This window comes from Streptomyces sp. LaPpAH-108 (genome assembly GCF_000373625.1).
GTDB lineage: Bacteria > Actinomycetota > Actinomycetes > Streptomycetales > Streptomycetaceae > Streptomyces.
Window position 1 is genome coordinate 740,989 of record NZ_KB891988.1, and the last position, 113,002, is coordinate 853,990.

General features: G+C 72.6%; 111 protein-coding genes, 1 pseudogene and 1 riboswitch (2 of these 113 running past the window's edge). Of the genes and pseudogenes, 73 read left to right on the forward strand and 39 right to left on the reverse strand.

All coding sequences use genetic code 11. The features are described 5' to 3' along the window. A protein-coding gene (locus tag B079_RS0109490) for an AMP-dependent synthetase/ligase (RefSeq protein ID WP_026248516.1) crosses the window boundary here: on the reverse strand, nt 1-636 show its start. 1,161 nt of this gene lie to the left of the window's left edge; only the first 636 of its 1,797 coding nucleotides appear in the window; it begins with the start codon at nt 634-636; its stop codon lies beyond the left edge, outside the window. Nucleotides 637-932: 296 nt separating this feature from the next. On the opposite strand from B079_RS0109490, the gene B079_RS0109495 reads away from it, so the two are divergent. From B079_RS0109495 to B079_RS0109520, 6 genes are all read left to right on the forward strand, one after another. Continuing rightward, nucleotides 933-1,742, forward strand: a complete 810-nt coding sequence (locus B079_RS0109495) for a metallophosphoesterase family protein (RefSeq protein WP_078495889.1) — start codon at nt 933-935, stop codon at nt 1,740-1,742. A gap of 145 nt (nt 1,743-1,887) precedes the next feature. Continuing rightward, nucleotides 1,888-2,325 (forward strand): SRPBCC family protein, encoded by a 438-nt coding sequence (locus B079_RS0109500; protein ID WP_018545556.1) that lies wholly within the window; start codon nt 1,888-1,890, stop codon nt 2,323-2,325. A gap of 860 nt (nt 2,326-3,185) precedes the next feature. After that, nucleotides 3,186-4,358 (forward strand): ArsA family ATPase, encoded by a 1,173-nt coding sequence (locus B079_RS0109505; RefSeq protein WP_018545557.1) that lies wholly within the window; start codon nt 3,186-3,188, stop codon nt 4,356-4,358. A gap of 82 nt (nt 4,359-4,440) precedes the next feature. After that, a complete protein-coding gene (locus B079_RS0109510) occupies nt 4,441-4,947 on the forward strand; it encodes a DUF5304 domain-containing protein (protein WP_018545558.1) in 507 nt (168 codons plus the stop codon). 78 nt (nt 4,948-5,025) lie between these two features. Continuing rightward, complete coding sequence (locus B079_RS0109515) at nt 5,026-5,979, forward strand: ROK family glucokinase (RefSeq protein WP_018545559.1); 954 nt, start codon at nt 5,026-5,028, stop codon at nt 5,977-5,979. A 132-nt stretch (nt 5,980-6,111) separates the two neighbouring features. Next, nucleotides 6,112-6,861, forward strand: a complete 750-nt coding sequence (locus tag B079_RS0109520; RefSeq protein ID WP_018545560.1) for an endonuclease/exonuclease/phosphatase family protein — start codon at nt 6,112-6,114, stop codon at nt 6,859-6,861. 15 nt (nt 6,862-6,876) lie between these two features. On the opposite strand, the gene B079_RS0109525 is transcribed toward B079_RS0109520, so the two are convergent. Together B079_RS0109525 and B079_RS0109530 are read right to left on the reverse strand one after the other, a co-directional pair. Next, on the reverse strand, nt 6,877-7,512 hold the full coding sequence (locus B079_RS0109525) for a hypothetical protein (RefSeq protein WP_018545561.1): 636 nt from the start codon (nt 7,510-7,512) through the stop codon (nt 6,877-6,879). After that, the gene (locus B079_RS0109530) at nt 7,505-8,284 is read right to left on the reverse strand and encodes an alpha/beta hydrolase (RefSeq protein ID WP_018545562.1); all 780 of its coding nucleotides are present in this window, start codon (nt 8,282-8,284) and stop codon (nt 7,505-7,507) included. The genes B079_RS0109525 and B079_RS0109530 overlap by 8 nt, the downstream gene beginning before the upstream one ends. Nucleotides 8,285-8,477: 193 nt before the next feature. On the opposite strand from B079_RS0109530, the gene B079_RS0109535 reads away from it, so the two are divergent. The 4 genes from B079_RS0109535 (at nt 8,478) to B079_RS0109550 (ending at nt 12,319) form a co-directional block, all read left to right on the forward strand. After that, the gene (locus B079_RS0109535) at nt 8,478-9,230 is read left to right on the forward strand and encodes a 1-acyl-sn-glycerol-3-phosphate acyltransferase (RefSeq protein ID WP_018545563.1); all 753 of its coding nucleotides are present in this window, start codon (nt 8,478-8,480) and stop codon (nt 9,228-9,230) included. 56 nt (nt 9,231-9,286) lie between these two features. Then, on the forward strand, nt 9,287-10,510 hold the full coding sequence (gene macS / locus B079_RS0109540; protein WP_026248517.1) for a MacS family sensor histidine kinase: 1,224 nt from the start codon (nt 9,287-9,289) through the stop codon (nt 10,508-10,510). Further along, the gene (locus B079_RS0109545; protein WP_018545565.1) at nt 10,507-11,181 is read left to right on the forward strand and encodes a response regulator; all 675 of its coding nucleotides are present in this window, start codon (nt 10,507-10,509) and stop codon (nt 11,179-11,181) included. Before macS ends, B079_RS0109545 begins: the two co-directional genes overlap by 4 nt. Before the next feature lie 109 nt (nt 11,182-11,290). Next, complete coding sequence (locus tag B079_RS0109550; protein WP_018545566.1) at nt 11,291-12,319, forward strand: 6-phosphofructokinase; 1,029 nt, start codon at nt 11,291-11,293, stop codon at nt 12,317-12,319. A 14-nt stretch (nt 12,320-12,333) separates the two neighbouring features. Here the strand turns inward: B079_RS0109550 and B079_RS0109555 are convergent, their stop codons facing one another. Both B079_RS0109555 and B079_RS36525 read right to left on the reverse strand, forming a co-directional pair. Further along, nucleotides 12,334-14,208, reverse strand: a complete 1,875-nt coding sequence (locus B079_RS0109555) for a phenazine-specific anthranilate synthase component I (protein WP_018545567.1) — start codon at nt 14,206-14,208, stop codon at nt 12,334-12,336. Between the two features lie 118 nt (nt 14,209-14,326). Continuing rightward, nucleotides 14,327-14,383, reverse strand: coding sequence for a trp operon leader peptide (locus B079_RS36525; protein ID WP_356098408.1), 57 nt, complete (start codon nt 14,381-14,383; stop codon nt 14,327-14,329). A gap of 105 nt (nt 14,384-14,488) precedes the next feature. Between B079_RS36525 and B079_RS0109560 the strand changes: the two genes are divergently transcribed. Next, entirely contained in the window at nt 14,489-15,844 is a 1,356-nt protein-coding gene (locus B079_RS0109560; RefSeq protein ID WP_018545568.1) for a class II 3-deoxy-7-phosphoheptulonate synthase, read from the forward strand. Nucleotides 15,845-15,996: 152 nt separating this feature from the next. Beyond that, complete coding sequence (locus B079_RS31615) at nt 15,997-16,245, forward strand: (2Fe-2S)-binding protein (protein ID WP_018545569.1); 249 nt, start codon at nt 15,997-15,999, stop codon at nt 16,243-16,245. A gap of 19 nt (nt 16,246-16,264) precedes the next feature. Here the strand turns inward: B079_RS31615 and bfr are convergent, their stop codons facing one another. After that, a complete protein-coding gene (gene bfr, locus B079_RS0109570) occupies nt 16,265-16,783 on the reverse strand; it encodes a bacterioferritin (RefSeq protein WP_018545570.1) in 519 nt (172 codons plus the stop codon). Between the two features lie 153 nt (nt 16,784-16,936). On the opposite strand from bfr, the gene B079_RS0109575 reads away from it, so the two are divergent. Then, nucleotides 16,937-17,569: a sulfite oxidase-like oxidoreductase gene (locus B079_RS0109575; protein WP_018545571.1), complete on the forward strand. Its 633-nt coding sequence runs from the start codon at nt 16,937-16,939 to the stop codon at nt 17,567-17,569. A gap of 27 nt (nt 17,570-17,596) precedes the next feature. Here the strand turns inward: B079_RS0109575 and B079_RS0109580 are convergent, their stop codons facing one another. The 5 genes from B079_RS0109580 to thiO all read right to left on the reverse strand — a co-directional run bounded on the left by B079_RS0109580 (nt 17,597) and on the right by thiO (nt 22,851). Next, nucleotides 17,597-18,499 carry a deoxyribonuclease IV gene (locus B079_RS0109580; RefSeq protein ID WP_018545572.1) on the reverse strand — a complete coding sequence of 301 codons (903 nt, stop codon included), beginning with the start codon at nt 18,497-18,499 and terminating at the stop codon, nt 17,597-17,599. Nucleotides 18,500-18,593: 94 nt separating this feature from the next. Continuing rightward, entirely contained in the window at nt 18,594-20,522 is a 1,929-nt protein-coding gene (pknB, locus tag B079_RS0109585) for a Stk1 family PASTA domain-containing Ser/Thr kinase (RefSeq protein WP_026248519.1), read from the reverse strand. A gap of 85 nt (nt 20,523-20,607) precedes the next feature. Continuing rightward, the gene (locus B079_RS0109590; protein ID WP_018545574.1) at nt 20,608-21,405 is read right to left on the reverse strand and encodes a thiazole synthase; all 798 of its coding nucleotides are present in this window, start codon (nt 21,403-21,405) and stop codon (nt 20,608-20,610) included. Between the two features lie 4 nt (nt 21,406-21,409). Beyond that, the gene (gene thiS, locus B079_RS0109595; protein ID WP_018545575.1) at nt 21,410-21,610 is read right to left on the reverse strand and encodes a sulfur carrier protein ThiS; all 201 of its coding nucleotides are present in this window, start codon (nt 21,608-21,610) and stop codon (nt 21,410-21,412) included. After that, nucleotides 21,607-22,851, reverse strand: a complete 1,245-nt coding sequence (thiO, locus tag B079_RS0109600; protein WP_051095022.1) for a glycine oxidase ThiO — start codon at nt 22,849-22,851, stop codon at nt 21,607-21,609. The genes thiS and thiO overlap by 4 nt, the downstream gene beginning before the upstream one ends. Further along, nucleotides 22,849-22,960: riboswitch (TPP riboswitch) on the reverse strand. (Overlaps the previous gene by 3 nt.) A 103-nt stretch (nt 22,961-23,063) precedes the next feature. On the opposite strand from thiO, the gene B079_RS0109605 reads away from it, so the two are divergent. From B079_RS0109605 to B079_RS0109625, 5 genes are all read left to right on the forward strand, one after another. Beyond that, nucleotides 23,064-24,296, forward strand: coding sequence for an NAD(P)/FAD-dependent oxidoreductase (locus tag B079_RS0109605; RefSeq protein WP_078495890.1), 1,233 nt, complete (start codon nt 23,064-23,066; stop codon nt 24,294-24,296). Between the two features lie 110 nt (nt 24,297-24,406). Then, nucleotides 24,407-24,772 carry an Rv2175c family DNA-binding protein gene (locus tag B079_RS0109610; protein ID WP_018545578.1) on the forward strand — a complete coding sequence of 122 codons (366 nt, stop codon included), beginning with the start codon at nt 24,407-24,409 and terminating at the stop codon, nt 24,770-24,772. 218 nt (nt 24,773-24,990) lie between these two features. Next, a complete protein-coding gene (gene thiE / locus B079_RS0109615) occupies nt 24,991-25,638 on the forward strand; it encodes a thiamine phosphate synthase (RefSeq protein WP_018545579.1) in 648 nt (215 codons plus the stop codon). A gap of 134 nt (nt 25,639-25,772) precedes the next feature. Continuing rightward, nucleotides 25,773-26,696 carry a methylenetetrahydrofolate reductase [NAD(P)H] gene (metF, locus tag B079_RS0109620; RefSeq protein WP_018545580.1) on the forward strand — a complete coding sequence of 308 codons (924 nt, stop codon included), beginning with the start codon at nt 25,773-25,775 and terminating at the stop codon, nt 26,694-26,696. Nucleotides 26,697-26,752: 56 nt separating this feature from the next. Next, complete coding sequence (locus B079_RS0109625) at nt 26,753-27,712, forward strand: hypothetical protein (protein WP_018545581.1); 960 nt, start codon at nt 26,753-26,755, stop codon at nt 27,710-27,712. A gap of 13 nt (nt 27,713-27,725) precedes the next feature. On the opposite strand, the gene B079_RS0109630 is transcribed toward B079_RS0109625, so the two are convergent. From B079_RS0109630 to B079_RS0109650, 5 genes are all read right to left on the reverse strand, one after another. Then, on the reverse strand, nt 27,726-29,213 hold the full coding sequence (locus tag B079_RS0109630; RefSeq protein WP_199779891.1) for a phytoene desaturase family protein: 1,488 nt from the start codon (nt 29,211-29,213) through the stop codon (nt 27,726-27,728). 52 nt (nt 29,214-29,265) lie between these two features. Further along, entirely contained in the window at nt 29,266-29,877 is a 612-nt protein-coding gene (locus B079_RS0109635; RefSeq protein WP_018545583.1) for a DUF4126 domain-containing protein, read from the reverse strand. Between the two features lie 345 nt (nt 29,878-30,222). Then, complete coding sequence (locus tag B079_RS0109640; RefSeq protein WP_018545584.1) at nt 30,223-30,852, reverse strand: TetR/AcrR family transcriptional regulator; 630 nt, start codon at nt 30,850-30,852, stop codon at nt 30,223-30,225. A 56-nt stretch (nt 30,853-30,908) separates the two neighbouring features. Next, nucleotides 30,909-32,993 carry a YhgE/Pip domain-containing protein gene (locus tag B079_RS0109645; protein ID WP_018545585.1) on the reverse strand — a complete coding sequence of 695 codons (2,085 nt, stop codon included), beginning with the start codon at nt 32,991-32,993 and terminating at the stop codon, nt 30,909-30,911. Then, nucleotides 32,965-33,762 carry an ATP-binding cassette domain-containing protein gene (locus tag B079_RS0109650; protein WP_018545586.1) on the reverse strand — a complete coding sequence of 266 codons (798 nt, stop codon included), beginning with the start codon at nt 33,760-33,762 and terminating at the stop codon, nt 32,965-32,967. Before B079_RS0109650 ends, B079_RS0109645 begins: the two co-directional genes overlap by 29 nt. A gap of 138 nt (nt 33,763-33,900) precedes the next feature. Here B079_RS0109650 and B079_RS0109655 point away from each other — a divergent pair, with 138 nt between their 5' ends. The 4 genes from B079_RS0109655 to B079_RS0109670 all read left to right on the forward strand — a co-directional run bounded on the left by B079_RS0109655 (nt 33,901) and on the right by B079_RS0109670 (nt 37,076). Further along, nucleotides 33,901-34,713, forward strand: coding sequence for a class I SAM-dependent methyltransferase (locus tag B079_RS0109655; RefSeq protein ID WP_018545587.1), 813 nt, complete (start codon nt 33,901-33,903; stop codon nt 34,711-34,713). A 219-nt stretch (nt 34,714-34,932) separates the two neighbouring features. Next, a complete protein-coding gene (locus tag B079_RS0109660) occupies nt 34,933-35,460 on the forward strand; it encodes an SAV_6107 family HEPN domain-containing protein (RefSeq protein ID WP_018545588.1) in 528 nt (175 codons plus the stop codon). Nucleotides 35,461-35,643: 183 nt separating this feature from the next. Continuing rightward, nucleotides 35,644-36,411, forward strand: coding sequence for a class I SAM-dependent methyltransferase (locus tag B079_RS0109665; protein WP_018545589.1), 768 nt, complete (start codon nt 35,644-35,646; stop codon nt 36,409-36,411). Between the two features lie 275 nt (nt 36,412-36,686). Then, nucleotides 36,687-37,076 (forward strand): DUF3040 domain-containing protein, encoded by a 390-nt coding sequence (locus B079_RS0109670; RefSeq protein WP_018545590.1) that lies wholly within the window; start codon nt 36,687-36,689, stop codon nt 37,074-37,076. 70 nt (nt 37,077-37,146) lie between these two features. On the opposite strand, the gene B079_RS0109675 is transcribed toward B079_RS0109670, so the two are convergent. From B079_RS0109675 to B079_RS0109690, 4 genes are all read right to left on the reverse strand, one after another. Beyond that, on the reverse strand, nt 37,147-39,525 hold the full coding sequence (locus B079_RS0109675) for a transglutaminase TgpA family protein (RefSeq protein ID WP_018545591.1): 2,379 nt from the start codon (nt 39,523-39,525) through the stop codon (nt 37,147-37,149). Then, nucleotides 39,522-40,874, reverse strand: a complete 1,353-nt coding sequence (locus tag B079_RS0109680; protein ID WP_018545592.1) for a DUF58 domain-containing protein — start codon at nt 40,872-40,874, stop codon at nt 39,522-39,524. Before B079_RS0109680 ends, B079_RS0109675 begins: the two co-directional genes overlap by 4 nt. Beyond that, complete coding sequence (locus B079_RS0109685) at nt 40,874-41,917, reverse strand: AAA family ATPase (protein WP_018545593.1); 1,044 nt, start codon at nt 41,915-41,917, stop codon at nt 40,874-40,876. The genes B079_RS0109680 and B079_RS0109685 overlap by 1 nt, the downstream gene beginning before the upstream one ends. A 298-nt stretch (nt 41,918-42,215) precedes the next feature. After that, on the reverse strand, nt 42,216-42,794 hold the full coding sequence (locus tag B079_RS0109690; RefSeq protein WP_026248521.1) for a beta-class carbonic anhydrase: 579 nt from the start codon (nt 42,792-42,794) through the stop codon (nt 42,216-42,218). A 426-nt stretch (nt 42,795-43,220) separates the two neighbouring features. Here B079_RS0109690 and rsmH point away from each other — a divergent pair, with 426 nt between their 5' ends. From rsmH to B079_RS0109770, 16 genes are all read left to right on the forward strand, one after another. Next, nucleotides 43,221-44,177, forward strand: coding sequence for a 16S rRNA (cytosine(1402)-N(4))-methyltransferase RsmH (rsmH, locus tag B079_RS0109695; RefSeq protein WP_026248522.1), 957 nt, complete (start codon nt 43,221-43,223; stop codon nt 44,175-44,177). A gap of 42 nt (nt 44,178-44,219) precedes the next feature. Then, nucleotides 44,220-44,828, forward strand: coding sequence for a septum formation initiator family protein (locus tag B079_RS31620; RefSeq protein ID WP_018545596.1), 609 nt, complete (start codon nt 44,220-44,222; stop codon nt 44,826-44,828). A 5-nt stretch (nt 44,829-44,833) separates the two neighbouring features. After that, entirely contained in the window at nt 44,834-46,798 is a 1,965-nt protein-coding gene (locus B079_RS0109705) for a peptidoglycan D,D-transpeptidase FtsI family protein (protein WP_018545597.1), read from the forward strand. A 44-nt stretch (nt 46,799-46,842) separates the two neighbouring features. Then, nucleotides 46,843-48,498 (forward strand): UDP-N-acetylmuramoyl-L-alanyl-D-glutamate--2,6-diaminopimelate ligase, encoded by a 1,656-nt coding sequence (locus B079_RS0109710; RefSeq protein WP_199779892.1) that lies wholly within the window; start codon nt 46,843-46,845, stop codon nt 48,496-48,498. A 4-nt stretch (nt 48,499-48,502) separates the two neighbouring features. Beyond that, nucleotides 48,503-49,918, forward strand: a complete 1,416-nt coding sequence (locus B079_RS0109715; RefSeq protein ID WP_018545599.1) for a UDP-N-acetylmuramoyl-tripeptide--D-alanyl-D-alanine ligase — start codon at nt 48,503-48,505, stop codon at nt 49,916-49,918. Next, the gene (gene mraY / locus B079_RS0109720; protein WP_018545600.1) at nt 49,915-50,988 is read left to right on the forward strand and encodes a phospho-N-acetylmuramoyl-pentapeptide-transferase; all 1,074 of its coding nucleotides are present in this window, start codon (nt 49,915-49,917) and stop codon (nt 50,986-50,988) included. Before B079_RS0109715 ends, mraY begins: the two co-directional genes overlap by 4 nt. Beyond that, nucleotides 50,970-52,412 (forward strand): UDP-N-acetylmuramoyl-L-alanine--D-glutamate ligase, encoded by a 1,443-nt coding sequence (murD, locus tag B079_RS0109725; RefSeq protein ID WP_199779893.1) that lies wholly within the window; start codon nt 50,970-50,972, stop codon nt 52,410-52,412. The genes mraY and murD overlap by 19 nt, the downstream gene beginning before the upstream one ends. Nucleotides 52,413-52,480: 68 nt before the next feature. Continuing rightward, nucleotides 52,481-53,842 (forward strand): putative lipid II flippase FtsW, encoded by a 1,362-nt coding sequence (gene ftsW / locus B079_RS0109730; RefSeq protein WP_026248523.1) that lies wholly within the window; start codon nt 52,481-52,483, stop codon nt 53,840-53,842. Nucleotides 53,843-53,848: 6 nt separating this feature from the next. Further along, nucleotides 53,849-54,937 carry an undecaprenyldiphospho-muramoylpentapeptide beta-N-acetylglucosaminyltransferase gene (gene murG, locus B079_RS0109735; RefSeq protein WP_018545603.1) on the forward strand — a complete coding sequence of 363 codons (1,089 nt, stop codon included), beginning with the start codon at nt 53,849-53,851 and terminating at the stop codon, nt 54,935-54,937. Between the two features lie 26 nt (nt 54,938-54,963). Beyond that, a complete protein-coding gene (locus B079_RS0109740; protein WP_026248524.1) occupies nt 54,964-55,758 on the forward strand; it encodes a cell division protein FtsQ/DivIB in 795 nt (264 codons plus the stop codon). 276 nt (nt 55,759-56,034) lie between these two features. After that, entirely contained in the window at nt 56,035-57,243 is a 1,209-nt protein-coding gene (ftsZ, locus tag B079_RS0109745; RefSeq protein WP_018545605.1) for a cell division protein FtsZ, read from the forward strand. Then, the gene (pgeF, locus tag B079_RS0109750; protein ID WP_026248525.1) at nt 57,240-57,968 is read left to right on the forward strand and encodes a peptidoglycan editing factor PgeF; all 729 of its coding nucleotides are present in this window, start codon (nt 57,240-57,242) and stop codon (nt 57,966-57,968) included. The genes ftsZ and pgeF overlap by 4 nt, the downstream gene beginning before the upstream one ends. 6 nt (nt 57,969-57,974) lie before the next feature. After that, nucleotides 57,975-58,694, forward strand: a complete 720-nt coding sequence (locus B079_RS0109755; RefSeq protein ID WP_018545607.1) for a YggS family pyridoxal phosphate-dependent enzyme — start codon at nt 57,975-57,977, stop codon at nt 58,692-58,694. A 127-nt stretch (nt 58,695-58,821) separates the two neighbouring features. Further along, entirely contained in the window at nt 58,822-59,463 is a 642-nt protein-coding gene (locus B079_RS0109760) for a cell division protein SepF (protein ID WP_018545608.1), read from the forward strand. A 49-nt stretch (nt 59,464-59,512) separates the two neighbouring features. Next, nucleotides 59,513-59,803 (forward strand): YggT family protein, encoded by a 291-nt coding sequence (locus tag B079_RS0109765; RefSeq protein ID WP_018545609.1) that lies wholly within the window; start codon nt 59,513-59,515, stop codon nt 59,801-59,803. A 52-nt stretch (nt 59,804-59,855) separates the two neighbouring features. Continuing rightward, nucleotides 59,856-61,127, forward strand: coding sequence for a DivIVA domain-containing protein (locus B079_RS0109770; RefSeq protein ID WP_018545610.1), 1,272 nt, complete (start codon nt 59,856-59,858; stop codon nt 61,125-61,127). 423 nt (nt 61,128-61,550) lie between these two features. Here the strand turns inward: B079_RS0109770 and ileS are convergent, their stop codons facing one another. After that, entirely contained in the window at nt 61,551-64,688 is a 3,138-nt protein-coding gene (gene ileS, locus B079_RS0109775; protein ID WP_018545611.1) for an isoleucine--tRNA ligase, read from the reverse strand. Nucleotides 64,689-65,274: 586 nt separating this feature from the next. Between ileS and B079_RS33210 the strand changes: the two genes are divergently transcribed. From B079_RS33210 to B079_RS0109800, 5 genes are all read left to right on the forward strand, one after another. Further along, entirely contained in the window at nt 65,275-66,594 is a 1,320-nt protein-coding gene (locus B079_RS33210) for a TraR/DksA family transcriptional regulator (RefSeq protein ID WP_018545612.1), read from the forward strand. A 67-nt stretch (nt 66,595-66,661) separates the two neighbouring features. Then, complete coding sequence (gene lspA, locus B079_RS0109785) at nt 66,662-67,273, forward strand: signal peptidase II (RefSeq protein ID WP_018545613.1); 612 nt, start codon at nt 66,662-66,664, stop codon at nt 67,271-67,273. Between the two features lie 79 nt (nt 67,274-67,352). Further along, nucleotides 67,353-68,297, forward strand: coding sequence for an RluA family pseudouridine synthase (locus B079_RS0109790; RefSeq protein WP_026248526.1), 945 nt, complete (start codon nt 67,353-67,355; stop codon nt 68,295-68,297). Further along, nucleotides 68,294-68,761, forward strand: coding sequence for a GNAT family N-acetyltransferase (locus B079_RS0109795; protein ID WP_018545615.1), 468 nt, complete (start codon nt 68,294-68,296; stop codon nt 68,759-68,761). The genes B079_RS0109790 and B079_RS0109795 overlap by 4 nt, the downstream gene beginning before the upstream one ends. 94 nt (nt 68,762-68,855) lie before the next feature. After that, entirely contained in the window at nt 68,856-70,442 is a 1,587-nt protein-coding gene (locus B079_RS0109800) for a Na+/H+ antiporter (protein WP_018545616.1), read from the forward strand. 61 nt (nt 70,443-70,503) lie between these two features. Here the strand turns inward: B079_RS0109800 and B079_RS0109805 are convergent, their stop codons facing one another. Next, nucleotides 70,504-71,610 carry a mechanosensitive ion channel family protein gene (locus B079_RS0109805; RefSeq protein WP_018545617.1) on the reverse strand — a complete coding sequence of 369 codons (1,107 nt, stop codon included), beginning with the start codon at nt 71,608-71,610 and terminating at the stop codon, nt 70,504-70,506. A gap of 112 nt (nt 71,611-71,722) precedes the next feature. Between B079_RS0109805 and B079_RS0109810 the strand changes: the two genes are divergently transcribed. Continuing rightward, entirely contained in the window at nt 71,723-72,292 is a 570-nt protein-coding gene (locus B079_RS0109810; RefSeq protein WP_026248527.1) for a dienelactone hydrolase family protein, read from the forward strand. Between the two features lie 7 nt (nt 72,293-72,299). Here B079_RS0109810 and B079_RS0109815 read toward each other — a convergent pair whose 3' ends face one another. From B079_RS0109815 to B079_RS0109830, 4 genes are all read right to left on the reverse strand, one after another. Beyond that, nucleotides 72,300-73,970 carry an alkaline phosphatase D family protein gene (locus B079_RS0109815; protein ID WP_018545619.1) on the reverse strand — a complete coding sequence of 557 codons (1,671 nt, stop codon included), beginning with the start codon at nt 73,968-73,970 and terminating at the stop codon, nt 72,300-72,302. A gap of 79 nt (nt 73,971-74,049) precedes the next feature. Continuing rightward, entirely contained in the window at nt 74,050-74,874 is an 825-nt protein-coding gene (locus B079_RS0109820) for a thioredoxin domain-containing protein (protein WP_026248528.1), read from the reverse strand. A 97-nt stretch (nt 74,875-74,971) separates the two neighbouring features. Further along, the gene (locus B079_RS0109825; protein WP_026248529.1) at nt 74,972-75,661 is read right to left on the reverse strand and encodes a hypothetical protein; all 690 of its coding nucleotides are present in this window, start codon (nt 75,659-75,661) and stop codon (nt 74,972-74,974) included. A 68-nt stretch (nt 75,662-75,729) separates the two neighbouring features. Beyond that, nucleotides 75,730-77,055 (reverse strand): DUF2252 domain-containing protein, encoded by a 1,326-nt coding sequence (locus tag B079_RS0109830; RefSeq protein WP_018545622.1) that lies wholly within the window; start codon nt 77,053-77,055, stop codon nt 75,730-75,732. A gap of 200 nt (nt 77,056-77,255) precedes the next feature. Here B079_RS0109830 and dnaE point away from each other — a divergent pair, with 200 nt between their 5' ends. Then, entirely contained in the window at nt 77,256-80,795 is a 3,540-nt protein-coding gene (gene dnaE, locus B079_RS0109835) for a DNA polymerase III subunit alpha (RefSeq protein WP_018545623.1), read from the forward strand. Nucleotides 80,796-80,913: 118 nt separating this feature from the next. Here dnaE and B079_RS35485 read toward each other — a convergent pair whose 3' ends face one another. Further along, nucleotides 80,914-81,090 (reverse strand): hypothetical protein, encoded by a 177-nt coding sequence (locus B079_RS35485; RefSeq protein ID WP_018545624.1) that lies wholly within the window; start codon nt 81,088-81,090, stop codon nt 80,914-80,916. 224 nt (nt 81,091-81,314) lie between these two features. Here B079_RS35485 and B079_RS0109845 point away from each other — a divergent pair, with 224 nt between their 5' ends. From B079_RS0109845 to B079_RS0109860, 4 genes are all read left to right on the forward strand, one after another. Beyond that, complete coding sequence (locus B079_RS0109845) at nt 81,315-82,547, forward strand: NYN domain-containing protein (RefSeq protein WP_018545625.1); 1,233 nt, start codon at nt 81,315-81,317, stop codon at nt 82,545-82,547. A gap of 150 nt (nt 82,548-82,697) precedes the next feature. Further along, on the forward strand, nt 82,698-83,663 hold the full coding sequence (locus B079_RS0109850; protein ID WP_018545626.1) for an ATP-binding cassette domain-containing protein: 966 nt from the start codon (nt 82,698-82,700) through the stop codon (nt 83,661-83,663). Between the two features lie 121 nt (nt 83,664-83,784). After that, nucleotides 83,785-84,606 (forward strand): ABC transporter permease, encoded by an 822-nt coding sequence (locus B079_RS0109855; RefSeq protein WP_018545627.1) that lies wholly within the window; start codon nt 83,785-83,787, stop codon nt 84,604-84,606. A gap of 34 nt (nt 84,607-84,640) precedes the next feature. After that, nucleotides 84,641-85,309 (forward strand): hypothetical protein, encoded by a 669-nt coding sequence (locus B079_RS0109860; protein ID WP_026248530.1) that lies wholly within the window; start codon nt 84,641-84,643, stop codon nt 85,307-85,309. A 73-nt stretch (nt 85,310-85,382) separates the two neighbouring features. Here the strand turns inward: B079_RS0109860 and ybaK are convergent, their stop codons facing one another. The 4 genes from ybaK to B079_RS0109880 all read right to left on the reverse strand — a co-directional run bounded on the left by ybaK (nt 85,383) and on the right by B079_RS0109880 (nt 89,484). Then, nucleotides 85,383-85,883 carry a Cys-tRNA(Pro) deacylase gene (ybaK, locus tag B079_RS0109865; protein WP_018545629.1) on the reverse strand — a complete coding sequence of 167 codons (501 nt, stop codon included), beginning with the start codon at nt 85,881-85,883 and terminating at the stop codon, nt 85,383-85,385. A 23-nt stretch (nt 85,884-85,906) separates the two neighbouring features. Further along, nucleotides 85,907-86,644, reverse strand: coding sequence for an LON peptidase substrate-binding domain-containing protein (locus tag B079_RS0109870; RefSeq protein WP_018545630.1), 738 nt, complete (start codon nt 86,642-86,644; stop codon nt 85,907-85,909). 11 nt (nt 86,645-86,655) lie between these two features. Next, nucleotides 86,656-87,708, reverse strand: coding sequence for a hypothetical protein (locus B079_RS0109875; protein ID WP_018545631.1), 1,053 nt, complete (start codon nt 87,706-87,708; stop codon nt 86,656-86,658). A gap of 198 nt (nt 87,709-87,906) precedes the next feature. Beyond that, nucleotides 87,907-89,484, reverse strand: coding sequence for a hypothetical protein (locus B079_RS0109880; RefSeq protein WP_026248531.1), 1,578 nt, complete (start codon nt 89,482-89,484; stop codon nt 87,907-87,909). Between the two features lie 178 nt (nt 89,485-89,662). On the opposite strand from B079_RS0109880, the gene hisD reads away from it, so the two are divergent. The 11 genes from hisD (at nt 89,663) to B079_RS0109935 (ending at nt 97,597) form a co-directional block, all read left to right on the forward strand. Further along, nucleotides 89,663-90,988: a histidinol dehydrogenase gene (hisD, locus tag B079_RS0109885; protein WP_018545633.1), complete on the forward strand. Its 1,326-nt coding sequence runs from the start codon at nt 89,663-89,665 to the stop codon at nt 90,986-90,988. Beyond that, nucleotides 90,985-92,091 (forward strand): histidinol-phosphate transaminase, encoded by a 1,107-nt coding sequence (locus B079_RS0109890; protein WP_018545634.1) that lies wholly within the window; start codon nt 90,985-90,987, stop codon nt 92,089-92,091. The genes hisD and B079_RS0109890 overlap by 4 nt, the downstream gene beginning before the upstream one ends. Then, a complete protein-coding gene (hisB, locus tag B079_RS0109895) occupies nt 92,088-92,681 on the forward strand; it encodes an imidazoleglycerol-phosphate dehydratase HisB (protein WP_026248532.1) in 594 nt (197 codons plus the stop codon). Before B079_RS0109890 ends, hisB begins: the two co-directional genes overlap by 4 nt. A gap of 4 nt (nt 92,682-92,685) precedes the next feature. Next, on the forward strand, nt 92,686-92,850 hold the full coding sequence (locus B079_RS35490; protein WP_018545636.1) for a hypothetical protein: 165 nt from the start codon (nt 92,686-92,688) through the stop codon (nt 92,848-92,850). Next, the gene (gene hisH / locus B079_RS0109905) at nt 92,847-93,488 is read left to right on the forward strand and encodes an imidazole glycerol phosphate synthase subunit HisH (protein WP_026248533.1); all 642 of its coding nucleotides are present in this window, start codon (nt 92,847-92,849) and stop codon (nt 93,486-93,488) included. The genes B079_RS35490 and hisH overlap by 4 nt, the downstream gene beginning before the upstream one ends. A gap of 4 nt (nt 93,489-93,492) precedes the next feature. Further along, on the forward strand, nt 93,493-94,218 hold the full coding sequence (priA, locus tag B079_RS0109910; RefSeq protein WP_018545638.1) for a bifunctional 1-(5-phosphoribosyl)-5-((5-phosphoribosylamino)methylideneamino)imidazole-4-carboxamide isomerase/phosphoribosylanthranilate isomerase PriA: 726 nt from the start codon (nt 93,493-93,495) through the stop codon (nt 94,216-94,218). Beyond that, nucleotides 94,215-94,610 carry a RidA family protein gene (locus B079_RS0109915; RefSeq protein ID WP_026248534.1) on the forward strand — a complete coding sequence of 132 codons (396 nt, stop codon included), beginning with the start codon at nt 94,215-94,217 and terminating at the stop codon, nt 94,608-94,610. Before priA ends, B079_RS0109915 begins: the two co-directional genes overlap by 4 nt. After that, nucleotides 94,607-95,362, forward strand: coding sequence for an imidazole glycerol phosphate synthase subunit HisF (hisF, locus tag B079_RS0109920; protein WP_018545640.1), 756 nt, complete (start codon nt 94,607-94,609; stop codon nt 95,360-95,362). Before B079_RS0109915 ends, hisF begins: the two co-directional genes overlap by 4 nt. Before the next feature lie 99 nt (nt 95,363-95,461). After that, entirely contained in the window at nt 95,462-95,680 is a 219-nt protein-coding gene (locus B079_RS0109925; RefSeq protein ID WP_018545641.1) for a hypothetical protein, read from the forward strand. Beyond that, nucleotides 95,677-96,051, forward strand: coding sequence for a hypothetical protein (locus B079_RS0109930; protein ID WP_018545642.1), 375 nt, complete (start codon nt 95,677-95,679; stop codon nt 96,049-96,051). The genes B079_RS0109925 and B079_RS0109930 overlap by 4 nt, the downstream gene beginning before the upstream one ends. Nucleotides 96,052-96,055: 4 nt before the next feature. Then, nucleotides 96,056-97,597: an MFS transporter gene (locus tag B079_RS0109935; RefSeq protein ID WP_018545643.1), complete on the forward strand. Its 1,542-nt coding sequence runs from the start codon at nt 96,056-96,058 to the stop codon at nt 97,595-97,597. Between the two features lie 9 nt (nt 97,598-97,606). On the opposite strand, the gene B079_RS0109940 is transcribed toward B079_RS0109935, so the two are convergent. After that, nucleotides 97,607-98,005: a VOC family protein gene (locus B079_RS0109940; RefSeq protein WP_018545644.1), complete on the reverse strand. Its 399-nt coding sequence runs from the start codon at nt 98,003-98,005 to the stop codon at nt 97,607-97,609. Between the two features lie 19 nt (nt 98,006-98,024). Then, nucleotides 98,025-98,660, reverse strand: coding sequence for a TIGR03085 family metal-binding protein (locus B079_RS0109945; RefSeq protein WP_018545645.1), 636 nt, complete (start codon nt 98,658-98,660; stop codon nt 98,025-98,027). An 82-nt stretch (nt 98,661-98,742) separates the two neighbouring features. Between B079_RS0109945 and hisI the strand changes: the two genes are divergently transcribed. The 4 genes from hisI to B079_RS0109965 all read left to right on the forward strand — a co-directional run bounded on the left by hisI (nt 98,743) and on the right by B079_RS0109965 (nt 101,713). Beyond that, nucleotides 98,743-99,132 carry a phosphoribosyl-AMP cyclohydrolase gene (hisI, locus tag B079_RS0109950; RefSeq protein WP_026248536.1) on the forward strand — a complete coding sequence of 130 codons (390 nt, stop codon included), beginning with the start codon at nt 98,743-98,745 and terminating at the stop codon, nt 99,130-99,132. A gap of 5 nt (nt 99,133-99,137) precedes the next feature. Further along, the gene (locus B079_RS0109955; protein ID WP_026248537.1) at nt 99,138-100,619 is read left to right on the forward strand and encodes an anthranilate synthase component I; all 1,482 of its coding nucleotides are present in this window, start codon (nt 99,138-99,140) and stop codon (nt 100,617-100,619) included. Nucleotides 100,620-100,669: 50 nt separating this feature from the next. After that, nucleotides 100,670-101,308 (forward strand): TIGR02234 family membrane protein, encoded by a 639-nt coding sequence (locus B079_RS0109960; protein WP_018545648.1) that lies wholly within the window; start codon nt 100,670-100,672, stop codon nt 101,306-101,308. Between the two features lie 147 nt (nt 101,309-101,455). Further along, nucleotides 101,456-101,713: an HGxxPAAW family protein gene (locus B079_RS0109965; RefSeq protein ID WP_018545649.1), complete on the forward strand. Its 258-nt coding sequence runs from the start codon at nt 101,456-101,458 to the stop codon at nt 101,711-101,713. A 116-nt stretch (nt 101,714-101,829) separates the two neighbouring features. On the opposite strand, the pseudogene B079_RS36430 reads toward B079_RS0109965, so the two are convergent. Beyond that, a pseudogene (locus tag B079_RS36430) lies at nt 101,830-102,032 on the reverse strand (hypothetical protein). Nucleotides 102,033-102,099: 67 nt separating this feature from the next. Continuing rightward, nucleotides 102,100-102,303, reverse strand: coding sequence for a hypothetical protein (locus B079_RS0109970; RefSeq protein ID WP_018545651.1), 204 nt, complete (start codon nt 102,301-102,303; stop codon nt 102,100-102,102). Nucleotides 102,304-102,475: 172 nt separating this feature from the next. On the opposite strand from B079_RS0109970, the gene B079_RS0109975 reads away from it, so the two are divergent. The 9 genes from B079_RS0109975 (at nt 102,476) to lgt (ending at nt 109,943) form a co-directional block, all read left to right on the forward strand. Next, nucleotides 102,476-103,144, forward strand: a complete 669-nt coding sequence (locus tag B079_RS0109975; RefSeq protein ID WP_018545652.1) for a DUF6879 family protein — start codon at nt 102,476-102,478, stop codon at nt 103,142-103,144. A 15-nt stretch (nt 103,145-103,159) separates the two neighbouring features. Then, the gene (locus B079_RS0109980; RefSeq protein WP_018545653.1) at nt 103,160-104,011 is read left to right on the forward strand and encodes a helix-turn-helix domain-containing protein; all 852 of its coding nucleotides are present in this window, start codon (nt 103,160-103,162) and stop codon (nt 104,009-104,011) included. 74 nt (nt 104,012-104,085) lie between these two features. After that, a complete protein-coding gene (locus B079_RS0109985; RefSeq protein WP_026248538.1) occupies nt 104,086-104,541 on the forward strand; it encodes a DUF2752 domain-containing protein in 456 nt (151 codons plus the stop codon). 151 nt (nt 104,542-104,692) lie between these two features. Continuing rightward, a complete protein-coding gene (trpC, locus tag B079_RS0109990; protein WP_018545655.1) occupies nt 104,693-105,502 on the forward strand; it encodes an indole-3-glycerol phosphate synthase TrpC in 810 nt (269 codons plus the stop codon). A 20-nt stretch (nt 105,503-105,522) separates the two neighbouring features. Then, the gene (trpM, locus tag B079_RS36530) at nt 105,523-105,723 is read left to right on the forward strand and encodes a tryptophan biosynthesis modulator TrpM (RefSeq protein ID WP_078495891.1); all 201 of its coding nucleotides are present in this window, start codon (nt 105,523-105,525) and stop codon (nt 105,721-105,723) included. Between the two features lie 79 nt (nt 105,724-105,802). Next, the gene (gene trpB, locus B079_RS0109995; protein WP_018545656.1) at nt 105,803-107,089 is read left to right on the forward strand and encodes a tryptophan synthase subunit beta; all 1,287 of its coding nucleotides are present in this window, start codon (nt 105,803-105,805) and stop codon (nt 107,087-107,089) included. After that, nucleotides 107,086-107,904 carry a tryptophan synthase subunit alpha gene (trpA, locus tag B079_RS0110000; protein WP_018545657.1) on the forward strand — a complete coding sequence of 273 codons (819 nt, stop codon included), beginning with the start codon at nt 107,086-107,088 and terminating at the stop codon, nt 107,902-107,904. Before trpB ends, trpA begins: the two co-directional genes overlap by 4 nt. Nucleotides 107,905-108,001: 97 nt before the next feature. Further along, nucleotides 108,002-108,778 (forward strand): DsbA family protein, encoded by a 777-nt coding sequence (locus tag B079_RS0110005; RefSeq protein ID WP_026248539.1) that lies wholly within the window; start codon nt 108,002-108,004, stop codon nt 108,776-108,778. A gap of 85 nt (nt 108,779-108,863) precedes the next feature. Continuing rightward, complete coding sequence (gene lgt, locus B079_RS31630; RefSeq protein ID WP_078495892.1) at nt 108,864-109,943, forward strand: prolipoprotein diacylglyceryl transferase; 1,080 nt, start codon at nt 108,864-108,866, stop codon at nt 109,941-109,943. Between the two features lie 85 nt (nt 109,944-110,028). Here lgt and B079_RS0110015 read toward each other — a convergent pair whose 3' ends face one another. The 4 genes in view from B079_RS0110015 to B079_RS0110030 are tightly spaced (each overlapping or abutting the next) and all read right to left on the reverse strand, a layout consistent with a single transcriptional unit that may run on beyond the window. After that, on the reverse strand, nt 110,029-110,841 hold the full coding sequence (locus B079_RS0110015) for an HpcH/HpaI aldolase/citrate lyase family protein (protein ID WP_018545660.1): 813 nt from the start codon (nt 110,839-110,841) through the stop codon (nt 110,029-110,031). Continuing rightward, a complete protein-coding gene (locus B079_RS0110020) occupies nt 110,838-112,067 on the reverse strand; it encodes a CaiB/BaiF CoA transferase family protein (RefSeq protein WP_018545661.1) in 1,230 nt (409 codons plus the stop codon). The genes B079_RS0110015 and B079_RS0110020 overlap by 4 nt, the downstream gene beginning before the upstream one ends. Then, entirely contained in the window at nt 112,064-112,957 is an 894-nt protein-coding gene (gene rbsK, locus B079_RS0110025; RefSeq protein WP_018545662.1) for a ribokinase, read from the reverse strand. The genes B079_RS0110020 and rbsK overlap by 4 nt, the downstream gene beginning before the upstream one ends. After that, nucleotides 112,954-113,002 carry the 3' portion of an ADP-ribosylglycohydrolase family protein gene (locus tag B079_RS0110030; protein WP_018545663.1) on the reverse strand. Its footprint extends 1,313 nt past the window's final position, so only the last 49 of its 1,362 coding nucleotides appear in the window; its start codon lies off the right edge, out of view; the stop codon is at nt 112,954-112,956. Before B079_RS0110030 ends, rbsK begins: the two co-directional genes overlap by 4 nt.

Consider the following 113,002-nt stretch of genomic DNA (forward strand, 5'->3'; position numbering starts at 1 on the left):
CTCGACGATGTTGCCGCACTCGGCGAAGAAGCTGCGGTGGGTCAGCACACAGCCCTTCGGGCGCCCGGTGGTGCCGCTGGTGTAGACGATGGTGGCCGGGTCGTCGGCCTTGGCCAGCGAGCTGCGCTCCTGCACGGTCTCGTCCGACACGTCCGCGCCGAGCCGCCCCAGCTCCGCGACGCCGTCGGCCTCGATCTGCCACACGTTCTTGAGCGCGGGCAGCTCCTCGCGCACCGCCTCCACGGCCGCCGCGTGCGTGTCCAGCTCGACGACACAGGCCGTCGCGCCCGAGTCGGAGAGGATCCAGCGCACCTGCTCCGGCGAGCTGGTCTCGTACACCGGCACGGTGACCGCGCCCGCGCTCCAGATCGCGAAGTCCAGGAGGGTCCACTCGTAGCGGGTGCGGGACATCAGGCCCACCCGGTCGCCCGGCTGCACCCCGGCGGCGATCAGACCCTTGGCGGCGGTGTGCACCTCGGCGAGGAACTGACGGGCGCTCACGTCCTGCCAGACGCCACCGGACTTGCGGGCGATCACGGCGACGTCCGGGTGCTGCGCGGCGTTTCTCCGGACGATGTCCGTGAGGTTGCCGTCCGAAGGGACCTCGTACATGGCCGGAAGGCTGAACTCGCGCAAGACTGCTGCTCCTCATAGGGCGCCGGCGCCACGACACTGTGTGATGCGACGGTGCGGTCCACGGCTCGGGCGGTGCTCGGGGCCCCTCCTGGCGGGAACCGGAGCACGACTTGGACTGCCCGGACGTTACCCGTCGGTATGGCGTCTACGACAGGGGGGCCGGGCGAGATGTTCGCTGCGTCACACAGGATGGCGTTGCTCCGCGCAGACTAGTCGACCTGCCCACCGACGGGCGAGTAACCGCAGGCGGCGACGGCACTGTTCACGCACACCGCACACGCCTACCCTTGATCGCCATGGCTTCTCCACCTGCCCGTAAGCCCGCCCGCACGGCACGCACGCGCGTCCACGTGGTCAGCGACGTCCACGGCAACGCCCGGGACCTGGCCCGCGCCGGAGAGGGCGCGGACGCGCTGATCTGCCTCGGTGACCTCGTCCTCTTCCTCGACTACGCCGACCACTCGCGCGGCATCTTCCCCGACCTGTTCGGCGCGGCCAACGCCGACCGCATCGTCGAGCTGCGCACCGCCCGCCGCTTCGAGGAGGCGCGCGCCTTCGGTGCCGAGCTGTGGGCGGGGCTCGGCACGGACCGGCGTACGGCGATCGAGTCCGCGGTGCGCCGCCAGTACGCCGAGCTGTTCGCCGCCTTCCCCACCCCTACGTACGCCACCTACGGCAACGTCGACATGCCGCCGCTGTGGCGCGAGTACGCAGGGGAGGGCACCACCGTGCTCGACGGCGAGGTCGTCGAGATCGCGGGCCGCACCTTCGGCTTCGTCGGCGGCGGCCTGCGCACGCCCATGCGGACGCCGTACGAGATCGACGACGAGGAGTACGCGGCGAAGATCGAGGCGGTCGCCGGGGTGGACGTCCTGTGCACCCACATCCCCCCGGAGGTCCCCGACCTGGTCTACGACACGGTCGCCCGCCGCTTCGAACGCGGCAGCCGGGCCCTCCTGGACGCGATCCACCGCACCCGCCCCCGCTACTCCCTCTTCGGCCACGTCCACCAGCCGCTGTCCCGCCGGATGCGGATCGGCTCCACGGAGTGCGTGAACGTGGGGCACTTCGCGGGGAGCGGGCGGCCGTGGGCGCTGGAGTGGTGAGGGGGCGCGGGGCGGGGGATCGCGCGTTCCGGCGGGTGGGATGAAGGTGGCGGGGTGGCGGCGCGGTAGCCTTCGGGCTGCACATACGTGCGCAGCCCGCGCGCGAGAACCTCATCTCGGTCCGGTATCTGGAGGAGCCACGGCGATGGCGGAACACACCAGTTCGAGCATCACGATCGAGGCGGCTCCGGCCGACGTCATGGCGGTGATCGCCGACTTCGCGCGCTACCCCGACTGGACCGGCGAGGTCAAGGAGGCGGAGGTGCTGGCGGCCGACCCGCGGGGCCGCGCCGAGCAGGTCCGCCTCGTCATGGACGCGGGCGCCATCAAGGACGACCAGACCCTCGCCTACACCTGGACCGGCGAGCACGAGGTCTCCTGGACCCTGGTCAAGTCCCAGATGCTCCGCTCCCTGGACGGCACCTACGTCCTGGCCCCCGCCGGAGCGGCCACCGAGGTCACCTACCGCCTCACGGTCGACGTCAAGATCCCCATGCTCGGCATGATCAAGCGCAAGGCGGAGAAGGTCATCATCGACCGCGCGCTGGCGGGCCTGAAGAAGCGGGTCGAGACGGGGTCCTGACCCCGCCCGCGATCTTCCCGAGTCCGGCTGGACCCGGCGCCTGACACCGAGCCTGGCGGGCTGGGCCCACGCTCGCATCGAGCTTGGTGGGATCCGCCGGTGCCTGTCGGGTTGCGCTCGCGCGCGGTGGCCGTCGCCCTTCGGGTGGTCCGGGTCCGCTCGGCAGCCCGCCCGTTGTGAACGGGGAGTGTGGCCGATCGGTGGGGTTCTGCCCGTCCCGAGTGGTCTGCGCCCCGCCCTGTGGTCCACCGCTGTCCGGTGGCCCGCGCCTACGTCTGTGGGCCGACGCTCAGACCTGATGGCCACGCGGCAACCTGGCGGACTGGCCCCCGCCCCGGTGCTCCGCGTCCATGCCGGTGGCCCGCACCCACTTGATGACCCGCGCCGATCCGGTGGCCCGCGTCCACCTGGTGAGCCGTGCCCGTGCCTGGCGGCGCGCGCCCGGCGCCTGCCCGCAGGGTGCCCCCGGGCGGACGACGGCGTTGGGCCGCCTGCGCCTATCCGGTGGCCCGCGTCCACCTGGTGAGCCGCGCCCGTGCCCGGCGGCCCGTGCCCGGCGCTGCCCGCAGGGCCCCCGGGCGGGACGACGGCGTTGGCCCGCCCGTGCCCACCTGGTGGGCCGCGCCCATCCGGTGAGCTGCGCCCGCGCCCCGCAGCGAGCGCCCGGCGCTGCCCGCAGGGCCCCCGACGGGACGACGGCGTCGGCCGCCCATGGTCTGCGCTCGGTGGGCCGGGCCTCGGGGCCAGTGCCCACGGCGTGTGGTCGGGCCCCCGGGGCCCAGTCGTCGCCCGCTGACACGGCGTCCGGTGTCAACTGCCGCCCCGCACCCCGCCGGAGGCGTCCGTTAGCGTTCACCTCTATGCGCACCATCCTCATGACGGGCCCGGGCGGCAGCGGGCGTACCAGTGTCGCCGCCGCCACCGCGCTCCACGCCGCCCGCGAGGGCACCCGCACGCTTGTGCTCAGCGCCGACCGGGCGGACACCCTCGGCACCGCGCTGGGGTGTGCGACGGGGGCCGTTCCAGTGGAGGTGAGTGACCGGCTCACCGCCTGGCGGCCGGACGCGGCCGAGCGGTTCCGGGAGGATCTGACCGCGTTCCAGGGCCGCGCCGCGAACGTGCTCGACCTGCTCGGCGCCGCCCGGCTGGACGCCGAGGAGGTCACCCCGCTGCCCGGCGCCGAGGAGCTGTCGCTGCTGCGGGCGCTGCGGGACGCCGCGCTGTCCGAGCGGTACGACCTGCTCGTCGTGGACCTGCCGCCGCTGCCGCAGGCCCTCGCCCTGCTCGCGCTGCCCGAGGAACTGCGCCGCTATCTGCGCAGGCTGCTGCCCCCCGAGCGGCAGGCGGCCCGCGCGCTGCGGCCGATGCTGGGACGGCTCGCCGGGGTGCCGATGCCCGCCGACTGGCTGTACGAGACCGCGGGCCGCTGGGACCTGGAGCTGGCCGCCGTGGAAGCCGTCCTCGCGGACCCGGGCACCTCCGTACGCCTGGTCGCCGAGCCCGGACCCGCGGGAGCCGAGGCCGTACGGGACGCCACCCTCGGGCTCGCGCTGCGCGGACTGCGCCCCGAGACACTGATCGCCAACCGCGTCCTGCCCGACGCCCCCGCCGACTCCTGGCTCGCCGGACCCCTCGCCCAGCAGCGCAAGACCCTGGACGAGTGGGAGGAGGAGCACGTCGTACGCCCCGTCCGCCACCTCGGCCGCGACCCCCAGGGCGCCGACGACCTCGCCGCGCTCGCCGTACCCCCCGTCACCCCCGCGCCCGCCCCGGTCGAGTGGTCCGTGACGGACCGGCTCGCCGAGGACGGCGTCCTGGTGTGGCGGCTCCCGCTGCCCGGCGCCGTGCGCGAGAGCCTGGACCTGATCCGGCGCGGGGACGAACTCGTCGTCAGCGCGGGCCCGTTCCACCGCATCGTCCCGCTGCCGTCCGCCCTGCGCCGCTGCACCGTCGCCGGTGCCGCGCTGCGCGAGGGCGTCCTGGACGTACGGTTCGCCCCCGACCCCGCGCTGTGGCCGACGACCGGACGATGAGCCCGGCCGATGAGACGGGACGGTGAACGGGGTGCCCCGTTCGGGTAACGTCGACAACGCGAACCGTAGTCAGGAGTCCGCCATGAGCGAAGAGCACCCCGCCCCCGACCCTGTCGAGCCGGAGCCGACGGCGGCACCCGCCGGGGAGCGGACGGCCGACGCCGACGCCTGGGCCACGGCCACCGCCGAGGACCTCGCCGCCGAGAAGGCCCGCCGCCGCGCCGAACAGGGCCCGCCCCCCGGCTCCGCCGCCGAGGAGCTGCGCAAGCTGATGGACACGGTGGCCGACAAGCTGTCCGGCCTCCAGTCCCCGCTGCTCGGTGCCGTCGCGGGCCCCGCCGCCCAGCAGGTGGTGCGCCAGGTCGTCCAGCAGGCCAAGGCCGCCGTCGAGCCGGTGGTCGAGCGCAATCCGGACGTCTTCGACCATCTCGCCAACGCCGGTGCCGAACTGCTCGCCGCCTACCGCTCCGCCGTCCAGTCCCAGGAGCACCGCTGGACGGCCGGTCCCGCGAGCACTCCCGGCGACGGCGGCGACGACGGTCCCGGCCCCGCGGGCACCGGCCCCGGAGAGCGCATCGACCTGGACTGAAGCGCTCCCACAGCTCTCCCTCCACAGGGGCTCGGGTACCGTTGGCCCTAGCGGGGCTCGACCGGAACTGAGGGATTCATGGGACTCACCATCGGCGTCGACATCGGCGGCACCAAGATCGCGGCCGGCGTGGTCGACGAGGAAGGCAACATCCTCTCGACCTTCAAGGTGCCGACCCCCAGCACGCCCGGGGCGATCGTGGATGCCATCGCCTCGGCCGTGGAGGGCGCGCGTGCCGGACACGACATCGTCGGCGTGGGCATCGGCGCGGCGGGTTACGTGAACCGCCAGCGCTCCACCGTGTACTTCGCGCCCAACATCGACTGGCGCCAGGAGCCGCTCAAGGACGAGGTCGAGGCCCGCGTGGGCCTCCCCGTGGTCGTGGAGAACGACGCCAACGCGGCGGCCTGGGGCGAGTACAAGTTCGGCGCGGGCAAGGGCCACCGCAACGTCATCTGCATCACGCTGGGCACCGGTCTCGGCGGCGGCATCATCATCGGCAACAAGCTGCGCCGGGGCCACTTCGGCGTGGCCGCCGAGTTCGGCCACATCCGCATGGTCCCGGACGGCCTGCTGTGCGGCTGCGGCTCGCAGGGCTGCTGGGAGCAGTACGCCTCCGGGCGCGCCCTGGTGCGCTACGCCAAGCAGCGCGCCAACGCCACCCCCGAGAACGCCGAGATCCTGCTCGGCCTCGGCGACGGCACCCCCGACGGCATCGAGGGCAAGCACATCTCCATGGCCGCCCGCCAGGGCGACCCGGTGGCCGTCGACTCCTACCGCGAGCTGGCCCGCTGGGCCGGTGCCGGTCTCGCCGACCTGGCCTCGCTGTTCGACCCGTCCGCGTTCATCGTCGGCGGCGGCCTCTCGGACGAGGGCGAACTGGTCCTCGACCCGATCCGCAAGTCCTACAAGCGCTGGCTCGTCGGCGGCAACTGGCGCCCGGTGGCCGACGTCATCGCCGCCCAGCTCGGCAACAAGGCGGGCCTGGTAGGCGCGGCAGACCTGGCAAGGGAACCCGCCCCGGTGATGTAAGGCCCACTGGTGGTTTTTGCTTTCAGGGGCGCGGGGAACTGCGCGACAAGCCACGACGTACCGGCAGTCGCACACGATCCCGCGCCCCTGGGCATGAGGCGCCCCGACACCGGAACCGCGTAAGTTGACCCCATGGCAACCCCGTTCCCCAACTCCCGCACAGAACCCGACGGTTCAGCGGTCATCAGGGTCCTGACCTACAACATCCGCTCCCTGAAGGACGACACCGAGGCCCTGGCCAGAGTCATCACCGCCTGCGCCCCGGACCTCGTCCTCCTCCAGGAGGCCCCCCGGTTCTTCCGCTGGCGCAAAAAGCTCACCCGCCTCGCGAACGCCACCGGCCAGACCTACCTCACCGGCGGCGCCCCCGCCGCAGGGCCCGCGATCCTCTGCTCGCTCCGCGCCACGGTCGACCGCACCGAGGACGTCCTCCTCCCGCTCACCCCCGGACTGCACCGGCGCGGCTTCGCCACCGCCGTCGTCCGCTTCGGAAGGGCCCGCCTCGGCGTCCTCAGCTGCCACCTCAGCCTCCAGCGGGACGAGCGCCGCGAGCAGGGCGCCGCGCTCCTCGACCGCCTGGCAGGACTGGGCACCGAGCACGCGCTCGCGGGCGGCGACCTCAACGAGGACCCCGAGGGCGCGACCTTCCGGAGCCTGGCCGCCGGACTCCAGGACTGCCGGACCACGGCCCCCGAGGGCGGCGCCGACACCTTCCCGGCCGCCGCGCCCGAGCGCCGTATCGACGCGCTCTTCGCCACCAAGGGCATCGAGGTGCTGGCCTGCGGTGTGCCGACGGACCTGCCCGGCGTCACCGGGGAAGACCTGAGGGCGGCCTCGGACCATCTCCCGGTCCTGGCCGCCCTCAGCATCCCGGCGTCCTGAAGCGCGCCGAAGGTCTCAGACGACGGCCCCGCGCCCGGGGTCGTCCCCGCCCCCGTCCTCGTCGTCCGTGCGCATCCGCGTCACCAGCGTGACGAAGCCGCCCACGAAGCCGCCGATCCCGCAGGTCGCCAGCCACCAGGTCATCTCCCAGCCGAGCAGCACGGCCAGCAGAAGCAGCACCGGGCCGCCGATCACGCCGAGCCAGGCGAACTTCGCCGTGGTGTCCGCCACCGGCAGCGGCGGCGGCTCGGGCGGTACGAAGTGGCCCTCGTCGTCCTCGTCGAAGTCGTCGTCGGAGGGCTCGGGCGGGCTGTGGTCGCGCGGCCCGGCCTGAGGTCCTATCCCGGGCGCGAACGACACCGAGCTGCCCAGCGGGCGGGCGGCCCTGGGCGGACCCGGTTCCTCGCCGTCGCCGTCCTTGTCCGTGCCGGTGGTGTCCGTGCCGGTGGCCACGGCGGGCTCCTCCGGGTCCATCTCCGGCAGCGCCAGATCCTCGACGGGTCGGAAGGGCCGGGAACCCGGCGGGTCCACCGGCTCCTCGCCGTACCCGGCGACGATCGCCTTCCAGGCGGCCTCCTCGTCGAAGGGCACGCCCGGCTCGTCCGGCTCGCGGTCCTCGCGGTCCTCGCGATCGGAGTCGTGCTCAGCCAACTGGGGCCTTCCCTTCCTCGTCGGCACGGGGCGCGAGCCGACCGACGAAAGCAAGGCTCTCCTCGAAGATCCGGTCCGCGTCGTGGTCCAACGTCGCCACGTGGTAACTCTGTTCCAGCACGACCTCCGTTACGTCCGCGGAGGACACCCGGCTCAGCACCCGCGCCGAATCGACCGGCGGCACCACATGGTCCCGCGCGCTGCGCAGCAGCAGCAACGGCTGGGTGACCCGGGGCAGCTCGCCGTCCAGACGGCGCAGGGACTGGCGCAGCGAGTGCGCGGCGTGCAGCGGCACCCGGTCGTACCCCAGCTCCTCGGCGCCCGCCTTGGCGATGTCGCTGGCGATGCCCTTCGTGGCGGGCACCAGATGCCGGGCCAGCGGAAGGGCGTACGCCGAGAGGCCGTGCACCCGGTTCGCCGGGTTGACGACGACCACCCCGGCGATCCGGTCGCCGTGCCGCGCGGCCAGCGCGAGGGAGAGCGCGCCGCCCATGGACAGACCGGCCACGAAGACCTGCGAGCAGCGCTCGGTCAGCAGCCGCAGCTCGCGGTCGACCGTCGCGTACCAGTCGGCCCAGCCGGTGGCCGCCATGTCCTGCCAGCGGGTGCCGTGCCCGGGCAGCAGGGGCAGCGAGACGGTCAGGCCGTGCGCGGCGTGGTGCTCCGCCCAGGGGCGCAGCGACTGGGGCGAGCCGGTGAAGCCGTGACAGAGGAGGACACCCACCTCCCCGCCTTCGTGGCGGTACGGCTCTGCTCCGGGAAGGACCGGCACCTTGGGGCTCCTGTTCCGAGAAGGGGCGAAGGGGACTTGTCCGGTGCGTGCGGGACGGTTCGGGAAAAGCGGCGTGCGGAACCGGCGGATGTGCTTCACCGTACGCGACCGTACCGACACCGACCAGGGTCGTCGGGTCCATCGGCCGCGGACCGGGTTAAGGTCTGTTCGACGGAACTCAGGAGGAACACGGGTGTTGTACGGCACGATGAAGCTCGCCATCGGAGGGCCGCTCAAGGTCGCCTTCCGGCCCTGGGTGGAGGGTCTGGAGAACATCCCGGACGAGGGCCCCGCGATCCTGGCGAGCAATCACCTGTCCTTCTCGGACTCGTTCTTCCTCCCCACGATGCTGAACCGCAAGGTCACCTTCATCGCCAAGGCGGAGTACTTCACCACGCCGGGCGTCAAGGGACGCCTGACCGCCGCCTTCTTCAAGGGCGTCGGACAGCTGCCGGTGGACCGCTCCGGCGCGCGCGGCGCGGGCGAGGCGGCGATCAAGAGCGGCATAGACGTGCTCGAGCGCGGCGAGCTGTTCGGCATCTACCCCGAGGGCACCCGCTCGCCCGACGGCCGCCTCTACCGGGGCAAGCCCGGCGGCCTCGGACGCGTGGCGCTGGCCACGGGCGCGCCGGTCATCCCGGTCGCAATGATCGACACCGAGAAGATCCAGCCGCCCGGCAAGGTGATGCCGAAGCTGATGCGGCCCGGCATCCGGATAGGCAAGCCGCTCGACTTCAGCCGCTACCAGGGCATGGACCACGACCGGTTCGTGCTGCGGGCGCTGACCGACGAGGTCATGTACGAGATCATGAAGCTCTCGGGCCAGGAGTACGTGGACATGTACGCGACCGCCGCCAAGCGGCAGATCGCGGAGGCGGCGAAGGCCGCCAAGGAGGCCGCGCAGGCGGGCACCGGCGGGGACAAGCCGGAGAAGGCCGGGGCCTAGCGCCCGGGGCGGGGCAGCGGCGGGGGAAGCGGTACCGGGGGAGACGGGGGGCGGTCGTGGCCGGTCGTGGACGGGTCCTGCGGATGTCGGTCGAGCTGCCGCTGTGGCGCGCGCTCGCCGGATACCGCGTCCTGACGGCGCTGTACGCCATCGGTCTGGGCGTCACCGCCTTCGACCACTTCGTCCGCCCCTGGGCCGCCGTCGCGTACTACGCGGTCCTGCTCGGGTGGACGGCCGTCACCCTGCCCCGGGTCACCGGCGCCGAGCGCTGCACCCGGGGCTTCCTCGCGGCCGATCTGACCGTCGCCGTGACGGGCATCCTGCTCACCCCGCTCATCGACGACCCCGCGCGGATCGCGGGCGGCGGACCCACCCTGCCGTCGATATGGACGGCCGGGGCGGTGCTGGCCTTCGCCCTCAAGGGCGGCTGGCGCTGGGCCGCGATCGCCTCCACGGCCGTCGCCGCCGCCAACCTGATCGAGCGCGGCGCCCCCACCCGCGACACGGTGCACAACGTCATCCTGGTCTGGCTCGCCTCCATCGCCATCGGCTACGTCGTCGAGGTCGCCCGTGCCTCCGAGCGCACCCTCGCCCGCGCCCTGGAGATCGAGGCCGCCACCCGGGAACGCGAGCGCCTGGCCCGGGACATCCACGACAGCGTGCTCCAGGTGCTCGCGATGGTGCAGCGGCGCGGCGCGGTCATCGGCGGCGAGGCGGCCGAGCTGGGGCGGCTCGCGGGCGAACAGGAGGTCGCCCTGCGCACCCTGGTCTCCGGCGGCCTGCTCCCGCTCTCCCGTACGCCACTGGACCCGGGCCCCGCGACGCCGCGCGACGAGGCCGCCGTACCCCCGGACGAGGGCCCGCTCGACCTGCGCACCCTGCTCGCGCCGTACGCCGGGGCCCGGGTGAGCCTGGCCGAGCCGGGCGCCCCGGTGCCGCTGCCCCCGGCCGCCGCGCGGGAACTGGCCGCCGCCGTCGGGGCCGCCCTGGACAATGTGCGCGGACACGCGGGCGACGGGGCCCGCGCCTGGATCCTCGTCGAGGACGAGCCGGACGCGATCGTGGTCACCGTCCGCGACGACGGCCCCGGCATCCCCGAGGGCCGGCTCGCCGAGGCCGAGGGCGAGGGCAGGCTCGGCGTGGCCCAGTCGATCCGGGGACGGCTGCGCGACCTCGGCGGCAGCGCCGAACTGATCTCGGTGCCGGGCCAGGGCACGGAGGTCGAGCTGACGGTACCGAAGAGCGCCGAAGGGGCACGGGGGAAGGCGGAGAAGCGATGACGGAGCAGGACCCGATCAAGGTCATGGTGGTGGACGACCACCCCATGTGGCGCGACGCGGTCGCCCGCGACCTGGCCGAGTCCGGCTTCGCCGTGGTCGCCACGGCGGGCGACGGCGACCAGGCCGTACGCCGCGCCAAGGCCGCCGCCCCCGACGTGCTCGTGCTCGACCTGAACCTGCCCGCCAAGCCCGGCGTCCAGGTGTGCAAGGAACTCGTCGCCCACGACCCGGCCCTGCGCGTCCTCGTGCTGTCCGCGAGCGGCGAGCACGCCGACGTGCTGGAGGCCGTGAAGTCCGGCGCCACCGGCTATCTGCTGAAGTCGGCCTCCACGGAGGAGCTGACCGACGCCGTACGCCGCACCGCCGCGGGCGACCCGGTGTTCACCCCGGGCCTGGCCGGCCTGGTCCTCGGCGAGTACCGGCGCCTGGCCGCCGAGCCCGCCCCCGCGCCCGACACCGACGCCCCCGGCGCGCCCCGGCTCACCGACCGGGAGACCGAGGTGCTGCGCCTGGTCGCCAAGGGCCTGAGCTACAAGCAGATCGCCGAACGCCTGGTCATCTCGCACCGCACGGTCCAGAACCACGTCCAGAACACCCTCGGCAAGCTCCAGCTGCACAACCGCGTCGAGCTGGTCCGCTACGCCATCGAACGCGGCCTCGACGACGAGTGAGCCCCCGCGCGGTCCCGTAATTCACCGGAATCGCCCTTCCCACCTCGGTGCGTGAGCTGTATCACGATTAACGTGGCTGGGTCGGGACACCTCGGCGAAGGGACATTCCATGCGCGTCGGAGTACTGACCGGTGGCGGCGACTGCCCGGGTCTCAACGCCGTCATCCGAGGCATCGTCCGCAAGGGCGTGCAGGTGTACGGGTACGACTTCACCGGCTTCAAGGACGGCTGGCGCGGCCCGCTGGAGGGCCGCACCGTCCCCCTGGACATCCCCGCCGTGCGCGGCATCCTGCCCCGGGGCGGCACCATCCTCGGCTCCTCGCGGACCAACCCGCTCAAGGAGGACGACGGGGTGCGCCGGGTCAAGGAACATCTGCGCGAGGAAGGCGTGGACGCCCTGATCGCGATCGGCGGCGAGGACACCCTCGGGGTCGCCGCCGAGCTGTACGAGCAGCACGGGGTGCCCTGCGTCGGGGTGCCCAAGACCATCGACAACGACCTCTCCGGCACCGACTACACCTTCGGCTTCGACACGGCCGTCAACATCGCCACCGAGGCCATCGACCGGCTGCACACCACCGCCGAGTCCCATATGCGGGTCCTGGTCTGCGAGGTCATGGGGCGGCACGCGGGCTGGATCGCCCTGCACTCCGGGCTCGCCGGGGGCGCGAACGTCATCCTCATCCCCGAGCGGCGCTTCGACGTGGACCAGGTGTGCGGCTGGATCACCTCCCGCTTCGAGGCGTCGTACGCCCCCATCGTCGTCATCGCCGAGGGCGCGATGCCGCAGGACGGGGACGTGGTGCTCAAGGACGAGTCCCTGGACTCCTTCGGGCACGTCCGGCTCTCCGGGGTCGGGGAGTGGCTGGCCAAGCAGATCGAGAAGCGCACCGGCAAGGAGGCCCGCACCACCGTGCTCGGGCACATCCAGCGCGGGGGCACCCCGAGCGCCTTCGACCGCTGGCTGGCCACCCGCTTCGGGCTGCACGCCGTCGACTGCGTCCACGAGGGCGACTTCGGGGTGATGGTCGCCCTCCAGGGCACCGACATCGTGCGCGTCCCGATCGCGGAGGCCACGGCCACGCTGAAGACGGTCACACCGGAGCTGTACGAGGAGGCCGGGGTGTTCTTCGGCTGACGGGTTTGGCGCGGCTACGCGGTCGCCGTCCGGGGCCGCAGCACCAGGTCCCGGACCAGCGCCGCCCCGTTCAGGGTCAGCACCGACTCGGGGTGGAACTGCACCGAGACGAACCGGTCCGCGCGCAGCGCGTGCACCTCGCCGTCCGCCGTCCGGCTCACCTCCACGCCGTGCGCGGCCAGCTCGGCGGCGGCCTCGTCGTCGCAGCGCGCCACGAAGCTGTTGTAGAAGCCGACCGTCTCCGGGCGCCCGAAGAAGTCGATCGTGGTCTGCGCGCCCTGGTACGGCACCTTCTTGCGGACGATCTCCAGGCCCAGCTCGGCCGCGATCAGCTCGTGGCCCAGACACACCCCGAACACCCCGTGCGCATGCGCGCTCAGGGCCGCCGCCGTCAGCTCCCGCAGCACCCGCATCTTCGGGTCCGCCGGATCGCCGGGGTCGCCCGGGCCCGGACCCAGCACCAGCGGGCCCTCGTGCGCCAGCGCGGTCTCGCGCAGCCCCGGCTCGTCGTAGCGGCGCACGGTCACCTCCAGGCCCGCCGAGCGCAGCACGTGCGCCAGCATCGAGGTGAAGGTGTCCTCGCCGTCGATCACCAGCGCGTGCGCGCCGACCGGAGCGGCGGGCTCCCGCATCCGCAGCCAGAACGGCGCCAGCGCCGCGCGCCGTCCGTCCAGCGCGGCCCGCACCCGGGGATCCTCCGCCAGCCGGGGCAGCGCCCGCTCGGTGCGCGGCCGGGCCGGGCGCACCCCGAGCGCGGCCAGCACGCCCGCCGCCTTCGCATGGGTCTCGGCCACCTCGCCCGCCGGATCCGAGCCGCGCACCAGGGTCGCCCCGACCGGCACGCTCAGCCGCCCGTCGGCGGCGATGTCGGCGGTGCGGATCAGGATGGGGGAGTCCAGCGTGCGCGCGCCCCCGGAGTCCCGGCCCAGCAGGGCGAGGGCCCCCGCGTAGTAGCCGCGCCCGGTCGGCTCGTACCGCTCGATCACCCGGCACGCGTTCTGCACAGGCGACCCGGTGACCGTCGCCGCGAACATGGTCTCCCGCAGCACGTCCCGCACATCCAGCGAGGTCTTGCCGCGCAGCTCGTACTCGGTGTGCGCGAGGTGCGCCATCTCCTTGAGCCGGGGCCCGATCACGACCCCGCCCCGGTCGCCGACGGTGCACATCATCTTCAGCTCCTCGTCGACCACCATGGACAGCTCTTCGGTCTCCTTGGCGTCGGCGAGGAAGTCCAGCAGCCGCTCCGGCGTCGGCCCCTCGGCCGGATAGCGGTACGTCCCGCTGATCGGGTTCATCACCACCGTGCCCCCCGACATCCGCACATGGACCTCGGGACTGGCCCCGACCAGCGTCCGGTCCCCGGTGAACACCACGAACGTCCAGTACGCGCCCCGCTCACCCGCCAGCAGCCGCCGGAACAGCGCGAGGGCATCCGTCCGCGAGAAGCCCGGGATCTCGCCCTGGTAGGTCCGCCGGATCACGAAGTTGGCGCCCTCGCCGCGCCCGATCTCCTCGCGCAGCACCCGCCCGACGATCTCCGCGTACTCCTCGTCGGCCACGTCGAAGCCGCCGCCTTCCACCCGCACCTCGTGGTCCGGCAGGGTGTCCAGCGCCCGCGCGAGCGGGACCTCGTACGACTCCTCGGGGGTCAGCACAAGGAGCGGGGTGCCGTCGTCGCGCACGTCGAAGCCGCGCTCGCGGATCTGGCGGAACGGGATCAGCGCCAGCCCCTCGTCGGGCAGGTCGGCCAGGCGCTCGCGGGCGGTGACCGGGCCGAGCAGCACCTCCACCGCGGGCTCCTCGCGGCCCGGGGTGCGGCGGTGCAGCAGGGCGAAGGGGCGCGGATCGTCGGCGAGAAGGGAGAGATCGGTGGGGTCGGTCGGGTTCATGGAGTCCTCTTGCGTCGGTCCGGGGAGCGGGACGGCGGACGCCGGTCGAGGAGAGGACTCCGGAAAACACCGAAGGCCGCCCCTCGGGCGGCCTTCGCGAAGTCTTGAGTACGCGCAGTCAGCGGGCCGCCGGAGAAGCGGTCCACCACCAGTTCTGGATCGTCGGCGCGAACATGGAAAAGACCCTACCGTACCGGCGGCCCGTCCACGGGGCAGTCACTTCGTCTCACCTTTCGAGCCGGACCGGGAGCACGGGTGGCGACCCCGTAATGTTTACAGGGTGACCGTGAACGCTGATTCCCGAGCCGTCGCCGCCGAGGCGACCTGGCGAGACCTGCCCGCGGCGCAGCAGCCCGAATACCCGGATGCCGAGGCTCTGCGCGAAGTGATCGCGGAGCTGTCGGCCTATCCGCCCCTCGTCTTCGCGGGCGAGTGCGACCAGCTGCGTGCCCGTCTGGCGTCCGTCGCCAAGGGGGAGGCGTTCCTGCTCCAGGGCGGCGACTGCGCCGAGTCCTTCGAGGCCGTCGGCGCGGAGGACATCCGCGCCAAGGTCAAGACGATCCTCCAGATGGGCGCCGTGCTGACCTACGCGGCCTCCGTGCCGGTGGTCAAGGTCGGCCGGATCGCGGGCCAGTACTCCAAGCCGCGCTCCAAGCCCACCGAGACCCGGGACGGCGTGACCCTCCCGGTCTACCGGGGCGACTCCGTCAACGGCTTCGACTTCACCGAGAAGAGCCGTATCCCGGACCCCGAGCGGCTGAAGCGGATGTACCACGCCTCCGCCTCCACGCTGAACCTGGTCCGCGCCTTCACCACCGGCGGCTACGCCGACCTGCGCCAGGTGCACGCCTGGAACCAGGACTTCGTGAAGTCCTCCCCCTCCGGCCAGCGTTACGAGCAGCTGGCCCGGGAGATCGACAACGCGCTGAACTTCATGCGGGCCTGCGGCGCCGAGCCGGAGGAGTTCAAGACCGTCGAGTTCTACTCCTCGCACGAGGCGCTGCTCCTCGACTACGAGACGGCCCTGACCCGGGTCGACTCCCGCACCGGCAAGCTGTACGACGTCTCCGGGCACATGGTGTGGATCGGTGAGCGCACCCGGCAGATGGACGGCGCGCACATCGAGTTCGCCTCCAAGGTCCGCAACCCGATCGGCATCAAGCTCGGTCCGACCACCACGGCCGAGGACGCGCTGCGCTACATCGACCGGCTCGACCCCGACCGGGAGCCGGGCCGGCTGACGTTCATCGTCCGCATGGGCGCCGACAAGATCCGCGACCGGCTTCCCGAGCTGGTCGAGAAGGTCACGGCCTCCGGCGCGACGGTGGTCTGGGTGACCGACCCGATGCACGGCAACACCTTCGAGGCGGCCTCCGGGCACAAGACCCGCCGCTTCGACGACGTGCTCGACGAGGTCAAGGGCTTCTTCGAGGTCCACAAGGGCCTGGGCACCCACCCGGGCGGCATCCACGTGGAGCTGACCGGCGACGACGTCACCGAGTGCGTGGGCGGCGGCGACGAGATCTTCGTCGACGACCTCCACCAGCGCTACGAGACGGCCTGCGACCCCCGGCTCAACCGCAGCCAGTCGCTGGACCTCGCCTTCCTCGTCGCGGAGATGTACCGCGACCAGTGAGGCCGAAGTGGCCTGAAGCATGAAGTGGGGCGCGGATCACAGACGATCCGCGCCCCACGGCTTTCCCGACCCCCGACCGCTGGGTTAGGTTAGGTTTGCCTCACCGAGATACGGGATGGCGCGATACGGCGTTCTCGTCGGAGGTGAACCGGGTGTACGTCTGCAGTTGCTTCGGCATCACCGAGCAGCAGGTCGCGCAGCACGCCCAGGACGGCGCCTGCACCCCGCGCCAGATCGCCTCCGCCTGCAAGGCGGGCACCGACTGCGGCGGCTGTGTCCGCCGCATCCAGGCCCTGCTCGGCCGGGGCGCCTGCCCGCGCCGCGAGCAGATCGCCCAGCGGCCCCCGGTCCTGGTCACCGCGACCGCCGCCGAGCCCCTGCCGCAGCGGCCCGCCGCCTGACCGCCTGGCTGCTCGGCCCTCAGTGGGTGGAGAAGCCGCCCGTCCCCGGCCCCGACGAGTCCGGCTGGCTCTGCTCGATCGTGGTCGACAGATACAGTGCCTCGCCCAGCTTGTCGATCAGGTCCAGCTGGGTCTCCAGATAGTCGATGTGGTGCTCCTCGTCGGCCAGGATCGCCTCGAAGACGTTCGCCGAGGTGATGTCGCCCTTGGCGCGCATGATCTCCACGCCCCGGCGCAGCCGCTCGATGGCCTCGATCTCGATCTGCCGGTCGGCCTGGAACATCTCCGTCGCGGTCTGCCCGACCGAGACATGGAAGAGCCGCTGGTAGTTGGGCAGGCCGTCAAGGAGCAGGATGCGGTCGGTCAGGACCTCCGCGTGCCGCATCTCGTCGAAGGACTCGGCCCGGGTGTACTGGGCGAGCTTCGTCCACCCCTTGTGGTCCTGGAGCTTGGCGTGCAGGAAGTACTGGTTGATCGCGGTGAGCTCGGCGGTGAGCTGTTCGTTGAGCAGCTCGATGACCTCGGGGTCGCCTTGCATCGGGATGGACTCCTTCCGGGCAATCCTTGCTGATGGTGCCGCATGATTTCACCGGTGCCCGAAGTCGTCCAGTAAGTGCATACTTAGTGAGTTATGTCCGCATTGGCGTGATGCCGGTCGGATGCACCCTCTCCGGTCTGTCAGGATGGAGGCATGGGTCATCCGGTGGAACGTGCGTCCGGAGCACGCGCAGAGGCAGAACTTCCGCCGGGGCAGCGGCTCCAGCGCGGCTGGCCCGTCACCCACTACGGCCCGGTGCCGAAGTTCCGTCCCGAGCGCTGGGACTTCCAGGTCTTCGGCACCACCGCCGACGGCGGCAAACACGCCTGGTCCCACGAGGAGTTCACGGCCCTGCCGTACGCCACGGTCGTGGCCGACCTGCACTGCGTCACCAAGTTCAGCATGCTGGGCGCCGAATGGGGCGGGGTGCCCGCCCGCGCGGTCCTCGATCTGGCGCCGCCCGCACCCGGGGTCACCCATGTGATGGTCTGGGCGGAGTACGGCTTCAGCGCCAATCTGCGCCTGGAGGACTTCGCCTCGGACCACACGGTCTTCGCCACCCACAAGGACGGCGAACTCCTCACCGCCGAGCACGGCTTCCCGGCCCGCCTGGTCGTCCCGCACCTGTACGCCTGGAAGGGCCCCAAGTGGGTGCGCGGGGTGGAGTACATGACCGCCGACCGGCGCGGCTTCTGGGAGCAGCGCGGCTACCACAACATCGGCGACCCGTGGCGCGAGCAGCGCTACTCCTACCAGGAGCAGCCGGGGGACGGCCCCGAACTCTGAGCCGCGCCCCCTGAGCGGCGGCGGACCTCAGCCGTCGCGCAGCCGCTTGAGCCGGGCCACGTCCGCCGCGTGGCCCTCCTTGCCGCCCGGGGTCTCGATGACCAGCGGCACGCCCGCCGTCGCGGGGTGGTTCAGCAGGACGCGGAACGGCTCCTCGCCGATGTGCCCGGCGCCGATGTTCTCGTGCCGGTCCTTGTGCGCGCCCGCCACGTCCTTGGAGTCGTTGGCGTGGATCAGCTTCAGCCGCCCCTCGCCCACGGTCTCCACCAGCAGATCCAGCGTCTGCCGCATCCCGTCGGGCCCGGTCAGATCGTGCCCGGCGGCGAAGATGTGACAGGTGTCCAGGCAGACACCGAGCTTCGGATGGGCGTCAAGCGCCTCGAAGTACGGCCCGAAGTCCCAGGTGCGCGAGCACAGCGAGGCACCCTGCCCGGCCGTCGACTCCAGGAGCAGGAACGGGTCGTCGTCGTGGGTCAGCTCGTCCAGGAGCGGCAGCATCTGCTCCCGCACCTGCTTGAGCGCCACCTCACGGGCCCGGCCGCCGGTCGCGCTGCCGGTGTGCACCACGACCCCGAGCGCGCCGATCTCCCGGCCGCGCCGCAGCGAGTGCCGCAGCGACTCCACGGACTTCTCGACGGTGGCCTCGGTGTGCGAGCCGAAGTTGATCAGATACGGCGCGTGGACGTACGCCGGGACCGACTCCTCCGCGCACGCCTGCCGGAACGCCTCGTCCTGCTTCGGGTTCCCGGCGGGCGTGGCCCAGCCGCGCGGATTGGCGACGAAGACCTGCACGGTCTCCGCCTCCAGCTCACGGGCGTAGGAGAGGCCGGTCGTGTGCAGCCCGCCGGCCACCGGCACATGGCCGCCGACGGGGTTGCGCAGCGCGCCGGTGAGGGATGCGGTCTCGGGGGAGGGGGCCTGGCTCGTCACCCGTTCAGGGTGTCACGCCGGGCCCGGCCGCCGGACCGCCCAGGGCGGTGAGACCGGTCACCGGAAGGCACCGGTGACCGGACGGGGCCGCTGGTCAGCGGATGGTCAGGGTGATCGTCGAGCCCTTGGGCGCCTTGTCGCCGCCCGCCACGGACTGCCCGCGCACCTTGTCGCCGAACAGGCCCAGCAGACCCCGGTCCTCGTCGACCTCGAACCCGGCCGCCTCCAGCGTCCTCTTCGCGCTGTCCACGTCCTGCCCCGTCACGTCCGGGACCTCCACCATCTCGGGGCCCTTGGACAGGGTCAGCGTCACCGTGTCGCCCTCGGCCGCGGTGCCCTCGGCCGGTGTCTGCCGGACCACCTCGTCCTTGTCGTACTCGGAGGAGTGCACCCGCTCCGGGGCGACCTTCACCTTCAGGCCCGCGTCGGTCAGATCCTGGGCGGCGTCGTCCAGGCTCTCGCCGGTCACGTCCGGGACGTCCACCTCGCGGCCCTTGCTGACGACCAGCGCGATCGCGGAGCCCGCGCGCCGCTCGGTGCCCGCGTCCGGGGCCGTGGAGATCACCGAGCCGCGCGCGACCTCGTCGCTGAACTCCCGGGTCACCATGCCCGGCTCCAGACCGGCCGACTTCAGCCGGTCCCGTGCCGTGGCCAGGGTGCGGCCGGTCAGGTCCGGCACCTTCACCGTCCGCGGGCCCAGCGAGATCGTCAGGCCCACCGAACCGTGGTCGCGGATCCGGGCGCCCACCGACGGGTCGGAGCCGATCACCTGGCCCCGCTCCACGGCGTCGCTGTAGGCGTGGCGCACCTTGCCCACGTTCAGACCGGCCGACTCGAGCCGCTCCTTGGCCTGCGCCTCGGTGCGCGACAGCAGCGGCGGGACCTTGGTGAACTGGCCCGCGTTGACGTACCAGACGCCCGCCCCGACGAACAGCACCACCAGGGCGGCGACCAGCGCGAGCACCCCGCGCCGGGGCCGGGAGGCGGTGCGCCGGGGCGGCAGGGCGTCGGCCCCGAGCCGGGCCGTGTACTGCACGTCGCCGCCCGGGGCGCCGTCCGGCTCGCCCACCGGCAGCGGACGCGGCACGGTCAGCGAGCGCGGGATCACGCTCGTACGGTCCTCGGCGTTGTCGTGCCCGGCCGTGAGCGCGCCCGGCGGCTCGGCGTCGAGCTGGGCCTCGGTGAGCGCGGAGCGCACCCGCAGCACCTCGCCGAGCAGGGCCGCCGCGTCGGCGGGGCGCCCGGCGGGCGTGCGCGCGGTCGCGGTGGCCACCAGCGCGTCCAGCTCGGGCGCGAGCCCGGGGACCAGCGCCGACGGCGGGGGCACGTCCTCGTTCAGATGCTGGTAGATCACCTGGGCGGGGGAGTCCCCGGAGTGCGGCTTGGCGCCGGTCAGCATCTCGTAGAGCACGACACCGCACGCGTACACGTCCACGCGCGGATCGGCGGCGCCCCGCTCGATCTGCTCCGGGGCCAGGTAGGAGACGGTGCCGAGCACGGCGCCGGTCGTGCTGGTCACGGTGTCCACCGAGCGCACCAGGCCGAAGTCGGCGACCTTGACCCGGCCGTCGTCCCCTATCAGCACGTTCTCGGGCTTCATGTCCCGGTGCACGAAACCGGCCCGGTGCGCGGCGCCGAGCGCGGCCAGCACCGGCTCCAGGATGTCGAGCGCGGCCCGCGGGCGCAGCGCTCCGCGCTCGCGCAGCACGTCCCGCAGGGTGCACCCGGCGACGTACTCCATCGCCAGATAGACGTACGACCGGTCGGTGCCCTGGTCGAAGACCTGCACCACGTTGGGGTGGGAGAGCCGGGCGACCGACTTGGCCTCCCGGATGAAGCGCTCCACGAACGCCCCGTCGGCGGCCAGCGCCGGGTGCATCACCTTGACGGCGAGCACCCGGTCCAGGCGCATGTCCAGGGCCCGGTAGACCGTGGCCATCCCGCCGACGGCGATCCGCGCGTCGACGCGATAGCGGCCGTCGAGCACCTGCCCGACAAGGGGGTCCTGAAGCGTTGCATCCACGGCAAGGAGTCTACGAGGGACGACCGGCACTCCCGTCCCGGAAGAGGCTGCGGGGACGGATTGCGGCAGAGCTGTGACGAGGCACTCAGCCGAACGCGGGGCGCTCGGGGTCCAGGTGCGCGCGCCCCTCCACCGGCGAGGACGCCTCGGCGAAGTGCCTGCGCGGGATGCGCCCGGCCAGCCGCGCCAGCCGTCCGGCAAGCACCGCGTGCCGCATCGCGGCGGCCATGGTCTCCGGTTCCTGCGCCCGGGTGACGGCCGAGGCCAGCATCACCCCCGCGCACCCCAGCTCCATCGCCAGCGCCACGTCCGAGGCCGTACCCGCCCCCGCGTCCAGGATCACCGGCACGCGCGCGTGCTCCGTGATCAGCTGGAAGTTGTGCGGGTTGCGGATGCCGAGCCCCGAGCCGATGGGGGAGCCCAGCGGCATGACGGCCGCGCAGCCCACGTCCTGAAGCTTGCGGGCGAGCACCGGGTCGTCGTTGGTGTACGGCAGCACGGTGAAACCGTCGTCCACCAGGGTCTCGGCGGCCTCCAGGGTCTCCACCGGGTCCGGCAGCAGGGTCCGCTCGTCCGCGATGACCTCCAGCTTCACCAGGTCGGTGCCCAGCGCCTCGCGGGCGAGGCGGGCGGTGAGCACGGCCTCCCCGGCGGTGTAGCAGCCCGCCGTGTTCGGCAGCACCCGTACGTCCAGCTTCTCCAGGACGGAGAGGACCGAGCCGTGGGTGCCCGGGTCGACGCGGCGCATGGCGACCGTGGTCAGCTCGGTGCCGGAGGCGGTCAGGGCGCGCTCCAGGACGTCCAGGCTGGGCGCGCCGCCGGTGCCCATGATCAGCCGGGAGTTCAGGGTCAGACCGCCGATGACCAGGGGGTCGTCGCTCATTTTTTCAGCCTCCCTGCACGGCGGTCAGCACCTCGACCCGGTCGCCCTCGGTGAGGCCGGTCTCGGCCCAGCGGGTGCGCGGGACGACGGTCTCGTTGAGGGCGGCGGCCACTCCGGAGGGGGCCGGGGTCAGGGTCCGCACCAGGGCGTCGAGCGCGGTGCCGGGGGCCACCTCGCGGGGCTCCCCGTTGACGGAGATGTTCATGCGGAGTGCTCCAGGGGGGTGGATACGGCGGCTGCGGGCGCGGTGGCGGTGGTGGCGGCGAACCGGGCCGGGGTGAACGGGCGCGCGGCCTCCGGCGGTTCGGCCCCGGTCAGCAGGTCCGCCATGACGTCGCCGGTGACGGGCGTGAGCAGCACGCCGTTGCGGTGGTGCCCGGTGGCCAGGAGCAGCCCGTCCAGGCCCGAGGGGCCGAGCAGCGGGGCGTTGTCGGGGGAGCCGGGGCGCAGCCCTGCGCCGGTCTCGGTCAGCGGCAGCTCGGTGATCCCGGGCACCAGCTCATGGGCGTCGCGCAGCAGCTCGTACACCCCGCCCGCGGTCACCGTGGTGTCCCAGCCCTGCTCCTCGGTGGTGGCGCCGACGACCAGCTCGCCGTTCTCGCGGGGCACCAGATAGACATGGCCGCCGCGCACCACGGCCCGTACGGTCCGGCTCAGGAACGGCGCGTGGCGCGGCGGCACGGTCAGCCGCAGCACCTGGCCCTTGACCGGACGCACCGGCGGCAGCACGTCCTCGGGGACACCGGTGAGCCGTCCGCTGGTGCTGCCGCCCGCGAGGACCACCTGAGGGGCGTGCAGCACGGTGCCGTCCTCGCCGGTGACCCCGACGGCGCGCTCACCGGCCATGTCGAGCCGCGCGGCCCAGGCCCGGTGGAACACCACCCCGGCCCGCTCGCAGGCCAGCACGAGGGCCGTGGCGAGCCGTCTCGGGTCGATCTGGTGGTCCCCGTCCACCCGGAGCCCGCCGCGCACACCGGGCGCCAGCATCGGCTCCAGACGGCGGCACTCGCGCCCGGTCAGCCACTCCGACTCCAGGCCCGAGCGGAGCTGGAGCGCGTGCAGTGCGCGCAGGTGGGCGCGGTCGTCGGCGTCGAGCGCGACCGCGAGGGTGCCGCAGCGGCGGTAGCCGAGGCCGAGCCCGGTCGCCTCCGTCAGCTCGGCGGCGAAGCCCGGATAGCGGCGGGCCGACTCCAGGTTGAGCGCGAGCAGCGCCTCCTCGCCGTAGTGCAGCTCGGTGACGGCGGCCAGCATCCCCGCCGCGACCCGCGCGGCCCCGCCGCCTGGCTCGGGGTCCACCACCGTGACGGAGAGCCCGCGCAGCGCGGCCCGCCAGGCCGTGACCAGGCCAATGATCCCGCCGCCGATCACGAGCACGTCGCTCGTGGCCGCCGCGCCGGGCGTCCCGCGGCCGTGCGCACCGGGTTGTCCGGACCTACGTGCGTGCATGGGCGTCCAGCCCCTCCCTTCGCCGGCATGACCCGGATCAGGTTCGTACGGTCGGAGGCCGCCAGCCTCCCTCTCAGCCCGGTGCGTCCGGGCTCCCGCGAGTGCTTTCTACGGTGGCCACCCTAGTCCTCGGCCCAGGGCACCGGTATGTCGGCCCCGGGCGCGCGGGCCGGGTCGGCGCCGGTGATCGCACGGCCGTCTATGGTGGCCGGGTGAGCGAGCAGACAGCGCGGGAGAGCGCGGCGGGCGGGCGGCGCGTGGTCGTCGTCGGAGCGGGCATGGCCGGGGTGCAGACCGCGGTCGCCCTGCGCGAGCAGGGCTTCGACGGGACCATCACCCTGATCGGCGCCGAGCCGCACAAGCCGTACGACCGGCCGCCCCTGTCCAAGGGCCTCCTTCTCGGCAAGGCCGAGGACTCCGCCTTCGACGTGGACTTCGCCTCGCTCGGCATCGACCTCAGGCTCGGCGTCGAGGCGGTCGGTGTGCGCCCCGCCGACCACGAGGTGGACACCGAGACCGGCCCTGTCGCCTACGACGCGCTGGTCCTCGCCACCGGCGCCGAGGCCGTCCGGCTGCCCGGCACCGACGACGCGCCCGACGTGCATCTGCTGCGCACCCTGGACGACGCCACACGGCTGCGCCCGGTCCTCGCCGGACAGCACGACGTCGTCGTGGTGGGCGCGGGCTGGATCGGCGCCGAGTTCGCCACCGCCGCCCGCGAGGCGGGCTGCGCGGTCACCGTCGTCGAGGCCGCCGACCGGCCGCTGGCCGAGGCGCTGCCCGAGCAGGCCGCCGCCCCGATGGCCGACTGGTACGCGGCGGCGGGCGTCGAGCTGCGCACCGGCGCCCGCGTGGCGCGCGTCGAGCCCGGCGCCGTGGTGCTCTCCGACGGCGCGCGGCTGCCCGCCGGGGCCGTCGTGGTCGGCATCGGCGCCCGCCCGGCCACCGCGTGGCTCGCCGGGTCGGGCATCGAGCTGGGCGAGCACGGCGAGGTCCTGGCCGACGACCGGCTGCGCACCTCGGCCGAGGACGTGTACGCGGTCGGCGACTGCGTCTCCTTCCCCTCGGCCCGCTACGGCGAGCGGCTGCTCGTCCACCACTGGGACAACGCCCTCCAGGGCCCGCGCACGGTCGCCGCCGACATCCTGGAGGCCGGGACCGCGCCCTACGACCCGGTGCCGTACTTCTGGTCGGAGCAGTTCGGCCGGTTCGTGCAGTACGCGGGCCACCACCTGGCCGCCGACCGCGCGGTCTGGCGCGGCGAGCCGGAGGACGCGGCCTGGACCCTGTGCTGGCTGCGCGAGGACCGCCTCGTCGCCCTGCTGGCCGTCGGCCGACCGCGCGATCTCGCCCAGGGGCGACGGCTGATCGAGTCGGGCCGCACCCTGGACGCGGGCGTCCTGGCGGACCCGGCGCGACCGCTGAAGGAGGCGGTGGCGGGGTAGCCACGGCCCGGGGGAGGGGCCGGTCGGGGCGGCCTCGGCCGGGCTTTGGGGCGACCCGGGCGGACCGTCCTGGTTTCCTCCCGTCGGCAGAGGATGGCAGGCTTGGTCCTGTGACCGAGATTGACGCAAAGATCGATGCTCTCGTCCCCGCCTGGCTCACCCTCCCCGACATCGCCGAACAGCTCGGCGTCGAGGTGACGCGTGTGCGGCAGCTGGTCAAGGAAGGCCAGATCATCGCCGTACGCCGTGGTGAGAACCGGGCGCTGCACGTCCCCGCCGCCTTCATCGACGGGGACAAGGTCGTCAAGGGCCTGACCGGCACCTTGACGCTCCTGCGGGACGACGGCTTCACGGTCGAAGAAATGATCGAATGGCTGTTCACCCCCGACCCCTCCCTGCCGGGCACCCCCGCCCAGGCCCTGAGCGAGAATCGCGGCACGGAGGTGAAGCGCCGGGCCCAGGCGCTCGCCGTCTGACCCACCGCACCGCCGGACGGCGTACCGGCTGACCGCCCGTACGCCGTCCGCACCACATGCCCGTGACCCATGGGCCGTGGCCCTGGGGTGTGCCCGCCGCCCACGGGTCCTGGCCACGCACCTCTTGGCCACGCAACGTGCCCGTGCTGCACAGACCGCACCCATACGCCCGTGACCTGCGGGCCCGTACCGCCGACCGACCCCCGGGGGACCACCGCATGTCCGACACCGCCCGCACCCGTCTCGCCGACGCCCGGCTCTACCTCTGCACGGACGCCCGGACCCGGCAGGGCGACCTCGCCGAGTTCCTGGACGCGGTCCTCGCGGGCGGGGTGGACATCGTGCAGCTGCGCGACAAGGGCATGGAGGCCGCCGAGGAGCTGGCGCACCTGGAGGTCTTCGCGGACGCCTGCGCCCGGCACGGCAAGCTGCTCGCGGTCAACGACCGCGCCGACGTGGCCCACGCGGCCCGCGCCGACGTGCTCCACCTGGGCCAGGGCGACCTTCCGGTCCCCGCCGCGCGCGCGATCCTCGGCGACGACGTGCTGATCGGCCGCTCCACCCACAGCGCGGCCGAGGCCGCCGCGGCGGCCGTCCAGGACGGCGTGGACTACTTCTGCACCGGCCCCTGCTGGCCCACCCCCACCAAGCCGGGCCGCCCCGCGCCCGGTCTGGACCTCGTCCGGTACACCGCCGGGCTCGGCACCGACCGCCCCTGGTTCGCCATCGGCGGCATCGACCTCGGCAATCTCGACCAGGTGCTGGAGGCGGGCGCCCGCCGGGCGGTCGTGGTCCGCGCGCTCACCGAGGCCGACGACCCGGGGGCCGCGGCAGCGGAGTTCGCCAAGCGGCTGCGCGAGGTCTGACGGGCCACTGCCCGGCACCGCAGACGGCGCCTCCGACGGCCTTTTGTGTCCAAGGGATGGACAAGCGCCCGGCAATTCGGCCATATCGCCGGTTCCCGGTTGGGGGACCGGCGCCCCCTGGCTAACCTGCGGGTATGGCCCTCGGAACCGCATCCACCAGGACTGATCGCGCCCGGACCGTCCGGGACATCCTCGCCACCGGCAAGACGGCGTACTCCTTCGAGTTCTACGCGCCGAAAACCCCCAAGGGCGAGCGGAACCTGTGGGACGCGCTGCGCCGGGTCGAGGCGGTCGCCCCCGACTTCGTCTCCGTCACCTACGGCGCGGGCGGCTCCACCCGGGCCACCACGGTCAAGGAGACCCAGCAGATCGTCGTGGACACGACGCTCACCCCGGTCGCCCATCTCACCGCCGTGGACCACTCGGTGGCCGAACTGCGCAACATCATCGGGCAGTACGCCGACGCGGGCATCCGCAACATGCTCGCCGTGCGCGGCGACCCGCCCGGCGACCCCATGGGCGACTGGGTCGCGCACCCCAAGGGGCTCACCTACGCCGCCGAACTCGTCCAGCTCATCAAGGAGTCGGGGGACTTCTGCGTCGGCGTCGCCGCCTTCCCCGAGATGCACCCGCGCTCCAGCGACTGGGACACCGATGTGTCCCACTTCGTGGACAAGTGCCGCGCGGGCGCCGACTACGCGATCACACAGATGTTCTTCCAGCCCGAGTCGTATCTCCGGCTGCGCGACCGGGTCGCCGCGGCGGGCTGCGAGACCCCCGTGATCCCCGAGATCCTGCCGGTCACCAGCGTGCGGATGCTGGAACGACTGCCACAACTCAGCAACGCCGTCTTCCCGTCCGAGCTGAAAGAGCGGATCCTCGCGGCGAAGGACGACCCGGCGGCTGTACGCTCCCTTGGCATCGACTTCGCCACGGAGTTCTGCGCGCGCCTGCTCGCAGAAGGAGTGCCCGGACTGCACTTCATCACGCTCAACAACTCCACGGCGACACTGGAAATCTACGAGAACCTGGGCCTGCATCACCCCCCGCGGGCCTAGACCGGCCGCACCGCCATAGGACACACTGCGTAACGGTCACTGGGAGAGGGGCGTACATGGGCTGGACGGTCCTCTACATCGCGTTCGGCGTCGTCGCGCTGTGGTTGCTCGGCGAAGTGCTGCTGCAGTACAAGGCGCGGCTGCGCTGGCGGCTGCTCGCGTTCACCGGATTCCTCGGCGTCGTGGTCGGCGTGCTGCTGCCGTCCGTGATCGTCATCGGCATAGGCGCGATCGCCTTCGCGGTCGGCCAGACCTATGTCACGCTCTCCTTCCGCAAGGGCTTCGCGGCCGGTTGGGCGGTCAAGCGGCCCGACGACGCGGAGGAGGGGACGCCCGCCAAGCGCCGCCGAGGCGGCCGGGGCGAGTACCAGGACCCGGTGTTCGGCGCCGGTGACGCCGACGGCGACACCGAGGCTTCCTACGAGCCGCCCGCCTACGCCGCCCGGGAGGGCGCCGACTTCGAGGACGACGCCTACGACCGGGACGACGTGTTCACCCCGGTCCGTGCGCCCGAGCCCGGCGCCGCCGAGACGACCACCGTCTACGAGCCCCAGCCGATACCCGACGACACTGGTTCCTACGGCGTCTACGGCGACCAGACCCAGGCCGCCCCCCAGCAGCAGCCCACCGGCGAACAGGCCTACGCCTACGACTACTCGGGCTACGACCAGACCCAGCAGCAGTCCTACGGCTACGACGCCACCACCGGCGCCCAGGGCTACGGCACCTACCAGGACCCGTACGCCGCCACCCAGACCCAGGACTACAGCGGCTACGACGCCTCCGGCTACGGCCAGCAGCAGTACGCCCAGCAGACCCAGCAGACCTACGGCCAGGACACCGCCTACGGCACCGGTGGCTACGGCGATGGCCAGACCCCGGCCGGCGGCGTCTGGGTGCCGCAGCAGCGCACCGACGAGTACGGCGGCGAACTCCCGCAGGAGCAGCCGTATCCCTACCAGGGGCAGCCGCAGCAGCAGCCGAACGCCGGGTACGACGAGCAGTACCGCTACTGAGCGCGTCCGCGGCTCACCGCGAGCCGCGGAACTCCGGCCCCTCCACGACGAGTCCGGCCACCAGCGCGCCCGACATGCCCGCGTGCGGCAGCCCGCCGCCGGGGTGGGCCCAGCCGCCGACCCGGTAAAGACCGGGCAGCCGCGTGGAGTTGGCGGGGTGCAGGAACCGGCCGTCGCCCGCCGCGAGCGAGGGCGCGGGTACGGCGCCTGCCCGATCCGGGGTCACCACCTCGTGCCAGAGCAGGCGTTCGCGCAGGTCGGGTATCGCCGCGCTCGCGGCGTCGAGCATCAGCTCCGTGGTGCGGGCGGCCCGCTCCGGGTCCTCCCAGCCCGCGTCCACCGGGACGGTCGCGCGGAGAACGGCCGACTCGTGGGCGTCGTCCGGGCGGAGCGCGGGGTCGCCGGGGCGGTACACGGTCACCGTGGGACGCGGCTGCGCGGCGCCGCCCGGGGCGGCCAGGAAGTCCGACTCGGCCGCGCTGTCCGGGGAATGCACCACCGTGCGATGCGCGGTGCCCGCCTCCCGGGCGCCGCGCAGGGCGAGCAGCACGGTGAACCGGGCGGCACCCGAGGGGGCGAGCCCGGCCGGGACATCACCCTCGCCGTCCAGCGGACGGTCCGTCAGCGCGCCCAGCAGCGCCGGGTCCACGCCCGCCACGACCTGGTCGGCCTCGACCGCCGAACCGTCGGCCAGCTCCACGCCCGCCGCCCGGCCGTCCTTCTCCACCACCCGGGTCACCTCGGCGCCGAAGACGAACTCCACCCGGCGCCGCACACACCGCTCGTACACCGCGCGGGCCAGCTCGCGCATCCCGCCGCGCACGTACCAGGTGCCGAAGGCGTGCTCCATGTACGGCAGCACGGCCGCGCTCGCCGGGGCGGTGCGCGGATCGAGGCCGTACGCGAGGGCGTGGCTCGCCAGCAGCTCGGCCAGGCGGGCGTCGCGCAGCTCCCAGGCGCCGACCTCGGCGAGCGTGGCGGCGCGGCGGGTGCGCAGCAGCTTCTTGTGCGGGACCGAGGGGTAGGGCTCGCGCTCGGCCAGCACCTGCCAGTTGGGCCACAGGGGTTCTTCGAGGAGCGGGCGGCGGGTGCGGTCCCAGGCTTCGCGGGCGCGGACCAGGAAGTCGCCCCAGCGCTGTCCGGCCCCGGCGCCCAGCGTCTCGTCCAGAGCCGCGACGACTCCGGCGCGCGAGGCGTTGGGCAGGTCGACCCGGGTGCCGTCCGCGAAGACGTGCCGGGCGGCCGGGTCCACCTGGACCAGCTCGACCAGGTCCTCCAGTGGCTCCTTGCCGGTCTTCAGGAACAGATCGCGGTAGACGGCGGGCAGCGGCAGCAGCCCCGGGCCGGTGTCGAAGGCGAACCCGTCCCGCTCGAAACGGCGCACCGCGCCGCCGTACGTGTCGCCCCGCTCGTACACCGTCACCCGGTGGCCCGCGACGGCCAGCCGGGCGGCGCACGCCATCGCGCCCATCCCGGCGCCGATCACCACAATCCGTGCCATGACCGCGACTTTACCGACCCCCACCGACAACCCGGCCGGAGAGGGCCCCGGCCTAGGGCGGCCCCTGCATCCGCGAGGCGAGCCTGCGTTCCTCGCGGCGCTGGGCCCGGCGGCGCAGGAAGCGGCGGATGCGCGAGACCAGGAAGACCATCACGACAAGCCCGGAGATCAGCAGCACCCCGCAGACGATCGCCGCCGCCTCGGGATGGAACATCGCGAACGACACGATCCCGCCCACCCCGAGATCCTCGGCGAGGCTCAGCACGATGTTGCTGACCGGCTCGGGCGAGGTGTTGACCGCCATCCGCGTCCCGGCCTTCACGGCATGGCTGGCCAGCGCCGTCGAACCGCCGAGCAGCCCGGCGGCCACGTCGGAGAGCGAACCGCTGTGCCCAGCGAGCAGCGCCCCGATCCAGGCGCCCGCGAGCGGCCGGATCACCGTGTGCGCCGAGTCCCACACCGAGTCCACGTACGGGATCTTGTCGGCGACCGTCTCAAGGAGGAACAGCACACCGGCCGCGATCAGCACCTCGGGGCGCTGCAGCGTCTGCGGGACGTCGTCACTCACCCCGGTCAGGCCGAAGAGGCCGAGCAGCAGCACCACCGCGTAGGCGTTGACACCGCTGGCCCAGCCGCTGGTGAAGACCAGGGGGAGTACGGACACGGAGGCGATCGTAGCCAGCGCGCGGCCTCGTGGGGCGGGTTCGCGTGCGGACGGCTGAGTATCCGTACCTAGACGGCGAGATGAGTAGCCGCGCGGATGGGCCGGAGGGCGTCCGGGCGGGAGAGTGGAGGCACGGCAAGGGGGCGCGGCCCGGCACCGCCGACACGGGGCGGCGGAACGGCGCCCGCCCGCCTGCCGCTCCTTCCGCCGATCCGTCGGCGGAAGCGAGACACGGGGGCCCGTGGACCGACCGCCCACGGGGACCGGGAAGGACCGTACGGGGAGTACGGGGGAAACAGGAGGGCGCCGGACCGTCGTGACGACGGTCCGGCGCCCTCCGCCCGTTCAGCGGGTGCCGCTCACCCGGCCCTGGAGCAGCCGGGACAGCGCCGCGTGCACGTCGTCCAGCGAGCGCTCCGGCTGGAACGCCTGCCAGTCCAGGGCGGCCACCAGCACCATCCCGACCAGCGCGGCGGCCGTCAGCTGCACATCGATCTCCGGGCTGAACTCGCCCGCCGCGACGCCCTCCCGCAGCACGTTCTCCACCACGGCGACGGCCTCCTGGCGCACCACCATGAGCGTGGACTGCCAGGCGCGGTTGGTGCGCCACAGCTCGGCCACGTAGAGCTGGGTGAAGGCCGGGTAGCGGTCGATGAACTCCAGGCCCGCCCGGATCATCGCGTCCAGCGCGTCCACCCCGGTGCCGCCCCGGGCCGCCGTCCGCTCGGCCGCCTCCCGCAGCGAGGCGGTCAGCAGCCCCACCCCGTGCCGCAGCAGTTCCTCGAAGAGGACGGACTTGCTCGCGAAGTTGTAGTAGACCGTGCCCTTCGCGACCCCGGCGCGCTCCGCGATCTCGTCCACCGTGGTGGCGGAGAAACCCTGCTCGGCGATGAGCGTGACGGCCGCCTCGTAGAGCTTCTGCCGGGTGGCCTCGCGGCGCGTGCTGCCGCCGGACGTGGCGCTGGTGCTTTCCATGGACCCGATTCTCACAGGTACGCGCGGGTGCCGGTCCTTCCCGGGGAGCCCGTCGATCACAGGCTCAGCTCGGGGTGCAGCCGGTCCAGGGTCCACACCTGGCGGCGCCGGGCGGCGATCGCGGTGAGCGCGAGGGCTCCGGCGGTGAACGCGATCAGCACCGCGCACGCCTGCCACACCGGTCCGAGCCCGCCGCCCGTGATCAGCCTGCGCAGCGCCGAGACCACGTAACTCATCGGCAGGAACGGGTGGATGGCGTTGAAGAAGCCCGGACTGGTCTGCACCGGGTACGTGCCGCCCGCCGAGGTCAGCTGGAGCATCAGCAGCGCGAGGACGAGGATGCGGCCCGCCGCGCCGAAGCGGGCGTTCAGCCACTGCACGATCGCCGCGAAGCACGCCGTGACCAGGAACAGGAAGCCGACCGTCCCCGCCGGACGCGCCAATTCCAGCCCGATCCCCCAGTGCAGCACCGCCATCAGCGCCAGCACCTGGAGCACCCCGACGGCGACCACCGGCAGCCACCCCGCCGGGGCGATCCGCCGCGCCGGGGCACCGGCGGCCAGGGCGCGCCGGTTGAGCGGCGGCAGCAGCATGTAGGCGACCATGGCGCCCACCCACAGGGACAGCGGGATGAAGTACGGCGCGAAACCGGTGCCGTAGTTGGGCGCCCGGTGCAGATCGTGCGAGGCGAGCCGCACCGGGTCGGCCATCACGCCGGTGCGCTCGTCGCGGTCGTGCTGGTCGTAGTCGGGGATCTTGCGCGCCCCGGAGTGCAGTCCGCCCGCGAGCTTCCCCGAGCCGTCGGAGAGCCGGTACAGACCGCCGTCCAGGCTGCGGGCGCCCGACTCGGCGGTGCCGATGCCCCGGTGCAGGGCGGTCGCGCCGGTTTCGGCGGTGCCGAGGCCGGTGTGCAGCTTCCTGGCCCCTGCGGCGACCTTGGCCGCGCCGTCGTTCAGCTTGTTGATCCGGCCCACGGCGTCGGCCAGGTCCTCGTGCAGATGCGGGGCGCGCTCGGCGAGGGCGCGGGACTGCGTCCGCAGCGTCTTCAGGTTCGTCCGCATGGTCGTCAGATCGCCGTCCTGGTCGGCGATCACGGTGTTGAGGTCGTCGGCCACCTTCGCCACGTCCTCGGCCGCCTGCTCGGCCTTCTTCAGGTCCGGGCAGGCCGGGTCGGGCAGCGGAGCGCTCTCGCAGCGGGTGCGGTGGATCTCGGTCAGTACGTCGGCGGAGGCGTGGGCCGCCTTCGCCGCGCCCGGGGCGAGCCGCACCAGGGTGGCGAGGTTGTCGTCCACGGCGTCGGCCGAGTCGGCCACCAGACGCGCGGTGTCCCCGATCGTCTTCTCGTTGTCCTTGAGGAACGGACCGGCCTTGGCGTAGACGCCGTTGACACGGTCGGCCAGGGTCTGGGTGCCGTCCGCGACCTGGCGTGAGCCGTCGGCCAGGTCGGCCGAGCCCTTGGTGAGCTTGGTCAGGCCGGTGGCCAGCTTGCCGCTGCCGCTGTTGGCGTCCCTCAGCCCGTCGGTGAGCTTCTTGGCGCCCTTCTCCGCCTTGCCGAGGCCCTGCTGGAGCGTGTCGGCTCCGTCGGCGGCGGTCACCGTCTTGTCGTGGATCGTGGAGAACGACACGAAGATCTTGTCCAGGAAGGACCGGGACGCCTTGGTGGAGGCGGCCGAGCGGACCTCCGCGAAGACGGTCCGGGAGATCTGGCCGACGATGTAGTTGTTCGCGTCGTTCGTACGCACCTGGAGCGCGCCCGTCTCCGGCGAGTCGCCCGCACTGGACGCGATCCGCGCGCTGAAGTCCGACGGCATCGTCAGGGAGAGGTAGTAGGTGCCGTCCTCCACCCCCTGACGCGCCTCGGCGTCGCTCACCTCGTGCCACTCGAAGGTGCCGCTGTCGCGCAGCCCGCGCACCAGGTCGTCACCGGCATGGAGGTGCTTCCCGGCGGCCGTCGTGCCCTTGTCGTCGTTGACGAGGGCGACCGGGACACGGTCCAGGCGGCCGTACGGGTTCCAGAACGACCACAGGTAGAGCGCGCCGTAGAGGAGGGGCAGCAGGAGCAGCGCGACGAGGGCGGCGCGGGGGAGCCGCCCCCGCCCGAACCGCCTCAGCTCAAGCGCGGCGAGCCGGGGTGAGCGCATCGGTGTCCGCCTCCTTCCGGGGCTCGGGGGCTTCCTGGGTGTCCTGGGCCTTCTGGTCTTCGGGCTCGGGCTCGGTGCCGGTCTCGGCGTCCGTGGAGACGATCACGCAGTCCTCGGGGGCCGTACGGCACACCGCGAGGACGGTCGTGCCGGTGCGCGCGACGGAGCGCAGCAGGGTCCACACCTCGGCGCGTTCCTCGTCCGAGAGCCGCAGCTCCGCGTCGTCCACCGCGAGCAGCCCGGGCCTGCCGACGAGGGCGAGGGCGACGGACAGCCGCAGCGCCTCGAGCCGCTCCAGGTCCCGTACGGGCGTGCGCGAGCCCTTGGGCAGCGTGTCCGGGTCGAGCCCGGCGGCGGCCAGCGCGGCGTCGGCGCGCAGCCGCGCCTCGTGCACCCGGTCCGGGTGCGGACGCAGGGCCTCGCGCAGGGACTCCCCGAACCGCCGTTGCAGCAGCGCCCGTTCGCGCAGATGCTCGGCGACGGTCAGCGCGGGCTCCAGATCGGTGACCCCGGCCATGTTGGCCACGGCGCTGATCTTCCGTACGGCCGCCATCCGCCGGGGCAGCGCGAGCCCGCCCACGACCGCCGTCCCCGCGCTCGGTTTCATCCGCCCCGTGAGCGCGAGCAGCAGACTGGTCCGCCCGGAACTGGACGCCCCCGCGACCGCGACGAGCGACCCCGCCTCCGCGCGGAACCCGACCCCCCGAAAGGCCCACCCCCGTGGCCCCTTGACCCCGAACTCCTCGGCCGTGACGTCCACGCCGTCCACAGGCCCCCCATGTTTTTGAACTGACTGGTCAGTTCAAAAGTATGCCGGACGGCGGAAGTGAGGGAAACGGCGGGGGTGTTGTCGCGGGTCTAGGCTGGCGCGGTGACTGAGGACCAGGAGCGGGTGCGGCCGTCGGGCGTGTGGGCCACGGCGGTGGGGGTGGCCCGGGTGCGGGCGCTGGAGACCGAGCGGGAGAACGCGCTGTTCCGCGATCCGCTGGCACGGGCCTTCGCCGCGGCCGGTGGTCTGTGGCCCTCCTCGCCGCCGCCCGCCGACGAGGCCGCGCGCCGCCGTCGCCTTGGCGTGGCGTTCTCCATCGTCATCAGGACGAAGTTCCTCGACGACCTGCTGCGGGAGGCGTCCGCGTCCGGGGTCCGGCAGGTCGTGCTGCTCGGCGCGGGCATGGACAGCCGGGCCTTCCGGATGGCCTGGCCCGAGGGCACCCGGCTGTTCGAGGTCGACACCGCCGTGCCGCTGGACTTCAAGGCTTCGGTGCTGCGCCAGGAGCGGGCCGTCGCCCGCTGCGAGCGGATCACCGTCCCGGTGGACCTGCGGGAGGACTGGCCCCGCGCGCTGGCCGCCGCGGGGCACGACCCGGCGCTCCCGACCGTGTGGATCGCCGAAGGGCTGCTGATCTATCTGCCCGAGGACGCGGTGGAGCTGCTGCTGGCCCGGATCGGCGCGCGGTCGGCGACCGGCAGCCGGATGGGGCTGACGCTCGGCTCGCGCGGCGTCATCGAGCGCTTCGGCGCGGACGCCGCGCCGGGCTCGGCGGCGTCCCTGTGGGTCTCGGAGATGCCCGACGACCCGGTGGGCTGGCTGGCCGGGCACGGCTGGGAGGCGAGCGGCCACACCCTGCGCGAGCGCGCCGCCGCCTACGGCCGCCCCCTCACCACCCCGGCGCGGCGCGAGGAGGGGCCCGGCGGACTGATCTCGGCGGTCCGGCGGTAGGGCGAGCGCTGTCCGCCCCCGCGCGGGGCCGGTGATGACCGTCCGGCCAGGGGGCCGGTGATGTCCGCTCCGCGAGGAGGACGGTGACGCGGTGCGGCCGGGCCCTCTCCGTATGCCCGGCATCGGTGCGAAAGCGCAGGTCGGGGCGGATTGTCAGTGGCAGGGGTCACGATGGGCACCGATGGCATCCGTGCCGTCACCGACGACAGGAGGTTCGTCATGGCCGTCTCGTCCTCAGCCGCAGCCCGGCGACCCGGCGCCACCGGCTCCGCCCCGTCACCCGGCGGCCCGGCGAGCGATGTGCACCCGGTGGTCCGCCGGGCCACCGCGCCGCCCGCCGCCGTCGCCCTGCTCGCCCAGGCCCGCAGCGCCCTGGCGGAGGCCGTCGCCGAGGAGGCGCCCAACGAGCGCTACGCGACGGCCCATCTCGCCGCCCTGCGCACCGCCGCCGCCGTCCTCGCCGCGCGCGGCAGGCCCGATCCCACGCCCCGCCGCCGCGCCCGCATCCGCAGCGCCTGGGAGGTGCTGCCCGAGATCGCCCCCGAACTGACCGAGTGGAGCGCCCTGTTCGCCTCCGGCGCGGCCCGCCGCGCCCGCGCCGAGGCGGGCATCAGGGGCGCGGCGAGCGCCCGCGACGCCGACGACCTGATACGCGACGTGGCGCTGTTCATCCGACTGGTCGAGCGGATGCTGCTCCCGCGACCGGTGCTGCCCCGCACCCGGGGAGAGGAGGGCGCGCGGGGCTGAGACCCGGGCCGTGTCCACCTCGCGAGACGCGCTCCGGCGCAGGCCGCCGGGGGTGACCCGGGCGCGGTCGCAGGCAATAGGGTGGAAGGGCCTGCTGCCTCCACCCCGCCGGGACGGGCCGGGGAGGCAACCCCTTTCGCGCCGCCGGGCAACGGGCGGTGCCGCGCCGAGGAGTCAACTGCCGTGCCGGACCCGATGCCCCGCGCCTCCCTCCGTACCGCCGTGGTGTGGGACGTCCTCCGGGACGCCCTGGACCGCCAGGTCAAGGCCTCGGGACGGGACGTGCTGGACGTGCTCGACACCGGCGGCGGCAGCGGCCGGTTCGCGGTGCCGGTCGCCCGGCTCGGCCACCACGTCACCGTCGTCGACCCCAGCCCCAACGCCCTCTTCGCCCTGGAGCGCCGGGCCGCCGAGGCGGGCGTCGCCGACCGGGTGCGCGGTGTCCAGGGCGACGCCCACGGCCTCTTCGACGTGGTCGACCGGGGCGGCTACGACGCGGTGCTGTGCCACGGCGTCCTGGAGTACGTCGACGACCCCGCCGAGGGCGTCCGCAACACCGTCGCCGCGCTGCGCCCCGGCGGTGTGCTCAGCCTGCTCGCCGCCGGGCTCGGCGGCGCCGTCCTCGCCCGCGCCCTGGCCGGTCACTTCACCGAGGCCCGGCACGCCCTCCAGGACCCCGACGGCCGCTGGGGCGAGAGCGACCCGGTCCCGCACCGCTTCACCGCCGAGCAGCTGACCGCGCTGGTCGAGGGCGCGGGCCTCAGGGCCGCCGCGGTGCACGGCGTACGGGTCTTCGCGGACCTCGTGCCCGGCGTCCTGGTGGACACCGAGCCCGGCGCGCTCGACGCCCTGCTCCGTCTGGAGGCCGCCGCGGCCGAGCTGCCCGCCTTCCACTCCGTGGCCACGCAGATCCATGTGCTCGGTGAGACACCCGGGGCGCCGCGGGCCTGAGCGCCCCGGGTGACCCGCCGCTGATCAGCGGCTTGTCGGCAGATGGAGTACGCCACAAGCCCTCCGATCGAGGGGTTTGCGCCGTATGATCGAGGTACACCGAACCGGCATGACGGGTCGGCCGTTGGGGAATGGAAGCTTCAGCGGGCCGGGACGCCGTGGCGGCTCCGGTTGGTCAGAAGGCGCAGAGGGGCGGGTTTCACGGGGGCGATTCCCTGCCTATCCTGAAAAGACCCCCCGGGTCGCCCCGGCGACTGCACGATGAGGAGGACTCCGTGCCGCTCTCGGAGCACGAGCAGCGCATGCTCGAGCAAATGGAGCGAGCGCTGTACGCCGAAGATCCCAAGTTCGCGTCGGCGCTTGAGGGAAACGGGCTGCGGACGTACACCCGTCGGCGGGTCTACCAGTCCGTAGCGGGTTTCCTCGTGGGTATCGCGCTCCTCATGGCCGGTATGGTCGCGCAGATCATCTGGATCAGTGTGGTGGGCTTCCTCGTCATGCTGGGCTGTGCCGTCCTCGCGGTCACCGGCTGGCGCAAGGCGCCCAAGCCGGGCGAGCGCCACGGTCCGGCGGCCAGGCGCCGCCGCCCGGTGCGCCGCAGACGCACCATGATGGAGCGGATCGAGGCCCGCTGGCAGCGCCGCCGAGACGAACAGGGCCACTGACCGCCCGCACACCGACAGACATGCGTGAGGGGTGACCACCGAGCCGGTGGTCACCCCTCACGCGTATCCGCTAGCGGGGCCCGCCGCCCGGCACCGGCCGCAGCGCCGCCACCCGGGCCCGCAGCGCCGTCCACCGGTCCGTCGCCGCCCACAGGGCGCGTACGGCCGAGCGGGGGGCGAACAGGGCCCGCAGCCGGGTGGCCCGGCCCGCGGACGCGTCCAGGCCCGTTATCGCCCGGCGCACGTCCGCCGCCACCCCGGTCGCGGAGCGGGGCCGGGGCGCGTACAGCACCTGCTCCACCGCGTCCGCCACCCGGTGCACCGCGGCCCCGGACTCCGCGTCCAGCTCGCCCAGCCGCACGATCCGCTCCGCCGCCGCGCGCGGGGTCAGCGACTCGTCCGGCACGATCCCGTGGTCCCAGGCGCTGTCGGTCAGCTCCCGCCACGCCGCCAGCGTGTGCTCCGCCGCGCCCTCGTCGGTCCTGGGGTGCGCGCCGAGCCGCCGGGAGCGTGCCCGCAGCCGCCACAGCAGCGGCATCAGCGGCAGCGCGAGCACCGCCAGCGCGCCCACCACGAGCAGCGCGGCCCACAGCCCGCCCGGGGTGCCCCCGCCACCGCCCGGCGAGGCCACCGCCGAGGACGGCCCGGGGCACACCGCCGCAGCGTCCGCACCGGCCGCGCAGCTCTCGCTCGCCGAGTCCTGCGGCGACGGCGCGACGGACGAGCCGCGCGGGGGCAGCTCCGGGTCCGGCAGCGCGCTGCTCGGGGTCTGCCGCTGGGTGTACGACGGCGTGGTGCCCCGGCTCGGCGTCGGCTCGAAGCGGGTCCAGCCCACCCCCTCGAAGTACAGCTCCGGCCAGGCGTGGGCGTCCTTCAGGCTCACCGACACCGAGCCGTCCGCCTGCGGGGTGCCCGGCGCGAAGCCGACCGCCACCCGGGCCGGAATGCCCAGGGTGCGGGCCATCGCGGCCATCGCGAAGGAGAAGTGCACACAGAAGCCCTGCTTGTCGCGCAGGAAGTTCGCGATGGCGTTCGGGCCGCGCCCGACCTGCACCTGCGTGTCGTACCGGAAGCCGCCGTCCAGCGCGAACCAGTCCTGGAGCTTCACCGCCTCCTCGTAATGGTTCGCCGCGCCGGAGGTGACCTCCTCGGCCGTCCGGGCCACCACCTTCGGCAGCCCCGGCGGCACATCGGTGTACTCCCGCTGCAGCGCGGCGGGCGGCTTCGGCGCCGAGGCCAGCTGCCGCGCCGTCGGCTTCACGTCCAGGCTGGTGACCAGGTAGGTCGCGCCGCGCGTCGTCTGCCCGTGGTCGCCGACCAGGGTCATGCCGACCGGCTCGTACCGCCAGTTGCCGCCGATCCGCACCCCGGTCGGCGGATACGGCATCGGCAGCCAGTCCTGTGCGTACCACTCGGCCGCCGAGACGGTCGTCCGCACGGTGGACCGGCGGACGTCCTGGCCGAGCCCGACCGGGGTCGGGAAGCCGTCCGGCACCCCGACGATGTGCCGCTGGGCCGGTTTCCAGGTCGTGCCGTCGAAGTCGTCCAGCGACACGATGCGCACGTACAGGTCCGACACGTCGTCGGCGTCGGTCCGCAGGGACAGCACCTGGCGGTCGCTGTCCACGTTCAGGGAGTCGCGCAGCGACACCAGCGGGTTGACGGCGGAGATCATGCCGCCGTTCCCGCTGCCCGCGCCGGCCCCCGCCCCCGTGCCCGCCAGCAGACCGCCCCGCATCGCGGGCAGCGCCAGCGGCACCAGCAGGGCCACACCCAGCGCCACCACACCGATCCGGCGCCCGGTGCGCACCGGGGCCGTCAGCGTGCCGTCACCGGCGCCCGGCGCGCGGGCCGTCGCCCCGAAGACCCGGCCCCACCGGGTCACCCGCTCCCGGCCCTCCGCGAGCAGCAGCATCAGATAACCGGCCGCCGCCAGCAGGAACCACAGCCAGTCGGCCGCGCCACCGGAAAGACCCGCCGCCACCGAGTACAGCGCGAGCAGCGGCAAACCGGCCGGGGCCGCCGCGCGGAAGGTCACCGCCAGCGTGTCCACCAGGAGATGCACGATCAGCACCCCGCCGATCAGCATCAGCCGGATGCCGTCGGTCAGCGGCGCCGGAGGCGCGTACCGGCTCACGTCGTCCGAACCCTGGCGCAGCAGGTCCGAGAAGTGCCCGAACGCCTCCGGACCCGGGAACAGCCCGGCGAACGCCTGCTGGCGCGCGAAGACGAGAGTGAGCAGCAGCAGCGTCACCAGGAGCTGCGCCAGCACGGTCAGCGGCCGGGCCAGCGGCACCCGCCGCGCCGCCGCCCCCACGCCCGTCTGCGCCGCCACGAGCAGCGCCGCCACGGCCAGCCACGCGGGCCCGTCCACCAGGGGCAGCAGGGAGCACGCCGTCATCAGCGTGGCCGCCGCCGCGCACCCCGCGAGCCGCGCCCGCCCGCTCATGCCCCCGCCCTTCCGCTCGGCGTGACCAGACCGGACCGCTCCCGGTCGGCCCGCCGCCACACCTCGTCCAGCGAGGCACCGCGCGGCACGGCGAGCGCCGTCCAGCCCGCCTCGCGCAGCACCCGCAGCCGCTCCGCGCACGCGTCGTCGGGGCCCGGCGCCGCGGCCGGATCACGCGTCCACACCCCCGGGTCCAGCACGAAGGCCAGCGCGGCCCCGCTGCGCCGCCGCATCCGGGCCACCGCGCGCACCTGTTCCTCGTCGAGATCGCCGAGCAGCGCGACCAGCAGCCCGTCGTCCCCGGCGCGCAGCGCGTCGTACGCCCGCGTCAGGCCCGTGCCGTCCGAGTGGTCGACCACCGCGAGGGTGTCCATCATCAGCCCCGAGGAGGCGGCCGTCTCCTGACCCGTGCCCGGGAAGCCCGCGCCGCCCTCGCCGGGCACCGTCGCACCCGTGTCCATGAGCAGCCGCACCGAGAAGCCGCGCTCCAGCATGTGCGCGAGGACCGAGGCGGCGGCCGAGACCGCCCACTCGAAGGCCGAACCCGGGCCCGCGTCCTCGTAGCCCACCGCGCGGGTGTCCAGCAGCACCGTGCAGCGGGCCCGCCGGGGCTGCTCCTCGCGGCGCACCATCAGCTCGCCGTGGCGCGCGGTGGACCGCCAGTGCACCCGGCGCAGATCGTCGCCGTAGCGATACCCGCGCGGGATCACGTCGTCGTCCCCGGCGACGGCAAGCGAGCGCCGCCGCCCGTCGCCGTACCCCTGCGCCTCGCCACCCAGGCGCACCGGGGCCAGCGGCTCCACGCGCGGGACGACCGTCAGCGTGTCGTGCGCCGGGAAGGAACGGGTCAGCTCGCACATGCCGAACGGATCGCTCAGCCGCAGCTGGAGCGGCCCGAGCGGGTACCGGCCGCGCAGATCCGAGCGCACCCGGTACGACACCTCGCGGCGCCCGCCCTGCTCGATGCGGTCGAGCACGAAACGCGGCCGGGGCCCGAGCACGTAGGGCACCCGGTCCTGGAGCATCAGCAGCCCGGTCGGCAGCCGGGAGACGTTGTCCACGGAGAGGCTCACCCGGGCCTCCGCGCCCGCCGGAACGCGCGCGGGGGACAGGCGCCGCTCGGACGCCACCCGGTGCCGGGTGCGGTGCACCACGGCCACGCAGATCAGCGGCAGCGCGGCGAGCAGCAGCCCGACCCGCAGCAGATCGCTCTGGCCCAGCACGTACGCGCACACCGACGCGGCGATGCCCGCCGCCAGGAAGGAACGGCCCCGGGTGGTCAGCCCCGAAAGGGCCGTACGGAGCCCGGACGCGTGGCCCGGGGTCCGCTCCGGCCCCCCGGCGGACATCACAGGCCCCGCGGAGGCTGCTGGGGATAGGCGGGCACGGCCCGGCCGAGGCCACCGCCGAAGGCCCGCTCCCGCTGCGCGGTCGAGGGCACCGGGGTGTGCCGCAGGATCTCCAGCACGACCTGCTCGGCCGTACGCCCGCTCATCTGGGACTCGGTGGTGGGCAGCAGCCGGTGCGCGAGCACGGCCACGGCCAGCTCCTGCATGTCGTCCGGCAGCGCGTACTCCCGCCCCGACAGGGCCGCCGACGCCTTCGCCGCGCGCAGCAGATGCAGCGTGGCACGCGGCGAGGCGCCGAGTCTGAGGTCCGGATGGGTGCGGGTGGCGGAGACCAGCTCCACCGCGTACCGCCGGACGGCGTCCGAGACGTGCACGTCGCGCACCGCCTCGATCAGCTTCACGATGTCGTGCGCGTGCGCCACCGGCTCCAGGTCCTCCAGCGGGGAGACCCCGCCGTGCACGTCCAGCATCCGCAGCTCGGCCTCGATGCTCGGATAGCCCACCGACACCCGGGCCATGAACCGGTCGCGCTGCGCCTCGGGCAGCGGATACGTGCCCTCCATCTCGACCGGGTTCTGCGTCGCCACCACCATGAAGGGGCTCGGCAGTTCGTAGCTCTGCCCGTCGATGGTGACCTGGCGCTCCTCCAGCGACTCGAGCAGCGCCGACTGGGTCTTGGGCGAGGCACGGTTGATCTCGTCGCCGATCACGATCTGCGCGAAGATCGCACCCGGCTTGAACTCGAAGTCACGGCGCTGCTGGTCCCAGATCGACACCCCGGTGATGTCCGAGGGGAGCAGATCGGGCGTGAACTGGATCCGCCGCACGGAGCAGTCGATGGACCGCGCCAGCGCCTTGGCCAGCATGGTCTTGCCCACGCCCGGCACGTCCTCGATCAGCAGATGCCCCTCGGCGAGCAGTACGGTCAGCGAAAGCCGTACGACCTCGGGCTTGCCCTCGATCACGTCCTCCACCGAACGGCGCACCCGCTCCACCGTCGCCGTCAGATCACTGAGGCTCGCTCGATCGTCATAGGTCGTCACCCGGCCCTCCTCGGCCCGTTCTCACCATGGCCGGGGCCCGCGACACCTCGCGACGCGGCTCCGGCCCACCCCGAAACACGGACACCGTGCGGAATCCAGATCCGCGCGCCGTCACACCCGCATTCTTGCCGCCGTTATCGATTCGTGTCACGGCCTGTGGACAACTGCCCGGCCCGGCCTGTGGACAACGGCCCGCGCGATGCCGGTCTTGCGGCCTTTGGCCGCCCCTTCACCGGGCCGGCCACCCTGCCGCCACCGGCCGCCCCTCCCGCTGCCGGGGAGAGGCGGCCCGGAGACATCAGGCGGACGCCGCGTCCGGGGACCGCTCCCCGGCCGGGTCGATCTCGCGCAGCAGCCCGCTGCGCACGTCGAAGACGAAGCCCCGCACATCGTCGGTGTGCGGCAGGAACGGCGAGGTCCGCACCCGCTGCATCGACTGGCGCACATCCTGGTCCACGTCCCGGAAAGCCTCCACCGCCCAGGCAGGACGCTGGCCCACCTCCATCTCCAGCTCGTGCCGGAACTCCTCGGTGAGGGACTCCAGACCGCAGTTGGTGTGGTGGATGAGCACGACGCTCTGCGTACCGAGCGCCCGCTGACTGATGGTCAGCGAGCGGATCACGTCGTCGGTGACGACGCCGCCCGCGTTGCGAATGGTGTGGCAGTCGCCCAGCTCCAGACCGAGCGCCGCGTGCAGATCGAGGCGGGCGTCCATACAAGCGACCACGGCCACGCGCAGCACGGGGTGCGCGTCCATGCCGGGATCGGTGAACTCCGAGGCGTACCGCTCATTGGCGTCGACCAGGCGGTCCGTCACGCTGCCGTCGCCCGTCATGGCGCTCTCGGGTCCGGTGGGAACTGCTGCGGAAGTCGTCATGGTCTCGACGTTACTGGTCACCCGCCTCCCCGGCCTGCTGTGAGAGGGGACAAAGAACGCCATCGTGGCTTGTTGTGAGCTAACCCACACGGAGCGCCAACCTCGGCCGGACGGGTGAGGCCGAGCCGATCACCGCTCCGGCGCGGAAGCCGTACGCGACGCGCAGGCCGGTTGATTGACCGCGACACAGGGTGGACTAAAGTGACGCGAAGCGGGAGGCCCGGCTCTTCCCGCTGGTGAAAACCCCAAGGAGACGGCTCGGCACCCACCCGGACCGCCTCCCCGCGTGCGCGGCGCGTACGTACGGCTCGGCCTCCTCCCGCTCCCGGTCGGCTGACGCTTTTGGCGCCTGCCGCCTCCCCTTCTTCCTCATGGAGCGGGCGGGGACCTGGCGGTGCGTGCGCCCGCCAGAACTGAGAGGCTCCCTTGACCGAGAGTCGACACGTCCCGGTGATGCTCCAGCGGTGCCTGGATCTGCTGGCACCCGCTCTGGAGCGGCCGGGAGCGGTGGTCGTCGACTGCACCCTCGGCCTCGGCGGCCACAGCGAGGCGCTGCTGACCCGCTTCCCCGAGGCCCGGTTGATCGGCCTCGACCGGGACAAGGAGGCACTGCGCCTCTCCGGTGAACGCCTCGCCCCCTTCGGCGACCGCGCCACCCTCGTGCACGCCGTCTACGACGAACTCCCCGAAGTGCTCGACCGCCTCGGCATCCCGGACGTCCAGGGTGTCCTCTTCGACCTCGGCGTCTCCTCCATGCAACTGGACGAGGCCGACCGGGGCTTCGCCTACGCCCAGGACGCGCCCCTGGACATGCGCATGGACCAGACGACCGGCATCAGCGCCGCCGAGGTCCTCAACACCTACCCGGCCGGTGAACTCGTCCGCATCCTGCGCGCCTACGGCGAGGAGAAGCAGGCCAAGCGGATCGTCTCCGCGATCGTGCGCGAGCGCGAGAAGGAGCCGTTCACCAACAGCGCCCGCCTGGTCGAACTGATCCGCGACGCCCTGCCGCAGGCCGCCAAGCGCACCGGCGGCAACCCGGCCAAGCGCACCTTCCAGGCGCTGCGCATCGAGGTCAACGGCGAACTCTCCGTCCTGGAGCGGGCCATCCCGGCGGCCGTGAAGGCCATCGGCGTCGGCGGCCGGGTCGCCGTCCTCTCGTACCACTCGCTGGAGGACCGGCTGGTCAAGCAGGTCTTCGCGGCCGGGGCCGCCAACACCGCGCCCCCCGGACTGCCGGTCGTGCCCGAGCGCTACCAGCCCCGGCTCAAGCTGCTCACACGCGGTGCCGAACTCCCCACCGAGGAGGAGATCGCCGAGAACCGCCGGGCCGCCCCCGCCCGGCTGCGCGGTGTCGAGCGGATCAGGGAGGACGCCGAGTGAGCGGACGGGGCCGACCGGGCGGCCGGACCCTGCGGAGGGCCCGTGGGCGCTGAACCCGAACTGCGAGGGCGGGCCGCACGGCTCGCCCGGCTCTTCCCGGCGGGCCGTGCCCGCGCCGCCCGCACCCCCTTCGTCTTCCTCGTCGTGCTGCTGCTCGGCGGCGGCCTGCTCGGCCTGCTGATGCTCAACTCCGCGCTCAGCGAGGGCTCGTTCAAGCTCGACGACCTCCAGAAGCGCACCAAGAACCTCACCGACGAGGAGCAGGCCCTCCAGCGGGACATCGACTCCTACTCCTCCCCGGACGCCCTCCAGCGCCGCGCCCGTGAACTCGGCATGGTCCCCGGCGGCGACCCCGCCTTCCTCGGCCCCGACGGCAGCGTCAAGGGCGTGCCGAGCGCCGCGCCCAGCCCCGCCGCGCTCACCGGCCCGCGCGCGCCCGAGGCGATGGCCTCGGCCACGGGCCCGAGCGGCAGCCCCGCCGCGAGCCCGAGCCCCACGGCCACGACACCGGCCGCCCCCTCCGCCCCGGTGAGCCCGGCCGCCACGGCGACCCCGGCCGGGAAGGCGACCCAGGCCGCCACGGCGAGCCCTTCGGCGCGGAACCGGACCCGCAGCACCCAGCCCGCCCCCACCCCGACCCACGGCAGGTGACGGAAGTGTCCGACAGGCAAACGCCGCGTCGCCGCGCGCCCGGGGCCGCCGGACCGCCCCGCCCCCGCGCCGCCGCCCCCCGGCGCCAGCCGGGCCGCCCCGGCCCCGGCGCCCGCCCCGCCCGCCGCCCGTCCGGACCCCGGCCCCCGGCCCGCCCCGCCCTGCGGCTCGGCAGCCCGCGCCCCCGGCTGCGCCTGGTCGGCCTCGCCTTCACCCTCGTGCTCTCCGCGTTCGTGGTCCGGCTGCTCCAGGTCCAGGCGGTGGACGCGAGCACCTACACCGCCAAGGCCGAGCAGAACCGCTACGTCGTGCACACCGTCGCCGCCGAGCGCGGCCGGATCACCGACCGCTCCGGAGTGGCCCTCGCCGTCAGCGAGGACGCCTACGACATCACGGCCGACCCGATGATGTTCCAGCCCAAGCAGCTGAAGATCTCCGACGGCCCTGAGCAGGCCGCCGCCCTGCTCGCCCCGATCCTCAACGAGGACCAGGCCACGCTCGTCAAGAAGCTGCGCCCCGCCGACAAGGAGTCGCGCTACGCGCGGCTCGCCACCCGGCAGACCCCCCAGGTCTGGAAGCAGATCAAGGACCTGAAGGCCGCCCTCGCCAAGAAGGCCGGGACCGCCAACGTGCTCGCGGGCGTCTTCGCCGACCCCAGCAGCCAGCGCGTGTACCCCAACGGCGACCTCGCCGCCGGGATACTGGGCTGGGTCAACAGCGAAGGCAAGGGCGGCGGCGGCATCGAGCAGCAGCTCGACAAGCAGCTCACCGGCAAGGACGGCAAGATCCGCTACGCCCAGTCCGGTGGCCGCCAGGTGCCCACCGCGGGCTCCACCGAGACCCCCGCCGTCTCCGGCAGCGACATCGAGCTGACCATCGACCGCGACATCCAGTGGGCCGCGCAGAACGCCATCTCCCAGCAGGTCAAGAAGTCCAAGGCGGACCGGGGTTACGTCGTCGTCCAGGACACCCGCACCGGCCAGATCCTGGCCCTGGCCAACTCGCCCGGCTTCGACCCCAACGACCTGACGAAGGCGAACTCCGCCGCCATGGGCAACGCGGCCCTCCAGGACGCCTACGAACCCGGCTCCACCGCCAAGGTGATGTCCATGGCGGCCGTCCTGGAGGAGAACGCGGCCACCCCGCTCACCCATGTCGTCGTACCCAACCGGCTGCACCGCGGCGACCGGCTCTTCCAGGACGACGTGGACCACCCCACCTGGCACCTCACCCTCAACGGCGTGCTCGCCAAGTCCAGCAACATCGGCACCATCCTCGCCACCGGACAGCTCGGCAAGACCCAGCGGGCGGCCAACGACACGCTCTACTCGTATCTGCGCAAGTTCGGCATCGGACGCTCCACCGGACTCGGCTTCCCCGGCGAGACCCCGGGCATCCTCGCGCCCGCCGCCGCGTGGTCCACCTCGCAGCAGTACACGATCCCTTTCGGCCAGGGCTTCTCCATCAACGCCGTCCAGGCCGCGTCCGTGTACTCGACCATCGCCAACGGCGGGGTCCGCGTCGCGCCCACCCTGGTGCGCGGCACCAAGGGCGCCGACGGCCGCTTCGCCCCGGCCCCCGAACCCGAGAAGACCCGGGTGGTCAGCGACAAGACCGCGCGCACCCTCGCCCAGATGCTGGAGTCCGTGGTCGACGACGAACAGGGCACCGGCGTCAAGGCCCGCATCCCCGGCTACCGCGTGGCGGGCAAGACCGGCACCGCCAACCGAGTGGATCCGGCCACCGGGAGGTACCACGGATACACCTCCTCCTTCGCCGGGTTCGCCCCCGCCGACAAGCCCCGCGTCACGGTCTACTGCGCCATCCAGAACGCCACCTCCGGCAGTTACTTCGGCGGCCAGATCTGCGGCCCCGTCTACAAGCAGGTGATGGAGTTCGCGCTCAAGACCCTCCAGGTCCCGCCGACCGGCGCGAAGGCCGCGAACCTGCCCGTCACCTACCAGCCCTGACCGGCCGCGACAGACCACCGGGCCCCGACCACCAGGAACGAGCCGTGACAACGATCACCCCCGACGACGGGAACCGCCCAGGCCCCCGCCCCTCGCTTCGCCCCGAGGCGGGTACTCCCGGTACGCTCACCGCCGTGCCACACGCTGATCAGTCCCAAACCACCCAGAAGGGCGCTTCCGTGACCTACCCGGGACCGCCACGACCGGTTCAGAACTCCGCCACCCCCCTCGCGGAGCTGGCCGATCAGCTGGGGATCGCCGCACCGGCAGGCTCCGCCGAGGTCACGGGCATCACCCACGACTCGCGCGCCGTCCGCCCCGGCGACATCTACGCCGCACTGCCCGGCGCCCGGCTGCACGGCGCCGACTTCGTGACCCAGGCCGCGAGCCTCGGCGCGGTCGCCGTGCTCACCGACCCGGCCGGCGCCGAGCGCGCCGAGGCGACCGGACTGCCGGTCCTCGTCGTGGACGACCCGCGCGCCGAGATGGGCGAACTGGCCGCCACGGTCTACGGACACCCGGGCCGCGACCTGCTCCAGATCGGCATCACCGGCACCTCCGGCAAGACCACCACCGCCTACCTCGTCGAGGGCGGCCTCAAGGCCGTACGCGCCACCGGGCTCATCGGCACCGTCGAGATGCGCATCGGCGAGGAGCGCATCAAGTCCGAGCGCACCACCCCCGAAGCCACCGACCTCCAGGCCCTGTTCGCCGTCATGCGCGAACGCGGCACCGAGGCGGTCGCCATGGAGGTCTCCAGCCACGCCCTGGTCCTCGGCCGGGTGGACGGCTGCGTCTTCGACATCGCGGTCTTCAACAACCTGAGCCCGGAACACATGGAGTTCCACTCCGGCATGGAGGACTACTTCCAGGCCAAGGCCCAGCTCTTCACGCCCGAGCGCAGCAGGTTCGGCGTGGTCAACGCCGACGACGAGTACGGCCGCAGGCTCGCCGCCGAGGCGGGCGTCCCGGTCGTCACCTTCTCCGCCGAGGGCGACCCGGACGCCGACTGGCGTGCCGAGGACGTCCAGGTCGGCCCCATGGACTCGACGTTCACCGCCGTCGGCCCGAACGGCGAGCGCGTGCACGCCCGCTCGCCGCTGCCCGGCCCCTTCAACGTGGCCAACACCCTCGCCGCCCTCGTCGCCCTCGCCGCGGCCGGGATCGACCCGCAGACCGCCGCCGACGGCATCGCCGCCGTGCCCGGCGTCCCCGGCCGCCTGGAGCGCGTCGACGCCGGACAGCCCTACCTCGCGGTCGTGGACTACGCCCACAAGACCGACGCGGTCGAGTCGGTGCTCAAGGCGCTGCGCAAGGTCACCAAGGGGCGGCTGCACATCGTGCTCGGCTGCGGCGGCGACCGCGACAGGACCAAGCGCGCCCCGATGGGGGCCGCCGCCGCCCGGTACGCCGACATCGCCGTACTGACCTCCGACAACCCCCGCTCCGAGGACCCCCTCGCGATCCTCGCGACCATGCTCGAAGGCGCCGCCTCCGTCCCCGCGCACGAGCGCGGCGAGGTGCTGCTCTTCGAGGAGCGCGCCGCCGCCATCGCCGCCGCCGTGGGCCGCGCGACCGCGGGCGACACCGTGCTGGTCGCGGGCAAGGGCCATGAGCAGGGCCAGGACATCGCCGGCGTGGTCCGTCCCTTCGACGACCGCCAGGTGCTCCGCGAAGCTATCCAGAACACCCAGGGATGAACTTGTGATCGCCCTCTCCCTCGCCGAGATCGCAGCTGTCGTCGGCGGGCAGACACACGACATACCGGATACGTCCGTCACCGTCACGGGACCGGTCGTCCGGGACTCCCGCGAGGTGGTGCCCGGCGCCCTCTTCGTCGCGTTCAGCGGTGAGCGGGTCGACGGCCACGACTTCGCCGAGGCGGTCGTGGCGGCGGGCGCGGTCGCCGTACTGGCGACGCGCCCCGTCGGCGTGCCCGCGATCGTCGTGGACGACGTACAGAACGCGCTCGGCGCCCTCGCCCGCCATGTCGTCGAACGCCTCGGCGCGACCCTCGTCGCGCTGACCGGCTCGGCCGGCAAGACCAGCACCAAGGACCTCATCGCCCAGGTCCTCGGCGGCAAGGCGCCCACCGTCTTCACGCCCGGCTCGCTCAACAACGAGATCGGGCTGCCGCTGACCGCCCTGTCCGCCACCGAGGAGACGAAGTTCCTCGTGCTGGAGATGGGCGCCCGCGGCATCGGGCACATCCGCTACCTGGCCGAACTCACCCCGCCCAAGGTCGGGTTGGTGCTCAACGTCGGCAGCGCCCACATCGGCGAGTTCGGCGGCCGTGAGCAGATCGCCCAGGCCAAGGGCGAGTTGGTGGAGGCACTGCCGCCGGCCGAGGAGGGCGGCGTCGCCGTCCTCAACGCCGACGACCCGCTGGTGCGCGCCATGGCCCCCCGTACCCGCGCGAAGGTGGTCCTTTTCGGAGAGTCGGCCGAAGCGGACGTACGCGCCGAGAACGTGCGACTCACGGACAGCGGACAGCCTGCCTTCAGGCTTCACACACCCTCCGGTGCAAGCGATGTGACCATGCGCCTGTACGGTGAGCACCACGTGTCGAACGCGCTCGCCGCGGCCGCCGTCGCCCATGAGCTGGGCATGTCCGCGAACGAGATCGCCACCGCGCTCTCCGAGGCGGGCTCCCTCTCCCGCTGGCGCATGGAGGTCACCGAGCGCCCGGACGGCGTGACCATCGTCAACGACGCCTACAACGCCAACCCCGAGTCCATGCGGGCCGCCCTCAGGGCGCTCGCGGCCATGGGCAAGGGGCGCCGCACGTGGGCGGTGCTCGGCAAGATGGCCGAGCTGGGGGACGAGGCGCTCGCCGAGCACGACGCGGTCGGACGGCTCGCCGTCCGGCTCAACGTCAGCAAGCTCGTCGCGGTCGGGGGTATCGAAGCCTCCTGGCTGCAACTGGGCGCATACAACGAGGGTTCGTGGGGTGAGGAGTCGGTGCACGTGTCCGACGCACAGGCGGCGATCGACCTGTTGCGCAGCGAGTTGCGCCCGGGGGACGTCGTGCTGGTGAAGGCGTCCCGTTCCGTGGGTCTTGAGAGCGTCGCCCAGACGCTCGCATCGGCCGGGACCGAGGGTGAGGTCGCCGCCCGATGATGAACCAGGTCCTGTTCTCAGGAGTCATCGGCCTCTTCCTGACGCTGATCGGCACCCCGCTGCTGATCAAGCTCCTCGCCCGCAAGGGGTACGGCCAGTTCATCCGCGACGACGGCCCGCGCGAGCACGCCAGCAAGCGCGGTACGCCGACCATGGGCGGCATCGCCTTCATCTTCGCCACGATCGCCGCGTACTTCCTCAGCAAGGTGATCACCGGCAAGCCCCCGACGTACTCGGGTCTGCTGGTCCTCGGCCTGATGTTCGGCATGGGCCTGGTCGGCTTCCTGGACGACTACATCAAGATCGTCAAGCGCCGTTCGCTGGGTCTGCGGGCCAAGGCGAAGATGGCCGGCCAGCTGATCGTCGGCATCGGCTTCGCGGTGCTCGCGCTGCAGTTCCCGGACAACCGGGGCAACACCCCGGCCTCCACCAAGCTGTCGTTCATCACGGACTTCGGCTGGACCATCGGCCCGGTGCTGTTCGTGGTCTGGGCGCTGTTCATGATCCTGGCGATGTCGAACGGCGTGAACCTCACCGACGGTCTCGACGGCCTCGCCACCGGCGCCTCCGTCCTGGTCTTCGGCGCCTACACGTTCATTGGCGTCTGGCAGTTCCAGGAGTCCTGCGCCAACGCGATGACCCTGACCAACCCGGCCGCCTGCTACGAGGTGCGCGACCCGCTGGACCTCGCGGTGGTCGCCTCCGCGCTGATGGGTTCCTGCCTGGGCTTCCTGTGGTGGAACACCTCGCCGGCGAAGATCTTCATGGGCGACACCGGCTCGCTCGCCCTCGGCGGTGTCCTCACCGGCCTGGCCATCCTCTCCCGCACGGAGCTGCTGGTGGCCATCATGGGCGGCCTGTTCGTCCTCATCACCATGTCGGTCGTCATCCAGGTCGGCTCCTTCCGGCTCACCGGCAAGCGCGTCTTCCGGATGGCGCCACTCCAGCACCACTTCGAACTCAAGGGCTGGTCCGAGGTCCTGGTCGTGGTCCGTTTCTGGATCATCCAGGGCATCTGTGTCATCGTCGGACTGGGCCTCTTCTACGCGGGATGGGCAGCGGACAAGTGACCACCTCGGTGCCTTCGGGGCAGAGCGAATTCCAGGGCAGGCGCGTCACGGTCGCCGGACTCGGCGTCTCGGGCGTCCCGGCCGCCAAGGCGCTCGTCGAGCGCGGTGCGATCGTCACGGTCGTCAACGACGGCGACGACGAGCGGGCACGGGCGCAGGCCGCCGAACTGGAGGCGCTCGGCGTCACCGTCCGCCTCGGCGACGGGGCGACGCTGCCCGAGGGCACCGAGCTGATCGTCACCGCCCCCGGCTGGCAGCCCGGCAAGCCGCTCTTCCAGGCGGCCGAGCAGGCGGGCGTGCCCATCTGGGGCGACGTGGAGCTGGCCTGGCGCCTCAGGGGCCCCGACGCGGCCCCCTGGCTCGCCGTCACCGGCACCAACGGCAAGACCACCACCGTGCGGATGCTCGCCTCCATCCTGAAGGCGGCGGGCCTGCGCACGGCCGCCGTCGGCAACATCGGCGTCTCCCTCCTGGACGCCGTCCTCGGCGAGGAGGAGTACGACGTCCTCGCCGTCGAGCTGTCCAGCTACCAGCTGCACTGGGCGCCCTCGCTGCGCGCCTACTCCGGCGCGGTGCTCAACCTCGCCCCGGACCACCTCGACTGGCACGGCTCCATGGACGCCTACGCCGCCGACAAGGGCCGTGTCTACGAGGGCAACCAGGTCGCCTGCGTCTACAACGTGGCCGACCCGCGCACCGAGGACCTGGTCCGCGAGGCCGACGTGGAGGAGGGCTGCCGGGCCGTCGGGTTCACCCTGGGCACCCCGGCCGTCTCCCAACTCGGCGTCGTGGACGGCATCCTGATCGACCGGGCCTTCGTCGAGAACCGGTACAAGAACGCGCAGGAACTGGCCGAGGTCGCCGACGTCGACCCGCCCGCCCCGCACAACATCGCCAACGCTCTCGCGGCGGCGGCCCTCGCCCGCTCCTTCGGGGTGCCGGCCCAGGCCGTGCGCGACGGACTGCGCGCCTTCCGGCCCGACGCCCACCGCATCCAGCACGTCGCCGACCTCGACGGCGTGGCGTACGTGGACGACTCCAAGGCCACCAACACCCATGCCGCGGAAGCCTCGTTGGCGGCCTACGAGCCCATCGTGTGGATCGCGGGCGGACTGGCGAAGGGTGCCGAGTTCGACGAGCTGGTGGCGGCCTCCGCCAAGCGGCTGCGCGGGGTCGTCCTGATCGGCGCCGACCGCGCGCTGATCCGCGAGGCCCTTGAGCGACACGCCCCGGAAGTACCCGTCGTGGACCTCGACCGGACCGACACTGGGGCGATGCTCCAGGCGGTGACCGAGGCGAAGCGGCTGGCCCGGCCGGGCGACACGGTGCTGCTGGCCCCGGCCTGTGCCTCCATGGACATGTTCACCAACTACAACCAGCGCGGTGACGCGTTCGCGGCGGCGGTCCGCGAACTCGGCGCCTGACCCCGGCCGCCCGCCGGGCGGAACTTGGGAGGGACGCGTGGGACGTTCGGTGCTCAGGGGAGGCGTGGATGGCCGCTAGCCGTACCGGACGACCGCCCGTGCAGCGGGCGGCCCGCCGCCCCGCACCCCGGCCGAGCGCGCCGGACAACCCCCTGCGGCGGCTGCGCACCCGCGCCCGCAAGGCGTGGGACCGCCCGCTGACCGCGTACTACCTGATCCTCGGCGGCAGCCTGCTGATCATCGTGCTCGGCCTGGTGATGGTCTACTCGGCCTCCCAGATCACCGCGCTCCAGCTGTCGCTGCCCGGCTCGTTCTTCTTCCGCAAGCAGTTCCTGGCCGCGCTCATCGGCGGGGTGCTGATGTTCGCCGCCGCCCGGATGCCGGTGCGGCTGCACCGGGCGCTGGCCTACCCGATCCTCGCCGTCGCCGTCTTCGCGATGGCCCTGGTGCAGGTGCCCGGCATCGGCATGTCGGTCAACGGCAACCAGAACTGGATCTCGCTCGGCGGCTCCTTCCAGATCCAGCCCAGCGAGTTCGGCAAGCTCGCCCTCGTCCTGTGGGGCGCGGACCTGATCGCCCGCAAGCACGACAAGAAGCTGCTGACCCAGTGGAAGCACATGCTGGTCCCGCTGGTCCCGGTCGCCTTCATGCTGCTCGGTCTGATCATGCTCGGCGGCGACATGGGCACCGCGATCATCCTCACCGCGATCCTCTTCGGCCTGCTCTGGCTCGCCGGGGCCCCGACCCGGCTGTTCGCCGGGGTGCTCTCGGTCGCGGCGCTGATCGGTGTGATCCTCATCAAGACCAGCCCCAACCGGATGGCCCGGCTCGCCTGCATCGGCGCGACCGAGCCCCGGGCGGGCGGCGCCGACTGCTGGCAGGCCGTGCACGGGATCTACGCCCTCGCCTCCGGCGGAATCTTCGGTTCCGGCCTGGGCGCGAGTGTGGAGAAATGGGGCCAACTCCCCGAAGCCCACACCGACTTCATCTTCGCCGTCACCGGTGAGGAACTGGGTCTGGCGGGGACGCTGTCGGTGCTCGCCCTGTTCGCCGCTCTAGGCTATGCGGGTATCCGCGTGGCCGGACGCACGGAGGACCCCTTCGTGAGGTACGCCGCGGGAGGTGTGACCACCTGGATCACCGCGCAAGCGGTGATCAACATCGGTGCGGTGCTCGGCCTGCTGCCGATCGCCGGTGTCCCCCTCCCGCTGTTCTCCTACGGAGGGTCCGCCCTGCTGCCGACCATGTTCGCCATCGGGCTGCTGATCGCCTTCGCGCGTGACGATCCCGCTGCGCGGGCGGCGCTTGCGATGCGGCAACCCCGCTTTGGTAGAAAGCGGGCGGGCGGCTCCCGTGCCGAGCGGGTGCCCCGGAGATGGAACACGATGCGACGGCGCGCCTCGGCGGCGCGTCCGTCCGGAGAGCGGTGAATTTCGGTGCATGTCGTACTCGCCGGCGGGGGTACCGCGGGCCACATCGAGCCCGCGCTCGCCCTCGCGGACGCCCTGCGCAGGCAGGACCCCACCGTGGGGATCACGGCCCTGGGCACGGAGCGGGGCCTTGAGACGCGGCTCGTTCCCGAGCGCGGCTACGAGCTGGCGCTGATCCCGGCGGTCCCGCTGCCGCGCAAGCCCACGCCCGAGCTGATCACGGTGCCGGGCCGGCTGCGCGGCACGATCAAGGCCACGGAACAGATCCTGGAGCGCACCAAGGCGGACGCCGTGGTCGGCTTCGGCGGCTACGTCGCGCTGCCCGCGTATCTGGCCGCCAAGCGCCTCGGCGTGCCGATCGTGGTCCACGAGGCCAACGCCCGGCCCGGCCTGGCCAACAAGATCGGCTCGCGCTACGCGGCCCGGGTGGCCGTCTCCACGCCCGACAGCAAGCTCCGGGACGCCCGCTACATCGGCATCCCGCTGCGCCGCTCGATCGCCACCCTGGACCGCGCGGCCCTGCGCCCCGAGGCCCGCCACTACTTCGGTCTGAGCCCCAACCTGCCCACGCTGCTGGTCTCCGGCGGCTCGCAGGGCGCCCGGCGGCTGAACGAGGTCGTCCAGCAGGTCGCGCCCTGGCTCCAGCAGGCCGGCATCCAGATCCTGCACGCGGTCGGCCCGAAGAACGAACTGCCGCAGGTGCAGCAGATGCCGGGGATGCCGCCGTATCTCCCGGTAAGTTACCTGGACCGGATGGACCTCGCGTACGCCGCGGCCGACATGATGCTCTGCCGCGCGGGCGCGATGACCGTCGCCGAACTCTCCGCCGTCGGACTCCCGGCCGCCTACGTCCCGCTGCCCATCGGCAACGGCGAACAGCGGCTCAACGCCCAGCCGGTGGTCAAGGCGGGCGGCGGACTCCTCGTGGACGACGCGGAGCTGACGCCCGAGTGGATCCAGCAGAACGTGCTGCCGGTCCTGGCCGACCCGCACCGCCTCTACGAGATGTCCCGCGCCGCCGGTGAGTTCGGCCGCCGCGACGCCGACGACCTGCTCGTCGGCATGGTGTACGAGGCGATCGCCGCGGGCCGTTAGGACCGTCGAACGAAGGGACAGTGAGCGTGGCCGGACCCACCGTCGCCGAGCGCGACGCACGCCGACCGGGGGTGTCCGGCCCGCCGCTCGTCCCGCGCCTGCGCAGACCACGGCTTCGTATGATCATCGCCCTGGCGGTGCTGGTCGTCCTCCTCGGAGCCGGTTCCGTCTGGGTGTTGTACGGCTCCGAGTGGCTGCGGGTGCGTCAGGTCCCGGTCTCCGGTACCCGGGTACTGACCCCGGGCGAGGTCCGCGGAGCCGCCGCCGTCCCCGTCGGCGCCCCGCTGGTCTCCGTGGACACCGGCGCCATCGAGGCGCGGCTGCGGCGGGAGTTGCCCCGGATCGACACCGTCGAGGTGGACCGCTCCTGGCCGCACGGCATCACCCTGAAGGTGACGGAGCGTACTCCGTCCCTGCTCGTCCGCAAGGGCCGCGAATTCACCGAAGTCGACGCCCAGGGCGTCCGGTTCGCGACGGTGGCCGAGGCCCCGCGCGGGGTGCCGATGCTCGAACTCACCGCGTCCCCCGAGGACTCGGGCGCCGCGAGCCTGCGCCGCTTCGGCGCCGACCGCCTGGCCCGCGAGGCCGTGCGCGTCGCCGCCGCGCTGCCCGCACCCGTCAAGAAGGACGCCCGCGCCGTCCAAGTCCGGTCCTACGACGCCATCTCGCTGCGGCTGAAGGACGGACGCACGGTGGCGTGGGGCAGCTCCGACGACGGACCTGCCAAGGCACGGGCCCTCACCGCTCTCATGAAAGCAGCTCCGGACGCCCGGCACTTCGATGTCAGCGTGCCCACCGCCCCTGCGTCAGCGGGGAGTTGACGTACATCAGCGCAGGCCAGCACCCTGGTTGGGCACTGCTACGGCTGATCACATAGGGTGAAAAGAAAAACGGGAGGTTCGGCGTGTTCGTTGAACGGGCGCCGCTTGTCGACTTAGTGTCCTGTTCAGAGACTCCAGGGAACAGACACACTGGTAACCCTAAACTTCAGGGTTAGGGTTCGGGTCGGCGTTCGGACCGTCCCAAATTCGGCATCCGTCGTCCCGGTCGGGAACCGCCCGGCGCGACAACGTAATTCGAGGCGAGAGGCCTTCGACGTGGCAGCACCGCAGAACTACCTCGCAGTCATCAAGGTCATCGGTGTCGGCGGCGGTGGTGTCAATGCCATCAACCGGATGATCGAGGTCGGCCTCAAGGGCGTCGAGTTCATCGCCATCAACACCGACGCGCAGGCGCTGTTGATGAGCGACGCCGACGTCAAGCTGGACGTCGGCCGTGAACTCACCCGCGGGCTCGGCGCAGGCGCCAACCCGGCCGTCGGCCGCAAGGCCGCCGAGGACCACCGCGAGGAGATCGAGGAGGTCCTCAAGGGGGCCGACATGGTCTTCGTGACGGCCGGTGAGGGCGGTGGCACCGGCACCGGCGGCGCCCCCGTCGTGGCCAACATCGCGCGCTCGCTGGGCGCCCTCACCATCGGCGTGGTCACGCGCCCGTTCACCTTCGAGGGACGGCGCCGGGCCAACCAGGCCGAGGACGGCATCGCGGAACTCCGCGAAGAGGTCGACACCCTCATCGTGATCCCCAACGACCGGCTGCTGTCCATCTCGGACCGCCAGGTCTCGGTCCTGGACGCCTTCAAGTCGGCGGACCAGGTCCTGCTCTCCGGTGTCCAGGGCATCACCGACCTCATCACCACCCCCGGTCTGATCAACCTCGACTTCGCCGACGTCAAGTCGGTCATGTCCGAGGCCGGTTCGGCCCTCATGGGCATCGGCTCGGCCCGCGGCGACGACCGCGCGGTGGCCGCCGCCGAGATGGCGATCTCCTCGCCGCTCCTGGAGGCGTCCATCGACGGCGCCCGGGGCGTGCTGCTCTCCATCTCCGGCGGCTCCGACCTCGGTCTCTTCGAGATCAACGAGGCCGCCCAGCTGGTCAGCGAGGCCGCCCACCCGGAGGCCAACATCATCTTCGGCGCGGTCATCGACGACGCCCTCGGCGACGAGGTGCGGGTCACCGTGATCGCGGCCGGTTTCGATGGGGGCCAGCCCCCGGCCCGCCGGGACAACGTGCTCGGCTCGGCCTCGTCCTCCGGCTCCCCGGCCCAGCGCCGCGAGGAGCAGCCGGTTCCGCCCCGTCAGCAGACCGAGTCCCGGCCGACGTTCGGCTCGCTCGGCAGCGTGACGCCGAAGGAGGAGCCGGAGCCCGCGCCGGAGCCGGTGGCCGAGGTCCCGGTCGCCCCGCCGGTGCCCCAGTCCCGGTCCTACGAGGACATCGTCGAGCTGGATGTGCCGGACTTCCTGAAGTGATAGGACAGCGCGAAAGCGTGAGCGGCGCGCACTTCGCCTTCACCGACAGGTGGGGCGGGGTGAGCGCCGCTCCGTATGAGGAGCTGAATCTCGGCGGCGCGGTCGGCGACGACCCCGGCGCGGTCCGGGCCAACCGTGAACTGACCGCGAAGGCACTGGGTCTTGACGCGGCGTCGGTGGTCTGGATGAACCAGGTGCACGGCGCCGACGTGGCCGTCGTGGACGAACCGTGGGGTGACAGGCCCGTCCCCGAGGTGGACGCGCTCGTCACCACCCGGCGCGGACTCGCCCTCGCCGTACTCACCGCGGACTGTGTGCCGGTGCTGCTCGCCGACCCGGTCGCCGGTGTGGTCGCGGCGGCGCACGCGGGACGCCCCGGAATGGTCGCGGGAGTCGTCCCGGCCGCGGTCCGCGCGATGACCGGACTCGGCGCGGAGCCGGGCCGGATCGTCGCCCGCACCGGCCCGTGCGTGTGCGGGCGTTGTTACGAGGTGCCCGACGCGCTGCGCGCCGAGGTCGCCGAGGCCGAGCCGACGGCGCACGCGGTGACGAGTTGGGGCACTCCGGCCGTCGACGTGAGCGCCGGAGTGCACGCGCAGCTCGACCGGCTCGGGGTGGGCGACCGGGCGCAATCCCCGGTGTGCACGCGGGAGTCGGCGGATCACTTCTCTTACCGGCGCGATCGCACCACGGGGCGGCTCGCCGGGTATGTGTGGCTGGACTGAGTGGACATGACGGACCGTAGGACCCAACTCGCCGGAAATCTGGCGAAGGTGGAGGAACGCATCGTGGCCGCGTGCGCGGCGGCGGGGCGTCCCCGTGACGAGGTGACCCTGATCGTGGTCACCAAGACGTACCCGGCGAGCGACGTGCGGATCCTCTCGGAGCTGGGGGTGCGTCAGGTCGGCGAGAACCGCGACCAGGACGCGGCCCCGAAGGCCGCCGCCTGTGCGGATCTGCCGCTGGAATGGCACTTCATCGGTCAGTTGCAGACCAACAAGGTGCGTTCCGTGGTCGGTTATGCCGATTTCGTGCAGTCGGTCGACCGGGACCGGCTCGTCACCGCGCTCTCCCGGGAGGCGGTGCGGGCCGGGCGTGAGGTGGGCTGCCTCCTCCAGGTCGCACTCGACGCGGGGGCGAGCGGCCGGGGCGAGCGCGGCGGTGTCGCACCCGCCGGGATCGAGGAGTTGGCCGGTCTCGTCGCCGATGCGCCCGGACTGCGGCTCGACGGACTGATGACCGTCGCCCCGCTCACGGGTGAGTACGCGGGACGCGAACAGGCCGCGTTCGAACGACTCGTGGATTTGTCGACGGACCTGCGCCGAACCCATCCTGCTGCAACCATGGTGTCGGCAGGGATGAGTGCGGACCTCGAGCAGGCCGTGGCGGCCGGGGCGACACATGTGCGCGTCGGCAGCGCGGTACTCGGAGTCCGCCCCCGCCTCGGGTAACGTCGCGAAGAAGTCGGACCACAGCAGAAAATATGGTCAATGCCGCCGAAGGCGGTACGAAGGCCACGTGGATCGCGGGCACTTGGCAGTCGTCAGCCGATCCACCACAGAGCGGAGGACTCAGAGCATGGCCGGCGCGATGCGCAAGATGGCGGTCTACCTCGGCCTCGTGGAGGACGATGGGTACGACGGCCGGGGATTCGACCCCGACGACGACTTCGAGCCCGAACTGGACCCGGAGCCCGAGCGGGACCACCGACGGCACGAACCGTCACACCAGTCGCACAACGCACATTCGCCCCAAAGGGATGAATCTGTGCGAGTGGTGCAGCCGCCGGCGCCGCGCGAGCCGGTCTCGCATTCCGTGGCGCCGACCGCGGATTCGGGGCGTCCGGCGCGGATCGCGCCCGTGGCGTCCATCACACAAGAACGTCACTCCCTGGAGAAGAACGCGCCGGTGATCATGCCCAAGGTCGTGTCGGAACGAGAGCCGTACCGGATCACCACCCTGCATCCCCGGACCTACAACGAGGCCCGTACCATCGGGGAACACTTCCGTGAGGGCACCCCGGTGATCATGAATCTCACGGAGATGGACGACACTGACGCGAAGCGACTTGTCGACTTCGCCGCAGGTTTGGTGTTTGGACTTCACGGCAGTATCGAACGGGTGACGCAGAAGGTCTTCCTGTTGTCTCCTGCTAACGTCGATGTCACGGCGGAGGACAAGGCCCGCATCGCAGAGGGCGGGTTCTTCAACCAGAGCTGAGAAGCACCACCGGGAAGATGCACGGCACAGGGGAGAGGGAAGCGCAGCCATGAGCGTGTTCGCGCAGGTGATCTACATCGCGCTGATGGTCTTCCTTGTCGTGCTGATCTTCCGGCTGGTCATGGACTATGTCTTCCAGTTCGCCCGCTCGTGGCAACCCGGCAAGGCGATGGTGGTCGTACTGGAGGCCACCTACACTGTCACCGATCCACCGTTGAAACTGCTGCGGCGGTTCATCCCGCCGTTGCGTCTCGGGGGCGTGGCACTCGACCTGTCCTTCTTCGTACTGATGATCATCGTCTGGATTCTCATCTCGGTGGCGGGGAGCTTCGCGCGATGAGAGTGGACGATACGGTCTTGCCGACTGCCGATGACTACGTTGAGGTGAAGAGATGCCGTTGACCCCCGAGGACGTGCGGAACAAGCAGTTCACGACCGTCCGCCTCCGAGAAGGCTATGACGAGGACGAGGTCGATGCCTTCCTCGACGAGGTCGAAGCCGAACTGACCCGTCTGCTCCGCGAGAACGAGGATCTGCGCGCCAAACTGGCCGCCGCCACGCGGGCCGCCGCGCAGAACCAGCAGAACATGCGCAAGGGTCCGGAGCAGCAGGACCAGCAGCAGGGCGGCATGCCGCAGCAGGGTGGTATGCCCCAGCAGGGCGGGATGCAGCAGGGTGGTATGCCGCAGGGCGGCATGCGAGGACCCGGCGCTCCGGTGCCCGCCGGCATATCGGGCCCGCCGCAGCAGCAGATGGGTGGCCCCATGGGTGGTCCGCCCCAGCTGCCCAGCGGCGCCCCGCAGCTGCCCGCAGGACCCGGCGGTCAGGGCGGCCCGCAGGGCCCCGGCCCCATGGGTCAGGGTCCGGGCCAGATGGGCCAGGGGCCCGGCCCGATGGGTCAGGGTCCGGGTCCGATGGGTCAGGGTCCGGGACAGATGGGGCAGGGCCCCGGTCCGATGGGTCAGGGTCCGATGGGTGGTCAGCCGCCCATGCCGCAGCAGATGGGTGGCCCCATGGGCGGTCCCCCGATGGGCGGCCCCGGCCTGCCCGGTCAGGGTGGCCCCGGCGGCGACAGCGCCGCGCGTGTCCTCTCGCTGGCCCAGCAGACCGCCGACCAGGCGATCGCGGAGGCCCGCTCCGAGGCCAACAAGATCGTCGGTGAGGCCCGCAGCCGCGCCGAGGGTCTGGAGCGCGACGCCCGTGCCAAGGCCGACGCCCTGGAGCGGGACGCGCAGGAGAAGCACCGCGTCGCCATGGGCTCGCTGGAGTCCGCGCGCGCCACGCTGGAGCGCAAGGTGGAGGACCTGCGAGGCTTCGAGCGCGAGTACCGCACGCGCCTGAAGTCCTACCTGGAGTCCCAGCTGCGTCAGTTGGAGACCCAGGCCGACGACTCGCTGGCCCCGCCGCGCACCCCGGCCGCCGCGTCCCTGCCGCCGTCCCCGGCGCCCTCGATGGCACCGGCCGGTGCGAGCGCCCCGGCGTTCGGCGGCAACCAGGGCATGGGCGGTCCCGGCTCCCCGGCGGCCCCGTCCTACGGTGGCCAGCAGCAGATGACCCCGGCCATGACCCAGCCGATGGCTCCGGTCCGGCCGCAGGGCCCCGGCCCCATGGGCCAGGCACCCTCGCCCATGCGCGGGTTCCTGATCGACGAGGACGACAACTGACGGCCGCTCATGGCCAGTAGTACGCCATAGGCGTCGGCAGCGTTCAGGGCGGGCCCCGGACTTCGGTCCGGGGCCCGCCCTGTTTTACGCGAGTTGACGCCTCCGGGCAACGGTTGTCCACAGCCGCCCCGATGCGCACCCACCCCAGGGGCGCGAGGAACTGCGCGACCAGCCCACGACGGCCCGAGGTCCGACACCAACGGCACACGCCAGGACCGACCGCCCCCACCGAGGGCAGCAGAACTTACCGACAGCAGCCACCCACCTCCCCAGGGACGCGGGGAACTGCGCGACCAGCCCAGGACGGCCCGCGGCCCGACGCGAACGGCACACGGCAGGACCGACCGCCCCGCCGGACACGGCAACGGCGGCTGCCCCGCAGCAAGATGCCACAGGACAGCCGCCGTCGAACCGCCGGAGGCACTACGCCTTGCGGAGCCGGAACACCAGCGACAACCCCTCGTCCGTGAAGGCGGAGCCATACGTCTCGTCCGCCTCGCCCTGGGCGAAGTCCGTCGCCAGGACCTCCTCCGCGATCAGACCGGAGTGCTCGGAGAGGGCCGCGATCACGGCCGGATCCGTGGCGGTCCAGCGCAGCGCGATACGGTCCGCCACGTCCAGGCCGCTGTTCTTGCGGGCCTCCTGGATCAGCCGGATCGCGTCACGGGCGAGGCCCGCCCGGCGCAGCTCCTCGGTGATCTCCAGGTCCAGCGCCACCGTGGCACCGGAGTCGGAGGCCACCGACCAGCCCTCGCGCGGGGTCTCGGTGATGATCACCTCGTCCGGGGCGAGCGTGACGACCTCGCCGTCCAGCTCCACCGACGCGTTGCCCTCGCGCAGCGCGAGCGAGAGCGCGGCGGCGTCGGCGGCGGCGACCGCCTTCGCCACGTCCTGCACCCGCTTGCCGAACCGCTTGCCCAGCGCGCGGAAGTTGGCCTTGGCCGTCGTGTCCACCAGCGAGCCGCCCACCTCGGAGAGCGAGGCCAGCGCGGCCACGTTCAGCTCCTCGGTGATCTGCGCGTGCAGCTCCGGGTCCAGCGCGTCGAAGCCCGCGGCGCCGACCAGCGCGCGGGAGAGCGGCTGACGCGTCTTGACGCCCGACTCCGCACGCGTGGCACGGCCCAGCTCCACCAGGCGCCGTACCAGGACCATCTGCTTCGACAGCTCCGGGTCGATCGCGGACAGGTCCGCCTCCGGCCAGGAGGACAGGTGCACGGACTCCGGGGCGCCCGGGGTCACCGGCACGACGAGGTCCTGCCACACCCGCTCGGTGATGAACGGGGTGATCGGGGCCATCAGCTTGGTGACCGTCTCCAGCACCTCGTGCAGCGTGCGCAGCGCGGCCTTGTCGCCCTGCCAGAACCGGCGGCGCGAGCGGCGCACGTACCAGTTGGACAGGTCGTCCACGAACGCGGAGAGCAGCTTGCCCGCGCGCTGGGTGTCGTACGACTCGAGCGCCTGGGTCACCTGGTCGGTGAGCGCGTGGAGTTCGGACAGCAGCCAGCGGTCGAGCACCGGGCGGTCGGCCGGGGCCGGGTCCGCCGCGCTGGGCGCCCAGCCGGAGGTACGGGCGTACAGCGCCTGGAAGGCGACCGTGTTCCAGTACGTCAGCAGGGTCTTGCGGACGACCTCCTGGATGGTGCCGTGGCCGACGCGGCGGGCCGCCCACGGGGAACCGCCGGCCGCCATGAACCAGCGCACCGCGTCCGCGCCGTGCTGGTCCATCAGCGGGATCGGCTGCAGGATGTTGCCCAGGTGCTTGGACATCTTGCGGCCGTCCTCGGCGAGGATGTGGCCGAGGCAGACCACGTTCTCGTACGACGACTCGTCGAAGACCAGGGTGCCGATGGCCATCAGCGTGTAGAACCAGCCGCGGGTCTGGTCGATCGCCTCGGAGATGAACTGGGCCGGGTACCGGCTCTCGAACAGCTCCTTGTTCTTGTACGGGTAGCCCCACTGCGCGAACGGCATCGAACCCGAGTCGTACCAGGCGTCGATGACCTCCGGCACGCGCGTGGCGGTGTCGCCGCACTCGGGGCAGGGGAAGGTCACGTCGTCGATGTACGGGCGGTGCGGGTCGAGGCCCGACTGGTCGGTGCCGGTCAGCTCGCTCAGCTCGGCGCGGGAGCCGACCACGGTCAGGTGGTCGTTGTCGCAGCGCCAGATGGGCAGCGGGGTGCCCCAGTAGCGGTTGCGGGAGAGCGCCCAGTCGATGTTGTTGCTCAGCCAGTCGCCGAAGCGGCCGTGCTTGACCGTCTCCGGGTACCAGTTGGTCTTCTCGTTCTCCGCGATCATCCGGTCCTTGACGGCGGTGGTGCGGATGTACCAGGACGGCTGGGCGTAGTAGAGCAGCGCGGTGTGGCAGCGCCAGCAGTGCGGGTAGCTGTGCTCGTAGGGCAGGTGGCGGAAGAGCAGGCCGCGCGCGCCGAGGTCCTCGGTCAGCTTCTCGTCGGCCTTCTTGAAGAAGACGCCGCCGACCAGGGGCAGGTCCTCCTCGAAGGTGCCGTCGGGGCGGACCGGGTTGACCACCGGCAGGCCGTAGGCGCGGCAGACCTTGAGGTCGTCCTCACCGAAGGCGGGGGACTGGTGGACCAGACCGGTGCCGTCCTCGGTGGTGACGTACTCCGCGTTGACCACGTAGTGCGCGGGCTCGGGGAACTCGACCAGCTCGAAGGGGCGCTGGTAGGTCCAGCGCTCCATCTCGGCGCCGGTGAAGGACTGCCCGGTGGTCTCCCAGCCCTCGCCGAGGGCCTTCTCGACCAGCGGCTCGGCGACGACGACCTTCTCCTCGCCGTTCGTGGCGACGACATAGGTGACGTCCGGGTGGGCGGCGACCGCGGTGTTGGACACCAGGGTCCAGGGGGTCGTCGTCCACACCAGCAGAGACGCCTCACCGGCCAGCGGGCCGGAGGTGAGCGGGAAGCGGACGTAGACCGAGGGGTCCACGACCGTCTCGTACCCCTGCGCCAGCTCGTGGTCCGACAGGCCGGTGCCGCAGCGGGGGCACCAGGGGGCGACGCGGTGGTCCTGGACCAGCAGCCCCTTGTCGAAGATCTCCTTCAGCGACCACCAGACCGACTCGATGTACTCGGGGTCCATGGTGCGGTACGGGTCTTCGAGGTCCGTCCAGTAGCCCATGCGGTTGGTCAGCTCGGCGAAGGCGTCGGTGTGCCGGGTCACCGACTCGCGGCACTTGGCGTTGAACTCGGCGATGCCGTACGCCTCGATGTCCTGCTTGCCGGAGAAGCCCAGCTCCTTCTCGACCGCCAGCTCGACCGGCAGTCCGTGGCAGTCCCAGCCCGCCTTGCGGCCCACGTGGTAACCGCGCATGGTGCGGAAGCGGGGGAAGACGTCCTTGAAGACGCGGGCCTCGATGTGGTGGGCGCCGGGCATCCCGTTCGCGGTGGGCGGGCCCTCGTAGAAGACCCACTCGGGGCGGCCCTCGGACTGCTCCAGGCTCTTGGCGAAGATCTTCTGGTCGCGCCAGAAGTCGAGCACGGCGTGCTCAAGCGCGGGCAGGTCGACCTGGGCGGGCACCTGGCGGTACGTCGGCGCTGTCATCTGCGAGCATCCTCCAACGGAACTTGCTGCCTTCCGTCGGAGGGACGAGAGCGTTCTTCTTTTCACGCCGTGTGCGGCGCGCTCCCGCGGTACCACCCTCCTTGGCCCGCCGCCGGGGTCCGTCCGGTGGTGAGCCCCCTCATTGGGGTCGCGAAGCCGGCTCTACTCGCCCCTCGCGGGGCTTTCTTCCGGCGGCTCCGGGGTGATCTTCACATCGCGCTCGCCACCGGGCTCCCACCGTCCCCGGCTCGCTCTGGGCTGCGGTACGACGCTACTCGTCCCCATCCACGCTTCTCGCTCCGCCCAGTGTACGGCGCCGGACGGACAGCGGCCGACCGGTTTTCCGGCGGGCGGCGGGGGAGCAGGGCGGTGACCCGAATGGCCAGTCCGCCGGGATGTGCGTCAGGGCGCCGCCCCCGGGCGGATTACCCGCCGGGGAGCTGGGCACAACGGATGCAGGTCTGCTGCGCGGGGGGTGCGGGGCGGGCGAATCGGGCGGCGTGCCCCGTTGCCGCGGGACTCAAGTCGATTTATCGTCCCAGCACGATTCGCGTGCAAGATCACAATATGTGAAGGGGCCGCGGCCATGGTGGCGAAGAAGACCGCCGGTACCTCCGGTGGCTCAGCGGGAACCCTTGCCGGTGTCGGGCCGCCGGGGCAGGACGGCCGACGTCTGCGGGCGGCCTCGGGAGGCGGCGGGGCGGCGAAGAAGGCGTCCGGAAAGCCGGGGAAGAAGGCCGCCGCGCAGGAGTCCGGCACGAAGGCGGGCACGGGGAAGGCGGCTGCCGGGAAGACGGGCACGGGGAAATCGGCCGCCGGGAAGGACGTGTCCGGCGAGAAGGTCTCCCAGGGGAAGTCCGCCGACAAGGTGGCCGCCCGGAAGACGGCTGCCGCGAAGGCTCCCGCCGACAAGGCTGCCGCCGGGAAGACCGGTGCCAAGAAGACGGCTGCCAAGAAGACCGGCGCCGAGAAGGGCACCGCCAAGAAGGGCACCGCCAAGAAGGGTGTTGCCAAGAAGGGCGGCTCCCAGAAGGCCGCAGCCAAGAAGGCCGCCCCTGAAAAGGCTGCCGCGAAGAAGGTTCCGGCGAAGGCTTCCGCGAAGAAGCGGGAAGCCTCCGGTGAGAAGACCGGCGCTGCCAAGACCGGCACTGCCAAGCGCACCACTGCCAGGAAGACCACCACGGGCCGGAAGAGGACGGGCGGCGAGACGGTGACTGCTGAGAAGACGGCCGCCATGGCGACAGCCACCGAGGCGGCGCCCCCCGAGGGCACCACGGCCGCGAAGGCCACCGGGAAGACCGCCGGGACGGCGGCGAAGAAGACAGCCAAGAAGGCGGTCAAGAAGACGGCGGCGAAGAAGGCCGCCGCCAAGAAGACCGCGGCCAAGAAGACCGGTGCGGCGCGTGCCGCCGGGCAGACGGGAGCCACGAGGGTGGTTGCGAAGAAGACTCCTGGCACGGCCACGGCGGAGCAGACCGCCGTACCCAAGGCGCGGCCCGCCGCCGAACCCGGTGAGCTGGCGGTACGCCCCGGTGAGGACCCCTGGACCCCGCAGGAGGTCGAGGAGGCCCGCGCGGAGCTGACCGGCGACGCCGACCGGCTCCGCGAGGAGATCGACTCCTCCGCCGCCGCGCTCGCGGGCCTGATGCGGGACAGCGCGGACGGCGCGGGCGACGACGAGGCCGACACCGGCACCAAGAACATCACCCGCGAGCACGAGATGGCCCTCGCCGCCAACGCGCGCGAGATGCTGACCCAGACCGAGCGGGCCCTGGAACGCCTGGACACGGGCACCTACGGTCTGTGCGAGAGCTGCGGCAACCCCATCGGCAAGGCGCGGATGCAGGCGTTCCCGAGGGCCACCCTGTGCGTGGAGTGCAAGCAGAAGCAGGAACGGCGGTCCTGAGCGAGGGCGTACGCCGGGGCGTGCCGTAGTCTCGTCGTCAGTCAGGCACCTAGGTTGAGGGACTCACGTGGCAGAGGCGGAGCGCATCATCGGTACGCCGGACACCCCGGAAGACAGTGGCGAGCGGCCGGGCCCGGCCGCCACGCCCGCCGGGCCCGGTGCGGACGGACAGGACGCCGTCCGGCGGACCGGACGCGGGCGCCGGATCGCCGTGCTGTTCGCGGTGGCCGTCTTCGCCTACGCCCTCGACCTGGTCAGCAAGCTGCTCGTGGTCGCGAAGCTGGAGCACCACGCCCCGATCCAGCTGATCGGCGACCTCCTCGAGCTGCACGCCATCCGCAACCCCGGTGCCGCCTTCGGCTTCGGCGCCGCCTTCACGATCATCTTCACGGTGATCGCGGCCGTCGTCATCGCGGTGATCATCCGGCTGGCCCGCAAGCTCTACAGCACCCCCTGGGCCATCGCGCTCGGCCTGCTGCTCGGCGGTGCCCTCGGCAACCTCACCGACCGCATCTTCCGGGCCCCCGGCATCTTCGAGGGCGAGGTCGTCGACTTCATCGCGCCCAAGGGCTTCGCGGTGTTCAACCTGGCCGACTCCGCGATCGTGTGCGGCGGCATCCTGATCGTGCTGCTGTCCTTCCGGGGCCTGGACCCGGACGGCACCGTCCACAAGGACTGACGGACCCGGCGAGGGCGGGCGGACCGGGTTTTCCACAGGCTCGTTCGGTGCCCTCCCACCCGTCCGGCATACTCGACGGGTGAGCACGATTCCCGAGATCCGAACCCTGCCCGTGCCCGACGGCCTGGAAGGCGAGCGTGTCGACGCCGCCATCTCCCGGATGTTCGGCTTCTCCCGCACCAAGGCGGCGGAGCTGGCCGCGGCCGGCAAGGTCCAGGTCGACGGCGCCGTGGTCGGCAAGTCCGAGCGGGTGCACGGCGGTGCCTGGCTGGAGGTCGAGATGCCGCAGGCACCGGCCCCGGTCCAGATCGTCGCGGAGCCCGTCGAGGGCATGGAGATCGTGTACGACGACGATGACGTGGTCGTCATCGTCAAGCCGGTCGGCGTGGCCGCGCACCCCTCGCCCGGCTGGACCGGCCCGACCGTCATCGGCGGCCTCGCCGCCGCCGGGTACCGGATCTCCACCTCCGGCGCCGCCGAGCGTCAGGGCATCGTGCACCGGCTCGACGTGGGCACCTCGGGCCTCATGGTGGTCGCCAAGTCCGAGCGGGCGTACACCTCGCTCAAGCGCCAGTTCAAGGAGCGCACGGTCGACAAGCGCTACCACACGCTGGTCCAGGGCCACCCCGACCCCATGAGCGGCACGATCGACGCCCCCGTCGGCCGCCACCCCCAGCACGACTACAAGTGGGCGGTCACCGCCGAGGGCAAGCCCTCGGTGACGCACTACGACCTCATCGAGGCATTCCGCGCCGCCTCCCTGCTCGACGTGAAGCTGGAGACCGGCCGCACCCACCAGATCCGCGTCCACATGTCGGCCCACCGCCACCCCTGCGTCGGCGACCTGACCTACGGCGCCGACCCCACGCTCGCCAAGCGGCTCAAGCTGCAGCGCCAGTGGCTGCACGCGGTCCGGCTCGGCTTCGAGCACCCGGCGGACGGCCAGTGGGTGGAGTTCGCGAGCGACTACCCCGAGGACCTGCAGCGGGCCCTCGACCTGGTCCGGGAGGAGACCTACGCGTGAGCACGCCGTACACGGTCCGGGTCGCGGAGGACCCGGCCGACCGCGAAGCCTGCTTCGCGGTCCGCAAGGAGGTCTTCGTCGCCGAACAGGGCGTCCCCGAGGACCTGGAGTACGACGCCCATGACGCCGGTGCCGTGCATGTGCTCGCGCTCCGCGCCGACGGCACCCCGCTCGGCGCCGGACGCCTGCTGCACGGCGCGGCGGCCGTCGGGCACACCGGCGCGGACGCCTCGGTGGGCTCGCTCGGGCGGCTGGCCGTCACCAGTGCCGCGCGCGGACTCGGCGTCGGGGCCGCCCTGGTGCGCGCCGTGGAGGACGCGGCCCGCGCGCTCGGCCTGACCGCCGTGGACCTGCACGCCCAGACCCACGCCCTCGGCTTCTACGAGCGCCTGGGGTACACGCCGTACGGCCCGGAGTTCATGGACGCCGGGATACCGCACCGGGCGATGCGCCGCACCCTGTAGCCGTCCTCGCCGCCGGGTCGGACCCCGTCTCCGGCCGGGTGGCGTGGCAGTCTTGAGCTTTGCGGTGTGATCGCGGACTCCCGGAGCGCTCGACGTGGATCAGCTGGCCCTGTTGTTCGTGGTGCTGCTCGCGGCCCTGGTGAGCGTCCCGGTGGGGGAGTACTTCGGGCTGCCGGCGCCGGTGCTGATGACCCTGTTCGGCGGGGTCCTCGCGGTGCTCGACTTCGTGCCGAACGTCGACATCCCGCCCGACCTCATCCTGCCCGCGCTGCTGCCCCCGCTGCTCTACGCCGCCGTACGCCGCACCTCCTGGCGGCAGTTCACGGCCAACAAACGCCCGATCTTCCTGCTCGCCGTCGCGCTGGTCTTCGTGACCACGGTGTGCGTGGCGGCCGTGGCGCACGCGATCGTGCCCGGGCTGCCGGTCGCCGCGGCGGTGGCGCTCGGCGCGCTGATCGCCCCGCCCGACCCGGTGGCCGCGACGGCCGTCGCCGGACAGCTCGGGCTGCCCCGCCGGCTGGTGTCGATCCTGGAGGGCGAGGGGCTGTTCAACGACGTCACGGCGATCGTGCTCTACCACGTGGCCATCGCCGCCGCGATCAGCGGCGAGTTCTCGCCCTGGGGCGCCGGGCTCGACCTGGTGCTCTCGGCCGTGGTCGCGGTCGTCGTCGGTCTCGGCCTCGGCTGGGGCGCCAACAAGCTGATGGACCTGCTCGGTGACGCCACCCTCCAGATCGGGCTCACCCTGCTGGTGCCGTACGCCTCCTACGTCCTTGCCGAGGGGCTGCACGGCTCCGGGGTGCTCGCGGTGCTCACCACCGCGCTGTTCCTCGCCGAGTACGCCACCGACGCCGACGACGTGATGACCCGGCTCGCCGGGCACACCTTCTGGGACATCATCGACACGCTCGTGACCGGTGTGGCCTTCGGGCTGATCGGCCTCGAACTGCACAACGCGATCCGCACGGCCTCCGGCCGCTGGGGCGAGCTGCTGGGCTGGGCGGCGGCCGTCGCGGCCACCGTGATCCTGGTCCGGCTGCTGTGGCTGATGCCCGCGACCTGGCTCACCAAGCGGCTGCACGCCCGGCGCGACTACGACGAGGACATCCCGGTCGGCTGGCGGGAGACCGTCGTGATGTGGTGGGCCGGGATGCGCGGGGTGGCCTCCGTGGCGCTGGCCCTCGCCATCCCGCTGAGCACCAAGTCCGGTGCGCCCTTCCCGGACCGGGACATCATCGTCTTCATCGCCTTCGGGGTGATCATCGCCACCCTGGTCCTCCAGGGGCTGACCCTGCCGTGGCTGGTGCGCAGGCTCGGGGTGCGGGCGGACTCCGAGCGGGAGAAGGAGTTCGAGACGGAGCTGGCGGTGCGCGCGACCAAGGCCGCGCGGCGGCGGCTGCGGGAGATCGAACAGGTCGAGGAGCTGCCCGAGGAACTGTCGGAGCAGATGCTGCGGCGCGCCTTCGACATCGGCATCCGGATCAGCCCCGACATGGGCGAGGAGGAGCGCCGCGAGGCCCACAAGCAGCGGGCGCGGCGGCTGAAGCGGGTGCGCAAGATCCAGGCCGAGATGATGAGCGCGGCCCGCCACGAGGTGCTGGCCGCGCGCAGCGAACCGGGCGCCGACCCGGAGATCGTCGACCGGGTGCTCAGGCACCTGGACGTGCGCAGCCTGCGCTGAGCGTCAGCCCGTCAGCCCGTCAGCCCGTCGGCCCCGCACCCGGTCGCGGGAGACCGCGCCCCTATCCACGTCCCGTGCGCGGGAACTCGTAGGCGTGGCGCAGGGTCTTGCGGTCCGGGGCCGGAATGTGGTCCGGGGCGGGCACCGCGTCGCCGGTGTTGACGCGGGGCAGGGCGTAGGGGTGCTCGGCGCGCAGCCAGGCGATCATCTGCTCGCGGACCGCGACCCGTACCGTCCAGATGTCGTCCGCGTCCTTCGCGGTCACCAGGGCGCGCACCTCGATGGTGTTGGGGGCGGTGTCCGTCACCACCAGGCCGTGCGCGCGGCCGTCCCAGGCCGGGCAGGCGCGCAGGATGTCCCGCAGCCGCTCGCGCATCGCCTCGATCGGCGCGCTGTGGTCGAGCTGCCAGAAGACGGTGCCGGTCATCTGCGGGGTGCCGCGCGACCAGTTCTCGAACGGCTTGGAGGTGAAGTACGAGACCGGCATGGTGATCCGGCGCTCGTCCCAGGTCCGCACGGTCAGGAAGGTCAGGGTGATCTCCTCCACGGTGCCCCACTCGCCGTCCACGACGACCGTGTCCCCGATGCGCACCATGTCGCCGAAGGCGATCTGCAGCCCGGCGAACATGTTGGCCAGCGTGGACTGCGCGGCCACACCGGCGACGATGCCGAGGACACCGGCCGAGGCCAGCAGCGAGGCACCGGCCGCGCGCATCTCCGGGAACGTCAGCAGCATCGCGGCCACCGCGACCACGCCGACGATCGCGGAGACCACCCGCATGATCAGCGTCACCTGGGTGCGCACCCGGCGTACCCGGGCCTGGTCGCGGTGGGCGCGGGCGTAGCGGCTGTACGAGGTCTCCACGACGGCCGCCGCGATGCCGATCACCAGCCAGGCGGTCGAGCCGATCAGCACCAGGGTCAGCGTCTGCCCGATGCCCACGCGGTGCCCCCTGAGCGCGGGCACCTGGGCGAAGGAACCTCTGAGCAGCGCGGCCAGCAGCACCAGTTGATAGGGGATGCGGCAGCGGCGCAGCAGGCCCCACAGCGGGGTCTCGCCGTGCTGTTCGTCGGCCTTGCGCAGCAGCACGTCGGTGCCCCACCCGATCAGTACGGTGAGGACGACGCAGCCGCCGACCACGATGAGGGGGCGGATGTCGTTCTCCATGCGGGTGCGCCTAACCGCGAGACGCCGTCATGAACCTGCGTGTTCCCCGGTGGAACGGGTAGGAGGCCGTGCCGGTACGGGCCTTCGGGGCCCCGGCTGGCACCATGGGGCCATGAACATCATGCTCTTTCACTCCGTCCTCGGGCTCACTCCCGAGGTGCGCGACGCCGCCGACCGGCTGCGCGCGGCCGGCCACGAGGTGTGGACGCCGGACCTCTTCGAGGGGCGCACCTTCGACACGGTCGAGGAGGGCATGGAGTTCAAGGAGGAGGTCGGCAAGGACGAGCTGCTGAAGCGGGCGGTGCTGGCAGCCGCGCCCTACTCCGAACGCGGCCTGGTCTACGCCGGGTTCTCGCTCGGCGCCTCCGTCGCCCAGACACTGGCCCTCGGCGACGAGAAGGCCCGCGGCCTGCTGCTCCTCCAGGGCACCTCCGACATCGCGCCGACCGCGCACGTGGACGAACTGCCGGTCCAGCTGCACGTGGCCGAGCCGGACCCGTTCGAGACGGACGACTGGCTGAGCGCCTGGTACCTCCAGATGGGCCGCGCCGGTGCCGACGTCGAGGTCTACCGCTACCCCGGCGCCGGTCACCTCTACATGTTCCAGGACACCCCGGACTACGACGCCGAGGCCACCGAGGCCACCTGGCGGGTGGCGCTCGGCTTCCTCGACAGCCTGTGACGGCGGGTCACACCGGGTCGTAGGTCTGCTCGATCTTCTGGGTGCCGCTGCGGGTGCGGTACGAACGGGCCCACGCGGACGTCGCGTCGGGGTCCGTGCGGTCCGAGATCACGTAGTAGTCCATCTGCGCGCGCTCGGGCGTGATGTCCAGGACGCCGTAGCCGTGCCGGTCGGTGTCCACCCAGTGGACGTGCCGGTTGGCGGCCTTGATGAGCGGGGCGGCGACGGCCGAGACGGTGCCCTCGGGGACCTTCACGATGTCGTCGAGGTTGTCCGAGGTGAGCGAGGTGACCACGAACTCGGTCGCGGCGGACGCCGAGAGCGGATAGGTGCCCGCGTCGTAGGGCACGTCGTTGGCCCAGGCCATGTGGATGTCGCCGGTCAGGAAGACGGTGTTGCCGATGGCGTTGGTCCGCAGATGGGCGAGGAGTTCGCGGCGGTCGTCGGTGTAGCCGTCCCACTGGTCGGTGTTGAGGGCGATGCCCTCCTGCGGCAGGCCGAGCAGCTTGGCGAGCGGCCTGAGCAGGTCGGCGGAGAGCGAGCCCACCGAGAACGGCGAGATCATCACCGAGTTGCCGACAAGGCGCCACTTGGTGTCGGACGCCTTGAGCCCGGCCTTCAGCCAGTCCAGCTGGGCCCGGCCGGTGATCGTACGGTCCGGGTCGTCCACCGCGCCGCTCGCGGTGGACGCCTGCTGGGAGCGGAAGGAGCGCAGGTCGAGCAGGGAGAGATCGGCCAGCTTGCCGAAGCGCAGCCTGCGGTAGGTGGTGCCCGCGACGGCCGGGCGCACCGGCATCCACTCGAAGTACGCCTGCTTGGCGGCAGCCTGACGGGCCGACCAGGTGCCCTCGGCGCCCTCGGTGTGGTTGTTCGCGCCGCCGGACCAGGCGTTGTCCGCGAACTCGTGGTCGTCCCAGATCGCGACGACCGGTGCCTTCAGATGCAGGGCCTGGAGGTCGGGGTCGGTCTTGTACGTCGCGTGCCGGACGCGGTAGTCGGCCAGGGTGAGGATCTCGTGCGTGGGGGCGTGCGGGCGCACGACCGTGCCGCGGGTGCCGTACTCGCCGGTGCCGTACTCGTAGATGTAGTCGCCCAGATGCAGCCAGGCGTCCAGGTCGCCGCGGGCCGCGAGGTGGCGGTAGGGGCTGAACCAGCCCGCCTCCCAGTTGGCGCAGGAGACCACGCCGAAGCGCAGGTTCGCGAGGTTCGCGTCGGGGGCCGGGGCGGTGCGGGTGCGGGCCACGGGGGAGTCGGTGCCGCCGGAGGAGAAGCGGAACCAGTAGTCGGTGGCGGGCGCGAGGCCCCGGATGTCGGCCTTCACGGTGTGGTCGGCGGCGGCCGTCGCGGTGGCCGAGCCGGTGGCGACGACCGAGGTGAGCGCCTTGTCCCGGGCGACGACCCAGCTCACCTCGGTGTCGGGGCCGACGCCGGAGCCGGGCAGCGCCTCGGGCGTGGGCGTCACCCGGGTCCACAGCAGCACCCCGTCGGGCAGCGGGTCTCCGGAGGCCACGCCGTGCGCGAAGACGGGGGCGGCGGTGGCGGCACGCGCGGGCAGCGCGGCGGCGAGCGGCCCGGCGAGCGCGGCGGTGACGGCAGCGGCCTTGACGACGCTGCGGCGGCTGGGCGCAAGGGAGTTGAGGGCCTGGGTGGCCGCGAGAGATCTCGATGGTCTGGTCACGGCGGATCAGGCTACTGATCGGTAAGCGCGCGAGCGGGCGAACTCCGAAAGTTCGCCCGCTCTTCATTCGGCGAGGGGGTCAGCCCTTGAGCGCCTTCTGGATGGCGGGGCCGAAGTCGGCCGCGGTCATCGGCGCGTTCTGGCCGCCGGAGTCCGTGACTTTCTTGCCGTCCATCATCAGCGTCGGCGTGCCCTGGAAGTCGTACTTCTTGCCGTCAGCGTTGAACTTGTCGCTCATCACCAGCGCCCATTTGTCGTAGGTGCCGTCCTTGATGTCCTTCTGGAACTGCGCGTTGCCCTTCAGCGCGGGCACTGTGTCGGCCACCTTGATCAGGTAGTCGTCGCTCTTGAACTTGTCGTCCTGCTCGTCGGGGTGGAACTTCGCCGAGTACAGGGCGGCCTTGTAGTCGAGCATGGCCTTGCCGCTGACGTTCAGGGCCGCGCCCATCGCGCTCAGCGCGTTCCGGGAACCCTCACCCGGGATGTTGTTGTCGATGAAGGTCGCGCCGACATACTGGACCTTGTACTTGCCGTCCGCCACGTCCTTGTCCACCGTGCCGCCGTTGGCCTGCTCGAAGCTGGCGCAGATCGGGCAGCGCGGGTCCTCGTACATCACGAGAGTCTTCTTGGCGGTGTCCTTGCCGATGACCACGGTCGTGCCGTCGGCGCCGGACGAGTGAGCGGGCTTGACCAGCTTCGCGGTCTTGGCCGCCTCCCAGGCGCTCGGCTTGTTGGCCTGGACGACGGCGTAGCCTATGCCGCCCGCCGCGGCCAGGACCGCGATCGCCGAGACGCCGACGATGACCTGGCGCTTGACCTTGGCGCGCTTGGCCTCGCGCTCGCGCTCCTGGCGCAGTCGCTCGCGGGCCGCCGTCTTCGCTGCCTGGCTGTTCCGGTTGCTCATGGTGGTGATCTCCATAGGGGACGCGCACACGACGTGCTCGGGGCACAGGTGCGCGGGGGATACGTGTGGGCAGCCGAGCCGTGCTCGGCGCCGCCCCTCAGGGGCAGGCGAGGGCGGGCGGGCACGGAGGGCCGCGTCGTCCCAGGGAGTGCGTCAGAAGAAGGCCGTGCGGGACCGCGGGGCGCGGCCGGGGGCGCGGGACGCGCCGGGCCGGGGCCGGGCGGACCGCCACGGCGGCCACCGCGAGCAGCAGCGGGCGGAACGTGGTCGTGGCCGCCGCGCGCAGCAGCGCGGCAAGGGCCCGCTCGCCCCGGCCCAGCCAGGCGGCGGCCAGCAGCCCCACCGCGAGATGCGCGGCGAGCAGCAGCCAGGCGGTGGCCGGGGCCGGGTGGGCGAGCGGTACGGCCGCCCGCGCGGGGGCGCCGGTCAGCCGGGTCAGCGGGGTGCCCAGCGCCTCGCCCCGGCACAGCAGATCGAGACCGAAGGTGTGCAGCGGGCCCGCCACCGGGCCGCCCGCGCGGCCGTAGCAGGCGTGCTGCCCGGTGGTGAAGACCGTGTCCGCCGCCAGCTCCAGCGGGACCAGGAGGGCCGCGATACGGCCGGAGCCGCGCTCGCGGCCCGCCAGCGCGTACGCCGCGAGGAACACCCCGCAGGCGACCGCGAGCACGGTCACCGGCGGCAGCGGGGCGCGGGACAGCAGGACGTGCGACGCGGCGGCGAGCGTCACGGTGCAGGCCGTGAACAGCGCCGCGCGCACGGCCCTGAGCTGAGTCCCGGATATGTCCATGGTGAGAGCAGAGTCTGTCACGTACGCGGTGAAGGGGACCTCAAAGGTCCCGGACGGCGCCGGGAAGGTTACAGCCCCGGAATCCGGCCGTTGCGGAACAGGTCGAGGAAGATCTGGTGGTCGGCCCGCGCGCGGGCGCCGTAGCTGTGGGCGAAGTCCACCAGGAGGGGCGCGAAGCTCTCCTCGTCGGCCGCGAGGGCCGCGTCGATGGCGCGCTCGGTGGAGAACGGGACCAGCGACTCGCCGGACTGGTCGTCGGCGGCGGCGTGCATGGTGGCCGTGGCCCGGCCGAGGTCGGCGACGACGGTCGCGATCTCCTCCGGGTCGTCGATGTCGCCCCAGTCCAGGTCGACCGCGTACGGCGAGATCTCGGCGACCAGCTGGCCCGCGCCGTCCAGCTCGGTCCAGCCGAGCCACGGGTCGGCGTGCGCCTGGAGGGCGCGCTGGGAGATCACCGTGCGGTGGCCCTCGTGCTGGAAGTAGCCGCTGATCGCCGGGTCGGTGATGTGCCGGGAGACGGCCGGGGTCTGGGCCTGCTTGATGTAGATCACCACATCGTTCTCCAGGGCGTCGGTGGCGCCCTCCAGGAGGACGTTGTACGACGGCAGCCCGGCCGAGCCGATGCCGATGCCCCGGCGGCCCACGACGTCCTTCACCCGGTACGACTCCGGGCGGACCAGGCTGCTCTCCGGCAGGGTCTCCAGGTAGCCGTCGAAGGCGGCCAGGACCTTGTAGCGGGTGGCCGCGTCCAGCTCGACGGAGCCGCCGCCCGGCGCGAAACGGCGCTCGAAGTCGCGGATCTCGGTCATCGACTCCAGGAGCCCGAACCGGGTCAGCGAGCGGGCGTCACGCAGCGCGTCCAGGAGCGGGCCCTCGGCGGTGTCCAGGGTGAACGGCGGCACCTCGTCGTCCTTGGCGCCGGTGGCCAGCGCGTGGACGCGCTCGCGGTAGGCCGCCGCGTAGACCGTGACCAGCTCGGTGATCTGCTCGTCGCTGAGCGCCTTCGCGTACCCGATCAGCGCGATCGAGGCGGCGAAGCGCTTGAGGTCCCAGGTGAAGGGGCCGACGTACGCCTCGTCGAAGTCGTTGACGTTGAAGACCAGGCGGCCGTTGGAGTCCATGTACGTGCCGAAGTTCTCGGCGTGCAGATCGCCGTGTATCCACACGCGCGAGGTGCGCTCGTCCAGGTACGGGCCGCCGCGCTTGTCGGCATCCAGGTCGTGGTAGAAGAGGCAGGCCGTGCCCCGGTAGAAGGCGAAGGCGCTCGCGGCCATCTTGCGGAACTTCACCCGGAACGCGGCCGGATCGGCGGCCAGGAGCCGGCCGAAGGCGGTGTCGAAGACGGCGAGGATCTCCTCGCCGCGCTGCTCGTCGCTGAGCTGGGGTACCGACATCGCGGGATGCCTCCTGGTGCTGGTGCGGTGCGTGCGAAAAACGAGGGAGCGGCCACGGCGCGCTTCCCCGTCTCCAACGGGCGAGGCGGCGCGGGAGTGCCCGGTTCCCGAGGAAGGTACGTGGACGGAGCCCGGGAGTGTCAGTGCCGGGGCATAGACTTCTTCGCTGTCCCCCCGCCGGTTCATCTGGAGGCCACATCGTGTCGAAGCCGCCCTTCACGCACCTGCACGTCCACACCCAGTACTCGCTGCTGGACGGTGCCGCGCGGCTCAAGGACATGTTCAATGCCTGCAATGAGATGGGCATGACACACATCGCCATGTCCGACCACGGCAACCTCCATGGCGCGTACGACTTCTTCCACACCGCGAAGAAGGCCGGGATCACCCCGATCATCGGGATCGAGGCGTATGTCGCCCCCGAGTCCCGGCGCAACAAGCGCAAGATCCAGTGGGGCCAGCCGCACCAGAAGCGGGACGACGTCTCCGGTTCGGGTGGTTACACCCACAAGACGATGTGGGCGGTGAACAAGACCGGGCTGCACAACATCTTCCGGCTGTCCTCCGACGCGTACGCCGAGGGCTGGCTGCAGAAGTGGCCGCGCATGGACAAGGAGACCATCTCGCAGTGGTCCGAGGGCATCGTCGCCTCCACCGGCTGCCCCTCCGGCGAGGTGCAGACCCGGCTGCGCCTCGGCCAGTTCGACGAGGCCCTCAAGGCCGCCTCCGACTACCAGGACATCTTCGGCAAGGACCGGTACTTCCTGGAGCTGATGGACCACGGCATCGACATCGAGCACCGGGTCCGCGACGGCCTCCTGGAGATCGGCAAGAAGCTCGGCATCCCGCCGCTGGTCACCAACGACTCGCACTACACCTACGCGCACGAGGCCGCCGCCCACGACGCCCTGCTGTGCATCCAGACCGGCAAGAACCTCTCCGAGCCCGGCCGCTTCAAGTTCGACGGCACCGGCTACTACCTCAAGTCCACGGACGAGATGTACGCCATCGACTCCTCGGACGCCTGGCAGGAGGGCTGCGCCAACACCCTCCTGGTGGCCGAGATGGTCGACACCACGGGCATGTTCGAGGCCAAGAACCTCATGCCCAGGTTCGACATCCCCGAGGGCTACACCGAGGTCACCTGGTTCAAGGAGGAGGTCCGCCGGGGCATGGAGCGCCGCTTCCCCGGCGGCGTCCCCGAGGACCGCCAGAAGCAGGCCGAGTACGAGATGGACGTCATCATCTCGATGGGCTTCCCCGGCTACTTCCTCGTGGTCGCCGACTTCATCATGTGGGCCAAGAACAACGGCATCGCGGTCGGCCCCGGCCGAGGCTCCGCGGCCGGTTCGATCGTCGCGTACGCCATGGGCATCACCGACCTCGACCCGATCCCGCACGGCCTGATCTTCGAGCGGTTCCTCAACCCCGAGCGCATCTCGATGCCCGATGTCGACATCGACTTCGACGAGCGCAGGCGCGTCGAGGTGATCCGGTACGTGACCGAGAAGTACGGCGCCGACAAGGTCGCCATGATCGGCACCTACGGCACCATCAAGGCCAAGAACGCGATCAAGGACTCCGCGCGTGTGCTCGGCTACCCGTACGCGATGGGCGACCGGATCACCAAGGCCATGCCCGCCGACGTCCTCGGCAAGGGCATCCCGCTCTCCGGCATCACCGACCCGAGCCACCCCCGCTATTCGGAGGCGGGCGAGGTCCGGGGGATGTACGAGAACGAGCCGGACGTGAAGAAGGTCATCGACACCGCGCGCGGTGTGGAGGGCCTGGTGAGGCAGATGGGTGTGCACGCCGCCGGCGTGATCATGTCCAGCGAGACCATCACCGAGCACGTCCCGGTGTGGGTGCGCCACACCGACGGTGTGACCATCACCCAGTGGGACTACCCGAGCTGTGAGTCGCTCGGCCTGCTGAAGATGGACTTCCTGGGCCTGCGCAACCTCACGATCATGGACGACGCCGTCAAGATGGTGAAGGCCAACAAGGGGATCGACATCGATCTCCTGGGCCTCCCGCTCGACGACCCGAAGACCTTCGAACTGCTCCAGCGCGGCGACACCCTCGGCGTCTTCCAGTTCGACGGCGGCCCCATGCGCTCGCTGCTGCGCCTGATGAAGCCGGACAACTTCGAAGACATCTCCGCCGTCTCCGCCCTGTACCGGCCGGGCCCGATGGGCATGAACTCCCACACGAACTACGCGCTGCGCAAGAACGGGCAGCAGGAGATCACGCCGATCCACCCCGAGCTGGAGGAGCCGCTCAAGGAGGTCCTGGACGTCACCTACGGCCTGATCGTCTACCAGGAGCAGGTGCAGAAGGCCGCCCAGATCATCGCGGGCTACTCGCTCGGCGAGGCCGACATCCTCCGCCGCGTGATGGGCAAGAAGAAGCCCGAGGAACTGGCGAAGAACTTCGTCCTGTTCCAGAAGGGCGCCCGCGACAAGGGCTTCAGCGACGAGGCGATCCAGGCGCTGTGGGACGTGCTGGTCCCGTTCGCCGGCTACGCGTTCAACAAGGCGCACTCCGCCGCGTACGGCCTGGTGTCCTACTGGACCGCCTACCTCAAGGCCAACTACCCGGCCGAGTACATGGCCGGACTGCTGACCTCCGTCAAGGACGACAAGGACAAGTCGGCGGTCTACCTCAACGAGTGCCGCCGCATGGGCATCAAGGTGCTCCCGCCGAACGTCAACGAGTCGGAGTCCAACTTCGCCGCCCAGGGCGACGACGTGATCCTCTTCGGCCTCTCCGCGGTGCGCAACGTCGGCACCAACGTGGTGGAGGCGATCATCCGGGGCCGCAAGGCCAAGGGGAAGTACCTCTCCTTCCCGGACTATCTCGACAAGGTCGAGGCGGTCGCCTGCAACAAGCGCACCACCGAGTCGCTGATCAAGGCCGGTGCCTTCGACTCGATGAACCACACCCGCAAGGGCCTGACCGCGCAGTACGAGCCGATGATCGACAACGTGGTCGCGGTCAAGCGCAAGGAGGCCGAGGGGCAGTTCGACCTCTTCGGCGGCATGGGCGAGGAGGCGAGCGACGAGCCCGGCTTCGGACTCGACGTCCAGTTCACCGACGAGGAGTGGGACAAGACCTATCTCCTCGCCCAGGAACGGGAGATGCTCGGTCTCTACGTCTCCGACCACCCGCTCTTCGGCCTGGAGCACGTGCTCTCCGACAAGGCGGACGCGGGCATCTCCCAGCTGACCGGCGGCGAGCACTCCGACGGCGCCGTGGTGACCATCGGCGGCATCATCTCCGGCCTCCAGCGCAAGATGACCAAGCAGGGCAACGCCTGGGCCATCGCCACCGTGGAAGACCTCGCGGGCTCCATCGAGTGCATGTTCTTCCCGGCCACCTACCAGCTCATCTCGACCCAACTCGTCGAGGACGCCGTGGTGTTCGTCAAGGGACGGCTCGACAAGCGCGAGGACGTGCCCCGGCTCGTCGCCATGGAACTCCAGGTGCCCGACCTGTCCAACGCGGGCACCAACGCGCCGGTGATCCTCACCATCCCGGCCACCCGCGTCACCCCGCCCATGGTCAGCCGCCTCGGCGAGATCCTCAGCCACCACAAGGGCGACAGCGAGGTCCGCATCAAGCTCCAAGGACCGCACAAGACCACCGTGCTGCGCCTGGACCGCCACCGGGTCAAGCCCGACCCGGCGCTCTACGGCGACCTGAAGGTGCTGCTCGGCCCGTCCTGCCTGGCGGGCTGAACACACCGGGTACGGCAGTGAAAAAGCGGTGAGCAAGCAGTGAGAGAAGGGGCGCACCCCGCGGGAGTGCGCCCCTTCTCTCATCCGCTCGCCGGGCTCATATGCCCTTCAAAAGCACTCAGTTGTGGCCGAAGCGCTTGTTCTGCTTGCGGGCGTAGTCCGAGGCGCCGCCGACGCCCTGCGTGGCGGACTCGTGCGTCTGCTCGGCCTGCCGCTGCGAGTTCTCCGTGGCCTGCTCGGCCTGGGACGAGCGGCTCTTCGGACCGGTCTGCTTGCGGTTCTTGTTCTTGGCCATGGGGATCTGCCTCCTGAAGGGGGTCTAGGGGCCAGGGCCGTCATCAGATTCACATACGCTGACATCAATCGCATGTCGGATAATTACCGTCTGTGACAGGGATGGTGAGGGCGCGAGCGCCGGAAACGCCACGCCGAAGATCGAGTTCGGGCCGTTAACCCCCGGGCGGTCGGGCAGACTCGAAGGAAGTCCGAAGCAAAACTCCGGGGAAGAGGGTGAGTCGCGTGGACCGCTGCATCGTCCTGGTGGACGCCGGGTATCTGCTGGGTGCCGCCGCCAGCCTCCTCGCCGGTGAACCCTCGCGGTCCCGGATCACCGTCGACCACCCCGCGCTGATCCAGGCCCTGCGCGAGCGCGCCGAGGCCGAGACCGGGCGCCCCCTGCTGCGCATCTACTGGTTCGACGGCGCCCCCGACCGGGTGCCGCAGCCCGAGCACCGCAGACTGCGGGTGATGCCCCGGGTCACCGTCCGGCTCGGCGCTCTGACCCGTACCGACGGGCGCTGGGCGCAGAAGGGCGTCGACGCGGCCATGCACGCCGAGCTGACCGAGCTGGCCCGCAACCGCGCCTGTTCCGACATCGTCCTGGTCACCGGCGACGGCGATCTGCTGCCCGGCATGATGGCCGCCAAGGAACACGGCGTCGCCGTCCACCTGTGGGCCGTCCAGGCCGCCGACGGCGACTACAACCAGTCCGAGGACCTGGTCGCCGAGGCCGACGAGCGGCGCGTCCTCGACCGCGCCTGGATCATCCAGGCCGTCCGCGCCAAGGAACTCACCGGCGTCTGCGCCCCGCCGCCCCCGCCCCGCCCCGACATCGCCGCGATCCTCTCCGCCCCGCTGCCCGACTCCGCGCTCGCCCCCTCCGGGGAGCGCGCCGACGAGGAGACCGCCCACCCCCACCCGGCGGGCGGGCACACCCGCAACGGCGCCGAGGAGCGGCCCAGCGCCCCCAAGGGCGTCCCCACCCCGAAGGACCTCGCCGCGCTGCGCGCGCCCGGCGCGGCCTCCCCGCACCCCGCGCAGCACCCGGCCAGCGCCACCTTGCGCTGGTCCTCCGACAAGGGCTGGGTGGACCGCCCCGGCACCCCCGCCGAGCCGCCCGAGGCCGCCTCCATGCCGACTCTCGCCCAGCTCACCACCGCCGAGCAGCGCTGGGCGGACCGCGAGGAGGACATCACCACCGTCGGCGGCGACCCCTACGAGGTCGGCCAGGTCTTCGCCCGCCGCTGGATGTCCCGGCTCGGCGACCAGGGCCATCTGCACCGGCTGTCCGCGATGTACCCGCGCATCCCGCACCGCATCGACGGCGAGCTGCTGCGCTACGCCGCCCGCTTCGGCCTGCTCGCCCACAAGGACGACCAGATCGACGAGCACGACCGTTACGCCATCCGGGCGGGCTTCTGGCGGGAGTTCGACGTCCCGGCGACCGCCGCCGACGCCCCGGCAGGGGAGTGACCAGGGGCTGGACCGGCGCCGGACCGGGACGGAACCGGCGGATGCCGAGATGAGGTGCCCCAAAGACGAGTAAAGGGTCCGCACCCCGTACGCTCCTCCCTTGTGAGGACGCGCGCGGGACAGGCACTTCGGTACGGCGAGGCCGTACGCGTGCGCGGGCTCTGCAAGACCTACCCGCCCGTCAAGGGACGGCGCGGAGCCCCCGGCACGCCCGAGGTACGGGCCACCGACCAGGTGGACCTCCAGGTGCGCGGCGGCGAGGTCTTCGGGCTGCTCGGCCCGAACGGCGCGGGCAAGTCCACCCTCGTACGCCAGCTCACCGGGCTGCTGCGCCCCGACTCCGGCAGCGTCGAGATCCTCGGCCACGACATCGTGCGCCACCCCGAGCGGGCCGCCCGCATCCTCGCCTACCTCGGCCAGGAGTCCTCCGCCCTGGACGAGCTGACCGTCGCCCTCGCCGTCGAGACCACCGCGCGGCTGCGCGGCCTGGACGCACGGCGGGCGCGGGAGGAGCGGGACGCCGTCCTGGACGAGCTGGAACTCGGTCCGCTCGCCGGGCGCCCGCTGACCAGGCTGTCCGGCGGACAGCGGCGGCTCGCCTGTGTGGCCGCCGCGCTCGTCGGGGACCGCCCGCTGCTCGTCCTGGACGAACCCACCACCGGCATGGACCCGGTGGCCCGGCGCGCGGTCTGGACGGCCGTGGACCGGCGGCGGGCCGAGCACGGCACGACCGTGCTGCTCGTCACCCACAACGTCATCGAGGCCGAGACCGTCCTGGACCGGGTCGCCGTGCTCGACCGGGGCCGGGTGATCGCCTGCGACACCCCGTCCGGGCTCAAGGAACGCGTCTCCGGCGAGGTGCGGGTGGAGCTGGTGTGGCGCGAGCGGGCACCCCTGGAGGTGCCCGAGGTCGCCGTGCTGCGCGAGCGGGCCACCGAGTCGGGCCGTCGCTGGACCCTCCGGCTCGCCCCCGAGGAGGCGCGGGCCGCCGTCGCCACCGTCACCGGCGGGGCCGCCTTCGCCGCGCTGGACGACTTCACGCTGGCCACCCCCAGCCTGGAGGACGTCTACCTGGCGCTCGGCGGCGCGGCCCGGCAGGGGCTGGTGAAGGGATGAGCGAGGGCCCGGCCGTGACCCCGCTGAGCGCGGAACCCGCCGCATCCGTATGGTCCCAGTGGACGCCGTGGTCCCTGGAGGACGGCGCCCCCGCCGCCGTCGGGAAGAGGAGCAGCTCGTCGTGAGTGTCGTACCCGCGGAGGTCCGGCCCAGTGCCGTGCGGACCGTGCCCGAGCAGGCCCGGGGCGCGGTCGAACTGGGCCCGCCCGCGCAGTTCGGACCGTCGCTGGCCGCCGTCTACCGCGCACAGCTCTCCCGCGCTCGGGTGGCGCGCATCCCGCTGCTGTTCGTGGCGGTCTTCCAGTCCGTCGGCATCGCCGTGATGATGCGCGGGGTCGTCGACGGCGGCCCCGAGGCGTGGTCGGTGGTGGCCGGTTCGTCCGTGCTGGTCGTCGCCTATGTGGCGCTGAACCTGCTCTCGCAGTACTTCGGCCAGCTGCGCGCGAGCGGCGGTCTCGACCACTACGCCACCCTGCCGGTGCCGCCCGCCGCCGTGGTGCTGGGCGCGGCAGCCGCGTACGCCTCCTTCACCGTGCCCGGCACGCTGGTCACCGCGCTCTTCGGCTGCGCGCTGTTCGGGCTGCCGGTCTCCAACATCTGGGTCCTGCTGGCGGTGATCCCGCTCGCCGGGGCCGCGCTCTCCGGCGTCGGCGCCGCCTGCGGACTGCTCGCCCCGCGCCCCGAACTGGCCACCCTGCTCGGCCAGCTGGGCATGTCGGCGGCGCTGCTGCTCGGCGTGCTGCCCGCCGACCGGATGCCCGGGATCGTGCGGCTGGCCCGCGATCTGCTGCCCTCGACCTACGGCGTCGAGGCGTACGCCCGCACCTTCGGTCCGCACCCCGACTGGGCCGTCGTCCTCGCTGACCTGGGGGTGTGCGCGGGCGTCGGGGTGATCTCCCTCGCGGTGGCCACCCGGGCCTATCGCCGGGCCGCCGTCCGGTGACGCGGCGCACAGCACGACCTGGCACGATGTCAGGGTGACCGCACCGCTGACTCCCCCTCCGCCGCCGCACGAAGACTCCGCGCACCCGGTCCGGCAGGGACCGCCCGATGGTGAGCCGGCCGCGGAACGGTACGAACAGGACGGCCCCGGAATGAAGACCGAAGTGCGGGAGGCCGCCGTGATCGCGGCGGTGGTGGCGCTGAGCGGGGTGCTGCTCGGTGTGCTGTGGTGGCAGCTGGCCCCGCAGGTGCCGCTCGTCGGCGACTCGGCGGACCACAGCTGGGTGGTGTACCTCAAGGACAGCGAGGGCGAGCAGGCGGTCGGGGTGGACGGCACGTTCACCCTGCTGGGCCTCGCCTTCGGTGTCCTCAGTGCGCTCGGGGTGTTCCTGGTGCGCAGGCGCGGGGGCGTGCCGCTCGCGGTGGGCCTCGGTGTGGGCGGGCTGCTGGCCTCGCTGCTGGCCTGGCGGCTCGGGGTGTGGCTCGGACCGGGGCAGGACGTCATCGCCCGCGCGAAGGCGGTGGGCGCCGGGGTCACCTTCGCGGCCCCGCTGCGGCTGGGGGCCAAGGGCGCCCTGCTGGCCTGGCCGTTCGCCGCGCTGCTCGTCCATCTGGGGCTGACGGCGCTCTTCGGGCCGCGCGATCCGGAGGAGCACGAGGACTTCGGCCGGCCGGGTGACTATGGGCCGCAGCAGCAGCAGTAGGGCAAAGCCGCCGCAGCGGTAGGGCGGAAGCGCGTACCGAGGGCCCCGGAGCCGGGGCCCTCTCGCATGTCCGCTAAGCGCGGGCGATCGGCGCCAGCACCGCCGAGGTCAGCTCGGCCAGCGCGGTGGGCGCGAGTTCCACCTCCAGGCCCCGGCGCCCCGCCGAGACACAGATCGTGGCGTGGTCCTTCGCCGAGGCGTCCAGGACCGTGGGCAGCCGCTTGCGCTGGCCCAGCGGGGAGATGCCGCCCCGGACATAGCCGGTCGTGCGCTCCGCGAGGGCGGGGTCGGCCATCGCGGCCCGCTTGCCGCCCACCGCCGACGCCAGCGCCTTGAGATCGAGGGAGCCGGAGACGGGGACCACGGCCACCGTCAGCGCGCCGTCCACCTCGGCCACCAGCGTCTTGAAGACGCGCTCGGGGGAGACGCCCATCGCCTCGGCCGCCTCCTCGCCGTAGGAGGGGTGGGCGGGGTCGTGCTCGTAGGCGTGGACCGTGTGGTCGACGCCCGCCGAGGTGAGCGCCACCGTCGCCGGAGTGCCGCCGGACTGCTGCTTCTTGGACTTCTTCGCCATCGGGGGTTCGGCCTCGGTTCGGGTCAGTTCAGGCTGGTGCGCGCCCGGGTCAGTTCGAACGCGGGCAGCGACGGCAGGCTACGGATGATGGCGGTCTCCGAGCGAAGGAGTTTCAGCTCGTCCCGCAGCCGGGAGGCGGTGTCGGGCGCCTGGAGGAGCCGCTGCTTGGTCGGGGTGTCCAGGACCATGGCCGCCGCGACCAGATAGGAGGCCACATTGGGGTCGTCCGGCAGCTCGGCATCCGCCAGGGAGTGCTCGGCGGCGCCCGCCAGCCGCTTCTGGTAGCGCAGGAAGGAGTCGAGGACGCCCTCCGCGAGCGCGCCCGCCTCGTCGCCGGGCTCCTCCGTCAGCTCCTCGACCTCGGCCGTCAGGAAGGCGCCCGAGGAGTCCACCGACAGCAGCCGCACCCGCCGGGTGCCGGTCGCCAGCACCTCGAAGGTGCCGTTCTCCCGCTCCCGCACGGTCGCCGCGTCCGCCACACAGCCGATCCGGTGCACCGCCTTGAGGGGCTCGGGGCCGAAGCCCGCGGCCGGGCCCTGGTCGGGCAGCGCGGTCGGGTCCGGCATCCCCGGGAGGCTCGGCGCCACCTCGTGGCCGTCCCGGATGGCCGCGACGACGAACCGGCGCGGCTCCTCCTCCGGGGTCTTCAGCAGCTCGCGCATCATGGCGCGATACCGCTCCTCGAAGACGGTCAGCGGCAGCACGAGACCCGGGAACAGCACCGTGTTCAGCGGGAAGAGGGGCAGGCGGGCGATGGTCACGACGCCCCAGCCTAATGGTCATGGCCGCCGCCGGACCCCTGCCGCCCGCCGTCAGGGCGCCGGGGTGTCGGGATCAGCCCCGCGAGTGCGGTGCCCCGGCCCCCGGAGAGCAGCGCCGCGCGCACCCGCAGGAAGTGGCCGAGAGGGTCGTCGGAGACCAGGGTCCAGGGGAACGAGGTGGCGTACGGGCCGATCAGGGCGGCCTGGTCGCGGGCCTCGTCCCAGCGCTCCAGGCGCAGCAGCACGTAGAGCAGCTTGTTGCGGACCTCGGCGGGCCACGGATCGGCCGCCGGGAAGCGCCCGGAGAGGTCCGCCGCGCGGTCGGCGGCCCCGTCCAGGCGGGACCGCGCCACCTCGGGGCCGCACAGGTCCGTGAGATAGCCGAAGGCGGCCCGCGCGGGCAGCGCCTGTACGAGCGAGTCGGCGGGCGCGTCCTGCGCCGCCCGCTCGGCGAAGTCGAAGCACTCGCGGTGCGAGCCGTGCCAGAAGGTGCCCAGATAGCGCAGCGCGGCCACATGACAGCCGTAGTGGTGCGGGGCCCGGCGTACGGCCGCCTCCCACAGCTCCTCGAAGTAGCGGTGTCCGGCCTTCGAGCCGCGCGCGTGATCCAGGGCGATCCGCCAGGGCACCGGGTCGCGGTCGTCGGCGCGGGCGGCGGCCGTGATCAGCGGGCTCACCGCGCGCAGCAGCTCGGCCCGGGCGGGGGAGGGCCAGACGCGGTCCACCGCCAGCTGGGCCGACACGAGCAGCGCGCCGGGGTCGTCCGGGGCGGCCGTACGCCAGGCGTCGAACCACTCGGGGCGCGCGTGGGCGAAGGCGGCCAGGCGCCGCGCGTAGCCGTCCCGGTCCTCCCAGCGGGCCGCCGCGCGGGTGGCGGCGAGCAGGGCGGCGGCGGGTTCGTACGCACCGCGCGCGGCGGCGACGAGCACGGGGGAGAGGCGGTCGTCCGGCGCGTCGAGGACGGCGTCGTCGGCGGCCGGGGTGGGGTCGGCCAGGCGCGCGGCGCGTCGTGTCTTCCGGGTGGGGCGGAGGAACGCGGGCAGTGGAACCATGGTGTCGACCATTGAAAGTCCGCAGGTCGCGGCTGCGCCAGAGGGTTGGGGCAAGTCGTGGAAGGTTGTATCACGTAAGGTCAAGAGCCGGTAAAAAGGTGACTTCTGCGGTCTTGTCGGGAGCCCGCTGAAATGTCGGCTCCCCTCGGCTCCCCTCGGCTCCCCTCGGCTTCCCGCGCCGCGCCGCACCCGCCCCCGCCGTCCCGTCGCTCACCCCCGTCTCAGCAGCCTCGTCGCTCCCGCCGCCACCGCCGTCGCCAGCACCCAGCCGAGCAGGATCAGCGCCGCCACCAGCCACGGCCAGGCCCCGCGCAGCCGCCACTGGCCCGCCATGCCCAGGTCCACCACCGGCAGCAGCAGATCCAGGGTGAACAGCGCCGGGCTCCAGGCGGGATGCGTGTCCGGGTCCGTCGGATGATGCCCCGCGTGCCGGAACGCCAGCGTGCCCGCCGCCCACAGCACCGCCATCCACACCGCCGCGCGCCCCGGCCGGTAGCCGTACGCCACCGCCCAGTCCTGCGCGTACCCCCATAGCTTGGCCGCCAGCGGCAGCGTCTCGCGGCGTCGGCGCTGCTTGGCGAGCAGCACCTCGCGGGCGTCCTCGTCCTCCCCGGCCGCCCGCAGCACGGCCGCAAGCCGCTCGTACGGCTCCGGGTGGTACTCGGCGGTCGCCGCCGCCACCCAGTCCAGGCGCCGGGTCAGCGGGAACGGCCCCCTCGGCACCAGGTTCTCGTACGCGAAGCCGCCCATCTGGAGGTTGCCCGGCTCCGGCCAGCTGCCCGCGTGGTCCACCAGGTTCACGATCCGGGCACCGGAGAGCACCACCCGCCCGCGCGGCGGACGGTCCCCGAGGAAGCGCAGCTCGGGCGTCTGCACCCGGCGCAGCGACACCTCCTGGTCGTCGCCGAGCACGAACCGGGCCCGCTCCAGGTCCACCGCGTCCCCGAACCGCCCGTCGTCCAGGCGCACCCCGCCCCGGCACTCGAAGGGCCGCACCCGTGTCCCGCGCGCGGGCGTGGTCCCGCTCAGCAGCGGGCTGCCCACCCCGGCCGGGGTCATGTACAGCGTGCGGCCCACGGTGAGCTGCGGGGCGTTCAGCGCGCGCCGCGCGTACGGGTTGACCAGCCGGGCCCCGCGCAGGCTCAGCGACACCCCGACCGTCGCACCGCGCAGGCTCAGCTCGCCGTACGACTCCAGCATCTCGGCCTGGAGGTCCTGGCCCACGCTCATGCCGTCCCCGGCGAGGGAGCGTCCGCTGCGGTCCCGGTGCGCGACCGCCTGGTTGAGCAGCAGATCGGTGCCGATCTGGGCGTCGGTCAGCCGCACGCCCTCACGGAAGCGGCAGCGCGGCAGATGGAGATCGCCCTCGGTGTGCACCCGGGCCGCCTCCAGACGCGGCACCGCGCAGTCCACCAGGCGCAGCGTCGTGAAGTGCGCCTCCGGCATCCGGACCTCGTCGTCGAACCGGCAGCCGCGCAGCTCCACGTACGGCGTCACGGTGCCGCCCGCCACCTCCAGCGTGCCGGTGATCCGCACCCCGCTCAGCTTCAGCGCGGAGACCCGGCCCGCGAGCGCGGGCGGCCCGTCCAGCAGCAGCCAGGACACGATCCGCGCCCGCACACTGCGTCCAGGCCCCCACAGATAGTCGCCGTGCGGATCGTCCACGGCGGCGTCCCCGCAGGTCAGGTCGTACGTACTGCCGTCGCGGAACGCCTGCCACATGCCCGCCTCGGCGGGCGTCAGGTCCTCCGGCGGGCCCCCGGTGCCCTGTCCGGACCCATCGGTCACAGCGGCCCCCTCTTCGTCCTCGGCCACCCGTACGCCGCTGATGCCCGCCCGGTGACCTCCGCAACACACCACGTGACGACGTTCCGGCCACGCTCTGTACCCCCGGTTGTCCCACGAGTCGTATCAGCCACTGATACGCGCGGACGGCCCGCTGCGGCGGTCTGAGAGAATTGGGACTGTGATCTCCCGAATCGATCTGCGCGGCGACGCCCTCCCCGAGGGCCCCGCCCTGCGCGACCTGCTGCCCCGAGCCGACTTCGACGTCTCGGCCGCCCTGGAGAAGGTGCGTCCGATCTGCGAGGCCGTGCATCATCGTGGCGACGCGGCACTGATCGACTTCGCGGAGAGGTTCGACGGAGTACGGCTGGAATCCGTCCGTGTCCCGGCCCAGGCGCTCACCGACGCGCTCGACGCCCTCGACCCGGCCGTGCGCGCCGCGCTGGAGGAGTCCATCCGCCGCGCCCGCCTGGTCCACCGCGCCCAGCGCCGCACCGACCACACCACCCAGGTCGTGCCCGGCGGCACCGTGACCGAGAAGTGGGTGCCCGTCGACCGGGTCGGGCTCTACGCGCCCGGCGGCCGCTCGGTCTACCCCTCCTCCGTGATCATGAACGTGGTGCCCGCGCAGGAGGCCGGGGTCGAGTCCATCGCGCTCGCCTCCCCGGCGCAGGCCGCGTTCGGCGGCCTCCCGCACCCGACGATCCTCGCCGCCTGCGCCCTGCTCGGCGTGGACGAGGTATACGCGGCCGGTGGCGCCACCGCCGTCGCGATGTTCGCCTACGGCACCGAGTCCTGCCCGCCCGCCACCATGGTCACCGGCCCCGGCAACATCTGGGTCGCCGCCGCCAAGCGCTTCTTCACCGGCCGGATCGGCATCGACGCCGAGGCGGGCCCGACCGAGATCGCGGTTCTCGCCGACGAGACGGCCGACCCGGTGCACGTCGCCTCCGACCTGATCAGCCAGGCCGAGCACGACCCGCTGGCCGCCGCCGTCCTCGTCACCGACTCGGTGGAGCTGGCCGACGCGGTCGAGGCCGAGCTGAAGACCCAGGTCGCCGCCACCAAGCACATCGACGACCGGATCGTCCCCGCGCTGAACGGGCAGCAGTCCGCGATCGTCCTCGTGGACGGCGTGGAGGAGGGCCTGCGGGTGGTCGACGCGTACGGCGCCGAGCACCTGGAGATCCAGACCCGCGACGCCGCCGCCGTCGCCGACCGCGTGCGCAACGCGGGCGCCGTCTTCATCGGCCCCTGGGCCCCGGTCTCCCTCGGGGACTACGCGGCCGGGTCCAACCACGTGCTGCCCACCGGCGGTTGCGCCTGCCACTCCTCGGGCCTGTCCGTGCAGTCCTTCCTGCGCGGCATCCACATCGTGGACTACACGAAGGACGCCCTGGCCGAGGTCGCCCACCACGTGGTGACGCTCGCGGAGGCCGAGGACCTGCCCGCGCACGGCGCGGCGGTCAAGGCGAGGTTCGGCTGGAAGGTACCGGAGACCAAGTGACCGGCATCGACGATCTCCCCGTCCGGGACGAGCTGCGCGGCAAGTCCCCCTACGGTGCGCCCCAGTTGGACGTCCCCGTCCGGCTGAACACCAACGAGAACCCCTACCCCCTGCCCGAACCGCTCGTCGAGCGGATCGCGGAGCGGGTGCGCGAGGCCGCCCGGAACCTGAACCGCTACCCCGACCGGGACGCGGTCCAGCTGCGCACCGAACTGGCCAAGTACCTCACCAAGACCGGGCATCACGACCTCGGCGTCGAGAACGTCTGGGCGGCCAACGGCTCCAACGAGGTCATCCAGCAGCTCCTCCAGACCTTCGGCGGGCCCGGCCGCACCGCGATCGGCTTCGAGCCGTCGTACTCCATGCACGCGCTCATCGCGCGCGGCACCGGCACCGGGTGGATCTCCGGGCCGCGCGGCGAGGACTTCACCATCGACCTCGCGGCGGCCGAGCGCGCCATCGCCGAGCACAAGCCCGACGTCGTGTTCATCACCACCCCCAACAACCCCACGGGCAACGCCGTTCCGCCCGAGACGGTCCTCGCGCTGTACGAGGCCGCGCAGGCGGCGAAGCCGTCCATGGTGGTCGTGGACGAGGCGTACATCGAGTTCAGCCACGGCGACTCGCTGCTGCCGCTCCTCGAAGGCCGCCCGAACCTGGTGATCTCGCGGACCATGTCCAAGGCGTTCGGCGCCGCCGGGCTGCGCCTCGGCTATCTCGCCGCCGACCCGGCCGTGGTGGACGCCGTCCAGCTGGTCCGGCTGCCGTACCACCTGTCGGCCGTCACCCAGGCGACCGCGCTCGCCGCCCTGGAACACACCGACACCCTGCTCGGCTATGTCGAGCAGCTGAAGACCGAGCGGGACCGCCTGGTCACCGAACTGCGCGCCATCGGTTACGACGTGACCGAGTCCGACGCCAACTTCGTGCAGTTCGGCCGCTTCACGGACACCCAGGCCGCCTGGCGCCGCATCCTCGACTACGGCGTCCTCGTCCGGGACAACGGCGTCCCCGGACGGCTGCGGGTGTCGGCCGGCACCCCCGAAGAGAACGACGCGTTCCTCGACGCGGTACGCGAGCTGAAGAAGGAGCTAGACGCATGAGCCGGACAGGCCGCGTGCAGCGCACCACCAAGGAGACCTCGGTCCTCGTCGAGATCGACCTCGACGGCACCGGCAAGACCGACATCGCCACCGGCGTCGGCTTCTACGACCACATGCTCGACCAGCTCGGCCGCCACGGTCTGTTCGACCTCACCGTGAAGACCGACGGCGACCTGCACATCGACACCCACCACACCATCGAGGACACCGCCCTCGCGCTCGGCGCCGCCTTCAAGCAGGCGCTCGGCGACAAGGTGGGCATCTACCGCTTCGGCAACTGCACGGTCCCGCTGGACGAATCCCTCGCCCAGGTCACCGTCGACCTCTCGGGCCGCCCCTACCTCGTGCACACCGAGCCCGAGAAGATGGCCCCGATGATCGGCGAGTACGACACGACGATGACCCGGCACATCCTGGAGTCCTTCGTCGCCCAGGCGCAGATCGCGCTGCACGTGCACGTGCCGTACGGGCGCAACGCACACCACATCGTGGAGTGCCAGTTCAAGGCCCTGGCCCGCGCCCTGCGCTACGCCAGCGAGCGCGACCCGCGCGCGGCCGGCATCCTCCCCTCCACGAAGGGCGCGCTGTAACCCCATGACCGGACTGTCCACCCTGCTGATCGTCGTCGGCCTCTTCCTGGTCGGCGGCATCATCTCCTTCGTCAAGCAGAAGATGCCGACCAGCCTGATCGTGCTGGTCTCCATCGGCGCGGCCATGTGCCTGGTCGCGGGCGTCATGCGGCTGGGGGTGTGGAGTTGAGCGACCCGAAGAAGGTCGTGGTCTTCGACTACGGCTTCGGCAACGTCCGCTCCGCCGAGCGCGCGCTGGCCCGCGTCGGCGCCGACGTCGAGATCACCCGTGACTTCGACCGGGCGATGAACGCCGACGGCCTGCTCGTGCCGGGCGTCGGCGCGTTCGCCGCCTGCATGGAGGGCCTGCGCGCGGCCCGCGGCGACTGGGTGATCGACCGCCGTCTGGCCGGTGGCCGCCCGGTGCTCGGCATCTGCGTCGGCATGCAGATCCTGTTCGCCCGGGGCATCGAGCACGGCGTCGAGACCGAGGGCCTGGACGAGTGGCCCGGCACGGTCGGCCCGCTCAAGGCCGACGTCGTCCCGCACATGGGCTGGAACACCGTCGACGCCCCCGCCGACTCGCGGCTCTTCGCGGGCCTCGACCCGGCGGACCGCTTCTACTTCGTGCACTCCTACGCCGTGCAGGACTGGGAGTTCGAGCAGCTCAACGCGGCCATGACCCCGCCCGCGGTGACCTGGTCGACCTACGGCGGCCCGTTCGTGGCCGCCGTGGAGAACGGCGCGCTCGCCGCCACCCAGTTCCACCCCGAGAAGTCCGGCGACGCCGGTGCCCAGCTCCTCACCAACTGGATCGGAACCCTCTAAGACCATGGCCAAGCTCGAACTGCTCCCCGCCGTCGACGTCCGCGACGGCCAGGCCGTACGCCTCGTGCACGGCGAGTCCGGCACCGAGACCTCCTACGGCTCTCCGCTGGAGGCCGCCCTCGCCTGGCAGCGCGCGGGTGCGGAGTGGCTGCATCTGGTCGACCTGGACGCCGCGTTCGGCACCGGGGACAACCGGGCCCTGATCGCCGAGGTCGCGCAGGCCATGGACATCAAGGTGGAGCTGTCCGGCGGCATCCGCGACGACGACACCCTCGCCGCCGCCCTCGCCACCGGCTGCACCCGCGTCAACCTCGGCACCGCCGCCCTGGAGACCCCCGAGTGGGTCGCCAAGGTCATCGCCGAGCACGGCGACAAGATCGCGGTGGGCCTGGACGTGCGCGGCACCACCCTGCGCGGCCGGGGCTGGACCCGCGACGGCGGCGACCTCTACGAGACGCTCGCCCGCCTGGACAAGGAGGGCTGCGCCCGCTACGTCGTCACCGACATCGCCAAGGACGGCACCCTCCAGGGCCCCAACCTGGAGCTGCTGAGGAACGTCTGCGCGGCCACCGACCGCCCGGTCGTCGCCTCCGGCGGCGTCTCCTCGCTGGACGACCTGCGCGCCATCGCGGACCTCGTGCCGCTCGGCGTCGAGGGCTCCATCGTGGGCAAGGCGCTGTACGCCAAGGCCTTCACCCTGGAAGAGGCTCTGGCGGCGGTGGCCCGGTGAGTGACGTACGCCGTGTGAACACCGGCGCGCCCTGGGAGGAGCAGTTCGGCTACTCCCGCGCGGTGGAGCTGCCCAACGGCCTGGTCCTCGTCTCGGGCTGCACCTCCATCGTGGACGGGCAGATCGCCGGGGGCGGCCCGTACGAGCAGGCCGTCAACGCCTTCAACGTCGCGCTCGGCGCGCTGGAGCAGGTGGGCCTCGGGCGCGACGACGTGGTGCGCACCCGTATGTACATCACCCATGCCCGGGACGTGGACGATGTGGGACGCGCCCACAAGGAGCTGTTCGACTCCGTCCGGCCCGCCGCAACCATGATCATCGTCTCCGGTTTCGTGGACCCCAGCCTGGTCGTCGAGATCGAGGTGGAGGCGTTCCGAGGAGTGTCCGCATGAGCCTGGCCGTACGCGTGATCCCCTGCCTGGACGTGGACAACGGCCGGGTCGTCAAGGGCGTCAACTTCCAGAACCTGCGCGACGCGGGCGACCCGGTGGAGATGGCCAAGGTCTACGACGCCGAGGGCGCCGACGAGCTGACCTTCCTGGACATCACCGCCTCCTCCGGCGACCGGGAGACCACCTACGACGTGGTGCGCCGCACCGCCGAGCAGGTCTTCATCCCGCTCACCGTCGGGGGCGGCGTCCGCACCGCCGAGGACGTGGACAAGCTGCTGCGCGCGGGCGCGGACAAGGTGGGCGTCAACACGGCCGCCATCGCCCGGCCCGACCTCATCCGCGAGATCGCGGAGCGGTTCGGCCGCCAGGTGCTGGTCCTCTCGGTGGACGCCCGCCGCACGCCGTCCGGCTCCTTCGAGGTCACCACCCACGGTGGCCGCAAGGGCACCGGCATCGACGCGGTCGAGTGGGCGCACCGGGCCGCCGAGCTGGGCGCGGGCGAGATCCTGCTCAACTCGATGGACGCGGACGGCACGAAGGACGGCTACGACATCGAGATGCTGGCCGCCGTCCGCAAGCACGTCTCCGTGCCGGTGATCGCCTCGGGCGGCGCGGGCGCGCTGGAGCACTTCTCCCCGGCGGTCGAGGCGGGCGCGGACGCGGTCCTCGCGGCCTCGGTCTTCCACTTCGGGGACCTGCGGATCGGCGATGTGAAGCGGACGCTGCGGGAGGCGGGGCACCCCGTCAGGTAAGGGGCGCGCCCGTCCGGTGATTCCATCGGCTGTTCGTACCTTCACTCGTGGTAGTGAAGACGGTAGTGGTCGGGGTTCCAGGCTGTATAGGCTGCGCATATGCCTGGAATCACGATCGAGTTCACCGAGGAAGAGCTGGCCGAGCTGCGCGCCGAGGCCAAGGAGCAGGGCGTGGCGATCAAGCGGCTGGCCCACGACATACTGACCGAGGACGTGGTGCGGCGGCGGCAGAAGCAGCGGTTCGTCGAGGGGGCCTCGAAGAAGGCCCGCGAGATCATGGCCGACTTCGAGGAGCGCTTCCCGAAGGGACTTCGATGACGCTGTACGTCGACCCGGGATGGGTGCTCAACATCCAGGTCAACGTCTCCCCGCAGAACACGCCCATCCGTGACTGGGGCGCCCTCCACTGCATGGTCGAGCGGCACCGGTACGAGCGGGTCGCGGGCGAGCCCTACTACGAGGAGATCGCCTCCCGGGCGGCCACCTTCCTGCACACCGCCCTGCGCCTGCGGCCGTTCAGCGACTACAACGCGTCGATCGGTGTCGCCTGCGCCTGGGAGTACATGGAGCAGTCCGGAGTGCCCTTCGAGATGCCGCGCGGCGAGGTCGCCAAGCTCGTCTCCGACATCCGCAGCGACGAGGCCGACCTCCAGGAGACCGCCCGCCTGCTGCGCGAGTGGGCCGCGTGATCCAGTGACCGACACCGCGATACGCCCGGCCGCCCGGACCGAGAGCCGGGCGGCCCACCGCGACCCCAACGTCCTGCGCTGGCTCGGGGCCTACGCCGCCTCCATGGTCGGCGACAGCGTCTTCTATCTCGCCCTGTCCTGGGCCGCCGTACGGGCCGGGAGCCCGGCGGAGGCCGGGATCGTGGTGTCCGTCAGCGCGCTGCCGCGTGCCCTGCTGATGCTGGGCGGCGGGGTGGTGGCCGACCGGTTCGGGCCGCGCCGGGTCGTCATCGGCAGCGACACCGTGCGCTGCGCGGCCGTCCTCGCCGTGGCCGCGCTGCTGTTCCTCGCCCGGCCCGGACTGTGGCCGCTGGCCGCGCTGGCGCTGCTGTTCGGCGCCGTCGACGCCGTGTTCGTCCCGGCCGTGGGCGCCCTGCCCGCCAGGATCACCGGCCCGGACCAGCTCACCCGGGTCCAGGGGATGCGCGGCCTCGCGAACCGGTTCGCCTCCGTCGTCGGCGCCCCGCTCGGCGGGCTCGCCATCGCGACCGGCGGCGCGGCGGGCGCGTTCGGCGTGGCCGGGGTGCTCATCGCGGTATCGGTGCCGTTGCTGGTCTCGGTGCGGCTACGGGGGCTGTCCTCGGAGGAGGCGGCCGGGAAGACCGGCACGCCCGGGGGGACGAGCGGGCCGGGGGAGACCGCTCCCGCTCCCGGTGCCGGAGAGTCGGTGGCGCCTGTGGCGGTCGTACCGGCCGGGGAGGCCGTCCCGGCGGCGACCCTGCCGCTCGCGGCCACCGTGTCGACCACGGAGACCGTGCCGCCCGCAGCCCCCGTGCCGCCCGCAGCCCCCGTGCTGCCCGCGGACGCCGTCTCCGCCGTGGCGACCGTGCCCCTCGCCCCGGCCGCTCCCGCCGCGCCGGAGGCCACCCCCGCCCCCGCCTCTGCCCCGCGCCCCGTCGGCCCCTGGCACGACCTGCGTGCCGGGCTCGCCTACATCCGTCACCACCGCGTCCTCGGCCCCCTGGTGCTGGCCATCGCGCTCGGGGACCTCGGGTTCGTCGGGCCGCTGAACATCGGGCTGACCCTGCTGGCCGACCGGCGCGGCTGGGGGGCCTCCGGCATGGGCTGGGTGCTCGCCGGGTTCGGGGCCGGAGCGGGCGCCGTCTCGATGCTGCTCGCCGTACGGGGACGGCTGCCCCGGGCCGGACTGGTCACGGGGGCCGCCTGCGTGGCCGGTGCCGTCGCCGTCGGGGCGCTGGGCCAGGCGTCCGCGCTGCCCGCCGCCGTCGGCATCGCGCTGCTCGTCGGGCTGCTCGCCGGGCTCAGCGGGGCCCTGTGCGGGGCGCTGCTCCAGACCCAGGGCGACCCCGCCTACCTCGGCCGGGTCACCTCCGTCGCCAGCCTGGTCAGCCTCGGCATCGCCCCGCTGAGCATGCCGTTCGCCGCCGCGGCGATCGGCGCCTGGGGCACCGGGCCGGTGTACGCCGTCAGCGCCGCCGTCTGCGGCTTGGGCGGAGTCGTCGTCCTCGCGTTCCCCGCGCTGCGCCGCGCCGAGCTGCCCCGCTGACCGGTCCCGTCAGGGGATCGGCTGGGTCAGCTGGACCAGATTGCCCACCGTGTCGTCCAGGACCGCCGCCAGCAGCGGGCCCTGGACGGTCGGGGGGTGCGGGAAGCGCACCCCGAGGCCGCGCAGCCGCTCGTACTCGGCGAACAGGTCGTCCACCGCGAACACGATGGACGGCAGCCCCGCCTCGTACAGCGCCGCCCGGTACGGCTCCGCGATCGGGCCCTCGCCGGGTTCCAGGAGCAGCTGCACGTCCGGCTGGGCCCCGTCCGGCGCTCCCACCGTGACGAACAGGGCGCCCTCGCCGAGGTCCATGTGCAGCCGTGTCTCGAAGCCCAGCACCTCCGTGTAGAAGGTGTGCGCCCGCTCGACGTCGTCGACGTACACCCCGGTCATCGCGACCTTGATCACGGCGGCGCGCCCCCGGGACTCAGATGCCGAGCTGCCGGGATTCGCCGAGCTTGGTGATCGCGTCCGGGTCGCCGTCCAGGACCACCTTGGCCGCGTCCTGCCGCCCGAAGACGAACATCAGCAGCTCGGCGGGCTCCCCGGTCACCGTCACCACCGGCGCTCCCTTGTGCGCCACCACCGTCTGCCCGTCCGGGCGGCGCAGCACCAGGCCGGTCGGCGCCTTGCGCCCCGCGAGGCGGGCCGTGCGCTCCAGGCGCGACCACAGCGTGTCCTGGAACACCGGGTCCAGCTCGCGCGGGCTCCAGTCCGGCTGGGCGCGGCGCACGTCCTCGGCGTGGACGAAGAACTCCACCGTGTTCGACGCCTCGTCCACCTGCTTGACGGAGAACGGCGAGAGCTTCGGCGGGCCCGTCCGGATCAGCTGGATCAGCTCGGAGTACGGCTTCGCGGTGTACTCCTCCATCACCCGGTCCAGGCGGGGCGCGAGCTGCTTCACGAACTGGCCCGCGACCGCGTCGGGGCGGCGCTCGCGCACCACCACGTGCGCGGCCAGGTCCCGGGTGGTCCACCCCTCGCACAATGTCGGGGCTTCCGGACCGGCGGTTTCCAAGAGGTCGGCGAGCAACAGCCGTTCACGCTTGGCGAAGGTCGACATGGGCTCAGCCTACGACCATACGGAAGGACCGGACAGCGGACACGGACCGTGACGCGCCGCCCCGCACGGCACAATGGCCCCCATGACCCGTACGACCGGCAGCCCCCGCCCCAGCGGCCTCGACCCGGAGATCGCCGCCCGCCTCAAGCGCGACCGCGACGGACTCGTGCCCGCCATCGCCCAGCAGTACGACACCGGCGAGGTACTGATGCTCGGCTGGATGGACGACGAGGCGCTGCATCGCACCCTGACCACCGGCCGCTGCACGTACTGGTCCCGCAGCCGCCAGGAGTACTGGGTCAAGGGCGACACCTCCGGCCACGTCCAGCTGGTGAAGTCGGTCGCGCTGGACTGCGACGCCGACACCCTGCTGGTCAAGGTCGACCAGACGGGCGCCGCCTGCCACACCGGCGACCGCACCTGCTTCGACGCCGACGTGCTGCTGAAGGACGCCAAGGACACAGACCGGTGAACGCCATGGACCTCGACACCTTCCGCAAGCTCGCCGCCGACCGGCGCGTCATCCCGGTCACCCGCAAGCTCCTCGCCGACGGCGACACCCCCGTCGCCCTCTACCGCAAGCTCGCCGCCGAACGCCCCGGCACCTTCCTCCTGGAGTCCGCCGAGAACGGCCGCTCCTGGTCGCGCTACTCCTTCGTCGGCGTCCGCTCGGCGGGCACCCTCACCACCCGCGACGGCCAGGCCCACTGGCTCGGCACCCCGCCGGTCGGCGTCCCCACCGACGGCGACCCGCTGGTCGCCCTGCGCGCCACCCTCCAGGCCCTGCACACCCCGCACCAGGAGGGCCTGCCGCCCTTCACCGGCGGCATGGTCGGCTACCTCGGCTACGACATCGTCCGCCGCCTGGAGAAGATCGGCCCCGGCGAGCGCGACGACCTGAAGCTGCCCGAGCTGACCATGCTCCTCACCAGCGACCTCGCGGTCATGGACCACTGGGAGGGCTCGGTCCTGCTGATCGCCAACGCGATCAACCACAACGACCTGGACACCGGCGTGGACGAGGCGTACACCGACGCGGTCGCCCGGCTCGACGCCATGGAGGCCGACCTGGCCCGCCCGGTCGCCCAGCCCCCGGCCGTGCTGCCGCCCTCCGAACTGCCCGAGTACACCGCGCTGTGGGGCGGCCCCGACTTCCAGGAGGCCGTCGAGGACGTCAAGGAGCGCATCCGCGCGGGCGAGGCCTTCCAGGTCGTGCCCTCCCAGCGCTTCGAGACGCCCTGCACCGCGAGCGCGCTGGACGTGTACCGGGTCCTCAGGGCCACCAACCCGTCCCCGTACATGTACCTGTTCCGCTTCGACGGCTTCGACGTGGTCGGTTCCTCGCCCGAGGCGCTGGTCAAGGTCGAGGACGGGCGCGCCATGGTGCACCCCATCGCGGGCACCCGGCACCGGGGCGCCACCCCGCAGGAGGACCAGGCCCTCGCCGACGAGCTGATGGCCGACCCCAAGGAACGCGCCGAGCACCTGATGCTGGTCGACCTCGGGCGCAACGACCTCGGCCGGGTCTGCGAGCCCGGCTCCGTGGAGGTCGTCGACTTCATGTCGATCGAGCGCTACTCCCACGTGATGCACATCGTCTCCACGGTCACCGGCAAGGTCTCCCGCGGCCGTACCGCCTTCGACGTACTCACCGCCTGCTTCCCGGCGGGCACCCTCTCCGGCGCCCCCAAGCCCCGTGCGATGCAGATCATCGACGAGCTGGAGCCCTCCCGGCGCGGTCTGTACGGCGGCTGCGTCGGCTACCTCGACTTCGCGGGCGACTCCGACACCGCCATCGCCATCCGCACCGCCCTGCTGCGCGACGGCACGGCGTACGTCCAGGCGGGTGCCGGGATCGTCGCGGACTCCGACCCGGTCGCCGAGGACCAGGAGTGCCGCAACAAGGCCGCCGCGGTGCTCCGCGCGGTCCACACCGCCAACCGGCTCGGCACCGTCTGACCCGTCCGGAGGGAACCCCGGGTGACGCGGTGCCCGGGGTTCAGGCGATAGTGGAGTACGTGACTGCCGTACCTCACCCCCGTACCGAAGCCGCCGCGCCCCTCCGGGCCAGCCGGCGCAGCCTCGCCGCGGCCCTGCTGTTCGGCGCGCTCGGCGCGGCCGTGGCGCTGCTCGCGACCCGGCAGCGCTGGTCCGAGGGCACCGCGACGGTGGCCGGCGGCACCTTCCCGCTGACCGCCAAGGGCAGCGACATCACCGGAGTCCCGGCGGCGCTCGCCGTCGTGGGGCTGGCCGCGCTGGTCGCCGTCTTCGCGGTCCGCCGGGCCGGGCGCCTCGCCGTCGCCGGGCTGCTCGCGCTCTCCGGCGCGGGCATCGTCGCCGCCGCCCTCGCCGGAGTCTCCGACGGCTCCGCGCTTGACGAGCAGGCCGCCCGGACCACCGGCGACACCTCGGCCACCGTCGCCGCCCTCACCCACACCGGCTGGCCCTACGTCGCGGCCGTCGGCGGGGTGCTGATCCTGCTCGCCGGGGTGCTCGCCCTGCGCTACGGCCGCCTGTGGCCCGCGATGTCGGGGCGCTACGAGCGCGGCACGGAGCGCCCCCGGCGCACGGCACGCCCGGTCGACCCGGAGCGTCCCGAGGAGATGTGGAAGGCCCTGGACCGGGGCGAGGACCCCACCGGTGGCTGAGCCCCGCGGGCGGGTGTGGCCAACCAGACTCGACCCCCGCGTCGGTCTCCCGCGCGCGTGCGGGACAATGGGCTTCGGGCGTCCGGCCCGTACCGACCGGCGGCCTTCGGAAACGTACGTCACGTACACAGCAGCTAGGAGCAAGTCATGGCGGGCAGCAGCCACGGTCACACCCCGGCCGCCTGGACCGGTGTCATCATCGCCTTCATCGGTTTCTGCGTCGCGGGCGCCTTCATGGTGATGGCCCAGCCGCTCGGCTTCTGGGCCGGCATGGTGATCGTGGTCCTCGGCGGTGTCGTCGGCATGATCATGCGTTCCATGGGCCTCGGCCAGCCCAAGGAGAGCGCCCAGATCACCCACCTGACCCCCACCACGACCCGCGAGCCGGTCACCGCCGAGAGCTGACCGCCCCGGCACACCGCATCCGGCCCCGGAAGCGCACGAGGACGCCCCGCTGGTATTTTCCGCCCGGCGGGGCGCCTCTGTGTCCGGGGGAGGGTGCCGGAGACTCCACGACGGGCCTACGCCACCCCGGGCCGTCCCAGCAGCAGCTCATCCCCGGCACGGAAGCGCTCGGTCCCGCCTCTTCCCAGGTGACGATCACGAACAGGCCGCCCATCGCGCCGATGCCGGTCTTGGCCGCCTTGACCGTGCGCCACTGTCCCTCGTAGCCGACCCGGTCTCCGGGGCCGACGAGGGCAGCCACCTTGGTCGGCGTCGTCACCGGCACTCCGACGCTCCGGCGGGATACGGGAGCTTGCCCTCACACACCGTCGTATCAGCTCTTCCGCTCACTCCTGACCGCCCTTCTGCAATGCGTCGGCCAGCCGTGCGGCCACGTCGGCGCGCACACGGCCCAGGTCGACGAGCCGCAGGTGCGGGGACGCGTCGTCCACCCCGAGGGAGGGGAGGACGACGCCGACCTCGGCCAGTGCCGTCCTGAGAGACTCCATCGCCGTGAACGGGTCGATGCTCTGATGTTCCTTGGTCGCCATGAACTGGACGCTAGAACTGGCCGGTTGGGGTTCGGTACGCTGTTTTCTCGATTTTTCTCACCGACTGGCTTGCTTAGCTCACTTTTTCGCATGAGGGTGGCCGGAACTCATGGTCCAGCCGCTTCCTCCGGGCCATGCTGGGGCGGTCAGCCTCCGGCGAAAGGAACTGATCATGGCCCGACGACTGCGCCTCACCGACCCGGACGCCCTCGCCCAGCTCCAGCACATCGGCGAGGACGAGATCCCGGTCGTGATGCCTCGCAACACGCTGATCGACTTCGGCCCGAAGGACCGGGACACCGAGCCTCGCATCCTCGACCCGGAGACGTTCGCCGGGATGTTCCAGAACTTCCAGCACAGCGCGTGGCACCTGGAGATGCGCGGCGGGTACGCGGTCGATCGGGCCGAGAACACCTACGCCCAGTTCGTCCGGGGTGAGACGCCGACATGGGACATGAATTCCCTCTGGGCCCGCACGATCACCGCCAAGACGAGGGACGGTGCCGCCGTCGGCCGGGTGCGCATCGTGGACAACCCGCTGACCGAGGGGCAGCGGTACCTGCTCGCGCACGCGGAGCACAACGACGCCTTGGGCGAAGATGTGCGCAACATGTGGCGCGAGGACGCCGAGCGCGTCAACCTCCCGAACGAAGACTTCTGGATCTTCGACTCCCACATCGTCGTCCTGTGCCTCTTCGATGACGAGGACAACCTGACGGGTGCCGAGCTGATCACGGAACCGGCGCGCGTCAACCAGTACAACCGACTGCGGGACGTGGCCCAGCACTACGCCACGCCGTTCAGGAAGTTCGTGGCGGAGCTGGCCGCGAAGGAGGAGTAAAGCAGGTATGCGCTGGTGAGCACCGATTACCAACAGGCACGCGAAGCGCTCGGGGTACGACTCCGGGAGCTTCGCCTGTCCTGCCCTGACGGCCGGCTCACCGGCACCGCCCTGGCCCGCAAGCTCGGGTGGCCCAACTCGAAGGTGTCGAAGCTGGAGTTGGGCAAGCAGACGGCCACGCCCGAGGACCTTGAGCAGTGGGCCACGGCGTGCGGCCGGCCCGCGTCGTACGACGAGCTTCGGGCCAGGCTGGCGGGGTTCGAGTCGCACATCCGCTCGTGGCGGCGCCAGCTTGTCGGCGGACACAAGCCCGTGCAGGACGCCCACAACGACGCGCAGGCCAATTCGAGGGTGCTGCGGGCTTGGGAGTCCTCATGGATCGTGGGTGTCCTCCAGACCCCCGACTACGCGCGCGCCGTACTGACCCGCTCCGCCGAACTGCACCGGTCACCCAGGGACGTCGAAGAAGCCGTTCGGGCCCGGATGAAGCGACAAGAGCTGCTGTACAGCGGGGGCAGGCGGTACCACATCATCCTCTGGGAACCGGTCCTGCGCTCGCTGGTCTGCTCGCCCTCGGTGCTGGCGGTCCAGCTCGACCGCCTTACCGGGGTCATCGGCATGGACACCGTGGAACTCGGCATCGTCCCGCTCGCCGCGTCCCTCAAGGTTCCGCCCGGTCTGGGTTTCTGGATCTACGACGACCGCCAGGTGGCCACCGAGGCATGGCACGCGGAACTGTGGCTCGATGACGCCGACAGCGTCGCCCTCTACCTGCGGACGTGGAACACCTTGCGCGAGTCGGCCGTGTACGGGGCCGACGCCCACAACGTCATCAGCGCGGCCCGTCGTGCCCTGAACCTGCGTTGACGCCTCGGGCGCATCCCCGAACTCGGCCCAGACACCACCGCGCGCCCGCGCACCCCGCGCGGCACAATGCGAGCGTGAACGCCGACACCCCGCCCGCACCCGGCCGCCCGCACCCCGCCGTACCGGCACCCGCCCCTCTGTGGCGGCGGCTTGCCGCGCCTGCCGGGACGCTCGTGGCCGTGGCCGGGGCGTTTGGCTATGTCGGGGCCGTGGATCCCAATCAGCCGGGGCACTATCCGGTCTGTCCGCTGTTCGCGCTCACCGGGCTGTACTGCCCCGGCTGTGGGGGGCTGCGCAGCGCGCATGCCTTCGTGCATGGGGACCTTTTCGGCGCGCTGCGTGACAACGCGTTCGGGGTGGTCGCCTATGTCGCCTTCGCCGTGTTGTGGGCCGTCTGGGTCGTGCGGGCGGCGCGTGGGAAGCCGCTGCGGATCGATGTTCCGACCGCCCGGCTGTGGGTGATCGGGGGCGCTCTGCTGGCGTTCACCGTCGTCCGGAATCTGCCGTTCGGTGGCTGGTTGCATCCTTGATCAACTACGAAGGTCCAGGTAAGGGGACCGCCGCGCAACCGGATGCGAAGTCAGGCACCTCCTGCGGATACCATCGCAGTGACCACGGGTTTTCGAACCCCGCAGGCTTAACGGCCTGATCTTCACGACCGTCTGGAAGGGGGCCGCTCGCGTGAGTGTGCTCGACGAGATCATCGACGGAGTCCGGGCCGACCTTGCGGAGCGCCAGGCACGCGTCAGCCTCGACGAGCTCAAGGAGCGTGCCGCCAAGGCTCCCGCCGCCAAGGACGGGGTGGCCGCGCTCAAGGGCGACGGCGTCAAGGTCATCTGCGAGGTCAAGCGCTCCAGCCCCTCCAAGGGCGCGCTGGCCGCCATCGCGGACCCGGCGGGACTCGCCGCCGACTACGAGGCGGGCGGTGCCTCCGTCATCTCCGTCCTCACCGAGCAGCGCCGCTTCGGCGGCTCGCTGGCCGACCTGGAGGCCGTCCGCGCCCGCGTGGACATCCCGGTGCTGCGCAAGGACTTCATCGTCACGTCGTACCAGCTCTGGGAGGCCCGTGCCTACGGCGCCGACCTCGCGCTGCTGATCGTGGCCGCCCTGGAGCAGCCCGCGCTGGAGTCCCTGATCGAGCGCGCCGTCTCCATCGGCCTCACCCCGCTGGTCGAGGTCCATGACGAGGACGAGGTGGAGCGCGCGGTGGACGCGGGCGCCAAGGTCATCGGCGTCAACGCCCGCAACCTCAAGACCCTCGAGGTCGACCGCACCACCTTCGAGCGCGTCGCCCCCGAGATCCCCGACGAGCTGGTCAAGATCGCGGAATCCGGCGTCCGCGGCCCCCACGACCTGATCGCCTACGCCAACGCGGGCGCCGACGCCGTCCTGGTCGGCGAGTCCCTGGTGACGGGCCGCGACCCCAAGACGGCGGTGGCCGACCTGGTGGCGGCGGGCGAGCACCCGGCGCTGCGGCACGGCCGAGGCTGACCACCGGTAGGCTGACCCCGATGAACACGACCCTGACCACCGTGGACCGGCACGCCCGCCTCGCGCGCGGCTGCCGCCCGAGGGGCTGCCGCGCCCCGGCCCGCAGGGTCCACGGCCGCAGGGTCAGGTACCACATCGGCGCCGAGCCAGGGCAAGTGAATGGCATGCGATGGCAGCAGCCGCCTTTCAGGGGCGCGGGGAACTGCGCGATCAACCACTGACGGCTCGCGGCCAACAGACGAATCCCCGCCCCCACGGCGAATAGTGTCTTTTCACACGCACTCACCGTGAGGTACTGGCATGCCCAGCAACTACTTCTTCCCTGACCCGGAGGGTCAAGTCCCCACCGCCGAGGGATACTTCGGCGCCTTCGGCGGCAAGTTCATCCCGGAAGCCCTCGTGGCCGCCGTGGACGAGGTCGCCGTCGAGTACGAGAAGGCCAAGCAGGACCCGGAATTCGCCCGCGAACTGAACGACCTCATGGTCAACTACACCGGCCGCCCGAGTTCGCTCACCGAAGTCCCCCGTTTCGCCGCGGAAGCGGGCGGCGCCCGGATCTTCCTCAAGCGCGAGGACCTGAACCACACCGGCTCGCACAAGATCAACAACGTGCTCGGCCAGGCCCTGCTCACCAAGCGCATGGGCAAGACCCGCGTCATCGCGGAGACCGGCGCCGGGCAGCACGGCGTCGCCACCGCCACCGCCTGTGCCCTGTTCGGTCTCGACTGCACGATCTACATGGGCGAGATCGACACCGAGCGCCAGGCCCTCAACGTGGCCCGGATGCGGATGCTCGGCGCCGAGGTCGTGGCCGTGAAGTCCGGCAGCCGCACCCTGAAGGACGCCATCAACGAGGCGTTCCGTGACTGGGTCGCCAACGTCGACCACACGCACTACCTGTTCGGCACGGTCGCGGGCCCGCACCCCTTCCCGGCGATGGTCCGCGACTTCCACCGCGTCATCGGCGTGGAGGCCCGCCGCCAGATCCTGGAGCGCGCCGGACGCCTCCCGGACGTCGCCATCGCCTGCGTGGGCGGCGGCTCCAACGCCATCGGCCTCTTCCACGCCTTCATCCCCGACGCGGACGTCCGCCTGATCGGCTGCGAACCGGCCGGGCACGGCGTGGAGACCGGCGAGCACGCGGCCACCCTCACCCAGGGCGAGCCCGGCATCCTGCACGGCTCCCGCTCCTACGTCCTCCAGGACGAGGAGGGCCAGATCACCGAGCCGTACTCGATCTCGGCCGGTCTGGACTACCCGGGCATCGGCCCCGAGCACGCCTTCCTGAAGGACTCCGGGCGGGGCGAGTACCGCGCGGTCACCGACGACGAGGCCATGCAGGCGCTGCGGCTGCTCTCGCGCACCGAGGGCATCATCCCGGCCATCGAGAGCGCCCACGCGCTCGCCGGTGCGCTGGAGGTCGGCAGGGAGCTGGGCCCGGACGGACTGATCATCGTCAACCTCTCCGGGCGCGGCGACAAGGACATGGACACCGCCGCCCGCTACTTCGGCCTCTACGACACCGACGCCGAGGTGGCCGCCGACCAAGCCGAGGACACCGCCGAGATCGAGGGGGACGCCAAGTGAGCGGGAACGTACAGCTGCTGAGCGACACCCTCGCCGCCGCCAGGGCCGAGGACCGTGCCGCGCTCATCGCCTACCTCCCGGCCGGGTTCCCGACCGTGGACGGCGGCATCGAGGCGATCAAGGCCGCCTTCGACGGCGGCGCCGACATCGTCGAGGTCGGCCTTCCGCACAGCGACCCGGTCCTGGACGGCCCGGTCATCCAGACCGCCGACGACATCGCGCTGCGCGGCGGCGTGAAGATCGCGGACGTGATGCGCACGGTCCGCGAGGCGCACGCGGCCACCGGCAAGCCGGTGCTGATCATGACGTACTGGAACCCCATCGACCGCTACGGCGTCGAGCGGTTCACCGCCGAGCTGGCCGAGGCGGGCGGCGCGGGCTGCATCCTGCCCGACCTGCCGGTCCAGGAGTCCGCGCTGTGGCGCGAGCACGCCGAGAAGCACGGGCTCGCGACCGTCTTCGTGGTCGCCCCCAGCAGCAAGGACGAGCGGCTGGCCCGGATCACCGCGGCGGGCAGCGGCTTCGTCTACGCGGCCTCGCTGATGGGCGTCACCGGCACCCGTGAGTCGGTCGGCGCGCAGGCCCAGGACCTGGTCGAGCGCACCCGCGCGACCAACGGCGACCTGCCCGTCTGCGTCGGCCTCGGCGTCTCCAACGCGGCCCAGGCCGCCGAGGTGGCGGGCTTCGCCGACGGTGTGATCGTCGGCTCGGCCTTCGTCCAGCGGCTGCTGGACGCCCCGGACGAGGCGGCGGGCATCGAGGCGGTCCGCGCGCTCGCCGCCGACCTGGCGAAGGGCGTGCGCGGCACGGTCTGAGCCGCCGCCCCGACGGGCACGGCACTCCGTGGTCACTCGAACGGGTGGACCTACGGCCGGGGAGGCGCAATGCGCCTCCCCGGTTCGTTCTGGGGGTGTGAGCGAGAAGAACCGTGATGGAAAGCGCACTGCCCGGCAGAAGATGGCGGCGGAGCGCGAGAAGCAGAAGTCCGCGGAGAAGCGGCGCCGGGCGCTGATCGTGGGCGCGAGCGTGGTCTGTGTCCTCGGCCTCGCCGCGGTGATCGGCGTCATCGCCGCGAACGCGGGCAAGGACAAGGGCAGCAAGGACGCGGGCCCGGTCGTGGCCCCCTCCGGCGCCCAGGGCAAGGACAGCCTCGCGATCCCGGTCGGCAAGGACGGCGCCAAGTCGACGCTCACCGTCTGGGAGGACTTCCGCTGCCCGGCCTGCCAGGCCTTCGAGACGCGGTACCGCCCGGTGCTGCACGAGCTGACGGACGCGGGCAAGCTCCGCGTCGACTACCACCTGGTCCGCCTGATCGACGGCAACCTGGGCGGCACCGGCTCGCTGCGCGCGGCCAACGCCGCCGCCTGTGCGCAGGACGCGGGCAAGTTCCGCGACTATCACGACGTGCTCTACGCGAACCAGCCCCAGGAGTCGGACGACGCCTTCGCGAGCGACGACAAGCTGATCCAGCTCGCGGGCAAGGTCCCGGGCCTGGACACCTCGTCCTTCCGCTCCTGTGTGAAGGACGGCACGCACAACAGCTGGGTGAACCGCTCGCAGCAGGCGTTCGAGGCGGGCAAGTTCGGCGGGACGCCCACGGTCCTGTTCGACGGCAAGAACATCTACCAGGACCAGTCCATGACCCCGGAGAAGCTCAAGCAGATGGTGGAGGCCGCCGACCGAGGGTGAGCCACGTTTCTCACCTGCCCGTTATGGAGCCGTAGCCCGGTCGCCCGGCGTCCGCGCGGCCCGGCACGGTAGCGTCGACCCTGCCATGGATATTGCCTACATTCCCAGTCCGTCGCGCGGGGTGCTGTACCTCGGCCCCATTCCGCTGCGCGGTTACGCCTTCTGCATCATCATCGGCGTCTTCGTCGCCGTCTGGCTCGGCAACAAGCGCTGGGTCGCCCGGGGCGGTCGCGCCGGGACGGTCGCCGACATCGCGGTGTGGGCCGTCCCCTTCGGCCTCGTCGGCGGTCGGCTCTACCACGTGATCACGGACTACGAGCTGTACTTCAGCCCGGGCCGGAACTGGGTGGACGCCTTCAAGGTCTGGGAAGGCGGCCTGGGCATCTGGGGCGCGATCGCGCTCGGCGCGCTCGGTGCCTGGATCGGCGCCCGCCGACGGGGCGTCGCGATGCCCGCCTACGCCGACGCCGTCGCCCCCGGCATCGCCTTCGCGCAGGCCATCGGCCGCTGGGGCAACTGGTTCAACCAGGAGCTGTACGGCCGCGAGACCCATCTGCCCTGGGCCCTGCACATCACCTCCTCCGAGGGCGGCCGGGTGCCGGGCTACTACCACCCGACGTTCCTGTACGAGTCGCTGTGGTGCGTGGGGGTCGGCTTCCTGGTCATCTGGGCCGACCGCCGCTTCAAGCTGGGCCACGGCCGCGCCTTCGCGCTGTACGTCGCCGCCTACTGCGTGGGCCGCGGCTGGATCGAGTACATGCGCGTGGACGACGCCCACCACATCCTGGGCCTGCGGCTCAACGACTGGACCGCGCTGATCGTCTTCCTGCTCGCGGTGGCCTACATGATCGTCTCGGCGCGGCTGCGGCCGGGGCGTGAGCCGGTGGTGGAGGCGGGCGCCGCCGGGGACGCCGAGGCGAAGGACGGCGCGTCCGAGGACGGCGCGTCGGAGGGCAAGGGCGACGGCAAGGACACGGCCGACGGCAAGGGCGAGGCGAAGCCTGAGGACGGCGCGGTCAAGCCGGACAAGGTCAAGCCGGACAAGGCCACGTCCGAGAAGGCCGAGCCCGCCGCCAAGGTCGACATGGCCAAGGCCGACGCGCCCGAGGCCGACGTGTCCGAGGTCTCCGAGGTCAAGGACACCGCCGAGGCCAAGAAGGGCTGACGCGCACGCGGTACGAGGTACACGGAGGGCGCCCGGGGATTCCCCGGGCGCCCTCCGCGCGTACCGCCCCGGCCGGGCGCCGCTCTCAGCCCCGCCGCACCAGCGACAGCGTGCGCCGGGCCAGCGCCACCGTCGCCGCGTCGATGAAGCGGCCGTCCGGCAGGGCCTGGGCGCCCTGCTCGGCGGCGGCGGCCTTGACCACGGTCTCGGCCTCCTCCAGCTCCGCCGGGGTCGGCTGGTAGGCCCGCTCGATCACCGGAAGCTGGCGGGGGTGGATCGCGGCCCGGCCGAGGAAGCCGAGGGCGCGGCCCCGGGCGCAGGAGGCGGCCAGCCCGTCCAGGTCCCGGATGTCGGGGTGGACGGACTGCGGGGGCGGGGCGAGTCCCGCCGCGCGGGCGGCGACGATCACCCGGGACCGGGACCAGTCGAGCCCCGAGTCGGCCCGTACCCCGAGATCGGCCCGCAGATCGGCCTCGCCCAGCGAGATCCCGCGCAGGGAGGGATGGGCGCGGGCGATGGCGTGGGCGTGCTCGATGCCGAGGGCGGACTCCAGGAGCGCGTACAGCGGCAGCGCGGTGAGGACGGCGGTGTGCCGTACCTCGTCGGGGGAGGCGACCTTGGGCAGCCGGAGCCCGGACGCGCCGGGCAGGGCGGCCAGCGCGGCGAGGTCCGCCGCGCCCCAGGGGCCGTCGGCCGCGTTCAGCCGGACGTGCACCGGGACCGGCTGGTGCTCGCAGAGCCGTTCGGCGGTGGCCGTGCGGGCGTACTCCTTGCGGTCCGGGGCGACCGCGTCCTCCAGGTCGATCACCACTACGTCGGCGCCCGCGACGAGCGCCTTGTCCACCACATGGGGCCGGTCGCCGGGGACGTAGAGCCAGGTCAGCGGGGTGCGGCTCACAGGGCGCCCTCCTCGCGCAGGGCGGTGAGGTCGGCCGGGCCGAGTCCCAGTTCGGTGAGCACGTCCTCGGTGTCGGCGCCGTGCCCGCGCCCGGCCCAGCGGATCGCGCCGGGGGTCGCGGAGAGCCGGAAGAGGACGTTCTGCATCTTCAGCGGGCCGAGGTCCGGGTCGGGGACGGTGGTGACCGTGTCCAGGGCCTGGTACTGCGGGTCGGTGAACACGTCCCGTACGTCCTGCACGGGGGCGATGGCCGCCTCCGCCTTCTCGAAGGCGGCCAGCACCTCGTCGCGGTCGCGGGCCGCGATCCAGGAGCCGACCGCCGCGTCCAGGACGTCGGCGTGCGCGGCCCGCTGGGCGCCGCTCGCGAACCACGGTTCCTCGATCAGCTCCGGGCGGCCCACAAGGCGCATCACCCGCTCGGCCACCGACTGGGCCGAGGTGGAGACCGCGACCCAGGAGCCGTCGGCGGTGCGATAGGTGTTGCGCGGGGCGTTGTTCGCGGAGCGGTTGCCGGTGCGTTTCTGCACATAGCCGAGCTGGTCGTACCAGGTGGGCTGGGGGCCGAGCATGGCGAGCATCGGCTCGATGATGGCCATGTCCACGACCTGTCCGGCGCCGGTGCGGTCGCGGGCGGCGAGCGCGGTGAGCACGGCGTAGGCGGTCGCAAGGGCGGTGACCGAGTCCGCGAGTCCGAACGGCGGCAGGGTCGGCGGGGCGTCCGGTTCGCCGGTGAGGGCCGCGAAGCCGCTCATGGCCTCCGCGAGCGTGCCGAAGCCGGGCCGGTGCGCGTACGGCCCGAACTGGCCGAAGGCGGTGACCCGGGCGAGCACCAGGCGGGGGTTGGCGGCCGACAGCTCGGGCCAGCCGAGGTCCCACTTCTCCAGGGTGCCGGGGCGGAAGTTCTCGATCACCACGTCGGCGGTGGCCGCGAGCCGCAGCAGGGTCGCGCGGCCACCGGGGCGGGACAGATCGAGGGTGATGGCGCGCTTGTTGCGGCCGAGCACCTTCCACCACAGGCCGATCCCGTCCTTGGCCGGGCCGTGCCCGCGCGAGGGGTCGGGGCGGCGTGGGTGCTCCACCTTGATCACCTCGGCGCCGAAGTCACCGAGCATCGTGGCGGCCAGCGGACCGGCGAAGAGCGTGGCCAGGTCCAGGACGCGCAGTCCGTCCAGCGGCTGGACGGACGGGCGCGGGGCGCGGGGCGTGTTCTCGTCCGGGCTGCTCATGTCGTGTACTGGGCCTCGATCTCCTGGCGGTAGGGCATCGACACCGACGCCCCTTCCCGCTGCACCGACAGGGACGCCGCGGCGGACGCCCACAACAGGGCCTCGCGGATGGGCCGTTCCTCGGCCAGGGCGACCGCGAGCGCGCCCGCGAAGGTGTCGCCCGCGCCGGTGGAGTCCACGGCGGTGACCAGGGGCGCGGGCACTACCAGCGGCTCGGTGCCGCGCGCGACGTAGAGGCTGCCGGCCGCGCCCAGGGTGACGACCACCTCGGGCACCAGGTCGAGCAGCGCGGTGGCCGCCTCACGCGGGTCGATACGCCCTGTGAGGGTGACGGCCTCGTACTCGTTGGGGATCAACAGGTCGGTGGCCTCCAGGAGTTCGGGGGGCAGCGGCTGGGCGGGGGAGGGGGTGAGCACGGTGCGCACACCGTGCCGTCGTGCCGTCTCGGCGCCCGCGAGGACCCCGTCGAGCGGGATCTCCAGTTGCAGCAGCAGGGCGTCGGCGGCGGTGAGGGCGCCCTCGTCGCCGGGGGCGAGATGGTCCACGGTGCCGTTGGCGCCGGGGATGACGACGATGGAGTTGCCGCCCTCGTCGTCCACCACGATGTGCGCGGTGCCGGAGGGGCCCTCCACCGTGCGCAGGAAGTCGGTGTCCACGCCGGAGTGTTCGAGGGTGTCGCGCAGCCGGAGCCCGAAGGCGTCGTTGCCGACCGCGCCGATCATCGAGACGGTGGCGCCGCACCGGGCGGCGGCGATGGCCTGGTTGGCGCCCTTGCCGCCGGGGATGGTGTGGAACTCGCGCCCGGTCACGGTCTCGCCGCGCTGCGGGGCCTTGGCGACGTAGGTGACGAGGTCCATGTTGGTGCTGCCGAGGACCGCGATATGGGTCATGGTCGGGTCGCCTCCAGGTGGGTGAGGTGGGCCAGGGTGTCGAAG

What these genes read in the sequence shown, in the direction of transcription:
- B079_RS0109495 (WP_078495889.1), top strand. Translation starts at nt 933, where the DNA reads ATGGCTTCTCCACCTGCCCGTAAGCCCGCCCGCACGGCACGCACGCGC.
- B079_RS0109500 (WP_018545556.1), top strand. Translation starts at nt 1,888, where the DNA reads ATGGCGGAACACACCAGTTCGAGCATCACGATCGAGGCGGCTCCGGCC.
- B079_RS0109505 (WP_018545557.1), top strand. Translation starts at nt 3,186, where the DNA reads ATGCGCACCATCCTCATGACGGGCCCGGGCGGCAGCGGGCGTACCAGT.
- B079_RS0109510 (WP_018545558.1), top strand. Translation starts at nt 4,441, where the DNA reads ATGAGCGAAGAGCACCCCGCCCCCGACCCTGTCGAGCCGGAGCCGACG.
- B079_RS0109515 (WP_018545559.1), top strand. Translation starts at nt 5,026, where the DNA reads ATGGGACTCACCATCGGCGTCGACATCGGCGGCACCAAGATCGCGGCC.
- B079_RS0109520 (WP_018545560.1), top strand. Translation starts at nt 6,112, where the DNA reads ATGGCAACCCCGTTCCCCAACTCCCGCACAGAACCCGACGGTTCAGCG.
- B079_RS0109545 (WP_018545565.1), top strand. Translation starts at nt 10,507, where the DNA reads ATGACGGAGCAGGACCCGATCAAGGTCATGGTGGTGGACGACCACCCC.
- B079_RS0109550 (WP_018545566.1), top strand. Translation starts at nt 11,291, where the DNA reads ATGCGCGTCGGAGTACTGACCGGTGGCGGCGACTGCCCGGGTCTCAAC.
- B079_RS0109555 (WP_018545567.1), bottom strand. Translation starts at nt 14,208, where the DNA reads ATGAACCCGACCGACCCCACCGATCTCTCCCTTCTCGCCGACGATCCG.
- bfr (WP_018545570.1), bottom strand. Translation starts at nt 16,783, where the DNA reads ATGCAAGGCGACCCCGAGGTCATCGAGCTGCTCAACGAACAGCTCACC.
- B079_RS0109575 (WP_018545571.1), top strand. Translation starts at nt 16,937, where the DNA reads ATGGGTCATCCGGTGGAACGTGCGTCCGGAGCACGCGCAGAGGCAGAA.
- B079_RS0109590 (WP_018545574.1), bottom strand. Translation starts at nt 21,405, where the DNA reads ATGAGCGACGACCCCCTGGTCATCGGCGGTCTGACCCTGAACTCCCGG.
- thiS (WP_018545575.1), bottom strand. Translation starts at nt 21,610, where the DNA reads ATGAACATCTCCGTCAACGGGGAGCCCCGCGAGGTGGCCCCCGGCACC.
- thiO (WP_051095022.1), bottom strand. Translation starts at nt 22,851, where the DNA reads ATGCACGCACGTAGGTCCGGACAACCCGGTGCGCACGGCCGCGGGACG.
- thiE (WP_018545579.1), top strand. Translation starts at nt 24,991, where the DNA reads ATGTCCGACACCGCCCGCACCCGTCTCGCCGACGCCCGGCTCTACCTC.
- metF (WP_018545580.1), top strand. Translation starts at nt 25,773, where the DNA reads ATGGCCCTCGGAACCGCATCCACCAGGACTGATCGCGCCCGGACCGTC.
- B079_RS0109625 (WP_018545581.1), top strand. Translation starts at nt 26,753, where the DNA reads ATGGGCTGGACGGTCCTCTACATCGCGTTCGGCGTCGTCGCGCTGTGG.
- B079_RS0109630 (WP_199779891.1), bottom strand. Translation starts at nt 29,213, where the DNA reads ATGGCACGGATTGTGGTGATCGGCGCCGGGATGGGCGCGATGGCGTGC.
- B079_RS0109640 (WP_018545584.1), bottom strand. Translation starts at nt 30,852, where the DNA reads ATGGAAAGCACCAGCGCCACGTCCGGCGGCAGCACGCGCCGCGAGGCC.
- B079_RS0109645 (WP_018545585.1), bottom strand. Translation starts at nt 32,993, where the DNA reads ATGCGCTCACCCCGGCTCGCCGCGCTTGAGCTGAGGCGGTTCGGGCGG.
- B079_RS0109660 (WP_018545588.1), top strand. Translation starts at nt 34,933, where the DNA reads ATGGCCGTCTCGTCCTCAGCCGCAGCCCGGCGACCCGGCGCCACCGGC.
- B079_RS0109675 (WP_018545591.1), bottom strand. Translation starts at nt 39,525, where the DNA reads ATGAGCGGGCGGGCGCGGCTCGCGGGGTGCGCGGCGGCGGCCACGCTG.
- B079_RS0109680 (WP_018545592.1), bottom strand. Translation starts at nt 40,874, where the DNA reads ATGTCCGCCGGGGGGCCGGAGCGGACCCCGGGCCACGCGTCCGGGCTC.
- B079_RS0109690 (WP_026248521.1), bottom strand. Translation starts at nt 42,794, where the DNA reads ATGACGACTTCCGCAGCAGTTCCCACCGGACCCGAGAGCGCCATGACG.
- mraY (WP_018545600.1), top strand. Translation starts at nt 49,915, where the DNA reads ATGATGAACCAGGTCCTGTTCTCAGGAGTCATCGGCCTCTTCCTGACG.
- murD (WP_199779893.1), top strand. Translation starts at nt 50,970, where the DNA reads ATGGGCAGCGGACAAGTGACCACCTCGGTGCCTTCGGGGCAGAGCGAA.
- ftsW (WP_026248523.1), top strand. Translation starts at nt 52,481, where the DNA reads ATGGCCGCTAGCCGTACCGGACGACCGCCCGTGCAGCGGGCGGCCCGC.
- B079_RS0109755 (WP_018545607.1), top strand. Translation starts at nt 57,975, where the DNA reads ATGACGGACCGTAGGACCCAACTCGCCGGAAATCTGGCGAAGGTGGAG.
- B079_RS0109760 (WP_018545608.1), top strand. Translation starts at nt 58,822, where the DNA reads ATGGCCGGCGCGATGCGCAAGATGGCGGTCTACCTCGGCCTCGTGGAG.
- B079_RS0109765 (WP_018545609.1), top strand. Translation starts at nt 59,513, where the DNA reads ATGAGCGTGTTCGCGCAGGTGATCTACATCGCGCTGATGGTCTTCCTT.
- B079_RS0109770 (WP_018545610.1), top strand. Translation starts at nt 59,856, where the DNA reads ATGCCGTTGACCCCCGAGGACGTGCGGAACAAGCAGTTCACGACCGTC.
- ileS (WP_018545611.1), bottom strand. Translation starts at nt 64,688, where the DNA reads ATGACAGCGCCGACGTACCGCCAGGTGCCCGCCCAGGTCGACCTGCCC.
- B079_RS33210 (WP_018545612.1), top strand. Translation starts at nt 65,275, where the DNA reads ATGGTGGCGAAGAAGACCGCCGGTACCTCCGGTGGCTCAGCGGGAACC.
- B079_RS0109805 (WP_018545617.1), bottom strand. Translation starts at nt 71,610, where the DNA reads ATGGAGAACGACATCCGCCCCCTCATCGTGGTCGGCGGCTGCGTCGTC.
- B079_RS0109810 (WP_026248527.1), top strand. Translation starts at nt 71,723, where the DNA reads ATGAACATCATGCTCTTTCACTCCGTCCTCGGGCTCACTCCCGAGGTG.
- B079_RS0109820 (WP_026248528.1), bottom strand. Translation starts at nt 74,874, where the DNA reads ATGAGCAACCGGAACAGCCAGGCAGCGAAGACGGCGGCCCGCGAGCGA.
- B079_RS0109825 (WP_026248529.1), bottom strand. Translation starts at nt 75,661, where the DNA reads ATGGACATATCCGGGACTCAGCTCAGGGCCGTGCGCGCGGCGCTGTTC.
- B079_RS0109830 (WP_018545622.1), bottom strand. Translation starts at nt 77,055, where the DNA reads ATGTCGGTACCCCAGCTCAGCGACGAGCAGCGCGGCGAGGAGATCCTC.
- B079_RS35485 (WP_018545624.1), bottom strand. Translation starts at nt 81,090, where the DNA reads ATGGCCAAGAACAAGAACCGCAAGCAGACCGGTCCGAAGAGCCGCTCG.
- ybaK (WP_018545629.1), bottom strand. Translation starts at nt 85,883, where the DNA reads ATGGCGAAGAAGTCCAAGAAGCAGCAGTCCGGCGGCACTCCGGCGACG.
- B079_RS0109875 (WP_018545631.1), bottom strand. Translation starts at nt 87,708, where the DNA reads ATGGTCGACACCATGGTTCCACTGCCCGCGTTCCTCCGCCCCACCCGG.
- hisB (WP_026248532.1), top strand. Translation starts at nt 92,088, where the DNA reads ATGAGCCGGACAGGCCGCGTGCAGCGCACCACCAAGGAGACCTCGGTC.
- B079_RS35490 (WP_018545636.1), top strand. Translation starts at nt 92,686, where the DNA reads ATGACCGGACTGTCCACCCTGCTGATCGTCGTCGGCCTCTTCCTGGTC.
- priA (WP_018545638.1), top strand. Translation starts at nt 93,493, where the DNA reads ATGGCCAAGCTCGAACTGCTCCCCGCCGTCGACGTCCGCGACGGCCAG.
- hisF (WP_018545640.1), top strand. Translation starts at nt 94,607, where the DNA reads ATGAGCCTGGCCGTACGCGTGATCCCCTGCCTGGACGTGGACAACGGC.
- B079_RS0109925 (WP_018545641.1), top strand. Translation starts at nt 95,462, where the DNA reads ATGCCTGGAATCACGATCGAGTTCACCGAGGAAGAGCTGGCCGAGCTG.
- B079_RS0109930 (WP_018545642.1), top strand. Translation starts at nt 95,677, where the DNA reads ATGACGCTGTACGTCGACCCGGGATGGGTGCTCAACATCCAGGTCAAC.
- B079_RS0109945 (WP_018545645.1), bottom strand. Translation starts at nt 98,660, where the DNA reads ATGTCGACCTTCGCCAAGCGTGAACGGCTGTTGCTCGCCGACCTCTTG.
- hisI (WP_026248536.1), top strand. Translation starts at nt 98,743, where the DNA reads ATGACCCGTACGACCGGCAGCCCCCGCCCCAGCGGCCTCGACCCGGAG.
- B079_RS0109955 (WP_026248537.1), top strand. Translation starts at nt 99,138, where the DNA reads ATGGACCTCGACACCTTCCGCAAGCTCGCCGCCGACCGGCGCGTCATC.
- B079_RS0109965 (WP_018545649.1), top strand. Translation starts at nt 101,456, where the DNA reads ATGGCGGGCAGCAGCCACGGTCACACCCCGGCCGCCTGGACCGGTGTC.
- B079_RS0109970 (WP_018545651.1), bottom strand. Translation starts at nt 102,303, where the DNA reads ATGGCGACCAAGGAACATCAGAGCATCGACCCGTTCACGGCGATGGAG.
- B079_RS0109975 (WP_018545652.1), top strand. Translation starts at nt 102,476, where the DNA reads ATGGCCCGACGACTGCGCCTCACCGACCCGGACGCCCTCGCCCAGCTC.
- trpM (WP_078495891.1), top strand. Translation starts at nt 105,523, where the DNA reads ATGAACACGACCCTGACCACCGTGGACCGGCACGCCCGCCTCGCGCGC.
- trpB (WP_018545656.1), top strand. Translation starts at nt 105,803, where the DNA reads ATGCCCAGCAACTACTTCTTCCCTGACCCGGAGGGTCAAGTCCCCACC.
- lgt (WP_078495892.1), top strand. Translation starts at nt 108,864, where the DNA reads ATGGATATTGCCTACATTCCCAGTCCGTCGCGCGGGGTGCTGTACCTC.
- B079_RS0110020 (WP_018545661.1), bottom strand. Translation starts at nt 112,067, where the DNA reads ATGAGCAGCCCGGACGAGAACACGCCCCGCGCCCCGCGCCCGTCCGTC.
- rbsK (WP_018545662.1), bottom strand. Translation starts at nt 112,957, where the DNA reads ATGACCCATATCGCGGTCCTCGGCAGCACCAACATGGACCTCGTCACC.